Below are 114,376 nucleotides of genomic sequence, written 5' to 3' on the forward strand. Positions count from 1 at the left end.
CCATGCGTCTGGCCGTGAGGAACACCGAAGATGCGCCATCGATAGCGCTTTTCCTGAGCGAGGAAGCGTTCATGTCCGATGACGTCTGGGCCTGCGAGCATGGCGTTTGCTCGGCTCATGCGACTGTCCGAGGTGCCGTTACGACAAATGTCCTCCGGCTCCGGCATCAAGCCAACCTATCTGGTGGCGAGGCCGTATACGGTATGGAGGGCGTCTTCATGGTGGTGAACGCTCGGGAGACGACCATACAGGTTGAGGGAGCTCAGGGCGTCGGTTCCTTCATTTGCGAAAAAGCATTGCCCGAGAGCCTGCTTTCGAGTGAACAGTAGCGAGGAACTCACTGTGAAAATGCGTGAAGCCGATTTGGGAGAACCGATGAACCTCTATAGCCCGAGCAGTGCGGCTCATTACCAAGAGCTAAACGATGTGGCTCAGCTCGCTGATGCGGGGATGTTGGCATGCTGACGCGCAGGTCCGTCCTTGCGTTGGGAGGCGCGGCGGTTGGTGTCGGCGGCCTTGTCCTCGCCGATGAAGCGAGGATCGGAATCGACAACATGCTGCCCGGCGATTTTACCTGGCATCCGGAGCGGTCGCCCCAAGGTGCGGTGGCCGTGATTGCCTCGATCCCCGAGCAGCGCGTCCATGTCTATCGCAACGGTGTGCGGATCGCTGTTTCGACCTGTTCCACGGGAAGGCCGGGCCATGCGACCCCAACGGGTGTTTTCACAGTGCTGCAGAAAGACGCTGATCATCGGTCATCGACCTATGGTGGCGCTCCGATGCCGAACATGAACCGCCTGACCTGGGACGGCATTGCACTGCACGCGGGGAACCTGCCGGGTTATCCGGCCTCGCATGGCTGTATTCGGTTGCCGTTGGAATTCTCGCGTCTGCTGTTCACGATCACACATATCGGCACACCGGTCATCCTATCGGGGGCGCATGACTCGTGGGACCTCATCCATCCCGGTCTCGTGCTACATTCTTTTGCAGAGACCGAGTTGGCTGCGGCGGTGTCAAGCCTCGACATGCGGTCCCATCCTGTCGATTGGGAGAATGATCAACCGTATCCAATCACCACCGTTCTCGCCACAGCGGCCGACCAACGGCTCGTCGTGATGGAGGATGGACGTGAGGTTCTCGAAGAGGAAGTCGGTATTCTCGAGGACGGGCCGATCGGAGAACATGTCCTCGTGCTGCAGGAGCGACGGGGCACAGGGTTCGGGTGGATGGGCGTCACGCACCATCCCGACCCGACGCACCCCCTTTGGCCGGAGGAGCAGGTTCTCAACCGTCTTCGCTTGTCCAGCGCCGTGAAACGGCATCTGTCGGAACGCCTCCACCCAGGTCTTACCTTCGTCGTCTCCGATCTCGCGGCCACGCCCGACAGACGGTCCGGCGAGGATTTCGTGATCATGACGGGGGAAACCCTGCAATCCCCCCGCCCGGAGGCGCGGCCATGATCCGGGCGGTCTCGGCGCTTCTGCTGGCGGGGACGATGCCCGTTTTGGCACAGGAAACCGATGGCTTTCCCGAAACGGATTTCGTTTCGGTGCAGATCGACGGATCGCTAAACCTCCGTGCCGGGCCCACGACTGACTCCGAGCGTCTTGCCAGACTGGACAGCGGAACACTCCTTCGACGCGTGGATTGCCTGCCGGGACCGGAGGAAGATTGGTGCGAGGTTGAAACGCTTGATGGCAGCATTGAGGGCTGGGCCGCCGTGCGTTTCCTGAGACCGCACCTCGGCGCAGATCCTGCTGCTCTTGAGAGCCCCACCGTGGCAGCCTCGGAGCGTTTTGAGTTCGAAGCGCCAGCCCGATTTGCGACCAGCCTCAAGGCTGGAGAAATCTTCGATCTACTGCTTACAGTTCCACCCGAGCGCCAGATCACGATCTCGATTCAGGCGGACGACACCGTCGGAACCGCCGTCTTCGATGAGGTCGGCGACTTGCTCGGATCAGGTCAGGGTACCACTGAGTTCGAAGTCGTTCTGCTGTCCGGAAAACAGGTTCTGGTGCGGTTCGCCGAGATGGCTGGTGAAGGCGGAGACTGGAGCCTGGACGTCATCGTCGATTGATCCCGCGGATAATCAAGCTTGTCGGCGGTTGATCGGAACAGGTTCGGAGACCTTCTACCGTATCTTGACAGGGTCGGGGGTTTGAGAGGCAGATCAATTCGACGCGTTCGGTCACCAGAACTACTGCGCCTTCGTTGGAGGGTCCCACTTCCCGACGCGACAAAGCCGAGAGTCGCGTGTGCGCGTTTCGCCGGGTCTTACGCGGCGAAAGTAGTATCCATTTCGAAGGCGCGACCGATCTTGCGCCGCCGGTGTAGACAAATTCTCAAGTTGGTAGCTTAGTCTTCCGAACCAGCATTTGCGGACTGCCGGCCTCCATATTCAGCGCCTTACTCATCTCGGTTACCTCAATGGCGATGTGCCGGGCATAGGACCGGACTGTTGTCGCAGGTCCGTAAGATTCGCACCTCCCAACGCTGCTCCCAACGCATCGGCGGCACTTGGCGGGGACTTCCCCGAGAGGGCGGCATCGATGCGGAGGGCGAGTTCCTCGTAATGACCGGACACTGCTGGATCTTCGCTTCCTCCTGCCGCGGCACGCAGCCGGGTGGCCAATTGAGGCAGACGCGCTCGCGCCCAAGACGGATAGGCTGTTTCGGCTCCGGTCGAAGCTGAAGTGTTCAACTGGTCAGCGTCGGCTCCGAGGAGCGTCGCCAGAAACGTGAGCGTGCCGCGAGGTGCGGGCGGCGCCACAAGCACGTCCCAGGTCGATTGGACAAAGGCCGATTGCATCGCCCTGCGGCGCGGGTCGGACTCGCCCAGATCGTCGAAGAGCGCGGCGAGCATGTCATCGCCCAGATCCACCGGGCCATAGGCGTCGGGATCGCGGCGTTGCTGTTCGTCCAAGAGTCCGAGCCTTACGCCGGTCAGAAGGAGCGACACGGATTGCGCCGCCGCCCCGTCAAGCGTCAGGCGCGCTCCTGCCGGTTCCAGGCTGTCAATAAGCTCCGGCATCTCGAACATGTCGAGCGCGTCCGGCACCTCTTCGAGCACGAAGCGCACCGACCGGCGCTGCTCCGCCGCGGGAACCGGGCGATACCGCGCTGTATTCACCGGCTCGTCATAGACACCGCCCACGTTGGCCAGAACACTCTGCACGAAGCTGAAGTAGCGCGAGAGTGCTTGGTCGTACGCAGCGCGGATCACGTCATCGTCATTGCCGCTCGCGTCCCGAAGATTTGCGAGCGCCAAGTAGAGACGGGCCGTGACGAGCCGGGTTGCCTCTACCCTGTCGGAAGCCGTGTTTTCACGCTGCACACGCGGGTCATTGCCCTGACGGGATTCCGACGGCATCTCTGCTGCGGCCCATCGTAGGGGTCGGTTGTTCAGGGAACGTTCTATGAGCTTGCTGAGCCCCACTTTGGTCTCTTGCGCATCGCCGAAATCGCGATAGCCATACTCGATGGCAAGGCGGTCATAGGCGGTGATCCTTGGATAGAAGGTCTCGACGCCATCGCCGGGCTGTGCAGCCTGGTTCCAGCGCCCGTAGGCCATGATGGACCCGTTTGGTCCGTTCGCGGCCATGAAGTCCGGGTCGCGCTGCTGCGCGATGCTCCAGACGGTCGAGGCCAAGTGATTGTGGCGCAGGCCAAGAGTGTGGCCGACCTCATGCGCGATCACGTAGCGCATCAATTCGCCCTGCAACTCGGGGGATAGCGGAAGGTTGTTGGCCTCCTCATCGACCGCGTTGTGCAGGAGGTAGTAATAAGTCTCGAAAAACGGCACCACCGACGGCCAGACGAGGATATGTGCCGACAGGATCTCGCCAGACCGTGGGTCGTAGATGACCGGCCCCATGGCATTCGCCACTTCCTGCGGCAGCCAGCGCACGACATTGATGCGCGCGTCCTCGGCCGACCATTCGGGATCTTCCTCAGGCGTCGGTGCGTCGCGCGCCACGATCGCGTTGGAAAATCCTGCGGCCTCGAAGGCCAAGTTCCACATCTCGATCCCTTCTTTGACGTAGGGACGCCACCGATCCGGGATGCCTTGGCCGATGTAGTAGACGAGCGGTTGAACCGGATCGGACAGCCCGCTGGCGTTCGGATCTGCGCGCTCCAACCGGTGGCGCAGGATATAGTTGACGTCGCGCACCGGAGTATCATCGCCGAACTCAACGAAAGATGTGCTGAAGTATCCCATGTATGGCGACGCTATGCGTGGTGTCATCGGCTCTTCCGGCAGGATCGCCAAAGAATGCCCAACGATCATGGATTGCGATGATCCGTCCGGCGAAGCAAAGGTCAGATGAGACCGGATAGAGAGGTTCTCGGGGAAAGATCTTGCCCGTTCGATCCACGATCTGGACGGATCGTGGATAGGCGGGCCGAGCGGACCAGCCAGAACGGAGGCGGCCGCCAGGGGGCCGCCGATGTCGGAGGAAAACACGTCGGTGACATCCATCAGGAGCTTACCGTCCGGTCCCTCCGCCAGGATCGGCATGCCAAATAGGACAGAACCCAGCGTGACGCTTTCGACGGCAAGCTGAATCGGGGCAAGCTTGGCTTTGGATAAGGGGCCTGCATTGGACACGGCCGCGCGGCGCGCGCTCTCGCCGGCCAGGTCGCGTACGAAAATCGTGTCTCCGCGCCGCTCGAGTCTGACGACCGTTTCACCAATCGCGTTCCCGCCGCTGCTGATGACACCAACGGGGAGGCTGACCGCTTCCGCGTACCACATGAATATCCGGTTGAGCAGGTCAGGGGGCAGCGTGAGAAATGTCTGGCCGTCCTTTTCCCAAAGCTGGCCTGGCCCTTCACCCAGTTGTGTCGCGCCAGCAAGTGTCTTGGCGTAAGGGTCTGCATCTCCCGCAACCTCCGTGGCATCTGCTTCGGATGTGCCAGCTTGATCCGTCGCGTCTTGCTGCGCGAAAGCGGTTTGACTGACGAACGCCATGAAAAGGACCGCGACGTGTAGGTTCAATTTTTTCATAGCGTCTTGCTCTCTGATGTTGCGTTGCTGGCAAAGCTTAGCACATTTTCGGATCACGAAACGAACGCGAACGAAGAGCTTCGTCTCGTCGGGCATGTGGCGGCAGTGCAAACGTGATAGTCTCCACGCACATGTTAGATGTGATTAACGTGGACGCAGTTGTTTATGGTTCGGTCGAGTTTACGGCCCCTGCAACTTCATTCTGCGCAAGGCTTCAGGGCCCGGGGAGAGAGAGGACTCCCATCCAACCCAATCGCCCCCCGCACCCATGTAACCGCTATACAGTTTTGCGATGAGGTGCGGATCGGACCTGATCGTATCCCAGCCCATCATCCGCATCTCGGGATGGCGCAAACGAAGATGCTCAAGCACCAGAGAGGCTCCCCAATCCGCCAAAGCGGGTTGCTCCGAAAAATACGAGATTGACGCAAGCGCTTCGTCTGGTTCAGCATCGACAAGCACAAGGTAACCCGCAGAGATCGCCCACGGAAAGATGTCCTCCATCGTGCTGGCCTTGATGCGATAAGGACCCACCGAAAAGTCGAGCTTCTTGACTGCTGCGGGCCACAGCAAGGCCAGTATGTCTTCGCCCTCTTCGGCGAGCCTGCGAGGCATCGAAAGCGAAGCATAGTATTGAGCTTCGGCTGATCTCACAGCCTCGGTCACTTCGACGGGAACCTCGGGATAAGTGACGCGGAAATCAACGGAGGCCAGCGCCATGACGCGCATATGCAGAAAGACCGTCACCAATACGGTCGCGATCACAGCAGTGACAATTGTGGTCAGGACAACCAGCTTCATTTCAATATCCGACCCTCGCGATCTGATGTCGCGCAGCAGCCGTCCTTAGGCGTTTTCACTTCTATTCGACGAAATGGTTCCAAGCTTCAGCATTGGCCGCTAAAGGCCAATAAGCAACCAAAAGTCGATATCTCGAAAGAAGTAAACAAAAGGCCTCCTTGACTCGGTAAACACGACCCGCTGGCGGTCTGCACAGCAAGACGGTCTTCTTTATCGAGCTCGAAACGGCCACCTTCGCTTGCCTCGCTGAAAGCGAACCAGCACTCAACTTCCAAAACCAACCGGGCTTTCAACAGAATGACACCGCAGCGGACCTATGGCGCTCCCTCGACTGGCATTGACGGGAGCGGTTAGCGAATGGAAACGTTTATCGAATACCCGACCGTCTTGCCGGTATCACGGTCGTTACCCATCAGGTAAACGCGTATTGCCCAGTCGCCGTCTTCCGGCAGCACGACCTTACCGTCCATTTCACCCGTCATCGAGGAATTGTAGAGGGCCGGAAAATCCTCGCCCGCGGGCAATACGTTGAAGTTGGCAATGCCGTTGCCGTTGGTACCAGTCACTTTCAGCGAGACGGTCATGGTCTGGCCTCCACGAGCACCGAGCACATAGTCGATGTATTCTTCGCCAATGATGGTGCCATTGATCGTGGCGCCGGACGTACCAGACTCGAAGTGAATGGGTACGCTGTCTTGTGCGACGAGCGGGGTGGCGAGCAATAAGCCGACGACGAGCGACATGCTGCGTAAAAACATGGAGTGTCTCCTCAGTTACAGGTCATCGGGGTACCAATGCAGACATAGCAGGCAGCGGTCTGACCATGCGAGGCCCCTTTCAGATATGTCGCGAGGAGAAGTCTGCGTCACGTTTACTCCGTCCACCGACTTGAGAGCGCGTGGTTTGCCGGGGTTTGCCGAAGTCAAGACGGTGGCCGGTCTGCTCTATCCTGCCGGCTCGATCTTCACCTCTTCGTTGATCCGCTCGACATAGTCCGAAATCGCCTCGGCGCTTACGGGCTGATAGAGGCGGATGACCTGCGTCCAACCCGGCTGCACATCGATGTTGTTGGGCTGACCGGGGCAGTTGTAGCGGAAGGTGACCGAGCCATCGTCGTCGGTCTCTGCCGCACGGTTGTTCAGCGCGAAGTTCTCCTCCACGATCCAGCTGTCGGCGCTGTAGGTTGTGACTGAGAAGAAAGCCCCCTCGTCGAATTTCAGGGGCGGCCGTGGGAGCGTCATTGCCGAGCAGGCTCCTTCGGCGGCCGCGCCCTCCGGTACGATGGTCGAGATATAGACGGCGTCCTCGTAGGGCAGCCCGCCCCAGCCCACCGCCGTGGCGATCAGGAACATCTCCGGATCAACGTCCTCGGGGCGGCCAAAGAACAGCTCTGGCTTGTCGGCCTCACCCGCACGAGCCACAAGCGACGCACGCACCGCGTCGAGACTCTCGCTGTCGAAACCCTTGGGTGTGTAAGGTTCGGCAGAGGCAGCTTCGATCGAAAAGGCGTCCTGGTGAGCATGGGCTTCGGCCACGCCATCCTCGTCGGTCGATTTCAACCCTGTGCGCATGTTGAGGAAGACGTAGCGACCCGTTGTCAGGTCCTCGGGCGTCAAGGTGACGCTCTCGCCGGCATAGAGCACGTGCAAGGTATAGTGGGCCTCGTCGATGATCTGGATCATCGTGAGGTAGTCCCAGTCCGGGTTGGTGATCGTCACCCCGCCTTGCGTATCGACCAGGGCATGGCTGTAGAGAACATCCTTGTTCTCGGTGATGACGAACTGGTTGTCCGGACTCGAGGGTTCCCGTGAATGACGGATCGTGTTGACGGCGTGCTCGGCGGAGTGCTCCGCCATGTATTTGTCGGTCTCGGCAATGGTGAAGTTCTCGAGTGTGACCTCGATGCTCTCAGCGATGGCCTGACCGGCGAACAGCGTAGCGATCAATGAAATGGTCGGAAGTCAGGTCGCCATCACGAGGCCTCCTCGACTTCGGGCAAGGTATAGGTCCGGTCGAGAACGGCTTGTCCCGGACGGTAGATGCGCATCAGGAAGTTCCAGCCCTCGCTGATATCGACCCGGTTCGGCTGCGCGCCGCACAGATCCTCGGAGCCGAAATGCACGGTGAAGGTGCCATCGTCGTTCAGCGTCACGTTGCGGTCGTTGACGATGTTGGTGTCGCTTTCCATGAAGCCGTCGGCGCCGTAGACGGTGATCGACCAGAAGGCATCGTTCGGCGGAACCTCGTAGGTCGCGGTGTAGCAGGCCTCGGCCGAGGCGGGGCCGGTGTAGTTGATGTAGACCGCGTCCTTCTCTGGAAAGAGCCCCCAAGCACCTGCGACTGCAAGGTGGCGTGTCTCCTCGTTCACCTCGCCGCGCGGGCCCATCCAGTCGGGCTCGTACTGGCTGAACTTCTGGAATTGCTTCTCGTACTCGGCGCGCAGGGCGAGCATGCTGTCCACGTCCCATTGCGGTTCGGGGAAGAGGTCGTGGCTCGCGGCTTCGATGACGAACTTGTTCTGCATTTCATTGACGAGCGCCACATCCGCCGGATCGCTCGGGTCCATGATCTGGATACGCATGATCAGGGAGACATATTTGGTGTCGCCCGGAATTTCATGAGTGCCGGGCTCGTAGAACACCACGGGCGCATAGTGGTCGTTGTCGATTACGAGGATCGAGAAATAGCGGTCATCCGGAAACTCAGGGATCGTGATCGTCGCGCCGCCCTCGGTATCGACCACCGAGCCGGCATAGAGCGTATCGCGGTTCATCCGCACTACGGCCTGCGCGTCCAGTGGCGTCGGCTTGCGGATGTAGTAGAAGCGGTTCACATCGCTTCCGGCATTGAGTTGGAACTGAGCGAAGGACATGTCGACCTCTGCCCGAATATAGCTCTCGGGCGTGACCGTTTCCTGCGCCAGCGCGGGTGCTGCGGCGAGTGCGATGAGGCTCGCAGATTTCGCAATTCTCTTCATTCAATCCTCCTGGTCCTCGGCCCAGATAAATGTCCCAGACATGCAATTAGCTGGATTCGTCGTCATGCCAATCGATAGCAGGATTGTCGCCCGAAGTTTGACAGCCAGTTGTCAAAGTTGTCCGCTCTTCGGACAAAACACGTGGAGGTGATCTTGGAGCGAGATACAGGTACGGAGATCCTATCGACCCAGGGTTGGCTTGCCTCGGTCGATCCGGCGTTTCGGACGGAACTGCTTTCAAATGCAGCATGGCGCCATTTCGCGACTGGCGCGCAGATTACTTTGGCGGGAGACGAGGATGGAGACCTCATCGGCCTCGCCAAGGGATTCATTTCTTTCCATGTATCGTTCGGTCAGCCGGCCTCGCCAATTCTCCATGTCGCACCGCCTGTCTTCTGGATGGGCTACCGGCCGATTGTCTCGGAACAGGCGCGGATCGCAACTGCCGTGGCACGATCACCGGTATGGTGCGCTGCAATCCCGCGTCGACGGGTGCTTGCGATGCTGGACGCGCATCCGGAATGGTGGCGCCATTTCGTGGCCCTTGCGCTTTCGTACGGAGATACTGCAGCGCTCGCGGGCGCAGACCTGCTGATTGCAGAGACCGAATCCCGTCTGATTGCCGTGCTTCTGCGCTTTGCCGGTGCCAGAAGCGAGGCTTCTGACGCCGGCGGAATGGTCTCCATTCCTGTGACCCAGCAGGATCTCGCCGGTGCCGCCAATCTGTCACGCAATTGGACCGGGACGATCCTGAGACGCTTGGCAAAGCGCGGTCTTGTGGAAACGAAGTACAACGGCATAACGCTTGTTGATCAGGGAGCCTTGCAAGCGATTCTTGAAAAAGTTGGAGCGTAATCGTCGGCGTTTCGAAATTGGCGAATCTGTGATTAGGAAGCAGATACCAAGCGAAGAACTGGAAGCCAGTCGCCGACGAACCCGACATTCACGCCAAGTGCGGCGAATGGCCGATCTCCGCCCTTTCCCTTCGATGAGCTGCATATCCCGAGCTACTCGGCGAAGCCCCGTGGCATCATCCGACAGGCCGACACGCAAGAGCTGCCGGTAGGTGTCAACGAGAGCTGGCTCAAGATGACGCGTTGCGCCAAAATCAAGCAGGATGATCTTTCCGGTCTAGGAATTGTATTGGAAGTTCGCGAAATTTGGATCGCTTTGGATGACGTTGAACTCGAAGACCTCTCGAAGCGTCAGATCGATCAGGTGCTGAACAATGTCGTCACGCTTGCTTTGCGAGGCCGTTGCCGCCGTCTCGATGGGCTGGCCATCGAGATAGGACATGACGAGGATTTCTCTTGTGCTCCACTCCTGGTGAAACTCCGGTACCGCAAAGGTCGAAGTGCCCTCCAGCAGCGCCACTAGATCAAAAAAATTTTGCTCTCTCAAACCTTTACCATAGGTGATGGCACAGTTGCCCACCTTTTGGCCCACCCGGCGCGAACTTAATTGTTTCGAGTCGGAGCAAGGCAGTTTGCTTGGGACGCAGATGCCGTATTACTTGTTGCTCTGCCTTCGGAGCGACTCACAACACCAAACAGGTCCAGCCTCGCCATTGCTGTCGAGGCGCCAGCTCAGATACGAAAATCTCGTGCTCCCTACTACCTTAAACGGAGCGGGTTAAGCGAGTTGGTCGGCTGATGTTTGCCTCAGGTAACCTCAACGCAACAAATGCATCACGCAAGCTTCATGTCGGCTCGATTCAGTGCGGATCGTCGTCTGTGGACAGGATGACATCTGGTTTAACAGATTTCACAATCACAAAATTTGCGTTTTTCATGTCATTCTTGCCAGCGCGCGCAGCTGCTTGCTCTGGTGACATGCCTTGATCCAGCCAGCGCCTGATGAGACGCTTTTCGAGAACGCTCAGAGGAACCTCAAGGCCGACGGTTAGATCAAACTCTGCGGCAAGCCTATTCCACGGGGGCGTGTCAAGCAGCAGGTAGTTCCCTTCCACAATAACGATGCGCACCGCCTTGGCCAATTGCCCGCCTTTCGGGATGGTTTTGTCGAGCGCCCTGTCGAACGTTGGGTAACCTATTTCTTCTTCGCTTCGAAGGCTGCGCACCAACTCGGCAAACCCGTCCGCATCGAAAGTATCTGGCGCGCCTTTGCGGTGGAGGCGCCCCATCTGTTCAAGTTCGGCATTGTCCCGATGAAACCCGTCCATCGGAAGCACGGCTGCATCAGCCAACTGTGCGGCAAGCTCCTCTGCAAGCGTCGACTTTCCAGAGCCCGGCGCCCCTGCGATTGCGATGAGGATTCGCGCCTTGCCCTTCGCTTTTTCGGCAATCAGCTCCAACAGTTCTAGTTTGGTTAAACGCATCATCTGCGTCCTTCAGCCTGTAATAACGGTCGGTCACGCCGCGAGGTGGTCGAGACGTAATCTTCCACCACGGCAACGGCACCCTTCGCCCAAATCAGCTCAAGCCAATCATGAAACGCTTTGGCGAAAGGCTCGCTTTTAGCCAAAGCACCATAGACCGCCTTTTGCTCAAGCCAGACCTGTGGGTGCGCCTTGGCCTTCTTCGCGGCATCTTGCAACGCTTCCCAGTGCGGGTCATTCGCCTCAATGGTTGATCCGTCCTCGCGCGTGCCTTCACACATTCGCGCCCACAGCGCCTCGACGAGCGCGAGGCCAGACACCGAGCGCCCTTCCACAAGCTGATCGTGCAAGATCGGCAGCACGAACCCAGGATGGCGGGCCGAGCCGTCGAACGCAACACGGCGCACCGTATCGACGATGAGCGGATTGCCAAACCGCGCTTCGATCAGGTCGAGATAGTCCAGAGGCTTGTACTCAGGGACAGGCGCCACTGTCTGAGTGATCTCCTCGGCCTGCACCTTGCGAAACATGGCTGCGATGCCTCGGTGCGCCATGCACTCGGAAATGGTTTCAAGCCCAAGAACTTCGCCGATATTGGCCAGCACCTGATGGCCCGCGTTCAGGATGCGGATTTTCATTGTTTCATAGGCATGAACGTCGTCTGAAAACGTCACGCCGACACGCTCCCATTCGGGGCGGCCTGCGCAAAACTTTTCTTCGATCACCCATTGGCGGTGGGCCTCATGGCTCACTGGCGCAGCGTCGTCGATGCCGAATTGCCGCACCAGCGCGTGCTCCTTGGGGCCTGTCGCAGGCGCGATGCAATCCACCATCGAGTTGGGGAAAGTCATGTTTTCGGCAATCCAGTCAGCAAGCTCCGGATCGCTTAGTCGGGCCAGATTCGTAACGGTCTGTTTCAGAACGTTGCCATTGCCTTGCAAGTTGTCGCAGCTGAGCCCCGTGAATGGGCCACGGCCAGCCGCGCGGCGGCGGCGCAGAGCTTCCACCATCGCCCCGAAAGCCGTGCGCGGTGCGCGCGGGTTGGCTGCATCATACACCATATCGGGATGCGCTGCGTCAAAACCCATCGTGGTAGGCTCAAGGTAGTAGCCGCTTTCAGTCACGGTGAGCGATACAATGCGGATGCTCGGCTCGGCCATGGCCGCGATCAAGGCGCCGTTATCGTCTTCGATTGGTAGGTAGTCGACCATTGAACCGATCACCTCAGCTGAGGTCTCGGCTGGATCGAGCTGGATCAATGTGGTCAGATAATCCTGCGCCAGAAGCTTTTCGCGCATCTTGGCATCAAAGGGGCGCACGCCAGCTCCGATGATCGCCCAATCTTGCGCCGCACCCTCCTGCATGAGGCGGTGCAGATACCACGCTTGATGCGCGCGGTGAAAATTGCCTACCCCAATATGCACGATACCTGGTGTCAGCGCGGTCCGATCATAGCGCGGATGTTCCAACCGAAGCTTATCCAGAGCAGCATTTGAGAGTTTTGTCAGCTCATCCATTGGCCACCATCCACGTTGTATGTCTGCGCGACGACGTAGTCGCTTTCGCTAGAGGCAAGAAAGATCGCCATGCCTGTCAAATCTTCGGCTGTCCCCATCCTCCCTAAAGGGACGGCCGCACCCACTTCGGCCTTTTTCTGACCTGGGGATTTACTCTCATATTTTGCGAAGAAGGCATCTACACCGTCCCAATGTTCGCCATCGACAACACCAGGGGAGATTGCATTGACGTTGATGCCCTGCTCAATCAGGTTCAGTCCCGCTGATTGCGTCAGGCTGATCACGGCCGCCTTGCTGGCGCAATAGACCGCCACGAGCGGCTCGCCGCGCCGCCCTGCCTGACTGGCCATATTGATGATCTTGCCCCCAATGCCGCGCGCGATCATGTGCTGGGCGACAGCCTGCAACATAAAAAGCGTGCCTGCGACGTTTATCTCGAAGGTGCGAGCAAAGTCTTCTCGGCTGATTTCGATGATGGGCGCTGCGGTGAAAACAGCTGCATTGTTAACAAGAATGTCGATCTGTCCCAGACGCTCCGCCGCCTCGGTCACAGCGTTCGCGATGCTCGCTTCATCGGTGACATCGAGTGCAACGGCGAAAGCCGCATCACCGATTTCAGAGGCCGCGGCCTTGGCGCCCTTAAGGTTGATGTCCGCGATCGCAACGCGCGCACCTTCGGCCACATAAGCGGCGGCGAAGGCGCGCCCGATGCCGCGGGCCGCGCCTGTTATCATGGCTGTTTTCCCAGCCAGACGCATCACTCGACCCTCAAGCCCTGCTCGTCGAACTTGTGCAGGTGAGCAAGGTTTGGCGTCAGGTAGACAGTGTCGCCGTGTTTCACTGGCAACTCCCCGTCAACTCGCACGGTCATCGGATCACATCCCGCAACGCTGTGAATGTGCAGGAACGTGTCAGAGCCAAGGTGCTCGGCCACACCAACCGTGCCTTTCCAAGTGCCCTCCGTGGACGACACGTCGATATGCTCGGGGCGAATGCCGATCGTGTGCACACCGTGCTTTTCAGCCGCAGCGCCTTCGATCAGGTTCATCTTCGGGCTGCCGATGAACCCGGCAACGAACTTGTTGCGCGGCGCGCGGTAAAGCTCCAGCGGGCTTCCCACCTGCTCGATGACGCCTGCTTGCAGCACGACAATCTTATCCGCCATGGTCATCGCCTCGACTTGGTCGTGCGTGACGTAGATCATCGTGGTGTTGAGCTTCTTGTGCAGCTCCGAGATCTCCATCCGCATGCCTACGCGCAACGCGGCATCAAGGTTCGAAAGCGGCTCGTCAAAGAGGAAGGCCTGCGGCTCACGCACAATGGCACGTCCGATCGCAACCCGCTGGCGCTGCCCACCCGAAAGCTGGCCAGGGCGGCGGTCGAGATAGTCGGTTAGGTTCAGCGCCTGCGCAGCCGCCTCAATCCTGCGGTCCTGCTCGTCTTGCGGAACGCCCGCCATCCGCATCGGGAAGGCGATGTTCTTGCGCACCGACATATGTGGGTAAAGCGCGTAAGACTGAAACACCATCGCGAGCCCTCGTTTTGCGGGCGGGACGTTGGTCGCGTCCGCCCCGTCGATCTCGATGTGGCCCGAGGTGATGTCTTCCAGGCCCGCTATGAGACGCAGGAGTGTTGACTTCCCGCAGCCCGACGGGCCCACGAACACGCTGAACTCGCCGTCTTCAATGGTCAGGTCCAGCGGTGGGATCACTTCCACTTCGCCGAAGCTCTTGGAGACCTGATTGAGTTTGATTTGTCCCATGGGTCTGATCCTTCTTACTTAACGGCGCCAAACGTAAGGCCGCTGACGAGTTGTTTCTGGCTGAACCAGCCGAGGATGAGGATAGGCGCGATGGCCATTGTCGAGGCTGCGCTGAGCTTGGCGTAGAAAAGGCCTTCGGGGCTGGAATAACTCGCGATGAAAGCGGTGAGTGGCGCGGCCTTGGCTGCTGTGAGATTGAGCGTCCAGAAAGCCTCGTTCCACGCAAGGATCACGTTGAGCAGCACTGTCGATGCAATACCCGGGATGGCCATGGGCGTGAGCACATAGAGCACCTCTTCGTGGAGCGTGGCCCCGTCCATCCGCGCCGCCTCAAGGATCTCGCCGGGGATCTCCTTGAAGTACGTATAGAGCATCCAGACAATGATCGGCAGGTTGATAAGCATCAAGATGAACACCAGCGCGATCTTGCTGTCGAGCACACCGAACTGAATGCACAAGAGGTAGATTGGATAGAGCACGCCCACCGCAGGAAGCATCTTCGTCGAAAGCATCCAAAGGAGAATGTCCTTGGTGCGCTTGGAGGGCACGAAGGCCATCGACCACGCGGCCGGCACGGCGATGAGAATGCCCAAGAGCGTCGAGCCGCCCGCGATGATGATCGAGTTCCATAGGAAGCGGCCGTAGTTCGAGCGCTCCATGACAGCGGAGTAATTCTCCAGCGTCCAGTCAAAGCCGAGGAAGATGGGCGGATCGGCGATCGCCTGTGCCTCGGTCTTGAAGCTGGTTAGAATGGTCCAGAGGATCGGGAAGAAGATCAGAAGGCCCACCGCCCATGCGGCGCCTGTGTTGATGATCTTGCGATTGCGGGTGACTGAACGTGCCATTTGCCGATCCTCACTTGTCCAGGTTTTTGCCGACAAGGCGCATCAGGAAGATGGCAACAATGTTGGCGAGGATGATTGCATAAACGCCGCCCGCAGAGCCGAGTCCCACGTTCTGGCTTTCCAGCACACGCTGAAAAATGAGGTACGTCAGCGTCTTGGTTCCGAAGGCGCCGCCCGTGGTGACGAAAATTTCCGCAAAGATCGATAAAAGGAAGATCGTCTGGATCAGGATCACGACGGTAATCGCGCGGCCAAGGTGCGGCAGGGTGATGAAGGCGAACCGCTTGTGAACTGGCGCGCCGTCCATCTCGGCAGCCTCAAGCTGTTCACTGTCGAGCGACTGGATTGCCGTGAGCAGGATGAGTGTCGCGAAGGGCAGCCATTGCCACGAGACGATCATGATGATTGAAGTGAGCGAGGCTTGGCTCAGCCACTCGACGGGTTGTGCGCCGAAGAACTCCCAAAGATGCGCCAGCAGGCCATAGTTCGGGTCCATGAACATGTTCTTCCAAACCAGCGCCGAAACCGTGGGCATGACGAAGAAGGGAGCGATGACAAGGATGCGGACAAAGCCCTGGCCCCACATCGGCTGGTTGAGCAGGATCGCCAGCATGACGCCGAAGATCACCGTGATCGCGAGCACGCCGCCGACAATGATCAGCGTTGTCATGACCGAAGGCCAAAACGAGCTGGAGGTGACAAAGCGCACGTAGTTGTCAAAGCCGACCCAGCCGAGGTCTCCACCACGCAGAGGCAGATACTTCTTGAAGGAGAAGTAGAGCGTCATCGTCAGCGGAACGAGCATCCACCCCAGGAGTAAGACAACCGCGGGGGCCATCATGATGCGCGCCGCTGATCGGGAATGCTGGGTAGCCATCGGGCAAATCTCCTCTGTGAACGGTGCTTTGCCGTTTCAGAACAAAGATAACGTGAGAGATTCAGGAAGAGGAGCGAGGGCGACCAGGAGGCCGCCCTCGGACCTGCCTTAGATGCTTACCGGTAGCCCGCTGCTTCCATCGCATCATTGGTGATCGCTTGCGCCTTTGCCAGCGCTTCGTCGATCGTCTGTTGGCCCGCATAAGCCGCCGAGAACTCTTGGCTCACTTCTGTAGCGATGCCAGCAAACTCGGGGATCGCAGCGAACTGGATGCCAACGTAGGGCGAAGGTTCTAGTGTCGAGTTGTTCGGATCAGCCGACAGGATCGAGTCGAGCGTCATCTGTGCAAACGGCACTTTCTGATACTCGGGGTTCTCGTAAAGCGATGTTCGCGCACCCGGGGGCACGTTGGCCCACCCTTCTTTCGCGGCAACCATCTCGATGTAGTCTTTCGATGTAGCCCACTCGATGAACTCCTTGGCGGCAGCTTCTTTCTGCGTGCCGGCCGGAATAGCGAGCGCCCATGCCCAGAGCCAGTTGGACCGTTTGCCGAGGCCATTATCGGGCGCAAGCGCAAAACCAACCATGTCGGCAACTGTCGAGTCGTTCGGGTTGGTCACGAAAGAGGCTGCAACCGTCGCGTCGATCCACATGCCGCATTTGCCTTGCTGGAAGAGCGACAAGTTCTCGTTGAACCCGTTTGTCGCGTAGCCCGCAGGGCCGCTTTCGTCCATCATGCCCTTGTAGAACTCGAGCGTGTTCTTCCAGGCTTCGGTGTCGAACTGGGCGTTCCAGTCCATGTCGAACCAACGTGCGCCGAAAGAGTTGGACATTGCCGTGATGAAGGCACCGCCTTCTCCCCAGCCCGCTTTGCCGCGCAAGCAGATACCATTGATGTCATTGTCGCGGTCAGTCATGGCCGCTGCCGCTTCACGGATAAATGTCCATGTCGGCGCCTCGGGCATCTCAAGGCCTGCTTTTTCCATCAGGTCGGTGCGATACATGATCATAGAGCTTTCGCCGTAGAACGGCGCTGCGTATAGCGTGCCGTCGTGGCTCAGACCACCTGCCATCGCGGGCAGGATGTCGGCCGCGTCATATTCGGCGCTCAGGTCATTGAGCGGAACGAGCCAGCCATTCGCACCCCAGATCGGCGTTTCGTACATGCCGATGGTCATGATGTCAAAAGCGCCGCCTTTGGTCGAAATATCCGTGGTAACGCGCTGACGCAGAACGTTCTCCTCCAGCGTCACCCACTCGACTTCATGTCCTGTCTTGGCCGTGAAATCGTCGGTGTAGCCCTGCATGCGGATCATGTCACCATTGTTGACAGTCGCGATCGTGATGGTTTCGGCAAGGGATGTACCGGCCGTGACAAGCGACATCGCGGTCGCTGCCAAGAGTTTTGTCTTGAAAGACATCCGTATTCCTCCAGTTCGGGATGATGTAGCGAACCTAACTGCCAACCTAACGCGCAGTCAACTTATTTTTTACGCGCGTAAATTAGCAGGAAAAATCGATGCATGCCTAGAGGCTTACGCCGAGTCTCTCATTACAAGGCGGCCATGGAAAAGCGTTTCCTCGCGCTTTTTCGGGCGCACACCTGTATCGAGTATCTCAAACAGCGTGCTCGCCGCACGATTCGCGATGGCGGCGTAGTCCTGTGAGATTGTGGTCAACGATGGACAGGTGAAGCGCGAAAACGGGTGATCGTCATGCCCGGCAACGCGCAGCGCACAGACCGGGCCGTGCCCCACGCGAATATCGAGACTATAGGCTGCAGACAGCATGCCAATGGCGAGACGGTCGTTGCTGCACAGGATTGTGTCCGTCTTGAACCCATTCTCGTAGAGCAACCGCCCACCTTCGGCGCGCCCGATTTCCTCAAAGCCCCAACCCTCGCCATCTGCCTGGTAAATCCGGGCCTCGTAGCCATGCCGCCCCATGCTTTCCAGATAAGCTCTCCGGCGTTTGTTCGCGTTAGGATTTGAAGGCGATTTCATTTCGAAAAAACATGGCGGCTGACCGCTACGACACAGGTATTCAACCATCAAATCAATGCTTTGATCGTTATTTGTTCCCACGAATGCCTCGCAAGCGCCTTCCACATTCGCATCGAACAAAACCACGGGAACATCCTTGTTGAAGCTTTCGATTTCCCTGCGGTCAGAAGCCCTACCGAATGGCGCCAGAAGAACGCCTGCAGGCTTTAGCGCGCGCAAGGAGTCGAGGTTTGCGCGTTCTTGCTCGGGGCTGCCGTGCGAGCTGAGCAAGATCGGACTGTATCCGGCAGCGATACAGGCCAGTTCAACCTCCCTGCCGATCTCCGAGAAGAACGGGTCAGCGAGATTTGGCACGACAATCCCGATATTCTTCGTCGTCTGCCTGTTCTGGTTCACTGCAAAGACATTTGGACGATAGTCAAATCGCGTCAAGGCCTCTTCGATCTTGCTTCGTGTGGAGCGCCGCACGCTATCGGGGTCGTTGAAATACTTCGAAAGCGTTGGCCGCGAGATGCCGCTTACAGCGGCAAACTCTTCCATGTTCTTGATCTTTTGCTGTGCCATCACTCAAACTTCCCAAAACGCAACGCGCGTAAATTTTGAGAAACAATATGCAAACTTTCAAAAGAATGGCAAGCCTTGCCGCCTAGGGCGTGAATCCGACTCTGAGGCGCCTCACTCCCGCAGCCTTTCCAACAACGCTGTTGTCGACGGGTCTTTGTCTTTCGCTTCATCGCCTTGAACCATTGGAAGGAGCGCATTGGCTAGTTCCTTGCCAAGCTCTACGCCCCATTGATCGAAGGAGTTGATTTTCCAGACCACGCCTTCCACGAATACGCGGTGCTCATATAGCGCGATGAGCTGGCCGAGCACAAAAGGGGTAAGCTTTGGGTAGGCCAAAGTCACTGAAGGGCGGTTGCCCGGGAAGGTGCGATGGGCTGCCTGACGCTCTCGTTCGGTGCCCTCAAAACCGAGTCGCGAAGCGATCTGCTTCGCCTCTTCGAAGCTGCGCCCGAGCATCAGCGCTTCGGACTGAGCAAGGCAGTTGGCTTTCAGGAGGTCATGGTGATGAGCGAGCTCCGGCTCATGCGCTTCAGCTGCAATGAGGAACTCGACGGGGATCACATCCGTCCCCTGATGGAGAAACTGATAAAACGCGTGCTGTCCGTTCGTGCCAGGCTCGCCCCAGACGACGGGGCCTGTGTCGCGCTCGACCGCGGTGCCATCCATCTGCACGCGCTTGCCGTTGCTCTCCATATCGAGCTGCTGCAAATAGGCAGGCAGCCGCGCCAGCCGCTGGTCATAGGGCAGCACCGCGCGCGTGTCATATCCGCAGATGTTGCGATGCCAGATACCTGTCAAAGCCAAAAGAACGGGCAGGTTTTGCGCGAGAGGCGCGTTTTGGAAGTGTGCGTCCAACGCCGCAGCGCCGTCCAGAAACTCGCGGAAGCGCTCGGCTCCAATCGCCAGCATGATCGGCAGACCGACCGGCCCCCAAAGTGAGTAGCGCCCGCCGACCCAGTCGGCGAAGCCAAAAACACGGGCACGGTCAATGCCCATTTTGCTTGTCAGCTCCTGCGCCGTTGAAACCGCCGCGAGATGTGTGCCGATCTTTTCACCCAACGCTCCACGCAGCCAGCCGAACACCGTCTCGGCGTTGGTCATCGTCTCGATGGTGGTGAAAGTCTTGGAGGCCACAATCACCAGCGTCGTGGCGGGGTCGATCCCGCGCAGCGTATCACGGGCGTGCGCTCCATCGACGTTGGAGATGAAATGCGTGCGCGGCCCGTCCTGATAGGGTGCGAACGCAAGCCTAGCCATCGCTGGACCAAGGTCAGAGCCGCCGATGCCGATGTTCACCACATCGGTAAAGGGTGCTCCGCTCTGTGACGCAATCTTGCCTGAACGCACGCCCTCGGCAAAGATCTCCATGCGCGCCAACGTCTCGGCAATCGCGGGGCGCACGTCCCGACCATCAACGAGAAGTGGTGCGGCCTCAGACGAGCGCAGTGCGGTGTGCAGCACGGCGCGGCCTTCTGTTGTGTTGATCTTCTCGCCCGCAAACATGGCCGCGCGCCGCTCGGCAAGGCCCGCCGCCTCGGCGAGCGCCAACAATGCGTCGAGCGCATCATCGTCAATGTTGGTCTTTGCTACGTCGAGATAGAGTTCATCGGCGGTGGCAGAGAAACGCGCGAGCCGATCCCCCTTGTCAAACAGCGAGGCGATCGAGCGGGCTTTGTTTTCAGCGTAGTTCTGCTCCAAGGTCTGCCAGATTGGTTTCACGTGCCTCTCCCCAGGCCTGCGGCCTCGCGGGCGAGCCGCTCTATCGCGGCCCAGTCCTTCGCCTCGACCAAATCAGCAGGAGCAACCCAGCTACCGCCTGCGCAGAGGACGTTGGGCAGGCTGAGGTAGCTCTCTGCATTGGTCATGCTCACACCGCCTGTCGGACAGAAAGTGATCTGTGGCAAAGGCGCCCCGATGGCTTTCAGCGCCGGCGCCCCCCCCGAGGCTTCAGCCGGGAAGAACTTGAGCATGTCATAACCTTGAGCCAAGAGCCGCATCGCCTCGGTGGCCGTGGCAGCGCCTGGCAGGAGCGGCAGCTCTTCCTCTTCGCAGGCCGCCAGCAGCGCGTCGGTCGCTCCAGGCGAGACGCCAAACGTTGCGCCCGCTGCCTTGGCCGCACGCACGTCATCTGGCGTCACCAGCGTGCCTGCGCCCAAATGACCGCCTAGCACTTCCGCCATGGCGCTGATCACCTCAAGCGCAGCGGGCGTACGGAGTGTCACTTCAAGGGCGGGCAGCCCACCCGCCACGAGTGCCTCGGCAAGAGGGCGGGCGGTGTCGACATCGTGCACCACAAGCACAGGCACAATGGGCGCGAGTGAGCAGATTTCGCGGATGATGATCGAGGCGTCTTTGGCGGTCAGGCTCATGGGTTAGTCTCCGAAGATGGATGCACCGTCCGATGCGGCGCCGACAGTGTTTCGGAATGCGGCAAAGAGCTCGCGTCCCATGCCCCAATGCGCGGCGGAAAGGTCCGCCTCGGCATTGGGGCGGCCCGCGACTTCCTCGGCCAAGATGTCGAGCGTGCCAACCTCGCCATCGACGCGCAAAAGATCACCGTCGCGCACTTGAGCAATCGGGCCGCCGTCCACCGCCTCGGGCGAGACATGGATCGCCGCAGGCACTTTGCCCGATGCGCCCGACATGCGCCCGTCCGTAACCAGAGCGACCTTTTGGCCACGACCCTGACAAATTGAGAGCAGCGGTGTGAGCGAGTGCAACTCCGGCATGCCGTTCGCCTTCGGACCCTGGAAGCGCACCACCACGACGACATCTCCGGTGAGCTCGCCCGCCTTGAACGCCGCCTTAACCTCGTCCTGATCGTGGAAAACACGCGCGGGCGCTTCGACAATGCGGTTTTCTGGTGCCACTGCAGAAACTTTCATCACAGCCGTGCCAAGCGAGCCTGTCATTCGCTTCAGCCCGCCTGTGGGTTGGAACGGGTCAGAGGCGGGGCGCAGGATCTTGTCGTTCAGACTCTCGCTTGTTCCCGCACGCCAGCCAAGCACCCCGTCTTTAAGAACGGGGTCTTCCGTGTAGTGCTCCAGCCCTTCGCCTGCCACGGTCTGCGTATCGGGGTGCAGGAGCCCCGCGCCCAGAAGCTCGCCGATCATATACCCCAAGCCGCCCGCAGCATGGAAGTGGTTCACATCGGCCAGCCCGTTCGGGTAGACCCGCGCCAGAAGCGGCGTTACCTCCGAAAGTTCGGAGAAGTCTTCCCAATCCAGGATGACCCCGCCTGCCCGCGCCATGGCAACGAGGTGGATGAGCAAGTTGGTCGAGCCACCAGTGGCGCCCAGCCCAACAATCCCGTTCACGAAGGACTTTTCGTCGAGAATGTTGCACACTGGCGTGTAGGAGTTGCCCAAAGCGCTGAGTGAGAGCGCCTGCTGCGCCCCGTGCTTTGTGAGCGCATCTCTGAGCGGCGTGTTCGGCGTCACGAAGCTCGCCCCCGGCAGGTGTAGCCCCATGAACTCCATCAGCATTTGGTTGGTGTTGGCCGTACCGTAGAAGGTGCAGGTGCCGGGGCCGTGATAGGCCGCCATTTCCGCTGCCATCAGCTTGTCGCGACCGCATTTTCCGGCGGCAAACTCCTGGCGCACCATGGCTTTTTCTTCGTTTGGCATGCCGCTTGTCATCGGCCCCGCAGGCAGGAAGACAGCGGGCAAGTGGCCAAAGGCCTGTGCGGCGATCAAAAGACCTGGCACGATCTTGTCACACACACCGAGGAAAACAGCGGCATCAAAGGTATTGTGGCTGAGCGCCACCGAGGCGGCGAGCGCGATCACATCGCGTGAGAATAGGCTCAGCTCCATCCCTGCCTCGCCTTGCGTGACGCCATCGCACATCGCTGGCACCCCGCCTGCAACCTGTGCCGTTCCACCAATTTCGCGCACCGCTTGCTTGATCAAAGCAGGATAAGTCTCAAACGGCTGGTGTGCCGAGAGCATGTCGTTGAAGGCCGTAACGATGCCGAGATTGCCCGCGCTGCCTTCCACAAGCTTGTGTTTGTCGTCACCCATCGCCGCATAGGCGTGCGCTTGTCCGCTGCACGAAAGGTGCGCGCGCGCTGGGCCTTTCGATTGTGCTGCTTTCATCCGCGCAAGATAGTCCGCTCTCGCGTCTGTGCTGCGCTCGATGATACGTTCGGTTACGCGTTCTATCGTTGAATTGAGGGGCATCTCTTCCGTGTCCTCTACGCTATCTCGCGCCAGCGTCTGCCCTCTTTGTGCAAGAGCATCAGCGCGTCTTCAGGCCCCGAGCTTCCCGCATCGTAGGGCTCTGGCATTTGGTTTGACGCCTCCCAGGCCTCGATAATCGGGTCAGCCCAGGCCCATGCCGCCTCGACTTCGTCGCCGCGCATGAAGAGCGTCTGATCTCCTCGGATCACATCCATGATGAGCCTCTCATAAGCGTCCTGCGGATCGGCCTTTTCCTTGAGCGCATCCGCGAAAGTCATGTCCAAGTTCACTTCGGCAAGGCGGAAGCCACCAGGCCCTGGCTCCTTGATCGTGTTGCGCAGGGTTATACCCTCATCGGGCTGAAGCCGAATGATCATCGCGTTGCCGCGGCGGTGCTCCATCTTGGGAAAGATCATATGCGGCGGATCGCGGAACACGACAGCAATTTCAGACGCGCGCCCGCGTAGCTTCTTGCCGGTGCGCAGGTAGAAGGGTGTGCCAGCCCATCGCCAATTCCCGATCCCAACTTTCATCGCCACAAAGCTTTCAGTGCGCGAGTTCGGATCCCCCGCTTGCTCGTGGTAGCCGCCTTGTCGATTCTGCCCGCGATACTGCCCGCGCACGATGTCACCCGGTCCAACGGGTTCAAGCGCTTCGATCACCTTCACCTTCTCGTCGCGCACCGCGTTCGGGTCAAACTTCGACGGCGGCTCCATGGCCGTGAGGCACAGAAGCTGCATCAGGTGGTTTTGCACCATATCGCGCATCGCGCCCGATTTGTCGTAATACTCACCGCGCCCTTCAACCCCAAGGCTCTCGGCTACGGTGATCTGCACATGATCAATGTGCGTGGCGTTCCAAAGTGGCTCCCAAAGCGCATTGGCAAAGCGTAGCGCCATCAGGTTTTGCACGGTTTCCTTGCCGAGGTAGTGATCGATCCTGTAAATCTGGCGCTCTTTGAAACCTTGGCGCAGATCGGCGTTGAGCGCACGCGCGCTCTGTAGATCATGCCCGAAGGGCTTTTCGACCACGATGCGGCTCTCGGCGGTCGAGGCCTCAAAGCTGCTGAGTTTTGAGGCGATAACGCCAAAGAGCGACGGCGATACCGAAAGGTAGAACGCGCGCACGACATTGGGCCGCAGGTTACGCGCCAGATCCTTCCAGCCGTCTTCGCCCATGACGTCAACACGCAGGTAGTCAACGCTCGCAAGAAAACGCTCCAGAAGCGCGCGATCCTCGGCGATCTGCGGCGCAAATGCTGCAAGGCTCTTCTCAAGCTGTGCACGAAAGCCCGTTGCATCCATCTTCGAGCGCGCAACGCCAATGATACGCGCCGCGGGTGGCATCTGGCCCACAGCAAAGCGGTGAAACAGCCCCGGCAGGATCTTGCGCTGGGCCAGATCGCCCGTGGCTCCGAACAGGACCAGATCAAAATCTGGCGCAGGGATGACGCGCGATACCATCTTGTCAGCTCGCCATCTTCAGGGGCGCAGTCTGCATCAAGGCACCCATAGCGCGGCCCGTGTCGAGCATGCGGTTTGAAAAACCCCATTCGTTGTCATACCAGCTCACAACCCGCACCATGCCGTCTTTGGTCACACAGGTCTGCGCCGCCGCAAAGCAGGACGAATGCGGATCATGATTGAAGTCGATCGAAACCAGCGGATCTTCCTCAAAGGACAGCACGCCTGCAAGATCACCAAGCGCAGCCTCTGCCACAGCGGCGTTGATCGCCTCGGCGCTAGCAGCGCGCCCTGGAGTAAAGCACAAGTCAACCATTGAGACGTTGGGCGTGGGCACGCGCACGGCCGAACCTTCCAGCTTGCCCGCGAGATGGGGCAGCACCAGAGAGATCGCCTTGGCCGCACCTGTCGAGGTTGGCACCATCGACATCGACGCCGCACGTGCGCGATACATATCTTTGTGATTGGTGTCGTGACTTGGCTGGTCGCCTGTAAAAGCGTGGATCGTCGTCATGTAGCCCGTCTTGATGCCAAAGGCACGGTCCAGCACCATCGCAACAGGCGCGAGGCAGTTGGTGGTGCAGGAGGCGTTGGAAACGATCAGATCATTCGCCGTCAGCTCGTGGTGGTTGACACCGAAGACAACCGTGCGGTCCGCATCTTTGCCCGGAGCCGAGATCAGCACACGCTTCGATCCGTTCTGAAGGTGCCGCGCCGCCGCCGGGCGCTCGGTGAAGAGGCCAGTGCACTCATAAGCGATATCCACATCGCCCCAAGGCAGGTCTTCAGGATTGCGGATCGCGGTCAATCGGATGCAACGCTCACCAACATACAGCCTGTCGCCCTCAGCTGAAACTGGTGCCGAGATGCGGCCATGCACGCTGTCATACTTCAAAAGATGCGCGATGTTTTCTGGCGGTGCCAGATCGTTGATCGCGACGACTTCGATATCGGTATCGCCACGCTCAACCAGCGCGCGCAAAACGCCACGCCCGATGCGTCCGAAGCCGTTGATTGCTATTTTCAGTGTCATGTCGATCTCCTATTCGAGATTGTGATAGCGCTAACATTTTAGGAAAATAAAATATTCGCCATATTCTAGAGTTCTCCCGCCCATGGTGGATTCGCTCCTGCGCGCGAAACCGTCACCGCGGCTACGCGCGCTCCATGTTCCAGCGCGCTGGTTAGTGTCGCCGCGTCAAGGCTGGCCAAGCCCTCGGCGTGCAAAGCCCCAAGCTCGGACAGTTTCGCCAACACCCCCGCGTTGAAAGTGTCTCCTGCTCCGACCGTGTCGACAATCTCAGCCGATAGCGCAGCAACCTGCACAGCTTCGCCGCTTGCAAGGTAGCCAGTGGCGCCATCACCACCGCGTGTCAGAATAACAATCGAAGGCCCCAGCCCCAGCAAGCGTGCGACCTTGTCATCAAGCGAAAGCGGCTCTGGCGTGATCCAATTGAGGTCTTCATCCGATACCTTCACGATATTGGTTAGACCAATCATCCTGTCCAGCCGCGCGCGATAGCGGCCTATGTCGCGAATGAAGCTCGGCCTGATGTTCGGGTCCAGCATGACAGCGCGCCCCTCGGCATTGCGCTTCAGAAGCGTCGCGTAGGCATCAGCCCCTGGCTCACAAGCGAGGCTGATCCCCCCGAAATATAGCGCTGTGATTTCGGGCGACAGCGATGGCATATCACCTGGCTCGATCATTCGCCCTGCCGTATTCTCATCGAAGAACTCATACGTGGCGTGGCCATCAACGAGGCGCACAAAAGCCAGTGTCGTCGGCCGCTCTGCATGAATCAGATGGCTGACATCGACATGGCTAGCCTTCAATCCCTGCGCAAGCTGCTGTCCGAACATGTCCGTGGAGAGGCCCGTCAGCATCCCCGTCTGCGCTCCAAGCCGCCCCAAGGCCACGGCGGTATTGTAGACAGCCCCACCGCAGTGCGGCACAAAGCCCTCAGCGCCTCGGGCCGTCGGCGCGGGGATCATGTCAATCAGGGCTTCACCACAACAAAGGATCATAGATCAGTCTTTCAGATACGCATTGCGTTCGACGAGAAAACGCTCCGACAGCGGCAAGCTCGCAGCCCCGAGCACCTTTGCGTCGTACCCTATAGACCCTTGCGCGATTCTCGGGGCAGACACCCCAGCCGTAACCAAGCTTGCCACCTCATGCTCGATTTGCGAGACAAGCTCCGCGCGCACGGCATCTGGCATGGAGCCGTCGACCAGAACAGTCTCACAGTCGACAACGCAAACTGACGCAATCACGGCCTGCGCGATCCCGCGAGCCGCTTGGCCAAGCCATGCGTCCAATGCCTCTTTCGGAACGGCCCACTCGCCCGAGCGACCCCAGATTGAAAGCGCCGCATCTGAAGCCGATCCGAGGCTGTCTTCAAGGCAAGCGAGCGATGCGATATCGACAAGTGAGCACATCCCACCTGACAGAGCTTGCACGGGCATAGATGCCAAGGCAGCTGCGTTGCCGCTGCGCCCCAAATGAAGCGCGTTGTCCAATACAAGCCCGCCGCCGACGAAATACCCGACATAAACGTAAAGAAAATCGCGCGGCTTCGCCGTGGTTCCAAAAACCAGTTCTGCGCTGCAAGCCGCCGACCCGTCGTTGCACAGGTAAGTCGGAAAGCTGTAGGATTTGGCCAGTTCCGCGACAAGATCGCGCCCTCTCCATGCTTCGAGATCAGAGCTGTTCGCTCCGTCTTCGCCGTGAGCCCAATCCCACATCCGAAACGGCAGAGCGATACCCAGACCTGCCACGCGAGACCTGTCGTCTTCCGGCAAGCTTGCGAGGAAGGTATCAATCGTTTCATTGGCAAACCGCAGGACACCTGACGGAGAGGGCACCCTGTGTTCTACGCGCTGGTAACGGATCACCTGGCCTAGAAAGTCGCTCAGAACCAGCTCGGAACCACCTCTACCAACTTTGAGCCCCAGAAAATATGCGCCGTTCGCAGCGAGACCCATGGGCACTGAAGGCTGCCCTATGCTTCCGCGCACAGGCTCACCCTTAACAAGCAAGCCCTCACCTTCAAGCGCCCGCATGATCACAGAGACCGTTTGCGGCGAAAGGCCTGTCAGTCTAGCAATCTCCGCTTTTGGCTTGGGGCCGAACTGTCGGATGAGGGAGAGAACCAACCTTTCGTTATATGCACGCATCGCGCCCTGATTGGACCCGCGAACAGGCGCTGCCGCAGCCAGCGAAGCGCTTTCGCGCGCCTCAGACCTGTGCTTGTCAGGAATCATACCGGCTCCCAGCCATACAAACGCAAATTCACCCCCCTTCTCGGCCAAATAGGAAACTCTGTCAATAAATAAATCTATGTGATTTATTTATTGACAGAGTCCTCATCGATAAGCGCCTCACAGCTCGGTGTTTTTTCGCATCGTGTCTTGCAAGGGTCTGGGCTCGTTGAGTTTCAAAGCCAGTAAATAACGATGTCCGCGAGAGCGATGGCTGACAAGAAGATCTTTGGGCACCTGTCATAACGCGTCGCCACACGCCTCCAATCCTTGAGCCTGCCAAACATGATCTCGAACCGGTTGCGCCGTTTGTATCGGCGCTTGTCGTACTTGACGGTTTTCTTCCGCTGCTTCCTGCCTGGGCTGTGGGCACGTATCCCTTTGGATTTCAATGCTTCTCTGAACCAGTCGGTGTCGTATCCTCGGTCCCCGAGTAGCCAGTCGACATCAGGCAGGCTGCTCAGCAAGGCCCGTGCCCCGATGTAATCGCTGACGTGTCCGGCAGTGACGAGCAGGTTGAACCGTGAATCACGCCGTCCCTCCGAAATCAATGGGTCTTGACCCGCCAAGTTGCGCGCCGACGTCGAAGAGCGGCGCGAGGACGGCTTGAACGATGCCTGCGAACGGGTTTATGACAACGCCGAATGCCGCCACCGGCGTGATCGGTGCGCAGGTTTGGCCCATCTCATCGGCAGTGATGATTTCCTTCGTGAAAACCGGCTTTCGAACGACCGTTCTCAAGCTTCCTTTGCACCGCCCAAGCGTGGCACGTTTTTGATGGTTTGGAATGCGAGGCCGAGAGGGACCACGGCGGCAAAGAGGATGATCGCGAGCCACAAGGGCCCTTTTGCCGCGCCTGTTGCATCGAGAATGGCGCCTGCCGCGGGAGGTGTGACCAACATGATCGCATAATAAACGGTGAAGAAAATACCCATTCCGAAGGCCCGGACCTGGGGCCGCATCGCCTGGCCCGCCATGGCCATGATGACCCCGGCCGGGGCCATGCCGATCAAGCCAAAGAGCACGCTTGCCCCAAGGCCGGCGCCGGGCACGCCAAGCATCAAGAGCGCGGTCATGGCGCCTCCCATGCAGACCGTCAAAACAACATTCCGCCCATCAAACCGGTCCACGATCTGCCCGCAAATAGTGCCGGATACGATCATAATCCAACTGCCGATGCTGATGATTCCAGCGGCCGCGATGGCGGACTGGCCCAAACCTTCTAGGACTTTTGGCCCGAAGGACAGATAGGTGACGTAGGCCGCGTTGAAGACGCCCCAAGCGGTGGCGGCACAGAGCGTCAGACGCCATTCCTGCCCTGTCATCGTCGCCCGCGGCCCGCCTTTCGCATGCGGGAGATCATGCGGCGCCCGGTAGAAGACAAACACTCCAAGGGCTGCAATCAGGCAATAGACCGAGGCCACCTGAAACGGCACTTGCCAACCAAAACCTTGGGCAAGCCATGCATGGCCAATCTGACCCATCGCGATCCCGAAGGGCCAACTCATGACCAGGATGCTCATGGCTGTCGCTATTTCCCGGCCCTCAAACCAGTCGGCCACCATCTTCGTCAGATAGAGCGTGGTGAACAGAAACCCGGCCCCAGCAAGGATACGACCTATGCCGAGGCCCCAACTTTCGCTCGCCAGGGACGACACGGCGCCACCCAAAGCCAAGGCGCCCAATCCAAAGACCACCATGATGCGGTCAGACACGTAGCGCCCCCAGTAACCGGCGGGCATGGCAAGAACCAAACCGGGGGCCATGAATAGCCCAATCAAGAGACCGATACCCACATAGTCGAGCCCGAAGGCGACGATGAGGTCTTCGCCAACGGAGGCCACTGTCTGAAACTGAAATCCAAGCCCGATGCGGGCCAGAAACAGCAGGCCTAGGATGCGCCAGCGCATTATGCCCAGCCGAGCCCGCGCAGGGCGTGCACGTCATTCCAGATTTTGGTCATATGGCTGATCTTGTCGCCATCGAACTGCATGACATAGGCGTAGTCCGAGACCACGGATTTCCCTGTCGGAGGCACGGGTCCGCCTTCGCCCGTCTGCGTTCCTTGAAATTCGGCAGTCGCGACAACGGTACCGCGCGCCTCGTCTGCCGCAAAGGCGGTCAAATTGTAACGGCCATCAGGCACAGGCGTCAAAAGACCCTTCATCCAGTCGGCATAGTCAGCAAGGGTTGTCGTCTCCGCCAGCGCATCCGCCTGACAGGAAAAGCTCGCCCCTTCGTGGCAAAAGACCTTGCAACTGTCCCAACCTTGACCCGTTTCGCAGGCTTCAAAAAATGCGGTCGCCGTTTCGTAATGGGTCATCGTGCCATACTCCGTGTTGATTTTATGGAATCATCCTAGGTCCATTTCAGGGACACCGGGTATCGTGCAGATGCGGTAAAATTGGGCGTCCGCCTGCAGTATTCAAACTACTGCATTTGCAGGATTGCTTATTGAAAGCGTTCTCCTCACACTTCATCCAAGCCTTCATTTTATGGAGAGTTCACAGGTGTCAGAGCGGACCGATCTTAGCCAAAGGGAAGTGCAGATCGCCCAGGCGTATGCCAGTGGACAGACCTATCAGTCGATCGCCCACACCTTGTGCATCGCCCCCAGCACCGTCCGCACCCATCTGGCAACGATCTATCGCAAACTGGAAGTGTCATCCAAACTGGAGTTGGCGACCCGGCTGAAAGGCGAAGCGCCAGAGCCCCGCAGCCCATCGGAACTGGCAATGGTTGTGTCAGAATTGGCGCTGAGCCTGGAAGAAGCCATCAGCCGTGAAAAAGCACTGAGCGAGGTCTTGCGGATCATCAGCGCCGCGCAGGGCGACCTGGATGCTGTGATGCAGGAGATTTTGGCCTACGCGTTGGATCTTTGCGACGCGGAGTTTGGGGTCATGTTCGAATACGGGCAAAACCGCAGATTTCACGCGACCTTTGCCCTTGGGATCCCGCCAGTCTTCAAAACCTGGTTTGACGAGCAGGGCTGGTTCACCGTCAGCCCTCAAACAGGCCTTGGTCGGATGGATGCGCAGCATGACACGATAAACATTTTCGATGTCAGGTCCGAAGACATCTACAAGAGCGACGACCCATTGCGCATCGCGACAGTCGATCTTGGCGGCGCACGTTCCTTTGTCGCCATCCCGATGCTGGCGGCGGACAAACTCGTCGGTGCCTTCGTGCTTTACAGACAAACCGTGCGCCCGTTTTCCGATGACACCACACGGCTTGCTCAGATGTTCGCCGCTCAAAGCGTGATCGCGTTGGAAAATGCGCGCATGATCAGAGCCATACAACAGGTTGCTCCATGACCGAAGAGTCTCCGGAGGTGACCCGGCTCAGTCATCGCGAAAGCCAAATCGCGCAAAACTATGCCGGTGGCGAAAGCAATCAGCAGATCGCGGACCGTCTGTGTCTTGCGCCGTCCACGGTGCGGACGCATCTGGCGACTATCTATCGGAAACTGGGCGTGTCATCGAAACTGGACCTGCGCGACAGGCTTGGCGCAGCAGACAGCACCATGGGCGATCCGGACGGTGCGTTTCCGACACATCCAGAGAAACCTTCCATTGCTGTTCTGGCCTTTGAGAACATGTCAGGCGATCCGGAACAGGAATACTTCTCAGATGGGATAAGCGACGACATCATCACTGCCCTGTCGCGATCTCTCTGGCTGTTCATTATCGCGCGGAACACGACCTTTACCTACAAAGGGTCGAGCGTTGATGTCCGGCGCGTGGCAAAAGACCTCGGCGTCCGGTTTGTGCTGGAGGGTAGCGTCAGGCGTTCCGGCGACCGGGTGCGGGTCACGGCGCAGTTGATCGATGGCGCGACAGGCGGGCATCTGTGGTCCGAGCGCTATGACGGGCAGCTTGAGGATGTATTCGACTTGCAAGATGAGATCACCAGCAATGTGGTGGCCTCGATTCAGACCACCGTTCATCTAAGCACCATCCCCGAGCCGGTTGAACGTACGTCCCGCCCCGACCTGACGGTCTGGGAGCTGACAATGCGGTCTTGGCATTTGCTTTATGACTTTACGCCGGAAAGCTATGCGCACGCCAAGACCCTTCTGGAACGCGCATTGGCGCTTGATCCGGAGAGTGCAGAGGCGAACATGGTGCTCTCGCTGATCAATCACCACATCGCGATCATGGGCTTTGTGCCCGACGTCAAACCGACCATGGAAACTGCTTATGCGCTGGCACGGCGCGCCACCCAGTTGGACGACCGCAATGAATACGCGCACTGGGCATTGGGGATTAGTTGTTGGGGTCTGTTGAAATACGAGGAGTCGCTGGCGGCCCTCGAACGCGCCGTCGCCCTGAACCCGAATTGTTCATTGGCCTATGGCAGCCTTGGCACTTTGCTCGGTATCTTGGGGCGGTCAGATGAGGCTATTGCCAATCAGGACGTCGCAATCCGCTCCAACCCCCTGGACCCGAGCATTTTCTTCCGCTTCTCTGGACTTGCGCTAGCGCATTACATGGCGGGTCGCTTCGAGAACGCAATCGAATGGGCCGAGCGCGCAATACACCGCAGGCCGAGTTGGTTCTTCGCACATTTTCTTCTAGTGGCCAGTCACATCGCGCTAGGCCACGACGAAGATGCGACTTCTGCTGTCAACGCCGCTCTGTTTGCTTCACCGGAGATCCGTGTCGAAGACCTAAATCGTGTTCCCCTGAAGGACTCGGAGAATATGGCAACTCTGCGCGACCGTTTACTCAAGGCGGGTTTTCCCATGTGACTTGAGGTTTGCGGTGGCTGCCATTGGGGTTGCTGCTGCGTAAGCGGCTTCGTTCCGCGTAGCCCTCTCTACTTTCTGTGGTCTGAGCTTCTCGGAGACGTCCCGAGAAGCGACCTCGCCGCAGCGAAAAAGACAAGGTGGCACATGACATTCGCAGGGGGTCGCCTCGCTGCGAGCTTCATCGACGAGCTTTTGCATCAGCGATTACGGCCAAAATTTCCGAACGCGGCCAGCGAGAGGAGCCCCCGAGCTTGATCGGCTTGGGAACTGATCCGTCTGCCACGCGACGCCAAAAGCTCGGCACGCTGATCGACAGGATAACTGCTGCTTCTTTGACTGTGAGTAAGGGATCCACATCGAAACGGGGCGAAATCGGTTCAGTTGTCATGTGGCTCGGTGCCTCCTTCTGGTGATGTCCGATGCATCAAGAAGTGATTTCTGCGCCGTTGCAAACCGGAGAAAATTTTTCTCCTCCCCAGCTTTTCTTGGTCAGCGGAGCAAGGCCGACCGGTCCCAAAGGCCTATCCAATTTTGGTTGCGCGCATGACATGTCCATCCGCGTTCAATGATGACGGCTTCGCAAATAGCCCGGGCAGGCTCGTCTTCGGCGGTACCCATACCACCGCCAATCGACTCCGGGTCAACTTCGCTTAGATCGACTGCGCCAACGATGACCTCTTGATGAAGGTCTTCGGCATCTATCTCCAGACCGGACATATCCTCTGGACCTCCGTAGATGGCGACGGACAGAGAGCGGTTGGCCTACCCCCTGAAAAGGGTTCTTCCCTTAACTAGGCTTTCGAGCCAGATCGCGGATCAAGGAATGCCCGAGAAGAAGCACAAGCCCGAGGAGATCGTCGCGAACCTGCTTCAGGGCAATGAATTGGTATTGCAAGGCCAATCGGTTGTAGAAGCGGTGTGCGCGATCGTTGTGATACGGTTCACCTGCTATCGGAGGCCCAAGGAGAGTAGTGGCCTGGAGACCAACCGTGTGAGGCCGCTGAGCTGCTCAACGATGAGAACTTTTACAGCCTTGCCGAGGCGAACATTGTGATCGAGAGCTGGCGTCAGCATTACAACACCGAGCACCCGCACTCATCTCCGGGTCATAGGGCCGCCAGCGCCGGAGCGGTCTCGTGGACATCTCCGCCATCCAGAGCCGCTTCGCCTGCCACGCCAGCCGCGGCGCAAGAACCCGTTATGCACAAATCCTGAAATCGGACCACTCGATTGGGCTAGGTCAGCTTCGCGTGTAAGGTGCGGTCAACAAGATCGGTTAAATCAACTAGCACCAATGCATCCGAAGCGATGGATTTTTTTGCCGGTAATAGTGGCGAGCTTTTTACTTAGTTTCGTGAAACAGGGGGCGGGAGACGTTTCGATATTTGATGTCTACACGTCTCCCGCCCCCTGTTTCCGTCGAGAAAGGTTAGTTCAGTTTCGACTTGTCGTCGAACAGGTCCGCCTTTGCAGCAGCCTCGGCGCTCTCCTCCGGCGGGGGGCGCCGTGTGGCGACGATGTCCGGCGACGCCTTCTGGCGGGTCACGTCCTTGAAAAATTCGTCGAAGGCGTTGCGAACTTCGCGCTCCCCGTCTTCGTCGACGCGCATGTCCGGGATCGCGCCGGGGCGGCCATAGGCCCGGTCCAGTATCTGCGTACTGGCCGAGATCCGGGCGCTTTCGGATTCGCCATGCTGGGCGATTTCGACGAGCACGTCCAAAGCGAGCTCGCCATGTTCTCGGAGCTTCAGGATCATGTTCTGCCGATCCAGGCGACTGGCCTTGGCGCCCGACCCCTTCGGGCGACCGGCACCGGGACGCTTTCCACCCCTTCCTTTGGTAGTCTTCATGGTTTGATTTTCCTTTGATTCTTTTTCAATCGAGTGCTTCCTTTAGGGGCTTCCGATCTTCTGTTCCCTGAGAGTTTTCGACCCCGGTGGTGGTAGGTTAAGGTTGTCTCATCCGTGGGACGTTAAAGGCGCGGAAACGGCCTGATCCGTGTCACTTCCGATGTCGCCTGTGCCGGATTTCAGGACATCTCGGGTTTTTTCGTCATGCTCAGCGTGACATCCGAAGACGAATTATCACTACGGCTTCTGGTTTGCCCGTTCCGCCCCGAAGGATTGTGCGCCTTGGCCTTGAGCACCTCAAAATCCTCGCCCTTGCGCCAGGCGCGATACAAGTGGCGACCGTCGCGAGCCTGAGGGAGCGGCAGTTCGGTGATCTCGTAGCGGTGGCCACTGGCGCAACCATGGACGCCCGGGTGCCCGATCTCGGTCACCACGATGAAGCCCTTTTCCTGCAGGTGCTGGAAGGCACGGGCGGCGGTTTGCGGAGAGACGCCCAGCCTGTCCGCAGCCTGCCTGACGCTGAGCGACAAATGCCCGTTGTTGTTGGCCTTGGGGCCCTTCCACTCGAATTTCAGTTCTTGGTAGAGGCATCGCGCGGTGGGCGTCAGAGCGCGCCAGGCGGGACTTTCAGTGAATTTGCGCACGAGCTTGGTGAATTGTTCGCCAGACGCTTTCGATGTGTTCTTTCTGCCCATAGTAGGCTCCTTTCAAGGCGGGACGCATCCCGACAGTTCCGGGGCCTGACGATGTGGAGAGGGAGCTTCCAACACAGACATGTTTCGGTCGTTCCGCTGCTCCGGCCAAAGCCAGACACAATTTTGCCAGCTCAAAGAGCCGACATCGAAACGTCCCGACACATCTTGCATCCTGGACGCTCGAACCGTGCCGTGGCTCGGAAGCGATGTCAATTGCTTAGAAACCGTTGGAGGCGGCCACTAAACTCTGCCAGGCAAGTGCTGACGTCTGACAGCGTCATCTTGGTCGTGGCTCGCCATGCAGAGAACCAAGAGAACGCTCCCAACTTGGAGAACGTTGAAGCAACACACCTTAGGTCGTCCGCACTAGAAAAGCGGATACGAACATGCCGGTCACCACTATACTGCTCCAATGAACCAGAAACCCCTATCAAAACGACCACTGAAGATCCGGGCCGTTGAAGCACTGTTACACGCGTTCTCTCGTCAGCACCCTGACACCGCAATCGACGCGAAAGGATATGTTACGGATTTTCGTGACACTCTTCTGCCAGGGGTGTTTCCGGAGGATTTCGAGGCAGACCTGTCGGCCGGAGACGGTAACGAACTGAACACAAAATTCGGCGCAGCACACTCATCATCGGGACTGGCTGTGAACTGTTTCGCACCGTTCAGACGACAGATGACCGATCTGAAGATCCAGGAGCACGGCACGTTCGATGAGCTCCAGTTCGAACAAAAATGTTCAACCGGACTGAGGGGAGGGCGAGCTCCCAACTTAGACATCCTTCTGTCGGGTCCGAACGGAATTGTCGCGATCGAATCCAAGTTGACTGAATACCTCTCGGCGCACAGGGCCAAGTTCTCACCGGCCTATGGCAAGCAGATCCAAGATACGCGACGCGAGCAAGGCTACTTCCATGAGATGCAACGCCTTCAGGAGTGCCCGGGCCATTATACCAGGCTCGACGCTGCGCAGCTCATAAAGCACGCTTTCGGCCTGGCTCACAACTTTTCCAACAACCGCCCTGTGACGTTACTCTACCTGTTCTGGGAACCAGCGAACCCGGACGTCAGCCCGGAGTTCGCTACCCATCGTGATGAGATCCAGGAGTTCAAGACACGCGTTTCAGGATCATCACCGGCGTTCGAGGCAATGAGCTATCCGGAACTGTGGCGGTTCTGGCGCGAGAACGGATCGACTCCAGCATGGTTGAGGCAGCATCTCGATAACCTGCAGAGGCGTTACCTACCCCACATTTGAGCGCTTCAGTATGTGCCAGAAGAAGTCGCCCCTATCCGATGGTGTCGTATCGCCTCTCACTCAGGAGGGGCGAATAGTTGAAACGAGTGTAGTCTCTTGCGTATGCACTCCTTGCCTGCCAATCGGCGGCAAATAGATCCGTCAAAGCGCGCTGCAATGCTGTTTCAGGCTCACGTCAAGAATCACAAGAACTCTTTCCCTTGTGCGCCTAGTGATACAGGCGCCGTATGCCGCACTTCGAAATCATCTCCCGACCGCAAACAAGTCAGAGCCCGGACGAGCTTGGTTCCGACTCGCGGCGTTTATCCTCGATCAACGCGAACTTCATTTTACCACAACTAACCAAGAAGATACGAAGGAGCAGCCTTCAGGCTGAGGCCACCAACGCTCGCTCTTCAATTGTCAATCGAGTCATAGTTCCTGACAGCTTAGGCTGCACATACTCCGGCACACGCCACGGTGACCAAGTCATCGGACGTTTTGCAAAAACTTTGTCCAGGAAAAGCTCGATGGCTCTAGCAGCGGCGAGAAACTGATGAAACGCTTCGGGATCGTTCTCAAACGTTTTGGATGCCCCGTGGATGCGAAGAGCAGCCTCAAGATGGCAAGTGCTTCGGTACCTTGCAAAGCTCTTCCGTGATTGGTCAACCAGCGAACTCACTTCAGTGGTCTTGCGCTCATGAAGATGAACATGGCGCGCCACTAGCTGAACCGCTCTCCCTAAAATGGGAGGCATGTCGCTTAGGTGAAGTCTCAACAATTCAACAACGACCATTGCACTGTAACGACGTTCGGTCATGTTCGCCCGAACATATTTCCGTTCCAGTAAGGCCTCCAACTCGTTCAATTCGGTTGAATTATTGTCGCAGAGTTCAGTCATATGCCGATAAGCCTGCCAGACCAGCTGGTTGTCGTCATCCCCCTGTACTGCCATTCTAACCAGCACAAAAAGGTCAGGTCGGGCAATCCAAGCGCCGTCGGCGTCGCGCAATGGAAGATAGCGTTTAATCGGCTTCATGCTTCTGCCAATCTGATCACACGTTGCGGGTTACAAGTGACGTGTGTCGCCCAGCGCTCTAGGAGAAGGCGACGTTGTTCCAGAAAGTCTGTTCGGCGATAGGCACGTTCGACTGAACTTCCAACAACGTGACCAAGCATCGTCTCAGCGACCTCATGTCTGGCATTGGTTTCCTCGGCCAGCCAAACCCTAAGGCTGGATCGAAACCCATGCGGACGAGCTTCAAGACCGCGCCGTTCCATTAGCCGGGACATAGTGGCATCCGAAATCACGCCTTTGCGTACGCTAGGAAACAGATAACCGCCCCGGGCATGCCGACGCGCCTGAGCTACGACGCTGAGCGCTTCTGAGGACAGTGGGACACGGAAATCGGACGTCGCCCCTTCACGCCCTTTCACGTTTTCGGCCGGAACGGTCCAAATATCTCCCACGATCTGGCTTTCGGTCATAAAGCGCACCGGCTTTGACCTTACGCCTGTAAGGATAAGCAACCGCAGAGCCAACTGCGCCACGGTCCCCTCATCGAGGCTCTGGTAGAAAGCAGGTACCTCGACCCAAGGCATTGCGGGGATGTTACTGGTCGAATGTCGTTGCTTCCCCAGCAGAGCTCTTGCTTTCTCTGGCGCTTGCAGGTCGACATCAATACCCAGCGCGGCTGCGTGTTTCATACAGATAGACGTTCGGGCCAACGCCTTTTTTGCCGTTTCAGCCTTCGCATGCCAAATCGGGGCGAGACAGTCACGAAGATCGATCTGAGTTATTTCCACGATCGGCACATGACCAAGTTTTGGCAGTACATGCAGTTCGAGCGGCCCGAACCATCGCCCTGCCTTACCATCGCCACGCAATTCCGCTTTACGCGCTTCAAATGCATCCTGTGCGACGTCTCTGAACAGGTGGAGATCGCGCTGGGCTTCTCTTCTTCGCTTCTGGCGCTCTCGGATTGGGTCGCGCCCTTCTCGTACACTGTAGCGAGCTACGTCCGCATGTTCGCGCGCCTCAGCCAACGTAACATCTGGCCACCGACCCAATCCCATTTCACGGCGTTTACCATTAACAGTTACCCGCAAGACCCATTTGCCGCTTTTTCTGTCACCTTTTACAAGCCAGAGCCCTGCTCCGTCGCAATGCTTGCCGGCTTCAAGCCCCGGCAGCCCCCGCGCACTCAACTTATTCCTCAGCACCATTGCTCCATTCTGGTCCACCCTTTGGTCCACCCCTAGATATGGTATTGGGTGAGATAGGTCGAGGTAAAATGAAGTTCGCAGGAAAATACAAGCCAATGAAAACTATGGGCTTACAAGATTTCTGAAACCAGCTGAGATTCTTCCATATGGCTTTTCAATTCCCTCTTGAGGCACCACCAAATTCATGCAGCGCATCGGAATTCGGTGAAATCCCTTGTCACGTTCATAGCATCCTCGCCGTCCATCTCCTGTCGCTTGGTCCCTGCATAGGGTCTATGCTCCGGATCTTCCGTATACTCAGCAGACACGAAGATGTCCTTTCCCAACCAGCGAACCTGATTTGCCGGCCAACGTCTCACGATTTCGAGTTCATACGCAAATCGGCGAGGGACTTTTGCATGGCGATTATCAGAGCATCGCGTTCCGCTGCGAGGTCTTTCGGCGACCTGCCCTTGGCCTCCTCCTGGACGCCTTCAACCAGCGTTTCGATCACCTCGTCGGTCAGGTAAGGTTGACCCAACCCGTCCCACCAACCGTTAAAGGTGTTACGGAAATGGTCGCAAAACGCACGCAAACCGCCTTCTCCAGCGCCTAGATTGAAGAGCATCGTGGGCCCCATTGCAGCCCATCTAAGCCCTGGCCCCGCCCACATCGCCTTGTCGATATCCTCGACGCTGGCCACCCCTTCGACTGCCATGTGAACCGCTTCGCGCCAGACTGCTGCTTGAAGCCGATTGGCTACGTGGCCGGGCATGCCTTTCCTGATCCGGATCGTGACCTTGCCGATGTCATGGTAAAACGCCTCTGTGCGCTCCAGAATTTCACTCCCCGTTCGATCATTGGCCGTCAATTCAACCAAAGGGATAAGATGTGGCGGGTTGAACGGGTGGCCAAGGATGAGCGGTGCAGGATCATTCCAACCACCTTGCAGCGCCTCGAGCGTCATGCCGGACGTGGAGCTTGATACAATGGCATCCGCGTTCAGCATCGGTTCGATTTCAGCATAAAGGGCGTGTTTGATTGCTTCTCGCTCGGGCACGTTTTCCTGAATGAATGAGGCGCCCTCAACAGCCTCGGCAGCCGTCGGCGCAAAGCTCAGCGCCTCGGGATTTCCGCGGCCCGCAAGGCCCAGTTCTACCAGTGTCGGCCACGCGTTTTCGACCGCCGCCCTCGTCTTCGCCTCTGACTCCGACGCCGGATCAAAAACGGTAACAGACCGCCCCGCGGCGAGAAAAAGTGCGGCCCAGCTGGATCCAATGACGCCGGCACCCAGAACGGCCGTATGGCGTATGTCAGACATCAAAACACTCCGGGATTCAGTGGCGATGCGGCCGTCATGCCGCCATCGACGGTAAAGAGTTGGCCGGTCGCAAAGCCCGCCTCGTCTGAGGCCAGCCAAACCGCCATGGACGCGATATCGCCCGGTTGACCAAAGCGGCGCACGGGGTGGCGCGCGATTGCATCACGTTTGGCAGCAATCGGATCACCCGCCAGATCGAACCCGGCCTCCAGCATCCCGGTATTGATCCAACCCGGGCAAATGGCATTGCACCTGATGTCCGGCCCGTGATCGACCGCCACAGAACGCGTAAGCCCATGCACGAAAGCCTTGGACGCGTTGTAAAGCGCCATGGACGGATCCGCCACATGCCCCGAAATAGAGCCTATATTCACGATGGAAGCACCGGGCCGCATGGTCGGAATAAAGGCACGACAGCAGTTGAACACACCCCGGCAATTCGCGCCGATAACCAGTTCCCAATCGGCGTCTGTGCTATCGGTTATCGACTTCTCCACCTGCACTCCGGCGTTGTTCACCAATATGTCCAACGCACCGATCGCCTCCGCCACCGCAGTCACTGCCGCAGGATCGCTCACATCCAGATTGTACCAAGAACACGGCAAGCCCTCGGGCGCATCGCCGCGGCCACAGGTTACAACCTCCGCGCCTTCCCTTAGGAAGGCCTCGACAATCGCACGCCCGATGCCCTGACGCCCTCCGGTGACAAAGGCGCGTTTGCTTGCCAGACGAGTCAATGTGCCACCATGACGTGACGGATCGACGTGTACGCATCGAGTGCGTAGACACTCATGTCGCAGCCCGTGCCCGAGCCCTTCATCGCTGCCCAAGGCATCTCGGGCGTGCCGACACCATGGGTGTTCACCCAAGAAAATCCGTAGCGCAGGCGCGACGTCATCGCCATGGCTTGACCCACGTTCGAAGTCCAGACAGATGAGGCGAGCCCGTATCGGCCGGAATTGGCCACCTGTACCGCCTCGTCTGCATCCGAAAACCGCGACAGCGTAACAACCGGGCCGAACACTTCATCACGAGCGATTTCAGCGTTGTTGTCAACATTCGCAACGACGGTGGGTTCGTAGAAGAACCCCGGACCTTCGGCGGCCTTGCCCCCGGCGACAATCTCGCAATTGGGACGCGCACGTTCGACGAAGGCCGCCACGCGGTCTCGCTGCGCCGATGACACGATCGGACCCATCTCTGTTCCATCCGCCTTGGGGGGTCCGATCCGGATGCCCTTCACCTGTGCTTCGACGGCTGCAAGCAGCTTGTCATAAGATCCATCCTGCACGAGCACCCGACAGGGTTGCGCACAGTCTTGCCCGGAATTGAAGAAACCACCATAGCGGATGGTTTCGGCCACCGCGTCTAGATCAGCGTCATCGAAAACGATGACAGGTGCCTTGCCGCCAAGCTCCAGATGCACGTGACGAATCTGCTGGCTGGCCGCACGCATTGCCGCCATTCCAGTGGCGGGCGACCCCGTTACGGTTATCGCCTCCATTTGAGGGCTGTTGATAAGTTGGTCGCCGACCGAACAGCCGCGACCGTGAATAACATTCAGCACACCCTTGGGCAGCACATCCTGCAGCAGTTCTGCCAGTCGCAAGGTCGACAAAGGGGTGATTTCCGACGGCTTGAGCACGACGGTACACCCGGCAGCAAGCGGCGCGGCCAATTTCCACGACGCCATCATCAGTGGATAATTCCAAGGCGCGATTGCCGCCACCGGTCCGACCGGATCGCGGCGGATCATACTGGTGTGCCCGGCAACGTATTCGCCGGCGGCCGACCCCATCATGGTTCGCGCCGCCCCCGCGAAGAAACGGAAGGTGTCGATGGTCAAGGGAAACTCGTCATCCCGTGCCGACGGCCAGGGCTTGCCGACATCAAGGCTTTCAAGCTCAGCCAACTCGTCTTGGTGGGCCTCGACGATATCGGCGATCTGCAGCAGAAGTGCCGCACGTCCGGCAGGCGGGGTATGCCGGTAAACTTCGAACGCCTCTTCCGAACTGCGTACCGCGGCGTGAACCTGTTCGGCGGTGGCCTCGGCTATCTGAACGATCTCTTGCCCTGTGGCGGGGTTAAGGACGGCAAGAGCGTCGCCCATTCCATCTACCAACTCACCATTGATCAGCATCTTGGTCTGCATGTTTCACCCACCCGTTAGAAATTCACCCGATCCGCGCCTTTTAGTGCCAGCCGTTCCCGTGCTTCTGCGGGCGTGGCCACTTCGAGACCGAGGTTCTCGACAATTTCCCGGATCTTGAGCACCTGTTGGGCGTTCGACGTCGCCAATTCGCCCTTGCCGATAAAAAGGCTGTCTTCCAGTCCAACGCGCAGATTGCCGCCCAAAAGCGCGGACTGCGTCGCGAACGGGATCTGGTTGCGCCCGGCGGCCAGAACCGACCATTCGTAGTTCTCCGGCCCGAAAAGACGGTCGGCGATCGTGTGCATATGCATGAGGTTGTCCAGGTCAGCACCTACACCGCCCAGAATGCCGAAAACCATCTGGATGAAGAACGGCGGCTGGATCAGCCCCTGATCTACAAACCATTTGACGTTGTAGAGGTGACCCAGATCGTAGCATTCGAACTCGAAACGCGTGCCATGGTCTCCGCCAAGTTTTTCTATCGCGTATCGGATGGTTTTAAACGTGTTGGCAAAAATGAAATCCTCGGTCATCTCGAGGAATGGGCGTTCCCAGTCGTGCTGAAATTCTGTGTATTTCTGAAGCATCGGGAAGATGCCGAAATTCAACGAACCAACATTGAGCGACGCCATCTCCGGACTGGTTGTCGTGGCGGCAAGCATGCGTTCGTCCATGCTCATGCCCAGCCCCCCACCCGTCGACACGTTGATGACAGCATCCGTGGCCTGCTTGATGACTGGAAGAAACTGCTGGAACAACTCCGGACGCGGATCGGGTTTGCCGGTCTCCGGTTGGCGGGCGTGCAGGTGAATTATGGACGCTCCTGCTTCGGCCGCCTCGATACTTGCGGCGGCAATTTCTGCAGGGGTTATCGGCAAGTGTGGACTCATCGAAGGGGTATGGATGCCCCCGGTAGGCGCACACGTGATGATGACAGATTTCGGCATGTTATCCTCTGCTCAGCGCATCAAGATGCCTGCTTGCTCGTTTCGCGACCGATTTCCGCGTGTCACAAGCCAACCGCGTCAGATGAGGGCGAAGCCAATCTGCAAGATCCGGGTCTGTTCGTGCGAGACGTGCAAGGTATTCAATCGAATTGTTCAGCACGATCCAATCATCGTGCTGCGCGAGGTTTCGCTTTACCAAGGTCAGTGCCGCGAGGGCCTGCTTGGGCGTCAGATCGGCCTGTGCACCCTCGAATAATTTGGGAAGCGTCCATTGGGCAGAGGGCTGATCAAGATTTCCAATCTCGTCGATCAACTGGTCCATCAATGGCAAGATCAGATCGGGCCGCTCTGCCTGTACCCGGCGCAACGCGTTCGAGACTCTCAGGCGCACGACCTCATCCGAAGAGCGGTAGCAGTTGAAAAGCTCGTCGATCCGGGCGGGTTCGACAAGGACCGTTTCAACAACCTCGACCGTGCGACCAAGAGAGTTCGGATGCCCGCCGGACAGCATGTCGGCAAATCGCTCGCTCATAGTCTCATCTGCTGGACTTGTGCGCTCAATCCGCCGTCCAGAACCCAGAGCTGTCCGCTGGCATAGCGCGCTTCGTCACTGGCAAGCCAGTTCACAAGGTTCGCAATGTCCTCGGGCGTACCATAGGAACGCATCGGATGCACGTCGCGAACGGCTTGTTGCAGTTGGTCGATCGTCTTGCCATCCCCGCCGGAGCCGTCACCGGTGAAAAAGCTCTGGAGCATCGGCGTATCGATGTAACCGGGGCAGATCGCATTGACCCGAATTCCCTCGGGGCCGTGATCGCAGGCCATTGCCCGGGTCAGCGCATGCACGGCACCTTTCGTCGCGCAATAGGCCGCCAGTCCAGGGTCTGCGATAAACCCATCGTAAGACCCGAAGTTGATGAGCGATGCACAAGACCCCCCGCTGGCAGCAGCGCGCATAAGCGGAAGGGCATATTTCGACGTCAGGAAAGTGCCGGTCACATTCACCGCGAAGGAGCGGTTCCACTCCTCAAGGCTTGTGTCCTCGATCGTCTTTTCGATCTCGATTCCTGCCGCGTTTACAAGGATATCAAGTTTGCCCTGATCTTTCTGCACCTGCTGCATGGCCGCGATGACATCGCTTTCCGACGTGACATCTAGACGAACAAAGTTGCTCCCACCTCGCTCCGCATCGTTGAGTGACCCGCCCTCGCTCAGATCGGCGGCATAAACCGCAGCACCTTCGCGTTGCAACCGGTCCACGATGGCGCGACCAATGCCGCCACGGCCGCCTGTTACAAGCGCGACTTTACCCTCCTGAACGCCCATTAAGCAGCCTCTCCTATTTCTGAACGAAGATAACTGGCGGCGGCCACGGGCAAACTGGTGGCAACCGCCACTACGTCTTCTTTCGCCGCAGCGCGGCCCAAGACCTTTCCCGCCATGTTGAAAAAGCGCGATGCAAGATTGTGGGATAGTTTACTCGAATCTGCCCAGAAGACCTGCAGCGTCTTGATGCAGCGCGTACCGGCGGAACAACGCAAAGTCACGGCGCAGCCCTTGCATACGCATCAAGCACAAGCCCATGGAAATGGTGCACGGCATGTTCGGATTTGCCCGATCCTGTCGGATCCGAGACGATGCGCCCCTGCGTGAATGCCGGGGTTTCCATACCCCGCTGCACGCTTTCGACAAGGTTGATGTCTTCGACCTGCAAAACCTCGTCAAGATAACGCATGGCGTCCAGTTCCATCGCGTCGGGTTCGGCTGTCTCAAGAAAGAAATCATAGGTTTCCAAGGTGCGATCAGGCCCAACGGGAATGATGTTAAGGACGATCATGCTGGAGCGGCCCGGGTACCGCATCAGGCAGGTTGTGGGCCATAGCCACCAGACCGCATGGGTGCGCACCGTCGCATTCGACACATCATAGGCCGAGTTGGCGTTCTTTCCCGCGTCGGCCATATGGCTGGAATAGATACCGTAGGTCGTGACCTTGTAGGTATCCATGTCAACAAGATCGCAGAAATCCTTGTGCGCGGTCGGGCAGTGATAGCACTCAAGAAAGTTGTCGACGACGTTCTTCCAGTTCGACCGGATGTCGTAGGTGAGACGGCTGCCGAAGGTTAGTTGCTCGATGTCCGGCGCCCAATGGCGGATTTCGGTCTCCAGATCACCGGATTGAACCGAGAGCGGCTCCGCTTGAGGATCGAGATTGACGAAAACGAAACCCGCGAATTCCGTGACCTGAACCTGATCCAGGCAAATGTCCCGCACGACGAAGTCTTCGAGGTGATCCGTCTCGGGTGCGCGCACCAGTTGACCGTCAAGCTTGTAAACCCAAGCATGATAGGGACACATTATGCGCGTGGTCTCACCTTCGCCGTTGAGAAGTTCATGTGCACGGTGCTTGCAGACATTGTAGAAGGCGCGCAATACCCCTTCCCGGTCACGAACAACTGCAATTGGGTTGCCAGCGATCTGCGCAGTTACATAGGCGCCCGGGGTACGCAGTTTTTCGACGTGGCAAACCCATTGCCAGGACTTGGCCAGAATGCCGGCGCGGTCGACTGCGAACCAGTCCGCTCCGACATAGGCTTCTTTGCGCAAGGACATGGCGCGCGCTGGATCGGGATCAAACCCTTCCCGGATGGCCTTGAAGGCACGCTCATCTGGAAACTGAGGCATATGGAATCCTCCCAACGAGAATCAGGATCTGCTGTCTTGATTCTTTTCCGGATCACCGCGCTAGACTATACACAAATAGCCGCCGAAACGACTTAATCGGCCTTGCCTTTGGGCGCACGGTGCATTGGCCAAGCTCGGAATTCGAAGGGGATGCGTCCTTGGATCCGGTCCTTGCTGGGCGGCAGGCCAAACCGGTCCTTGTAGGCTCGGCTGAAATGGACCTGGCTTGAGAAGCCACTGGCAAAGGCGATTTCTGACATGGGCATAGCTGTTTGCGTGACAAAGCCGCGCGCTCGGTCAAGCCGGATATCGCGATAGTAGAGCGCAGGCGTTTTCCGGACGCATTGTGCAAACAGCCGGTCAAGCTGACGATGCGAAAGACCAACCTCCTCGCACAACGCGGAAATGGAAAGCGGCGTTTCAAGATTTGCCTCCATCACCCGGATGGCCGCACGAACCGCCGTTGGAACGGAATTCCCCAAAGGCTCTGCCTGCTCCGGCAACTGGGTGGCACCATGATTTCGCAATGGCGGAGCAAAGACATAACGTGCTGTTGCGTTGGCCAGCGCACTGCCGTGGGATTGCTGGATCATGTGCAGCGCAAGGTCGAGCGTCGCCGACCCGCCGCAACACGTAACGCGACGCCTGTCGATCACCCAAAGCGCCTCGCTGACGGCAGTGTTGGGAAACAATTCCTGAAACGCATCTATGTGTTCGTAGTGGACCGTCGCCGTGTACCCCTCGAGAAGCCCGGCATGGGCAAGGATGAAGGCCCCCGTGTCGATCCCGCCGATCAGCGTCTGCCGCTTGTCCGCTTGCCTGAGTGTTGCACGCAACATCGGCGACAAATATGCTTCAGGTTCCCAACTCGAGGAAACGAACAGGATATCGGCCTTAGCCATCGCGGCATCGGCGAAGGCGATCGTAGCGATATCCGTCCCATTGCTGGCGCTGACCAATCCCCCCTTTTCGGACACGATCTGCCAGCGGAACAATGCCATGCCTTCAAGGTAATTGGCCGCGCGAAACGGATCCAGAAACGACATCGTTGCGGCCACGTTGAAGTAAGGCGTCACCACGATACGCAACTCAGTGGGTGTTTCGTCCCTGCTCCGGTCTGACATCAACAGGATCTTTGTCTTGTCTCAGACCACGACGTTAGCTTTCACGCTTCTTGATGTAAAACCTGACCGCCTCTTCGCGGAGTTCGCCTCGGTCGGTTGGCCGGTTCAGTGTCTGACCCTCTATCAACCGCCGATGACAAGACCATCTGCGCACGGTGATTACATTGAGTTCCCGAACCACCCCTTCCCTAGACAACGAGAGCTCCAGTGCAAAGAATCCTCCCGGTTCTTGACCTGCACGACAGTCTGGAATCCGCTTTAGTCTGCCTACCGCACAGTGTAAGAGCCTGTGCCACGCGATCCGCGACGGACGTGCAGCAGATTGGAACGTGTCGAGCACGATGAAGATGGACCGAAGCCTGTACAATGGTGCAACGCCATCGGCGCCCGTGCTCGAGATGAAGGATCTGCGGCACGAGATCGAAGGCAAGGAGGTTCTACGCGGACTTGACGTCAGGGCCGACGCTTGGCGTATCGGGATCGTGGGACGAAATGGTTCGGGCAAGTCCACGCTCATTCGGCTTCTAGCCGGTCTGATTGTGCCAACCGCGGGTATTGTTCGGCTGGGGGGGCATGATCTGGCACGCGACCGCCGCGCTGCTTTGCGCGAGGTCGGAATTCTGTTCCAGAATCCGGATCATCAGATCATTTTTCCAACGGTTATCGAAGAGATCGCCTTTGGCCCACGGCAGCAAGGCAATGGGAAGACCGCGGCAGAGGATCTCGCAAGATCGGTACTGGATCAATTCGGCAAGGCACATTGGGCCGAAGCACAAACCAATGCCCTGTCGCAAGGTCAGAAACACCTTGTGTGCTTGATGGCCGTAGCGGCGATGAAACCACGAACCATTCTTCTGGACGAGCCGTTTTCGGGGCTGGATATCCCAACGCGGCAACAGCTTCACCGGTATCTTGCCCAGTACGAGGGCCAGATCGTGCACGTAACACACGATCCGACCGACCTCGAGACTTATGACCAGACGATCTGGCTGGACGCCGGGCAGGTTGCACTGGCCGGAGCCACTGCAGACGTTCTGCCGCGATACATCTCGGAAATGCACAGACAGGGAGAGCGCGATGATATCTCTGACCTCTCCCGTTAAAACCCGCGCGCATACCTGGCCTGCTGGCGTCAAGCTTGGTGCCTTGTGTCTTGCAACGCTGATCCTGTTCATTGTTCAGAACCTCTGGGCACAGCTAGCCATTTTTTGCGGTGTCCTGATCGTGCTGATGCTCCCCGGCCGGAGCTTTCTGATAGCAGCGCTGAAACCATTGCGCCTACTCTGGCCGTTCCTCGTAATCGTGTCACTCTGGCATCTGTGGACCGGCGAAATCATCGCCGGCGCGGTGATCCTCCTTCGCCTCGTGTCGGCAGTTCTGCTGGCCAATCTCGTGACGATGACGACACGGCTAAGCGACATGATCGACGTCGTACATTATCTGACCCACCCGTTGCGCCGGATCGGGCTGCAACCAAGGGTTCTGGAACTATCCATCGCCCTGGTGATCCGGCTGACTCCCGTACTTGTGCTCAAGGGCGAAACTCTGGCAGATGCGTGGCGGGCTCGGTCCCGGCGTCGCCCGGGCTGGCGGATCGTGCTGCCCTTCACTCTACTCGCTCTGGATGACGCAGAGCAGGTCGCCGAGGCGCTGCAGGCGCGGGGCGGCTTCACTTCGATCAAGGACTGATACATGGAAAAGAACGTTGCGCTGATCGCGCTCTTCACGGCCCTGATTGCCGCTTTGGGCCTTATTCCCAAGATCACTTTGGGCTTTGGCGTACCGATCACGGCTCAAAGTCTGGGCGTCATGTTGTGCGGCACGATCCTTGGCGCGCGTCGCGGAGCGCTTTCGGTCCTGTTGTTCCTGTTACTGGTCGCGATCGGGCTGCCCTTGCTTTCGGGCGGTCGTGGAGGGCTTGGTGTCTTCGCGACACCTTCGGCCGGGTTCCTGATCGGTTGGCCGGCTGCCGCCTTCGTCACCGGCTGGATCGTGGAACGGTGGCGTGGCGCGCCGGTTACCCTGGTTGCCGGGCTTGCCGCCGTAATCGGCGGGATCGGTGTTCTTTATGCCTTTGGTATTGTAGGCATGTCGATCATGCTCGACAAAACGCTGGTGGAGGCGGCGGCACTGGTGACGGCATTCATTCCCGGTGACCTGCTCAAGGCGGCGATTGCCGGTATGCTGACCTCGGCGTTGGTTCGCGCGCGCCCCTCCAGCGTTTTGTCCCGCGCAACCTAACGGCCCCGCAGCAAGAGCGCGGTACCCAAGCCACCTGCGGCGGCAATCGCCGCAAGGCCAAAACCGGGTGCCGCGTTCAACGCGTGAAACAGACGCGTGGCAAGGATCGCGCCCGAGGCGCCAACCGGATGGCCACGCGCCAGCGCCCCGCCTTGCGGGTTGACGATATCGACAGGCAGGTCTGCCCCCACTTGGCAGGCGATGGCTTGGACGGCGAACGCCTCCATGATTTCGGCGTGTTGCACATCCTGAGAGGATAGTCCGGCACCGCTCAACACACGCCTGATCGCATCGACAGGAGCGATTCCGGGCATATCCGGGCGCCCGCCGAGACTCTTTCCTGCGACAAGCTCAACACCACCGAAACCATGATCCCTCGCCCAGCGATCCGACGCCATCAGGACAAACGCTGCACCATCCGCCGCGACGGCCATGTTCGCGGCTGTTATTTCGCCTGAGACGACTGGTGCCCGCCGGCAATGCGCATCGGTTAGCGCACGCGTGAAACTGTCCCGCTCAAGCCCGGACATCGGGACAACCTCCGGCAAGAGGCCTGCCTGCAGCGCCTTGGCATGGCTGTCGCGCGCCCAAGCATCTTGTGTCCCTTTGGCGATTCCCAGTTCCCCAGCGAGCAGATTCGCTGCGTCCGCCATATCCGGATCGCGGTCCGGCCACGGAGTAAACCGCGCCTGATCATATGGTTCCGGGTCACGCCCATCCGCAAAGGTTCGGAACCGCAAAGGCCGGCGCGAGTAGCTTTCGACCCCACCGGCGACCACCAGTTCCTGTTGACCGGATCGGATCATCGCATCGGCCAGTAGAAGAGCATCGAGACCACCGACACACTGCCGATCGATACTGAGACCGCCGATCCGTTGAGGCCAACCAGCAGCGAGCGCAATCGATCTTGCGGGATTTCCGCCTGCGCCAAGCGCATTCGATACAACCAGTTCGCCGATGGTATCAGGGCTGACATCCACGTCCGAGAGAAGTGCGTCGAGGACCGGACGGGCCAGGTCGTGGATCTCCAGACGTGAAAGGGCTCCACCCCGGGGCGCGACCGGGCTGCGCCGTGCCGCGATGATGACCGAACACATCATTTCAAATCGGCCAGCATATCCGTGATCGCCTTCAGATCCGGCTTGCCCGCTGGCAAGAGCGGTAAATGGCTTACAACATGAAAGGTTCGCGGTACCGCAGCGGGACCGAGCGTGTTTCGGATCTGCTGGCGCAAAATCGGCTCGGGAGCGGACTCGCTTTCCACCACGCATGCAAGACTGTTGCCACGCAGTGGCTCTGGCATTGCAACAACGGCGCAGGCGTTTCCATCGGACAAAGAGGACACGATCGCTTCGATCTTTTCTGGAAACACGTTTTGGTCGGCCACGGTGACCATGCGGGACTTGCGGCCATGCAAATAGAGATAACCCTGGGCATCCAGATGCCCGATCTCACCGATGCTCAGGAACCCGTCGCGCCAATGCGTGTCAGCACTTTCGCCATTGGCGTATCCATCGAACAGGTAGGGGCTGCGGACCCAGATCTCGCCTTTTCGACCGGGCTCGGCCTCCACTAATACTTCAACTCCGGGATAACCACGCCCGACCGAGCCGGGCGGTGTCGCTTCATCCGACAGAGTGATGAAACTGGTCTCGGACGCACCAAAGAACTCGCGAATTTCGGCATCGGGACAAAGAGTCTGCAAACCGCGCCGCAGGTCCATGTCGAGCTTGCCTCCACCGACAAGGACGAGCCGAAGCGACAGCTTTTCGATCCGTTCGGCCAAGGCACCGCGCAACAGCAACCGCAGTTGCGACGGCGTGGCATAAAGGACGGTGACGCCGAAACGGCGCAGACCTTGAACTTGAACGCGCGGCCCCGACCCACCCAAGGGACACAGGCCGGCTCCAAGCTCGACCGCCTCAAGCGTAGCATAGAGCGTCAAAGAATGCCCCATGGCACCCAAAGTCGCGTAGACGTCGCTTGGGCCAATGGAGAATAGTTGAGCCGAGACATCAAAGCTCGACCGCCAACTCGTCGGCGTTCGGCGGACGGTTTTGGGCGCCCCGCTGCTGCCCGAACTCTGACAGTAAAGCCATTGATGCGCCTCGTGTGACAGCTTTACGGCCGTATCAGAGGACTGATCGAGAATGAGTGAGGCGCCGGTCTCGACGCCTCGCATGACAGCTTCATATGCCTCGGAAACCGGAGTACAGAACCGAAACCGAGGATGGCAAACGAACACCTTCTCACGGTTCATGCGCGATCACCGAATGCCCGCCCGGTATTGATGGATCACGCCGATGGGCGATCCGTTTCCGGTCTCTTCTCTGCATCGATAGTTTCCGGGGGCGTCATCGAACTGGTTTCACCCGGGGCAACGATCTCGCTCTCGTCTGGCGCTTCGGACGCCTCGTTTTCAACCGGCTCTTCCTTGAACTGAGCCAACTCTTCGCTTTCCTGCGGCTCCGGGGTGGTCTGGGGCCGGTCCAACGCACCAACGATCAAGGGCAGCATGGACACGCCTGTTGCCGAGGCAATCTCTGGTGTCTCTGGTGTTCTCCAGCTCAAGGTATCGAAGCTGTTGCAGTTTTCGCAAACGGGGCGCCAGTCGGAATGGATATGGTGGCAATTGTCACAAACCCAACGCGGACCGCGAGGAGCATTCAACGCCTTGGCAAGCCATCCCTGGACAACCGCGTCGGACGATCCCTCGCCACGCTCGATCGCCGCCATCAGCGTGTAGGCCCGCGCATCGCCTCCGGTCTCGACCAAGTCACCCAAGGCCCGGCGCGCTTCAGGGAAGTCTTCGGCCACGATGTTCAATTCGGCCATCATGAGACGGGTTTCGGGATTTTGCGGATGCATCCGCGACAGCACACCGAATCTCTTGATCCGGGCGTGAGGCGTTTCGTCCGGCTCGATCTCGGCAAAGGCATGGGCGAGATCGGGATGCGGCTGAACCTCCCATGCCTTGCGCAAGATACGCGTGGCATACCGCGGTTTACCCTTCGCAAGATGTGCGCGCGCCGACATCACCGCGGCAGGGACCAAGTCAGGCGACAGCCGGTTGGCCTCGATGGCGCGCTCTTGGGCCTCGATGGTATTGGCTTCGTTCAGGACTTCCTTTGCCTCGGAAAGGGCCAGGATCGCATCGCGCCGCTTGTAGACATCCCGTGGCAAGCTACCGGACTTCAGCTTGGCCGAGAGCGTCGAGCGCGCGCCGGCCCAATCTTGCGCCTTGGTCTGCAGCTTGAGCAGGACATCCTGCGTTTCTTCGTGCTTAGGCCGCATGGCCAGGGCCTTTTCGGCCAGCTTCCGCGCGGTTTCGTCATCTCCTTCGGCAAGTCGCTGCTTCATGATGCCGCGCGTTCCGACAAAGCGGGTTTGCGGCTGGCTCAACAGCTTCTTGTAGGCTTCGCTGGCACGCTTGGTGTCGCCCGTCATCTCGGCAGCCTGAGCGACCAGCAGCGTCGTCAATTCCGGCTTGTTGAGCAGCTTTTCTGCCTTGTGCGCTTTGGACATGGCGATCCGGCCCTCGCCCGAGGCCAGGGCCATGAAGCTGTCGGCAAGCGCCTGGTAGCCGCGTTTTTCACGACCCCTGTCGAAATAGCGAGAGATCGCGGTTTCATCGCCGTTGAGAAAACGCAGCGTGGCGATCAGTAGTGTCAGCAGCTTGAAGAACAGCCAGACGGCAAGGACCAGTATGAGAAACGCGATGACCGATTGCAGCGGTCCCAACGTGTATTCCATTCCCGCGACGGTGACCTGAACTCCGCCACTGGTTTCCATCAAGAATGCCGCGCCCAGCGCCAACAGGCCGATGATCGCGACATAGACGAGGATCTTGAGCAATGACCAGAGCATGTGCGGTCCTTCAGTTCGAGTTCAGGCTTTGGACGAGCGCGTCGGCGGCAGCCACGGTCTCGATACGAATGCGGGCCATTGCGGTCCAGTCCGCAAGCGCCTCTTTCGCGGTATCCGGCAGGGCGTCGATCTGTTCGAGCGTCATGCCAATATCCCCTCGGGTAAGGTTTGCCTGCGCCCGCGACAAGACCGCATCAGGGTCGTCCCCATCACGCGGAACGACCGAGCGCGCGCCGGTCTGGCGTTCGAGGAACGCGCGAAAGCCGGTCCCACGGTCTGTGTTTCGGGCCGTTGCGAGTGCCGCGCGCGCAGCAGGATCCCACGCGTCACGCAGCGCCGCCATGGACGCAACGCCCGTGTCTGCATGCGCGGGGAGCGGATCGGGGATGTCGACGCCGGCATTGCTCAACTCTCCCAACGAGTCGGCATATGCGGTTCCCGACGTCACCTTGTCGCGCAGGCGGGCAGCGGCAGCGCGGTTGGCGGCGGATTGGGCGTCAGCGGCCGCTTTGACCTCCATCTGCCTTGCTTCCTCTACCATCGCCTCGACTTCGCTCCGCTGGCTGGCAATGCTGTCGCGCAGCTTGGCGATCTCGGCCTCGTAGGCGGCGATGGCATCCTCGGAAATGCCTTCTGCGATCGGGCGTTTCTCGAGATCGGACAGACGCGTTTCAAATTGGCCGATGCTGTCGGCAATACCGGACATCTGCGCAGCCTGGGCCTCTATCTCGCCCGGCAGTGAGTCGAGAGCTCCGGACAACTCCGATACCCTGCTTTCCAGTGCAGAAGTATCAGGTGTCGCAACTGCGGCTATCGCGTCCCGTAGCTCCGAGATCGTGGTTCCCTGCTCCGCCAGACGGGCCTCAAGCTCGGCTACCGCCTCAGTCCCCTGTCCGCTACGCCAGGCTTCGGGCAGGTAGGGGTCGACAACCTGTGATTTCCCAGCGACGAAGCCAAGACCTGCGGCAAGAATGCCGCCAACAAGCGCCGGTAAAAACCCACTGCGTTTTTCGACGATAACCGTTTCTTGTGGAACCGGGACGGCAGCGGCAGGTTCTTCGGGCGCCTCTTCTTCACGCACGGTGTCGGTGTTCCAGGTTTCAGTTCGCGGGTCGTGCGGTTCGATGGTCAACCGCTCTTCATGATCTGCGTCCTGATCAACTTCGAGCTCCGGTTTTGGATCGGTCTCGCCTTCGGCATCAGGGGCCTCTTCGGGTGCATTGTCCGGTTCGGCCCCGAGCGATGAGTCGACCGGTTCCGCCACACCCTCAATCGTCTCCGGCTCGGGATTGGCGCTTTGGTCCAGATCCTTGTCTTTTTTGTCAGCCACCGGTGCGATCCCCTTTGATTCTGGAATTCTTGATTACAAGCCGCGTCTAAACACTAGTCCGCAGGTCATTTCCCCTCAACCCGTATGGCGCGGCGGATCATCTTCTCGACCGTGCGCGCCATGGCCTCCGCATCTGGCCGCTTGGCGACCTTAAGCCGTTCGAAGGGCAAGGTTTCAAGCGGTTTTGCCACTGCGTCGCTGAGCGCGGCCAGAAAAAGCGGTGCGCGCCCCTTGTGCAGGTCGGCAAATTGTCGCGCTGTGCGCGGCGAGAACAAGGGGGCCAATACCGGCGTTTCACTGTCAAGCGCCGCCAGCGCGTCTTCGGTAAAAGGTAGAAGTTGTTGTTCGTATATGATCGCTTCGCTGACAGACAGGCCAAGCTGGGTAAGCGTTTCGGCAAGGTTTCCGCGGCTGTGTTCCCCACGCAGGTGCAACAGGGGCGAGGCGGGCCGTTCCTCCAGCAGCGTCGCGATCAGTGCTTCGGAACTTTCACCGGAAAAGCGCGCCTGCCAACCGGCACGTTCGGCGGCGGCGGTCGTTGCCTCTCCAACGCAAAAGACAGGCAGATTTCGCTCATCGATGCGATGAGACGCAATGGCGACGCCGTTGATCGAGGTGAACACAAGGCCGCGAATATCGTCGAGTTCGATAGCGGTGTCTGTCGGCCTGATATCCAGAAGCGGCGAATGAACCGCCGTCACCTGTGCCTGAACATCCTGCGGCAGCTGGGCCAGGAAACGCTCGGACGCGAGCTGGGGTCGTGTCATCAACAAATGCAACGGCTGCCGGGCCTCGGTCCGTGGGATTGTTCGCGAGCGCGCAGAATGCTACCCGCTGTCGACCACATCATGCAACGGCTGGAGGCCATGGCGCAAACCCTAACCATACTCGGAATTGAAAGCAGTTGCGACGACACCGCCGCAGCCGTTTTGCGCCAGTCCGGGACGAACCGGCCCGAGATCCTGTCCTCGATAGTGGCAGGCCAGGCGGATCTGCACGCCAGTTTCGGCGGTGTAGTGCCTGAAATCGCTGCACGCGCCCATGCCGAGAAGCTCGATCTGTGCATTGCCGAGGCTCTTGAGAAGGCAAACGTGACCTTAAGCGAAATCGATGCCATCGCCGTCACCGCGGGGCCCGGTTTGATCGGCGGCGTTCTGTCAGGTGTCATGTGTGCCAAGGGGATTGCTGCGGCAACCGGGATTCCGTTGATCGGGGTGAATCACTTGGCCGGGCATGCGCTGACACCCGGATTGACCGACGAGGTCGCGTTTCCCTACCTGATGCTTCTCGTCTCCGGCGGACACTGCCAGTTCCTGTTGGTCAACGGGGCAGAGGATTTCTCTCGCCTCGGCGGAACCATCGACGACGCGCCGGGCGAAGCTTTCGACAAGACGGCACGCCTCTTGGGTCTTCCCCAACCCGGTGGCCCGTCCGTCGAAAACGAAGCCCGCAATGGCGTGGCCGACCGGTATACCTTTCCACGGCCGCTTCTGGACCGCGCCGACTGCAACCTCTCTTTTTCGGGCCTCAAGACTGCACTCATGCGATTGCGGGATCAGATCGTTGCCGAAAAAGGCGGTCTGACACGCCAGGATCGTGCAGATCTATGTGCCGGGTTCCAGCAGGCCGTTACCGATGTCCTTTCCGCAAAGAGTCATCGTGCCATGAACATTTACATGGAGAGCGCTCCCGCAGACCCACTTATTGCCGTAGCGGGCGGGGTTGCCGCGAACGGAACAATTCGCGCGGAACTCGAACACGTCGCCCGGGAATTCGGCGCACGGTTTGTCGCCCCTCCGCTCTCTCTGTGCACGGATAACGCCGCGATGATCGCCTATGCCGGGCTTGAACGTTTTCGGGCAGGCAAACAGGATGGCATGGACATGAGTGCCAGACCGCGTTGGCCTTTGGATCAACAAAGCCCTGCCCTGCTTGGCAGCGGCAAGAAGGGGGCCAAGGCATGAGCATCACGGTGATGGGCGCTGGCGCCTTTGGCACGGCGGTCGCTGTTTCTCTCGCTTCCAAGGGCCCTGTAACCGTGTGGGCGAGGTCGTCACAGCAGATTTCCAAGATCAAGGAAACTCGCCGGAACGAAGACCGGCTGCCCGGCGTCGTCCTGCCGGACGCGCTGACGGCCACGGCAGAGATGGATGACGCTGCGCGATCACGGATCATCCTCTTGGCCGTCCCGATGCAGACTCTGCGTCATGTCTTGCAAACCTACTCCGCCGCGCTTCACGACAAGATCCTTGTCGCCTGCTGCAAAGGTATTGAGCTTGAAACCGGGCTAGGTCCTGTTGCGGTGATGCAGCAAACCGTTCCAGATGCGCAGCACGCACTTTTGACCGGGCCGAGCTTTGCGCATGACATTGCACGCGGATTGCCAACCGCGCTCACGCTTGCCTGTTCCGATGCCGACTGTGGCGAGGAGTTGCAGCGCGAACTGACTACCGCCAATCTCAGGCTATACCGCAGCACCGACACGGTAGGCGCGGAACTTGGCGGTGCATTAAAGAATGTCGTGGCCATTGCCTGCGGCACGGCCATGGGGGCCAAGATGGGTGAAAGCGCCCGCGCCGCCTTGATGACGCGCGGCTATGCCGAAATGCAACGTGTGGCCGTCGCGCGCGGGGCAGAGCCGGAAACCATGGCGGGGCTCAGTGGCTTCGGCGACTTGGCACTGACCTGTACTTCGGAACAATCACGCAACTACCGGCTCGGGCTCAGCCTTGGTCGCGGTGAAGAGTTCGACCCGGCCGTCACCGTCGAAGGAGTGGCCACCGCCCGTGCTGTGCAGGCCCTCGCAACGGAATTGCGGCTGGATATGCCCATTACCACATGCGTAACGGCGCTTGTCGATCGACGCTTGACGCCGCAAGAGGCAATGACGCACCTTCTGGCCCGACCCCTCAAGGAGGAATGACATGTTGATCGCCCTCATCGCTCGCGACAAGCCGGATGCGCTGCAGACCCGTCTGGCCAATCGCGATGCGCATCTCGCTTACATCCGGGAAACCGATAAGGTGGCGCAGGCCGGCCCCCTTCTCGACGGGGACGCGATGATCGGGTCCCTGATCATTCTCGATGTGGCGGATCTTGCCGAAGCCGAAACCTGGGCAGGAGACGATCCTTATGCCAAGGCAGGATTGTTCCAATCGGTCGAACTGATCCCGTGGAAAAAGGTCATCGGCTGATGGCGTATTGGCTGTTCAAGTCGGAACCATCGGTCTGGGGATGGCCCGACCAAGTCGCCAAGGGAGATGCCGGTGAGGAATGGGACGGTGTCCGAAACTACCAGGCCCGCAACTTCATGCGTGACATGAAACTTGGCGATCGAGGGTTCTTTTATCATTCCCAGAAGGAAAAGGCCGTGGTCGGAATCGTCGAGGTGTGTGCCGAGGCCCATCAGGACAGCACGACCAAAGATGACCGCTGGGACTGTGTCGATATCAAAGCCGTGAGACCCCTCACGACGCCTGTCACCCTAGACGACATCAAGGCGGATGAAGCTCTGTCCAACATGGTTCTAGTCAAGAACTCGAGGCTTTCAGTACAGCCCGTCACTGACGCTGAATGGATGAGGATCTGCGCCATGGGCGATACCGATCCGAATTGAACATGTACGAAAAACGGGGAAGGCGCCGAACAGTCGATGCCTTCCCCCACCCCGCGTGCTCCCTACTCACCACACGCGTTATGCAAAAAGTCTCGACCGTCCTGGTCTCTGGATCCTTGATAACCGAAACGGATGCTCGCGGCAAAGGCAAAGCCGGTAAAATAGGTTTCAAATCCGCGACGCCCGCCCATGAACGGGCGCCTTGTGCATTACCCGTATACGGATTCTTTTCCGAAATGCTTGGTCAGCAGGTAATACATCACCGCGCGATATTTGTTGCGCTCGGATTTGCCATAGGTCTCGACCGCTTTTTCGATCGCTTCCATGAGTTCGGGGCCATCCGGTAGGCCAAGCTTCTTGATAAGAAAGTTGTTTTTTACCGTTTCCAACTCTCCGGGCTGGCTTGCAGCCACGGTAGAAGAGTCATCATTGTAAATCGAGGGACCACATCCGATCGTCACCTTCCGCAACAGGTCCATATCCGGCTCCATCCCGCATTTGCTACGGATGTCATCGGCATATCTTCCGATCAGTTCGTCGCGCTTGCTCATGCTTCCGTCCTTCTGCAACCAAAGTGGTTTCTGTTGAGTATCCGTCGGTGAACGGCGTCAGCTTATCGCCACTTCACCATCCATCAACGAAAATCGTTCTTCTGGGCTGTATGGTATGTCTCCAAACGAAAAACGGACGCCCCGCGGGACGCCCGTTTGCGCAAAACTGACCGTGATTTAGTCGGTCGCTTCTTCCGGATCTGCCTTCGGACCCGTGGCAACACCAGCGTCGGTGCTGTTGTTCAGGTACTGCGTCTCACCATCCTTGGTGTCGGCGATGCTTGCCGCGGTGCGAGAGTCGGCGATGCCTTCGTCGGCGGGGGAAACGACAACACCGGCTTCGTCTTCGGAGGTTACGTTGTCCGAACCGTCGATGACGCCGCTGTCGCTGGCGGTGCGCGAAAACTCGGCGCGGCCTTCAGCGTCGACATCTGCGGTATTCTCGTCCTGCATCGCGAACGAAGCGGTCGAGGTAAGTGCAATTGCCGAAGCGGCGGTGATGGCGAAAATCTTCGAAGTCTTGAAGGTCATGATGTCAAACCTTTCCGTTTTCGTTTCAAGTTCGTGATGCCAATACAACGTGATGGCACCCAAACCGTTCCGAATTCGGTACAGAAATAAATGTGATCGAATTGGCGCATTTTTCGCGGAACCCGCCAGCAACTGCGGCGTTTCCAGCGGTTCCACCTATCACCGCGGATAAAGAAAGGTGAGAATCAAGCGCGCGCCCCAACCTTCGGGTCCGTTGGTGGTGCTGTCCGCCCAGTAGCGCGCACCAACTCCGATGCTGACGGGTTGCCCGCCAAGTTGAGTGAGCTTGGCAACGGTAAAGTTAATCGGCAGGGCCGTGTCCTCGTTCACCCAGTCATATGTCGTTTCGGAATTCAGAGTGAAGGTCCAGGCATCCGGCGTGGTGTAGGATACGAAAGGTTGAAAAAAGGTCGAACTGATATCGGTGTTTCCACCACCGACATCCCACAGATGGTTGGCCAGCGCACCGTAAGTCCACGACCCCGATTGCTTGAGGGCAACGGCTGTGACGCCCGCCGCAAACTGATCCGCACCCAGGTTGTTGCCACCTGTAGGCAAAAGGAACACGGGCCCTGCCCCCCAGATCAATCCGCCTGCGCCGGGTTCTTTGGGAGAAAAGAAAAAGCTCTGCACGATATCACCGACGCCATCTTCGCTCGACCCGGGGATGACGTCAGATTGGCTGATGAGTGGCACGATCGTCCGGCTGATGAGATTCCAGTTATCATTCAATTCGATCGGAACGACAGGCTGGACGTTCAAAGTGAAACGACTGCCCTGATCGTTTGCCCCGATGCCGCGATCATAGTTCAGTTGAAACAGGACCGAGATCAGCGAGGCGATCGGGTTCGACAATTGTTGCGCAAGATCTGCCGCGCTGTCCTCGCCCCGGCCCTGTCGGCCGCAAACAATGCGAGCGAGGCCAGAACCCCCAAAGCCCTGATAGACATTTTCCGACTCCTTGCGCCCAGATTGGGGTCAAGCCTAACACAGGTCGAAAAAAGGCCGCGACACAGATGCGTCGCGGCCGATTATCGGACAGATATCGTCGAACTCAATAGCGGTAGTGTTCCGGCTTGAACGGTCCTTCGGTCTTCACCCCGATATAGTCTGCCTGATCGACCGACAGCTCTGTAAGCTTGACGCCGATCCGCTCGAGGTGCAGGCGGGCAACCTTTTCGTCGAGATGCTTGGGCAGGATGTAGACCTTGTTCCCGTACTCATCACCTTTGGTGAACAACTCGATCTGTGCCAGAACTTGGTTGGTGAACGAGGCTGACATCACGAACGACGGGTGGCCCGTTGCATTGCCGAGGTTCAGCAGACGCCCTTCGGACAGCAGGATGATGCGGTTGCCCGAGGGCATTTCGATCATGTCCACCTGATCCTTGATATTGGTCCACTTGTGGTTCTTCAGACTGGCAACCTGGATCTCATTGTCGAAATGGCCGATGTTTCCAACAATCGCCATGTCCTTCATCTCGCGCATGTGCTCGATACGGATCACATCCTTATTGCCGGTGGTGGTCACGAAGATGTCAGCCGAGGACACGACATCTTCCAGTACGACAACCTCGAACCCGTCCATCGCAGCCTGCAGCGCACAGATCGGGTCGACCTCTGTCACCTTGACGCGTGCGCCGGCGCCGGCAAGCGAAGCGGCCGACCCCTTGCCCACATCGCCATAGCCGCAGACAACGGCGACCTTGCCGGCCATCATCGTGTCGGTGGCGCGTCGGATACCGTCCACGAGCGATTCCTTGCAGCCATACTTGTTGTCGAATTTCGACTTGGTCACGCTGTCATTCACGTTGATCGCCGGGAACGGCAGGTGGCCCTTTTCCATCATCTTGTAGAGACGGTTCACACCCGTGGTGGTTTCCTCGGAAACACCCTGGATCATATGACGCTGCTTGACGAACCAGCCCGGAGTTTCCGCGATGCGCTTCTTGATCTGGGCAAAGAGGAATTCCTCTTCCTCACTAGTGGGGACGGCGATCAGGTCTTCCTCACCTTCTTCGACGCGGGCCCCCATCAGGATATAGAGCGTTGCATCGCCACCATCGTCGAGGATCATGTTCGCGCCGCCATCGGCAAACTGGAAAATCTTGTCGGTGCAGGACCAGTACTCTTCCAGCGACATGCCCTTCCAGGCAAAGACCGGCGTTCCGGACTCGGCGATTGCCGCCGCGGCGTGGTCTTGAGTCGAGAAGATGTTGCACGACGCCCAACGGACATCGGCCCCCAGCGCCACCAGCGTTTCGATCAGAACAGCGGTCTGGATCGTCATATGCAGCGAACCGGCAATGCGTGCTCCCTTGAGCGGCTTGGAGTCACCGTACTCGGCCCGCAGCGCCATCAGTCCCGGCATCTCGGTCTCGGCGATGTCGAGTTCCTTGCGGCCAAACGAGGCCAGCGAAATGTCTTTGACGATATAGTCCTTGGCCATTGGCCCTCTCCGCATGAATGTGTCCACGTGCAGGTAGCACCGCTTGCGGCTTCGGGCAACCTGCTGGCCCTTGGGCATATGATCTGCGGCGCAACGATTTACAGCCGAACCATCACGCGCTACCCCCATGCTGACGCAGCACGAAGAGAAATGCGATGGCGAAACAACCAAGGGCGTGGCAGCGAATGCTGTCGGGGCGTCGGCTCGATTTGCTGGACCCGACCCCGGTGGATATCGAGATCGAGGACATCGCGCATGGCCTCGCCTTCGTTGCGCGCTGGAACGGCCAGACACGGGGAGATTTCGCCTACTCGGTTGCCGAGCATTCGCTGCTGGTCGAGGCCCTGTTTCGTCGGCTCGAACCTACCGCACCGGCCAAGTGGTGCCTCGCCGCCCTGCTGCATGACGCTCCGGAATATGTGATCGGCGACATGATCTCTCCCGTGAAATCCGCCGTGGGATCGGGATATGAAAAGCTCGACGACAGGCTTAGCGCGGCAATTCACATCCGGTTCGGTCTGCCCGCGACCGTCCCTGCTGCCGTCAAGAAAAGGATCAAGAAGGCAGACCGTATCAGCGCATGGATGGAGGCGACACGTATCGCCGGATTTTCTGAATCTGAGGCAACGAAATTCTTTGGCAGACCGGACACGACCCTGATCGAAGGCCTCGATATCCGGCTGAGACCGCCCGTCGAGGTGCGCTCGGATTTTTCCAACCGGCATGCAGAGCTTTTGGCCAATCTGGTCTAGGCTCGGGGATACCTGTCAGTCTTCCTGCATCGTTTCGCGCTCGGCCCGGCGGGCGCGACGCTCCTCCCGCATACGGCGTTTTCGCTGGCGCTCATGTTCGGGCGATTCCATGAAGCTGTTTTCAAGGTCCAGCCCCTTGGCCTTGAACAACCTCTCACGCTCTTCATCCGAAATGATGGGCCAGTCGGCTCCCTCGCGGATGAAGCCGGTACCTGACAGTGCCTCGGCAATCGCCGGGTGATGCAACTCGCCAAAGGACAGGCGGTTCGACTTCCCATGATCGCGCCGCCACCATTCGGTGTTAAGCGCGTCGATGATCAGCGGGTCGGACCCGCAGAATGCCGCCACGTTCGTGGCCAGCAGATTATTGGCCCCGGAACTGCGGCGCAGGATCATCGCGACCTGCTGTTCCGCACGACCCACCATCGCGAACAGGTGTAAAGCCGAACCATCCGCTGCAACGACCTGACGCGCGGCCTTGTATCGCGCGATCTGCGTGGCAAGCGTGTATTTCTCGGGGTGGAAGATCTCGTATCCCTCGGCCCTGAGATGATCCTCAAGCCTTTCTTCCCCCAGAAGCCCGCCCTTGCCCAGCCCCAGCGCGGAACGGGAAATATACAGCCTGCTTGCGCCGTCCGGCTCTATTCCTCTGCCAAAGCGGTTGCGAATTGCCGACCGAAAAGCGGGTGTGCCACGTGTGATGGCCCCCAATCCAAAGCCTTGACCCGGAACGATCAACTGCTCGACCCGAACCGGGTTCGTGGCGACCTCGATCGGCAGGCCCGCCTGCATAAGGTCGAGGTAGTCGCGCTGAAACCCGCGCACCGCATCACCGACACGCGGCCGTTTCGGGATGAAGAGAACTCCGTCGATATCCCCTTCGATCCGGTCCAGAGCCCAGAGCCGTGACGTGCTTTCCACCAGGAAGTGACCGAAATGCGCCCATAGCACGCCACCCCACAACCATCGGCCTTTCAGAACATCCGGCTCGGTTTCCGGCATCTCCGGCAGGATGGTCAGCGGGCGAAACTTGCGCCACAGCGCTCCGCGGGCGCAATGTCTACCATCCGGGTAGAGGATCCCAGCGGCCTGGGTAAAAGCACTGACCTTTGGCGGAACGACGATAGCACCAGAAACCTCTTCGCAGCTTTCCGACCAGCCCCCTTCGGGCATGGGCTGCGTCTCAGGGTTGTTCAGGTCGGGCGCTGCGTCCTCATTGGCCATGATGTCGAGCCATCAGCGGGGCGAGCGTTTGGCCAATATACGTTGCAGGGTCCGTCGATGCATGTTCAGCCGCCTCGCCGTCTCACTCACATTGCGGTCGCACAGTTCATAAACCCGTTGAATATGCTCCCACCGAACGCGATCCGCGCTCATCGGGTTTTCGGGCGGCGGGGGCAGTTCGTCTTCGGACACCAGCAGGGCATTCGTTATGTCCGTCGCGTCGGCGGGCTTTGACAGGTAGTCGGTCGCACCGATTTTGACGGCCGCCACGGCGGTTGCGATGGCACCATACCCTGTCAGCACAACAACGCGGCTATCGGGGCGTTTTTCGCGTAGCACCTCGACAACATCGAGCCCGTTGCCATCCTCGAGCCGGAGGTCCACGACGGCATATGCCGGCGGACGCGCGGTTGCGATGGCTCGCCCCGCGGCAACGGAAGAGGCCGTTTCGACCTCGAAACCGCGCTTCTCCATCGCCTTGGCAAGACGGCGCAGAAATGGTTCGTCATCATCGACCAGCAACAGCGATTTGTCGGGACCGATTTCCTGCGCGCTCTCTGCCATCATGCCTCTTTCGCCAAGCGTCCTGAATTGAACAGAGTATTAACTCGGGCTCGACAAAGGTCAAACCTCAGTTGGGTTTACATCGCATCGATGAAACAAGCGGTTTGCGTCGCGATTTTTTCGGCACTGTCGTCGCGTTTGAAGAACTCGACAAAACCATGGCCCGGAAGCACAAGATACGTGAAGGTCGAATGATCCACGAGGTAGTACTCGTCGCTCTTGTCCTGAGCCTTGTAATAGGTCTTGTAGGCGCGGCTTGCCTGCTTCACCTGCTCGGGCGACCCGGTAAGGCCGATCATGCGTTCGTGCAGGTTGGCCGCGAAATCGCCGACAACTTCGGGCGTGTCCCGGTCAGGATCGATGGAAATGAAGACAGGGGTGACCATGTGGCCCTGCTCTTCGAGCATGTCCACCGCCTCGGCATTGCGGGCAGTGTCGAGCGGGCAGACATCGGGACAAAACGTGTAGCCGAAATAGATCAGCGAGGGCTGCGTGATCACGTCTGCATCGGTGACGGTTTCCCCTTGCGCGTTCACAAGCTCGAAGGGGCCGCCGATACTGCCCGGCCCGCCGGCGATCTGACTCGCGCGGCACTGTGCAAACTGGTCGTCGTCGTTACGGCCGAGCGTCATCACGTAAATCGTACCCAACCCGAGGGCGAGCACGAAAACGGCGAGAATGGCGTAGATGCGGGTCATGGCTCGGCCTCATGCTGACAAGCAGACGTTGATCGTTTCGCGGGTGACACCTATCAATTTGGCGAGCCGTTGCAACAGGACATAATGGACCATGGCCCAATCCGACATGAGCCTTCTTCGCGGACAGGAACGAAGCAGCTGGATCCGCCTGCGTACACTCATCGTTCTGCGCTGGGTGGCCATCGGCGGCCAGATCGCGGCCATCACCGTGGCGCAGAAGATGTACCAGATCCAGCTGGACCTCATGCTGTGTTACCTGACGATCGGTATCTCGATCCTGGGCAACCTTACCGCTACCTTCCTTTTTCCCGAGAACAAACGCCTCAGCGAGTTCGAAAACTTCCTGATGATCATGTTCGACCTGCTTCAGCTGGCCATCCTGCTTTATCTGACCGGTGGATTGCATAATCCCTTCGCGCTGCTGCTTCTGGGGCCCGTCACCATTTCGGCAAACGTGATGGGGTTGCGGTCGACCGTACTGATTGGGGGAACGGCGATTATCCTTGTGACGCTGCTGGCGGAATTTCATGTGCCTCTGCGCAGCGAGCAGGGTTTCGTCCTGCGTGTCCCGGACATTTTCGTTTTCGGAAACTGGGTGGCCCTCATTATCGCCATCGGTTTTCTCGGGGCCTACTCGCACCGCATCAGTTCCGAAGTTCAATCCATGTCCGAGGCGCTTTCGGCGACCCACATGGCGCTGGCACGTGAACAGAAACTCACCGATCTGGGTGGCGTCGTCGCCGCTGCCGCGCATGAGCTTGGTACGCCACTTGCCACGATCAAACTAGCGAGTTCGGAACTAATCGAAGAGCTCGATGAGCGCCCCGACCTGCAGGAGGATGCCGCCCTCATCCGCGAACAGGCCGACCGCTGCCGCGACATCCTTCGTGACATGGGCAGGGCCGGCAAGGACGACCTCCACCTGCGACAGGCGCCGCTGTCGACCGTTGTTCATGAAGCTGCCGAACCCCACATGGGACGCGGCAAGTCTATACATTTCGAAGAGGGGCCGGGCGATGGTGGCGATCTTCAACAACCCGCGATCCTGCGCAAACCCGAAGTGATCCATGGTTTGCGAAACCTGATCCAGAACGCAGTCGATTTCGCGCGCGCAAGTGTATGGGTCGAATCCCAATGGAACGATGACAGGATCGTGGTGCGGATCATGGATGACGGACGCGGTTATCCTCCACAAATGTTCGGTCGGATCGGTGATCCGTTCGTGCGTCGGCGCAAGGTTGACAGCGACCGTGCAGCCCGCCCCGAATACGAAGGCATGGGCCTTGGACTTTTCATCGCAAAAACACTTCTGGAACGCAGCGGAGCCGAATTGCGCTTTGCCAACGGAACCGACCCTTATCAGCAATTCACGCGGCGGCCCGAACGGCGGGGTGCCATTGTCGAGGTTACCTGGCCCAGGCGGCTTATCGATGCGCAGCAGGGCGAAAACGCCGTGCCGACCGGACTAAACCAGCCTTTCCGCATCTGATTAATGCCCCGTTAACCTTGCGCCCGCCAATGTATCCGCAATCAGGGCTTGAGGAGCGTGATGTCAGACTGGATCATCCCGGCCATCAGTGGCCTCGTCATGGCTGGGTTCACCTTCGCGGTCTTGTTACAAGGGCGCAGGCGCGCCTCGACTGGCTGGCGTTTCGAACATGATTCCCGCCAATCCGCATTTCTCTTCGATGAAGAGGGAGTGATCGACCGTTCGGGCAGGGCCTGGAAAGAGGTAAGCACCTGGCAGGATTTGCATGATCGCCTCTCGACCAGCTTTCCCGGGTTTCCCGCCCACGCCTCGCTGGTCGAAGACGCCGGGCAACTGTCCTTCAAACCGCGAGGTCAATGTGACTTCGGCGAAGTTCGTTGCGAATGGATCGATGGTATCTGCCGGGTCGAACTACGACACAAGGACCGCGATGAGGATGCAAATTCATCGCCTCAAACGACCGCGGACCTGTCCCTGCAACGCGCAATGGATCAGGCGCCTTACCCGGTCTGGCACATGGATACCGACGGGCGCGTCAGGTGGAGTAATCGCTCATACGAAACCTTGGCCCATCACATACGGGGCGATACGGTTTCTGCCGATACATCGCTCTTTCCGTTTCGTCAGGATCAGACTGTCGACGGCAAACGCTCACGGGTTTCCATAACCGCCCCGACAGGTGACAGAAAGCTTTGGTACGATCTGTCCTGCGTCGCTCAGGACGATGGCCACCTGTGTTATGCCATCGATGTGAACGCCGTGGTCGACGCGGAAGTCGCCCAGCGCAATTTCGTTCAGACACTTGCAAAAACCTTTGCCCAGCTTCCGATTGGCCTCGCGATCTTTGATCGGAACAGGCAGTTGGCATTGTTCAATCCCGCGCTGATCGACCTGACCGCGCTATCGGCCCAGTTTCTCAGCGGTCGACCTAGCCTCTCCAGCTTCTTCGACAGGCTTCGGAACCAGAACATGATGCCGGAACCCAAGAATTACGGAGGCTGGCGACAACAGATGAACGCTCTGGTCGAGGCGGCAGTCGACGGTCGTTACGAAGAGACCTGGACGCTGCCTTCGGGATCGGTCTACTCGGTCAATGGTCGACCTCACCCAGATGGGGCGATCGGGTTCCTGTTCCAGGATATCACCGCCGAGATCACGCTCACGCGCCGTTTTCGGTCGGAACTCGAGCTGGGGCAATTGGTGCTCGACATGCTCGACGACGCGGTGACCGTCTTTTCCAGCGATGGAACACTGACGATGTCCAACAAGGCTTACAGGGATCTTTGGGATGTCGACCCGGAGGGCAGTTTTGCGCAGGTATCCATCCTCGATTCCATGCGTGTCTGGCAGGAATGCTCGGACCCAACGCCAATCTGGGGCGATATCCGTGATTTCGTCACTTCGGGCGACATAAGAACCGAGTGGGCTGGTCGGTTCGAACTGAAAGACGGACGCCGCATGAACTGCATTGTAAGCCCGATCGTGAACAATGCGAGTTTGATCCGGTTCGTGGAAGTTCAACCTGCCCAACACGCGCACGCTTTGGAAGGGAAAGAAGCGAACGAACCCGCCTGATCCAGCTTGCAGCCGGGAAGGGCCGACGGCATTGTGGCGCCATGACGGCAAGCGACATGTCCCTGACCTTTGAAACCCCCGAAGAGACTGCGGCATTCGCCCGCCGTCTCGGTGCCTTGCTTCATGCCGGTCATGTGCTTTTGCTCGAGGGTGAAATCGGGGCGGGAAAGACGCATTTCGCCCGCGCACTGATACAATCACGTCTCGACACGCCCGAGGACGTTCCATCGCCTACTTTTACACTGGTTCAAACATACGAAACCTCGGAAGGTGAGATTTGGCATTGCGATCTCTATCGCCTCACCGCCCCCGAAGAGATCGAGGAACTGGGCCTGATCGACGCTTTCGAGTCCGCTATTTGCGTTATCGAATGGCCCGATCGCCTGGGCCCGCTTGCACCGGCTTCAGCCCTGACGATGCGTTTTCGTACAGATGAAAGCGACGTCGCCACGCGACATGTCGATTTTCATTGGTCCACCCCGGGCTGGACGGGTTTGCTGGAGGATGCCGCATGACCAATCGCAAGGTCCTGTGCGAGGCGATCATTTCGCAAGCCGGATGGGACAAGGCCGAACGCGAACCACTGGCTGGAGACGCCTCGCGCCGACGGTACGAACGCCTGACTGATCCGCAGAGCGGTAAGACGGCAGTATTGATGGACGCGGCACCCGAAGTCGGCGAAAATGTTGAGCGTTTCGTCGACATCGCCGAGATCCTGCAAGGTATTGGCCTGAGCGCGCCGGAGATCTTTGCGCAGGACACGCAACACGGCTTTCTCCTTCTCGAGGATCTCGGAGACGACCTGTTCGCGCGCCTGCTGGAACGACAGCCCGAGTTGGAGCGCGAACTCTACTCTGCCGCAACCGATGTGCTGGTCGCCCTGCGCGAAGCCGAAGCACCGTGGCTTGACAGTTTCGGACCGACGCGCATGGCCGAAGCCTGCGGGCTTGCCTTCACCGCGTATACCGACGTGCTACGCGACCCCGACCCGGACATGGCAGAAAGGTTCGAGGCCCGGTTCGAAGATATCCTGCACCGCACGACGCAAGGTCCCAGAGTGCTTATGCTTCGGGATTATCACGCCGAGAACCTGGTCTGGCTGCCGGAGCGCGAAGGCAACGCGCGCGTGGGCCTGCTGGATTTCCAGGACGCGATGCTTGCACATCCGGCGTATGACCTCGTCTCGCTGCTTCAGGATATCCGGCGCAAGGTACCCGCGGGCATCGAGATGCGAATGATCGACCGTTACATCAGGGCGACAAGCTCCGACGACCATGCCTTTCGAACCGCCTATGCCGTCCTTGGGGTGCAAAGAAACCTGCGCATCCTCGGGGTTTTTTCGCGGCTGGGGTCCGAATACGGCAAACCCAGATATCTCTCGATGCTGCCTGCGGTCTGGGATCACGTGATGCGAGGCCTCGATCACCCGGCACTTGTTCCAGTGGCGGACATCCTGCGCGAGGCTTTGCCGAAACCGACGCCAGAGGTTCTGGATCAGCTGCGAGACGCCAGATGACCGCAACCGTCCCTGTCATGATCTTTGCGGCCGGTTTCGGAACGCGGATGCACCCTTTGACCGCCGATCGGCCCAAACCTCTTGTCGAGGTCGCGGGTCGCCCGCTTATCGATCACGCTCTGGACCTGACGGCAGAGATTTCGCCGCCGCGCATCGTATCGAACCTGCACTACATGGCAGACATGCTGGATCGTCATCTTTCACCGCGCGGCGTTCATTTATCGCGGGAGGATGACTTGATCCTCGACACCGGTGGAGGATTGAAGGCAGCGCTGCCACTTCTCGGCGCGGATACGGTCATCACCCTGAATCCCGATGCAATCTGGCTCGGTCCCAACCCGCTGGCACAGCTTCTGGCCGAATGGAACCCCGACCGGATGGATGCGCTACTGATGTGTGTGCGGCCTGAACATGCGATCAATCACACCGGAAAGGGCGATTTCACGCGCGATGCACAAGGCCGACTCCTGCGCGGGCCGGGGCTGATCTACGGTGGCGCGCAGATCATGAAAACGCAGCACTTGGCAAAGATCACCGATGAGGTTTTTTCCCTGAACGCGGTCTGGGACCTCATGCAGACCGAGGGGAAGCTTCACGCTTCGGAGTATCCTGGTCGCTGGTGTGATGTCGGAACCCCGCAGGGCGTGACCCTCGCCGAAGACATGCTGGCAAATGTTTGATCCACAAGACAGACCGCGCGTGTTCGCCCTGCCACCGGGCGCGGATTTCGGGAGAGACCTGGTCGAGGGTCTTCGATGCCGGTTGAAGGGGTTCGAACCCGACGCAATCGCACGTGTCGAATTGATCGTGAATACAACGCGCATGCGTCGCCGCATCCGTACACTGTTCGATCAGGGACCACCGGGCTTTCTGCCGCGCATTCGCCTTCTGACCGAGGTCGGCGACCCGCGCGACATGGCTGGCCTGCCACCGGCAATTCCACCACTGCGGCGCAGGCTGCAACTGGCGCAGTTGATCGGCAAGCTCCTTGACACACAACCCGACCTGGCCGCGCGCTCTTCAACATATGACCTCGCCGACAGCCTTGCATTGCTGATCGAAGAGATGGCCGGAGAAGGGGTATCCTACGACGCGATTTCCACCCTCGACGTTAGTGACCTGTCCGGCCACTGGGAGCGCGCGCAACGCTTCATCGGTATCGCCGAACAATACCTTGCGACGGATGGCGGGGCGCTCGATGCGCAAGCGCGCCAACGTCTTGTCGTCGAGAGACTGATCGCGCGCTGGTCGGATTCACCGCCTGCGCATCCGGTGATACTGGCGGGATCGACCGGATCACGCGGTACCACGATGATGCTGATGGAGGCCGTGGCCCGCCTCCCGCAGGGGGCGGTCATCCTTCCCGGCTTTGATTTCGACCTTCCGGCCCAGGTCTGGTCAGGAATGGACGACGCGTTACTCTGCGAAGATCACCCGCAATTCCGGTTTCGCAAGCTGATGCGCGCACTGGATCTGTCGCCCGAAGGCGTGGGACGCTGGACTGACAATGCCGCACCAGCCGCTGACCGAAACCGCGTGGTTTCACTATCCCTGCGGCCCGCGCCCGTGACCGATGCCTGGATGGAAGAGGGGCCGCACCTGCATGACATTCAAGCCGCGATGGAGCAGGTCACATTGGTCGAGGCACGCTCTCCACGCGAGGAGGCGCTTTCCATCGCTCTAAGGCTTCGGAAAGCGGCCGAAGAGGGCCAGACGGCCGCGCTCATCACGCCGGACAGGATGCTCACCCGGCAGGTAGCGGCCGCGCTGGACCGGTGGCGCATCTTGCCCGATGACAGTGCCGGTTTGCCGCTTCACCTGTCGCCGCCGGGACGGTTCCTGCGCCACGTGGCCGAGCTCTTTGCCAATCGGCTGGATGGCCAGGCGCTGCTGACCCTTTTGAAACACCCCTTGACCCATTCCGGATCAGACCGCGGCGATCACCTCCGCCATACACGCGACCTTGAACTGGACTTGCGTCGAAACGGCCCGCCCTTCCCGGAACCGGATAGCCTCTCGCTCGCAGCCGAACGCAAATCACTGCCACAGCCGTGGCTGGACTGGCTGACCTCAACCTTTTGCGACCAAACTGCCGATGCTGACCGCCCCCTGGGCGACTGGGTCCTGCAACTCAGGACTTTGGCAGAACTGATCGCACAAGGGTCCGAAGGACAAGGCTCCGGGGCGCTGTGGGACAAGAAAGCGGGGCAATCCGCCTTGAAAGTGGTCGAAGCGCTTGCCCATGAGGCCGATCACGGCGGGGACATGTCCGCCCGCGATTTCTGCTCTCTGCTCGGCGCGCTGCTTTCAGGTGAAGAGGTCCGGGACCGCGACGCGCCGCATCCCGGCATCATGATCTGGGGTACGCTCGAAGCGCGGGTCATGGGGGCCGACCTGCTGATCCTCGGCGGACTGAACGAGGGCAGCTGGCCCGAGGCACCCTCGCCTGATCCGTGGTTGAACCGCCAGATGCGAGACCGCGCCGGCCTGTTGCTACCGGAACGTCGCATCGGATTGTCTGCGCATGACTATCAGCAGGCCATCGGCGCGCGTGAAGTCTGGCTGACCCGGGCCGAGCGCTCCGAGGATGCAGAAACAGTTGCCTCGCGCTGGCTGAACCGGCTGACGAACCTGCTGCAAGGTCTTCCCGAACAGGGTGGAACCGCCGCTCTTGCCGACATGCGGGCGCGCGGTCGGGTCTGGACGGGATGGGCCGCCGCTCTGGAAGAAGCGACGCGGACCGATCCCGCGCATCGTCCCTCACCACGCCCGCCAATCACTGCCCGACCCAAACGCCTCTCAGTGACCGAAATCAAGCGTTTGATCCGGGACCCTTACGCCATCTACGCCAAGCATGTCCTGCGCCTGCGGCCGCTTGACCCGCTCGTTCAGGCACCTGATGCGCTCTTGCGGGGGATCGTTGTGCACGAGATCCTCGAAACCTTCATCCGTGACAGCGTGAATGACCCTGCGTTGCTGGCGCGCGAAGGTTTCCTTGACCGCGCTGCGGCATTGCTGGAGAGGCATGTCGCATGGCCCGGTGCGCGCAAGCTATGGCTGGCGCGGCTTGGACGGATTGCCGATGATTTTCTTGCCGCGGAAAATGGACGGCGGATGGATGGTGTACCCGTCGCGTTCGAGGCCAAGTTGAAACAAACGCTCGCCCCTCTGGACTTCACGCTTGTCGGGCGCGCCGACCGGCTCGACCGGACCACGCGGGGATCGTTGCGGATCTACGATTACAAGACCGGCACTCCGCCGAGCGTCAAGGAACAGCATCACTTCGACAAGCAGTTGCTGATCGAGGCCGCGATGGCCGAAGAGGGCGGCTTTGCCGATCTGGGCCCCGCGCCCGTGGCCGAGGCCGTGTTCATCGGCATGGGCGGAACCTACAAGGAGGTCGCAGCCCCGCTTGCCGATGATCCGCCCGACAAGGTGCTGGCAGACCTGCGCAAGCTCATTTCGGCCTATTTAGACCCGGATCAGGGGTACACCGCGCGCCGGATGCTGCAACGTGACAGCCTGATCGGAGACTACGATCAATTGGCCCGCTATGGCGAGTGGGACCGCACCGCGACGCCAGTACCGGAGGAGTTGGAATGATAACGCGCGACGCCGCTTCCGAGGCGCAGTTCCGCGCGGCCCGGCCTGATGCATCGACATGGCTGGCCGCCAACGCGGGGTCGGGCAAGACCAAGGTGCTGACCGACCGTGTCGCCCGTTTGTTGCTGAAAGGGGTCGAGCCGCAGCACATCCTGTGCCTGACCTACACCAAGGCCGCTGCAAGCGAGATGCAGAACCGTCTGTTCAAGCGCCTTGGCGAATGGGCGATGAAACGGGATAGCGACCTTCGCGAGCAACTTGCGGACCTGGGTGTCGCCGACATGGATGCGAGTCGCCTTTCCCATGCGCGTACGCTCTTTGCCCGTGCCATCGAAACGCCGGGCGGGCTGAAGATCCAGACGATCCACTCCTTCTGCGCGGCGCTTCTCAGACGCTTCCCGCTCGAAGCAGGTGTCAGCCCGCAATTCGCCGAGATGGAAGACCGCGCGGCGACCCTCTTGCGCGAAGAAATCCTCGAGGACATGGCAGACGGCCCAAAAGGCGACTTGGTGGACGGGATCGCGCGCTTTGTGACCGATCAGGGCTTTGACGGGCTCTGCGGGGCCCTGACCGCCAAGCGGGACGCGTTTGCCCAGCCATGTAACTGGGAAGAAATGCTCCGGCTTTTCGATCTTCCGGGTGGATATGATGAAGACCGGCTTCTCGCCGATGTCTACGAGGGGACCGAACCGGACTTGATCTCGGCTATCCTGCCCGCGCTGCGCGAAAGCGGCGGCAACAATGCCAAGGCCGCCGAAAAACTGTCGGTCGTCACCGGCTGCACGCTTGCCGCGTTACCGGTTCTGGAGGGCGCCTTGTTGACAGGGGCAAAGGCCAAGGAGCCGTTTTCCGCCAAGATCGGCAGTTTCCCCACGAAAGCCCTGCGTGAAGGGGCCCTTGCCGGTTTCATGCCAGAGCTTGAGGCACTGATGCAACGGGTCGAGGCTGCCCGCCCTCTCCGGCTCGCTTTGCAGGCAGCACGCAAATCGCTGGCGCTGCACCGCTTCGCCGCTGCGTTCCTGCCGGAATACGAGCGGCGCAAACAGATGCGCGGATGGCTCGACTTCGACGACCTGATCCTGCGCGCGCGCAACCTGTTGAACGACCCGGCCGTCGCCGCCTGGGTGCTCTATCGCCTGGATGGGGGTATCGACCACATTCTCGTTGACGAGGCTCAGGACACCAGTCCCGAACAATGGGATGTGATCGAAAAGCTGGCGCAGGAATTCACCTCGGGCGAGGGCGCACGCACCGAGGTCGAGCGTACGATCTTCGTTGTCGGGGACAAGAAACAGTCGATCTACTCCTTCCAGGGTGCCGATCCCGAAGCATTCGATCGGATGCAGGGCGAGTTTGGCAATCGCCTGCGCGAAAGCGGGTCTGCGCTTGAGGATCTGACACTGGAATACTCCTTCCGGTCGTCGCAGGCGATCTTGCGTCTGGTCGACCTGGTCTTTGACGGCATGACCGAAGCCGGGTTTCGAAAGGAAGCGCAGCACCACGCCTTCAAGGCAGACCTGCCGGGGCGTGTCGACCTGTGGCCGCCCGTTGAAAAGACCGAAGACAACGACGAGGACGACTGGACCGAGCCGTTGGACCGGCCCGGTGCGCATCACCACACCGTGATTCTGGCCGAGCGCATCGCAAAGCGCATCAAGTCGATGATCGACGCGGGCGAGACGATACCCGACGATGGCGAAACCCGCGGAACGTACATCCGCCGAGCCGTGCGGCCCGGCGACTTCCTGATCCTCGTGCAACGCCGCTCGGATCTGTTCGAAGAGATCATTCGCGCTTGCAAGGCTGCTGGCCTTCCCATTGCCGGAGCCGACCGGTTGAAGGTTGGCGCGGAACTTGCCGTTCGCGACCTTGCCGCGCTGTTGAGCTTTCTCGCGACACCCGAAGATGACCTGTCGCTGGCCACCGTACTGAAATCGCCGCTCTTTGGCTGGGGGGAACAAGCCTTGTTCGACCTCGCCCATCGCAGGACACCCGGCGAGTACCTGTGGACAGCGCTGCGGCATCGCGGAAAAGAGTTTCCCGAAACTCTCGCCATGCTGAACGACATGCGCGGCCAGACCGATTTCCTGCGGCCATACGATCTGATCGAGCGTGTGCTGACCCGGCATGACGGTCGACGCAAGCTCCTTGGGAGGCTCGGCCCCGAAGCCGAAGACGGGATCAATGCGCTGCTCAGTCAGGCGCTTGGATACGAACGGACCGATATTCCCAGCCTGACCGGTTTCCTTGCCTGGATGCAGACGGACGATCTGGAGATCAAGCGCCAGATGAGCGGCGTTGGCGACATGATCCGCGTGATGACGGTTCATGGCTCCAAGGGGTTGGAATCGCCTATTGTGATCCTGCCCGACACAGCCAGCCGCAAGCCGCCGCGCGATGCCGAAGTCATGCTGGCCGAGGAAACACCGGTCTGGAAAGTGTCGCAAGACGACTCGCCCGCTGTGATCGCCGAAGCGCGGCAAGCCGCTCGGATGAAACAGGAAAACGAGCGGATGCGGCTTCTCTATGTGGCCCTGACACGCGCCGAGAAATGGCTGATCGTGGCCGCAGCCGGCGACCTCGGGAAAGAGGCCGAGGACAGTTGGTACGGCCTGATCCAGCAGGCGATGGGTCCCGCCGGGGCGGTCGAGATTCCTCAAGAGGATGGTTTGCGCCGCTTGGAGCATGGCGACTGGTACGGGTTGCCGCTGTCCAAGACCATGATACCCGCCGTCGAGCGCCGGGAACTACCGGACTTCACCGGACACAACGCGGCGCCCCCCGAGGACGAGGAAAAGGCACTTTCGCCCTCGGATCTGGGCGGCGCCAAAGCCCTGCCCGGCGACCCCGGACGCGACGAAGAAACCGCCAAAACCCTCGGAACGGCCCTTCACCTGTTGCTCGAAACGTTGCCGGCAATTGCCGAAGAGGACTGGATTGCCTTGGGTCAGAGCCTGTTTCCGGATTGGCCCACCGAAACGCGCGATGCGCTTTTGGCCGAGGCTGCGGCCGTGTTGAAATCGCCCGAGACCGGTTACCTCTTCCGTTCGGACGCGCTGGCCGAGGTTGCGGTGACCGGCGAGGTCATCGGCAAAAGCGTTCATGGCGTGATCGACCTTTTGCTACTTGAACCGGGGCGGGTATTGATCGTGGATTTCAAGTCGAACGCGCTGGTACCATCCACGCCCGACGGGGTGCCGGAGGGTCTATTGAGGCAGCTGGGGGCATATGCCAGCCTCGTCTCGGCGATCTATCCGCAGCGGGAGGTCGAAACCGCGATCCTGTGGACTCGGACGGCGACGCTGATGCGCCTACCGCACGAAGCCGTGACCCGCGCGCTGCAACGCGCCCGGGCGGCTTGACCTTCGCTGCGCGCGTTTCTACGTTCCGTTGCCAAGCATCCGTCATTCAGGAGACAGTTCATGTCCACCGTAGCCGTAACCGACGACACCTTTGACGCCGAAGTCAAGAACTCGGATATCCCCGTTGTGGTGGATTTCTGGGCCGAATGGTGTGGCCCCTGCAAGCAGATCGGCCCCGCGCTGGAAGAGCTTGCCACGGAGTATGAAGGCAAGATCAAGATTGCCAAGGTCGATGTCGACAACAACCCCAATGCCGCTGCTGCCATGGGCGTGCGTGGCATTCCGGCGCTGTTCATCTTCAAGGACGGCCAGGTCGTTTCGAACCGTGCCGGCGCCGCGCCAAAGGCTGCTCTGAAAGGCTGGATCGACGAATCGATTTGACCTTTGAGGCCAAGGAAAGCGGAAAGGGCGTCCCGAAAGGGAACGCATTCCGTAGGCTGGGAGCCTTGTCAACACGGACCTGTCGCGTGAAGCGCGGCAGGTCTTTGCTATTTCTCGATAAATCGCGGCAGCCACGCCAGGGAAATCTGCAGGAAATCCGAAACTTTTTCTCGGGGATTTAGACCCTGACCGCTTGAACGAAAAAATTGCTGGCATCCCAGACGTTTCTTCTTCTGGTTCTAGAAAAATAGCCAATATCCTTTGATCACAAGCTTGTCCTTCGCACGAGGCGGAGATCCAGGACGACTGTCCGTATCGACCTCAAGCCATGTGGATTTTCTGGTTCTTGGTCGTAAAACGACTAAAGCGAACCGCGGATGTCCGAGGTTCTGATGACCAGCTTGGCAACCTTCAACTTCAAGCTCTCGCAGCTCTGTCCGGGCGCTGGACAGCATCGCATCAAAACATGCGGGAACCCCGGCTGTTCGAACCTCGGACAGCCGTTGACCAATCGTGGCACACGCAGGTCCACATGGCAGAAAACGAGACCGGACCTGACGCCAGAGCAGATGAAGCTCGTTGAAATGCGTGGGCCGGGTGCCTGCAAGCTCGCCGGCGCTGACAGGAAGCACCGTCGGGTCTCTCGGGTGTTTGGATACGAAGATGATCCGCATGTCTGGTCCGACCAACGCACAGTCCGATGCCTTGGGCGAACCCACGACGGGCGCACGTGCGACTCCGGTTTCTCCATCCTGTCTCCGGATCACCTGGATGAGGAGATCGACAGGCTCAGGAACTACAACGGCGTTCTCGACGGGCCATCGTGCGGAGCCTGTGGAAAGCGCTTCCTGGATGATCCTGACGAATTCGCCCTCGACGGTGTCCATGAGCGTTCGAAAGACAGCAACCGATAGAATGCTTCCGAGGTGAACTGAGTGCCTTCGATCCCGTTTGCTTCGGCCCAGTTCAGACCGAGGCCCGCAGCGTCCGTGTTTCGCCCATACCAGGCGATGCCGGTCGAAACGGAACGTTCATAAAGAGCAGCCTTGCCTTGAGAGACGCCTGCTCGGAAAAAGGGCAGCCATTCGTTATTGATGAACCACGCTGCCGAAAACGCTGCTCCGGGATCCTCTGGCCGGCTACTGTCATCGGCTTCGTCAGCATGCCAGATCGTCAAGTGTATGTTGTCCAGGTAGATCCGGTCGAGGCCGCTGGTGTATCCGATCTCGACGCTCTTGAAGAGGTCGCCATCGCTGAAGACATCGGCGTTTGGGCTGGCCGGGTCGGCATTCGCGTCGGCGATGCTGCCCACGGCATAGAAGTTCGTGCCAAGTGCCAAACCCGCGGCGATCCCAAGCCCCGGGTTCGGCGTGTTTATCGTCGGATTTGTGTTAAAGGCCAGGTTCTGGAATGCCGTGTAGGGACTGACCGCGCCGTAGAGGTCGACAAAATCGGTCACGTCGATCTGACCGATCTGAAAGGTCCAGCGCCCCTCAGGGTCTCGCTGTGTCCAGAACAAGTTGGTCAGGATGGTGTCGCTGTCGTTGAAAGCCGTGCCTGTGATCGACATTGCGCCGCCATCAAGCCCCAGAAACTGCGGCGCCAGGTCGCCGTAACGGTGCCGGTTCTCGACCTTGAAGGTCAGCGAACCGGTCTCGGTGGCCTGCCAGGAGCCGTAGAGGCGTAGCATTCCCCCGGCAGCCTCGCCGTAGCCGAGCTCCGAGCTGGACCACTGCCCCAGCGACAGATAGTCGAAGTTGAACTCGAAGCCTTTTTCTGCCAGCCCGTCTTTCCAGGCAAACCAACCCGGAGCAAAGTTGCGCGGGAAATCCGAGCGGAACTGCGGATCGGTCAACCCGTCGCGAGGCATGAGTTCAGCGGCGACGGAGGATGGCCCGGAAAGGCCGGAGAGCTCTGCCTGAGCCGTCGTGCCAAGAAACAGTGATAGAATTGCGGTTGAACATCTGATCATGGACGTCGCGAAACCATCGAGCCGGGTTTACAGGCGGAAATTCGTGCAATGCCCGGCCGCCATTCGGAAACCGGGCCTTCAAATCAACGGGCAAAGAAGCCCTTTCTCATTTCCTCCCGAATGCGCAGGCGCTCCGGGTATTCCGCAAGGAACTGCTCGGGCGGTTTGCCTTCCCAGACCTGGGCGTAGACCCGCATTTTGTTGCCGCCATAGATCTTGGCGAGATCTTCGTTGGAGTAGCCGCGCGCCCAGAGATCGTCGGTGATGGCAGCGAGGATCTTGGCCAACTCGCCATTGCCTGTGGCCCCCTTGTTGAAGGCGTCGATCATGTAGCCTCCATCGTCATACATCGCCGCATTGGCCTTGGCGAAGTTCACCACCAGTTCCGTCGAAAACATGTCGTCGGTGGCGATGCCCACATGGTCCACACCCACAAGCTTGACGTAATAGTCGATCATGTCGGCGGCCTGCGCGGGTGAGATATCCTCCGGCCAGATCCCGTCCATCATCCACTCGGTGAATGTCGGAGCGACGTAACCTCCTGATTCCGCGGCCCGGATCGCCTCGTCATCGGGGATGGCGCGATAACAGCCTTGCGGCGTGGCATTTGGCTCGTCCTTGTAGAGCCCGGCCGGCACGGAATGAGTGTAGACATAGGGCACGCCAGGGTAGTTTTCGTCCACGTAATCCATGGCGTCATTGGCAGTCTTCGACCCGGTATGGCTGAGATCGAGCAGAATGCCGAAACGCACCATTTCGTCGATCACCGATTTGCCCCACGGCGTCAGGCCGATATCCAGCCCTTTTTGCGCCGAGAGTTGGCCGGTGCCGGTCCGGAAGACATCGTTATAGGCAAGGATCATCGACTTGATCCCCATATCCTTGAACAACGCCATTTTCTTCAGGTCGCCATCGAGGATCGTCGCCGTCTGGCTGTTCCAGATAACCGCTGTCTTGCCCTGGAGATGCGCCGCCTCGATATCGCGCGTCTCGTTGACGATTATGAACTTGTCCGACTGCTCCGCCATGGCGGCACGGAAGTGGTAATGCTGTTCGAGCAGGGTATCGAAGCTCATGTCCGCAGCGGCCAGCGTCATCTCGTGCCCGGTGATGCCATTTTCGCGGGCGAGGTCGAAGTAATCGTGCAGCTGTTTGTACTCAGTCCAGCCGGTGCCATAGGGGCTGGCCAGCATGCCGATCACGATCGTATCCATAACGAACTGCCTGGCCTCGTCCGAGGCATCCCAAGTCTTGCTTTCCTCGCTGGCGATTGCGGTCGTGCCAAATACTGCGCTGACGAACAGCGATGACAACAGGCGCTTCATGAGGTCTCCCGAGCTGAGAAATTTTTTCTAACATAGCTCGTGCGCTTGGCTCGCGCGCTTCATTTGGCGACTCCCTACCAAGAATTCTCGCGCGAAATGAATGGAGGAACTTGATATGTACATACCTTATGGTGTTAGGCACAGCGCATGAGCGCGCAATCGCCCCCTGTGATGAGCATCGCCTTTCTGCATCCAGTTCTGGACGCGATGAGGGCACAGGGGTGCTCGGAGGAGGTCCTCACTGGGCAGTTGTCGATCGCGTCGGAGCGATTGGATGACCCTGCGACGATGCTGCCGGCCGACAGGATCTATGGTTTTCTGGAATGGGCAACCGGGCAAATGGGAGATCCCTTTCTCTGCGCCCGAATTGGCCAGCGGATGGCGCGTGGGGGATGGGCGCCGATAAACCCGCTCCTGACGAGCTGTAGGACTGTCTGGGACTTCTTTAGACAGTTCAGTGTCATCGCCGAAGAACAGGGAGGCGCGGCAAGTTACAGGCTGGTAATCGAGGGGCGCATCGCCCTTTGGAAACTAAATCGCTCGAAAGGGGTTTCGGAAAGCGCCCGCTTCGCTGATGCCATGGCGACAGCGTTCTTCGTCGAGCTCTTGCGACAGTCTCGCGGAGCCGACATGACTGAACTCGATTGCATCGCGATGACGCCGGACGCAGACCTTGTTCCGAACGACATTCTGCTACGCACGAACGTCATCGCGGGCGCAAGCGGTATGACCCTTCGCTTTCCGTCGGACTGGCTGGATCGAGAGCTTGGAGAAATCACTCCGTTGCCCGATGTTCCTGATGTCGGCCTTCCTGACATTGGTGTTCTGGATCTTGGCGAAAGGGTGCGCCGATTGCTCGATCAGCACCTTTCTGACCCTGAGTTCGGGCTCGAAAAGGTATCGGCCGCCATTGGCGTTCCGGCCTGGAAACTCCAGAAGACCCTTCGGAACGCCGGTACCAGCGTGGCTGGCATTCGAAACGACTTGCGCCATGTCAGAGCGCAGGAGCTACTGACCTCCGGCGAGCTTGAGATTTCCGAGATCGCAGTTCGTTTAGGCTACACAAACCCGTCAAACTTCTCGCGGGCGTTCAAGGCGAGGGCCGGGGTGAGCCCGGTTGCGTTCAGGAAAGACTCACCGCCAGATGGTCGAGGCCTAACGACCCCTGAATAGCAGCATTCTGCCTACGGAGACCTTGAAAGCGGGGGTTGGATCGAAGTGCCGCGATTGGCGGCCTTCCGTCCTTTCTTCCGCGTGACTTCACAGGTGCAGAGCAAAGCGAGATCCAATGGCGAATGGCGGGAAGGCTTCACTCAGCTCGCATAGCAAAAACAGCACCACGCAGAATGCGTCACCCGAAAGAGGCGCCTTTTTCTTTGGTTCGATCAAAGGGGGGGTACGGCGCAGTACCCCCTGTTTTGACCGTTATGTACAGGCTCTGCGGGGTCGATCGACCGTTTTGTACATCGTTGTACCACCCCGGCCCAAGGTGAACAGTGATCAGCCGTCGGGCCGTGATGCGATCCAGATCAGGAAGCCGACATAGGCGAAGACCGTGATGTTCAGGAGGGTGTCGATGCCACCGCCGATCATGGGCGTGTCTCCTTTTTCAGGACCCGGAAAAGGCAGATGACGAGGATCGGGACGATGAAGACGAAAGCGATTGCGGACAGCGCAATGATCGAGCGGACGAGGCTGATGTCGCCGACCAGCACCATGGCAAGCCCGAGAGCGCCGAGCACGCCACCCCAGATGGTGCGGACGCGCGGGATGGGGTTCTCGTCGCCGCCGGTGCCGATCATGGCCAGCGTGAAACCGGCGCTGACCACGCTGGTCACGACGAAGAGAAACGCGGCGATCACCGTGGCGGTGCGTGTCAGCACGTCGAGCGGGAATTTCTCGAGCAGGGCGAAAGTCGTCGCATCGATGTTCTCGCGGTTGATGGCCGACAGCGCCGCGTCCTGCCGCAGCGCGTCAAAGAAGCCCAGACCACCGAATCCGCCGAACCAGAGGATCGAGAAAATCGTGGGCGCGACGATCACACCGGCGAGGAATTCCCTGATCGTGCGGCCCCGCGAGATGCGCGCGATGAAGATCCCGACGAAGGGCGACCATGCCAGCCACCAGATCATGTAGTTGAGTGTCCAGTCCTGGAACCAGCCACCGATCTCTGGCTCGAAGAATTCGACGGTCGTGAACCCGGCCGGTACGACGTGAAAGACGTAGCGCCCGAACCCCGAGACGATGCCGTTCATGATGTAGGAGGTGGGCCCGAGGATCACGAGATATGCCAGCAGCCCGATCGCAATCAGCATGGCCGCATTGGACAGCTTGGCCATGCCGTTGCCCAGATCGCGGCGCAGCGGGATCGTGAAGGCGATGCACATCGCGGCAAAGATCGGCAATGTCAGCGACGATGGCGTTTCGACACCGATCAGCCCGGCCAGCCCTGCCTGGATCTGAAACACCCCCATCGCCAGCGAACCTGCAAGGCCCACGGCGATCGCCACGATGGAAAGCAGGTCAAAAACCCAGCCCATCGCACGCGTCCATGTCGCATCGCCCAGCGCGTCAACGAGCGGCGCACTGAGCAGCAAGGTCTGGCCGCGCCGGAACGCGAAATAGGCGATGATCAACCCGACGACGCCGTAGATTGCCCAGGCGTGAAACCCCCAGTTCAGGTAGGTCACGAACATCGCCTCTCCCGCCGCGCGAGGATCGCCCGAAAAGCCGCGAAGCGTCTCGAAATGGGTCAGCGGCTCGGCCGCGCCATAGAACAGGAGGCCCACCCCCATGCCCGCGGCGAACAGCATCGCGATCCATGCGGGGCGGGAAAACTCCGGCTCTGCGTCGTCGGGGCCGAGGCGGATATCGCCAAACCGCGATGCGGCCAGAAAGATCGCGACAAAGAGCAGCCCACTCGCCTCGAGCATGATGAACCAGCCGCGGCTGTTGAACTGGGCGGAAACGGCGTTCGATGCCATCTGGCCAAGGCCCGCGGGATCGAGAATGCCCCACAGGGCAATGCCCGCGCTGATCGCAAGGGCAATCACCAAAAGGCTGCTTGGACCACCACCTGCGGGCTTTTGCACCGGACCTTCTCCCGTTCCCTGACGCACGATGCGATCAGCATGCGACGCAACAGGGTCGGTCTGCAACTGCGGCGAGGCGTTCGGTGGGACAGAGCCTAGCCCGGGGCGTGTCATCGCCCCGGGACGGGTCGGGTCAGCGCGAGCGCATCGCGTCCCGCAGCGCGGCACCCAGAGCACCGCCGGTGTCGGATTTCTGCTGCGGCTTGGCATTGCGTTTGGGTGCGGGGCCGCGATCCTTGGCGGGGCCGCGCGCCTGACGGTCCTCGCGGGCCGAGGCGCCGCCATCCTTGCGCATGGTCAGGCCAATCCGTTTGCGCGGCACGTCGACCTCGACGACCGTCACCTTGACCACCTGCCCGGTTTTCACAACCTCGTGCGGGTCCTTCACGAAGCGGTCGGCAAGCTGGCTGACATGAACCAGACCGTCCTGATGCACCCCGATATCGACAAAGGCACCGAAGGCCGCGACATTGGTGACCGTCCCTTCGAGCACCATGCCGGGTTTCAGGTCGGTGATCTCTTCGACGCCATCGGCAAAGCTGGCGGTCTGAAAGCTGGGACGCGGGTCGCGGCCGGGTTTTTCCAGTTCGCCCAGGATGTCGCGCACGGTGGGCAGGCCGAAACGGTCATCGACGAACTGTTCGGCGCGGAGGCCTTTCAGCGCGCCCTCGTGGCCCATGATCTGGCGGATATCGCGCCCGCAGGCCGAGACGATCTTGCGCGCCACGTCATAGGCCTCGGGGTGGACGGCTGAGGCGTCGAGCGGCTCGGCCCCGTCGCGGATGCGCAGGAAGCCGGCGCATTGCTCGAACGCGCGCGGCCCAAGGCGAGAGACCTTGAGCAGGTCCTTGCGGGAGCGGAAGGCGCCGTTCAGGTCGCGATGGCTGACCACGGCCTCGGCCAGGCCGGGGCCAAGGCCGGATACGTGGGCCAGCAGCGGCGCGGAGGCGGTGTTGAGATCGACGCCGACGGCGTTCACCACATCCTCGATCACCGCTTCGAGCGATTTCGACAGGCGGTGCTGGTCCACATCGTGCTGGTACTGGCCGACCCCGATGCTGCGCGGTTCGATCTTGACCAGTTCGGCCAGCGGGTCCTGCAGGCGTCGCGCGATGGAAACCGCGCCGCGCAAGGAGACGTCGAGATCGGGAAATTCGCGCGCGGCGAGTTCCGATGCGGAATAGACAGAGGCGCCGGCCTCGCTCACCACCACCTTGGTCGGCGGGGTGACGCCCTTGGGCAGGAATTTCAGTGCCTCGCCGACCATGCGCTCGGTCTCGCGGCTGGCGGTGCCGTTGCCGATGGCGATGAGTTCGACTCCATGCTGTGCGATCAGCCGCAGGATCGTCTGTTGTGCGCCCCGCAGGTCGTTTTTCGGCTGGAACGGATAGAGCGTGTCGGTCGCCACCAGCTTGCCGGTGGCATCGACCACCGCTGCCTTGACGCCTGTGCGGATACCGGGATCGAGGCCCAGCGTGGGACGATTCCCGGCGGGCGCGGCAAAGAGCAGGTCCTTGAGGTTACGGGCGAAGACGGCGATGGCCTCGTCCTGTGCGCGGGCGCGCAGATCGCCCATCAAGTCGACCATCATCGACAGCGAGAGCTTGACCCTCCAGGTCCAGCCCGCGATCTTGCGCAGCCAGGCGTCGCCAGCGCCCTGCCCGCGCGCGCCCAGTCGCGCGGCGACCATCGCCTCGACCTGTTCTGGGTCGGGCGGGGCGATGTCGAGCGTCACGATCCCCTCCTTTTGGGCGCGCAGCATGGCGAGCGCGCGGTGCGACGGCACCTTGGACCAGGCCTCGGCATGGGCGAAATAGTCACTGAACTTGGCGCCTTCGGCCTCTTTGCCGTCGATCACCTTGGCGCTGAGCACCGCCTCTTTCTGCATGTGCTCGCGCAGGGTACCCAGAAGCTCGGCGTCCTCGGTCAGACGCTCGGCGATGATGTCGCGCGCGCCGTTCAGGGCATCCTTGACCGTGGGCACCGCATCGGAGAGATAGCTCGCCGCCAACGCCTCGGGGTCGGCCTGCCGGTCGGCGAGGATGGCCTCGGCCAGCGGCTCCAGCCCGTTTTCGCGGGCGATCATCGCCTTGGTGCGGCGCTTGGGCTTGTAAGGCAGGTAGATGTCTTCGAGCTGGGCCTTGGTCTCGGCGCCGGCGATGGATTTCGCCAGATCGTCCGTCAGCTTGCCCTGTTCCTTGATCGACCCGAGGATCGTCTCACGCCGCGCCTCGAGCTCGCGCAGGTAATCGAGCCGGTCCGACAGCGTGCGCAGCTGGGTGTCGTCCAGCCCGCCGGTGACCTCTTTGCGGTAGCGCGCAACGAAAGGGACGGTCGCGCCCCCGTCGAGAAGCTTGACCGCGGCGTCGACCTGTTCGGGGCGGGCGGCGATCTCGGTGGCGATGGTGCGGGCGATGCGGGCTGTGGGCTCCAATTCGGTCTCCTGCGATGGTTCGGGAGACCTGTTATATCCGGTCGGGCCGGACGCGAAACGCCAAATGTGGCTGGCCGCGTCACTTGAGCAGAAAGGCGCGCCGGATGTCGCGCGCCTACGGCATGCGCGCCCTTGGGACAATTTGCGCGGGGCCATCCGATTGATCGCGCGCCCTGCCTGTACTAAGGGAGGCGCGTCACATTCACCGCCGACAGCCCGCAGGCCGGGCCCCCGGCGGCCTCTCCCCGCCGTGGCGCGTCCGCGTCACCGCTCTCACGCCCCAGAAAGGCCGAAAAAGGTAAGGGACCATGGCAGATCACACGAACCCCGACATTGTGTATACCATTGTAGACGAAGCGCCGGAGCTTGCCTCGGCATCCTTCCTGCCGATCATCCGATCCTTTGCATCGGCGGCGGGTATCACGGTGGGCACGCGCGACATCTCGCTGGCCGGACGAATCATCGCGACATTCCCCGAGAAACTGACCGACGCGCAGCGCCAGAACGACGATCTTGGCACGCTGGGCGTTCGCGTGAAGACGCCCGACGCCAATGTCATCAAGCTGCCGAACATCTCGGCCTCGGTGCCGCAGCTGGTCGCCGCGATCGAGGAATTGCAGGCGCAGGGCTATGACATTCCCGATTACCCCTACGAGCCGTCGACCGACGAGGAAAAGGAGATCCGCGCGCGGTATGACGCGATCAAGGGCTCGGCGGTGAACCCGGTCCTGCGCGAAGGTAACTCGGACCGTCGCGCGGCGGCGGCTGTCAAGAATTATGCCCAGAAGAACCCGCATTCGATGGGCAAGTGGGAAAAGGGCAGCAAGACCAAAGTGTCTTCGATGCCCGGCAACGATTTCTATGCCAATGAGAAATCCGCCACGCTGACTGCCGCGCAGGCGGGCGATGCACGGATCGAGTTCGTGGGCATTTCCGGCAAGCCCGAAGTGCTGAAAAGTGGCTGGACGCTGGACGAGGGTACCGTGGTCGACGCGACCTTCATGTCGGTGAAGGCGCTTTCGGCCTTTCTTGGCGAAGCCATCGAGGATACGAAATCGGACGGCACCATGTTCTCGCTGCACATGAAAGCCACGATGATGAAGGTCTCGGACCCGATCATCTTTGGCTATGCGGTCAAGGCGTGGCTGAAGCCGGTGTTCGACAAGTTCGGCGACGAGTTGAAGGCGCTGGGCGTGAGCCCCAATTCGGGCATGGGTGACCTGCTGAACAAGGTCAAGGACAAGCCCGAGATCATGGCCGCCATCGAAGCCGTGCGCGCCGAGCGCCCCGAGATGTACATGGTCGACAGCGACCGCGGCATCACCAACCTGCATGTTCCCTCGGACGTGATCATCGACGCCTCGATGCCCGCGGTGATCCGCGCGGGCGGCAAGGGCTGGGACAGCCAGGGTAACAAGGGCGACGTGAACTGCGTCATCCCCGACAACTGCTATGCGCCGGTCTATGACGAGACCATCGAGTTCTTCAAAGCCAATGGCGCGCTTGACCCCACCACGGCAGGGGCCGTGGCGAATGTGGGCCTGATGGCGCAGAAGGCCGAGGAGTACGGCAGCCATCCCACCACCTTCGAGGCACCGGGCAACGGCGTGATGCGCATCGTTCTGGCCAATGGCGAGACACTGCACGAGCATCCGCTGGAGGAAGGTGACATCTGGCGTGCCTGCACCGTCAAGAAGGCGCCGATCGAGAACTGGATCGAACTGGCGATGGACCGTCAGCGGCTGACCGGGTCCGAGGCTATTTTCTGGCTGGATGCGAAGCGCGCGCATGACGCGGAGCTGATCAAATACGTGACGCCCGCGCTGGAGAAGGCCGGCGTGGCCGACAAGTTCAAGATCATGGCACCGCGCGAGGCGACCCGGCAGAGCCTTGAGACGATCACGGCGGGCAAGGACTCCATCGCGATCACGGGCAACGTGCTGCGCGACTACCTGACCGACCTGTTCCCGATCCTCGAACTGGGAACCTCGGCCAAGATGCTGTCGATCGTGAAGCTGATGAATGGCGGCGGCCTGTTCGAGACCGGTGCCGGCGGTTCGGCCCCCAAGCACGTGCAGCAGTTGCAGGAAGAAAACCACCTGCGCTGGGATTCGATGGGCGAGTTCTGCGCCCTGGGCGAATCTTTCAAGTTCCTCGCCGACGGTCAGGGCAATGCCAAGGCCGACGTTCTGGGCCGTGCGGCCGAGACGGCGACGCAGGGTATCCTCGACGATGGCCGTTCGCCCAGCCGCAAGGTGGGTGAACCGGACAACCGCGACAGCCATTACTGGTTCGCCCGCTACTGGGCCGAGGCGCTGGCGGCACAGGACGAGGATGCCGAACTGGCCGCGCATTTCGGACCCATCGCGCTGAAACTGCAAGAGAACGAGGCGCAGATCCTCAAGGAACTGTCCGAGGTGCAAGGCAAACCGGTCGACCTGGGCGGGTACTACCATCCCGACCGCGAAAAGGTCGCTGCCGTGATGCGCCCCAGCCAGACGCTGAACGCGATCATCGACGGTTGAGAGATTGCGCCCGACCCACGGGTTGGAGCCATTCAAGTGATTGGAGTCGCCAACGTCTAGTTGGCGGCTCTTTTTTTATCTCCTTCAGGAGCTTGAGGCCTCTTCGAACCGCGTGAGGCCATTCCGGAGATCGTTTTTCCAAAGGCCATCCGGCCAGGAATTGAGCGCCTAAATTTTGAGCAACATCGTCAGCTTGATGAAATCGGTTGCAGAAAAACCGGATGCCACGCTTGACTCGCCCGACTGAACCAATGCTTATTTGGTTCGTAACCAATTCGTAAATGCTCCGACCTGACGGGTGGCAAGAGCCTTGAACTACGTTCCGGACCAGACAGACAATTCGGCGGCGACCATCGCGGCGATCCGGCAGATCATCGAAACCGGAAAGCTTCCGGCCGATGGACGGCTGCCGACGGAACGCGAGCTTGCGGCCGAGCTGGGGTGCGGGCGGCGGTCCATCCGGCGGGCGCTGGATGCGCTGGAGGCCGAGGGGCTGATCTGGCGCAAACAGGGCAAGGGCACGTTTGCCGGGCAGCCGCCCGACCCCAAAGGCGCGCTGGCCGCCGAAATCGCGCCGCAAGCGGACCCTGTTGTCGTCATGGAGGCGCGGATCTGCATCGAACCGGCGCTGGCCGAACTCTGCGCGCTGCGCGCGACGGGCGAGGATGTGCAACGCCTTCGCAAGCTGGCCCAACGTGCCTCGCACCCGATTGACGCGGATACGGCGGAGTTGTGGGACGGCGCGCTGCACCGGGCCATCGCGCGGATTGCGGGAAACCCGGTCATGCTGACGGCGTTTGCGATCCTCGACGAAGTGCGCGTTGGCTCTGAATGGCAGGCCAAGCGCCACAGGGCGAGAACGCCCGAGACCATGACACTGTATGACACGCAGCACCAGCAGATCGTCGACGCGATTGAAAAACGGGACGGAAAGGCGGCCTTTGACGCGATGCGACAACACCTTGAGGCGCTACTGACCAATCTGCGAACCTCGCTTGAGGAGACACCGAAATGACCGGGTCCGGCACGCCGCTTCTTGAGGTTGCGAACCTTGAATTGCGCATCGGGGCGGCCCCGGAACCTATCGTCGACGGCGTTTCCTTTACGCTCGACCCCGGTGAAACGCTGTGCATTGTCGGAGAGTCCGGATGCGGGAAGAGCCTGACGGCATTGGCCCTGATGGGTCTGCTGGCGACCCCGCCGCTGCGCCGCACTGCTGGGACCGCGCTGTTTCAGGGCGAAGACCTGTTCGCCTTGTCGCAGGATCGCTTGCGCCAGGTCCGCGGCGGGCGCATGGCCATGATCTTTCAGGAGCCGATGTCGTCTCTGAACCCGGCGCTGAAAATCGGCGAACAGATTGCCGAGTCGGTGCGCGTGCATCAGGGGCTGGGAACCGAGGCCGCGCGGGCGCGAGCGGTCGAGATGCTGGAACGCGTGGGCATTCCCGCCGCCGAAAAACGGCTGGACGAGTATCCGCACCAGCTGTCGGGCGGGATGCGTCAGCGGGCGATGATTGCCATGGCGCTGGCCAATGATCCGTCGCTGCTGATCGCGGATGAACCGACGACCGCGCTGGACGTGACGATACAGGCGCAGATCCTGGATTTGATGCGCAACCTATCAGAAGAGAGCGATGCGGCGCTCATCATGATCACCCATGATCTTGGCGTGGTGGCCGAGATGGCCGACAAGGTTGCCGTCATGTACGCGGGGCGGATCGTAGAGGCCGGGAGTACGGCCCAGATCTTTGACGATCCGCAGCACCCCTACACGCTTGGCCTGATCAGTTCGATGCCGGCGCTCGGCGGCGCGCGAAGCCGGCTGGTGACCATCCCCGGAAGCGTCCCGAGCCCGACGGACATGCCGTCAGGTTGCCGTTTTGCCGCAAGATGCCCCTTTGTAGGGCCTGATTGCGCGGTGGCGCCACCGGGCCGCGAGATTGCGCAGGGGCATAGCGTCGCCTGCTGGCGGGCGCCTTTGGAAGAGGCCATGGCAGAGCGACAGGAGCGCAGCGCATGACCACCCCGAGCATCCTTGAGGCGCGCGCGCTGAAGCGGCAGTTCGTGACCAGGAAGCCGCTTTTCGGTGAACCGACGGTGGTGCGGGCAGTCGACGGTGTCGACCTGTCCGTAGCAGAGGGCGAGACCTTTGCCATCGTGGGGGAGTCCGGCTGTGGAAAGTCTACACTTGCCCGCCTTTTGGTGCGCCTGATCGAGCCCAGCGCGGGGCAGGTCTCGTATCGTGGCAAGGATATCGGTGGACTGTCCGAGGCTGACCTGCGCGACCTTCGGTCCGAAATCCAGTTCATCTTTCAGGACCCGTTTTCTTCGCTGAACCCCCGGATGACAGTGGGAGCCCTGATCGAGGAACCGCTGAAGACGCACGGCATCGGCACGGCGGAAGAGCGTCGCGCCACGGTTGGCCGTATCCTGACACGAGTGGGTCTGCGGCCGGAACATGCGGACCGCTACCCGCACGAGTTTTCCGGCGGACAGCGGCAGCGGATCGGGATTGCGCGGGCACTGGTGACGCGCCCGAAGGTCCTGATCGGGGATGAACCGGTCAGCGCGCTGGATGTCTCGATCCAGGCGCAGGTGATCAACATCCTCGAAGATCTCAAGGACGAGTTCGGGCTGACCATGATCGTGATCGCGCATGATCTGGCGGTGATCCGGCACATGTCCGACCGCGTGGCCGTGATGTACCTGGGCAAGATCGTGGAGACGGGGCCAACCGACGCGTTGTTCGAGGCACCGGCGCATCCGTATACCGAGGCGCTTTTGGAGGCGATTCCGATCCCGTCGGTCGGGGCGCGCAAGGCGCGCGTCGCGGTCGAGGGCGACCCGCCCAACCCGATCGCACCGCCGCCCGGATGCCGGTTTCACACGCGGTGCCCCTATGCCGAGGCGCGCTGCCGGTCAGAGGAACCGCCGCTTCGCGATCTCGGAGATGGGCGCAAGGCCGCGTGCCATTTCACCGGCAATCTGGCGCTGAAGGGAATCCAGCCCGTTGCAGAAAGGCGCAGCGCAGCGGCGGCGCGACGCTTCGACATATACAGCGCCGCACGCGAGGGGCAGGACCCACTCACCGAACAGGAAACAGTTCAACAAGGAGGAAATTCATAATGCGTATCGGTAGAACACTCACGGCCGCGGCGCTGCTGGCGCTCGGAACGGGCATGGCACATGCCCAGGATTTCAGGATCGGGTTGCAGGAAGATCCCGACGTGCTGGACCCCGACCAGTCCCGCACCTTCGTTGGCCGGATCGTCTATGCGTCGCTCTGCGACAAGCTGGTGGACATCACGCCCGACCTCGAGATCATTCCGATGCTCGCCACGGACTGGGAATGGAACGAGGCCGGCACCGAACTGACCATGAACCTGCGTGATGACGTTATGTTCCATGACGGAACGCCGTTCAACGCCGAGGCGGTCGCCGCGAATATCGACCGGTCCAAGAACCTCGAAACCTCGCGCCGCAAGTCCGAGGTCGCTTCTATCGAGAGCTGGGAGGTCGTGGACGAGTACACGATCAAGATGACCCTGGCGTCGCCGGATGCCACGCTGATCGCGCAGTTCGCCGACCGTTCGGGCATGATGCTGTCGCCGACCGCCTTCCAGGACGCGGGTGAGGATTTCGGTCTGAACCCTGTCTGCGCCGGGCCCTTCAAGTTCGTCGAACGTATCCAGCAGGACCGCATCGTTCTGGAGAAATTCGCCGATTACTACCGTGCGGACGAGATCAACTTCGACTCGGTGACCTTCCTGCCGATCCCCGACACCACGGTCCGCCTTGCGAACCTGCGCGCAGGCGATCTGCACATGCTCGAACGCCTTGCCGCGACCGATGTCGCATCGGTCGAGAGCGATGACGGGCTGCAGCTGGAGCGCGCCACCTCGCTTGGCTACCAGGGCATGACGATCAACGTGGCGAACGGAGCGGGCGCGACAGGGCCGCTCGCGGAATCGAAACTCGTCCGGCAGGCGCTGTCGCTTTCGATCGACCGCGAGGCGTTGAACCAGGTTGTGTTCGAAGGGGCGTTTGCGCCCGGCAACCAGCCATTCTCGCCCGCGTCGCCGTGGTACAATGCCGATTTCCCGGTACCCCAGCGTGACATCGACGCCGCCAAGGCCCTTCTGGCCGAGGCCGGAGTTGCCGACGGGCTGACCATCGAGGTGCAGGTTGCCAACAATCCCGTGCAGACGCAGGTCATGCAGGTGATCCAGGCGATGGCCGCCGAGGCTGGCATCACCATCGAGCTTGCCGCCAAGGAGTTCGCGACACTGCTGGCCGACCAGTCGGCAGGCGATTACACCGCCAGCCAGATCGGGTGGTCGGGCCGCGTCGATCCAGATGGCAACATCCACCAGTTCATGACGACCGGTGGCGGGATCAACGACTCCAAGTATTCCAACCCGGACATGGACACCGCCCTGAACGAGGCGCGCCTGTCGACGGACGTGGCCACCCGCAAGGAAAGCTACAACGCGGCCGTCGCCCTGCAGCAGGAGGATATGCCGATCATCTACCTGTACCATCCGGTGTGGATCTGGGCGCTGGATGACAGCGTGTCGGGCTTTACGCCTTATCCGGACGGGATGATCCGCCTGCACGGTGTCGCCCAGAACTGATGACAATCAGGCCCGGCTGAACGGCCGGGCCACCCTTGGAGACCCGTCGCCATGCTCGGCTTCCTGACCCGCCGTTTCCTGATCGCGATCCCGACGATCTTTCTGATCTCGATCTTCGTGTTCTCTCTGCAGAAGCTTCTGCCGGGCGACCCGGTGCTTGTCATGGCGGGCGAGGAGCGCGACCCCGAAGTGATCGCCGCCCTGCGCGAAAAATACAGGCTGAACGATCCGATCCCCGTGCAGTACGTTGCCTGGGCTGGAAATGCTCTGCAGGGCGATCTGGGAATCTCGTTGCGGACAAACCAGCCGGTGATGGAGCTGATCGGAGAGAAGTTGCCCGTGACGATCCAGCTTGCGGTGATGGCGTTGATCATCGCGATGGCGATCGGCATCCCCGCAGGCGTTATCTCGGCCTACAAGAAGGGGACATGGGTCGACTGGATTGCCAATCTCGTCGCGCTGTCGGGATTGTCGGTTCCGAACTTCTGGCTGGGGATCATGCTGATCCTGCTGGTTTCGGTCAAACTCGGCTGGCTGCCCGCGTCGGGTTACCTGCCGCTGTCCGAAGATCCGTTGCAATCGATCAGAACAATGCTGATGCCGGCCTTTGTGCTGGGCACGGCCATCGCCGCGACGCTGATGCGGCACACGCGGTCGGCCATGCTGGGCGTTTTGCGCTCGGATTACGTTCGCACCGCGCGGGCCAAGGGGCTGAAGGAGCGGACCGTGCTGGTGAAGCACGCGCTGCGCAACGCGCTGGTTCCGGTCGTGACGGTCACGACCCTTCTTTTCGGTGAATTGCTGGCCGGGGCGGTTCTGACCGAACAGATCTTTACCATCCCCGGTTTCGGGAAGCTGGTGGTCGACGCGGTGTTCAACCGCGACTATGCCGTCGTGCAGGGCATCGTTCTGTGCACGGGCATCGCCTTCATCTTCATGAACATTCTCGCCGACGCGGCCTATCGCGTCCTGAACCCACGCATGAGGGACGCATGACCGCCGTCGTCGATCCGCAGGTCGCAGCAGACCCGATCCTGCCAAAGCGCAAGAGCCGCGCCTGGGCCAAGTTCCGCAAGAGCCCCTCGGCCCTGTTGGGCGGTGTGCTTGTCATCTTTTTCGTGGTCGTTGCGGTGCTTGCACCGGTCCTGCCGATTGCCGATCCCATCGCGACCGACTGGGGCGCCGTGCGCAAGGCACCATCGGCCGAACACCCGTTCGGCACCGACGAAATCGGGCGTGACGTGCTGGCGCGCATGATCTGGGGCGCGCAGGCGTCGCTTCTGGCTGGCGTGGTTTCGGTGCTGATCGCCGTGGCGCTCGGCGTACCGCTGGGGGTGATCGCGGGCTATCGCAAGGGGTGGACAGACGCCGCGATCAGCCGCGTGACCGAGGCGCTGCTGGCCGCGCCCTTTCTTATCCTCGCCATTGCGCTGGCCGCGTTCCTTGGGCCATCGCTGACCAATGCCATGATCGCCATCGGCGTGTCGGCCATGCCGATCTTCATCCGCCTGTCCCGCGGCCAGACCATGTCGGTCATGACCGAGGATTACGTGGAGAGCGCCCGCGCCATCGGCGTCGGACACCTTGCGCTCATCTGGCGCTACATCCTGCCCAACATCTTTCCGCCGATCCTTGTGCAGGCGACGCTGACCATCGCGACGGCGATCATTGCCGAGGCATCGCTGAGTTTCCTGGGGCTTGGCCAGCAACCGCCGGCGCCGTCCTGGGGGTCGATGCTGAACACGGCGAAGAATTTCCTCGAACAGGCGCCCTGGATGGCGCTCTATCCGGGCATCGCAATCTTTCTGGTCGTGCTCGGGTTCAACCTGCTTGGGGACGGGTTGCGCGATGCGCTCGATCCTCGCGACAATTAACGGTTAGGACGTTACATGAGCTTCACCACTCGACCGGAGATCAAGGGCACGTTCGGGGTCTGCACGTCGACCCACTGGATCGCCTCTGCCGTGGGGATGAAACTGCTGGAACAGGGCGGCTCGGCTTTCGACGCCGCGGCCGGGATGGGTTTTGTCCTGAATGTCGTGGAGCCGCATCTGAACGGCCCTTTGGGCGACATGCCGGCGCTGATCCGGCTGGCCGGTGACGATGCGCCGCGCGCCGTTTGCGGTCAGGGCGTGGCCCCCGCAGGTGCTACGATCGCGCATTACCGGTCGGAGGGGCTGGACCTGATCCCCGGTTCGGGCCTGCTGGCCACCGTGGTTCCGGGGGCGTTCGACGCGTGGATGCTGATGCTGCGCGATCATGGGCGCCTGACCCTGCGCGAGGTTCTGGAACCGGCGATCCATTATGCCCGTCACGGGCATCCGGTCCTGCCACGGGTTGCCGCCACCATCGCAGGTCTTGGCGATTTCTTTCGCGACGAATGGCCGACCTCTTACGAGACATGGCTTCCGGGCGGCGAGGCACCCGAGGCGAACAGCCTGTTCCGCAACCCCGCGCTTGCCGACACGTGGGAGCGTCTGGTCAAGGAAGCCGAAGCCGAGACGGACCGCGCCGCGCAGATCGATGCCGCCCGCCGCATCTTTCGCGAGGGATTCATCGCCGAGACCATCGACACGTGGATGCGCGATGCCTGTGTGATGGATGCCGCGGGCGGCCGTCGCAAAGGTGTTTTGACCGGGCAGGACATGGCCTCGTGGGAGGCGAGCTATGAAGACCCGCTTTCGGTCGAGTACGAGGGCTGGACGGTCTGGAAATGCGGAACATGGAGCCAGGGCCCAACCCTTCTGCAATCGCTCAGGATGCTGGAAGGAAGCGGTATCGGCGAGATGAATCCGGGCGGGGCGGATTTCGTCCACCAGATCGTCGAGGCGATGAAACTCTCCTTTGCCGACCGCGAGGCGTATTACGGCGATCCGGCGCATACCGATATACCGGTCGAGACGCTTTTGTCGCGCGACTACGCGGCGCGCCGCCGTGACTTGATTGGCGCAACCGCCTCGCTGAACCAGCGCCCCGGGCGCATCGACGGGTTCGAGGCCTGGGCCGATGCCGCCGTGGCGCGGGCCGGCCTCCGTCCGGTCGAGGGACCAGGTGTAGGCGCGGGAGAGCCCACCATGGCCCATCTGACCGAGCGCCGTGGCGACACCGTGCATATCGACGTGATCGACCGGTGGGGCAACGCCGTATCGGCGACACCGTCGGGGGGCTGGCTGCAATCCTCGCCGGTTGTGCCGGGGCTGGGCATGCCGCTGAATTCCCGCGCGCAGATGTTCTGGCTGGACGAAGGGTTGCCGACCTCGCTTGCCCCGGGTCGTCGCCCGCGCACCACGCTTTCCCCGTCCATGGCCCAAGCGCCCGACGGCACGCGCCACGCCTTTGGCACGCCGGGTGGGGATCAGCAGGACCAGTGGCAATTGATCATGTTCCTGCGCATGGTGCATGGCGACGTGAACCTGCAAGAGGCGATCGACGCGCCGCTGTTCCATACCGGTCACTTCCAGGCGTCCTTCTATCCGCGCGCAACCCGGCCCGGTCACCTGATGCTGGAGCCGGCATTTGGCGCGGATGTGATCGAGGCGTTGCGCGCTCGCGGTCATGACATCGAGGTGGCAGAGCCCTGGACGGTCGGACGGCTGACCGCGGCGTCGCGATCGCCAGACGGGATGCTGAGGGCCGGTGCCACGCCACGCCTGATGCAGGCCTATGCCGTGGGCCGCTGAAGGAGAAAACCATGACATATTCGATCGTCGCACGTGATCCGGCCACCGGCGCATATGGCGTCGCCGTCGCATCGCGGTTCTTTGCGGTGGGCGCCTTGGTGCCCCATATCAGGGGCGGCAAATGCGCGGTGGCCACGCAAGCCTTTGTCAGCCCGATATGGGGGATCGAGGCGGCGGACAGGCTGGCGCGGGGAGAGGCGGCACCCGACGTGGTGGCCGATCTTGTCGCGCGGGACGGCGGACAGGCACAGCGCCAATTGCACATGATCGACTCACAGGGGCGAACTGCCGCGCATACCGGCGCGGACTGCATCGGCTGGTGCGGGCATGTGAGCGGCGATCAGGTGTCGGTCGCGGGCAACATGCTGGCAGGCAAGGCGGTGATCGAAGAAACGCTTGCTGCCTACGAGGCCCATGCCGACCTGCCCTTTGCCGAGCGCCTGATGACCGCGATGGAGGCCGGCGAGGATGCAGGCGGCGACAAGCGCGGCAAACAATCGGCGGCGCTGTGCATCCATCGCAGCGAGGATTACCCGTGGCTGGATCTGCGCGCCGACGATCACCCCGATCCGCTGCCGGAACTGCGACGTCTCTATGACGTCGCGCAGGAGCGCTATCTGCATGTGGCCGAGGCAATGCCGACCCGCGCCAATTTCTCGGGCCTTACGGATCGCACGCCCCTTGATGCCGCGATCGCCGAAGAGGAGGAGCGGCGCAAGCGCGAGGGCCGGCAGAGCCGATCATTCGCGACCCCGCTGTGAGTCTTTGCGCAATGGGCGACTGAACCGATTCGCGCGAGCGGCAGACGCCTAGCCCACGATCATCTGCTTCATCTGCAGCGCCTCGTATTCCAGCTCGCGCAGGCGGTAGTTGACCACGTCGCCGACGGTGATCATGCCGCACAGGCGGTCGTTCTGTACCACGGGGATATGGCGGAAACGGCCCTCGGTCATGCGCTTGAGAATATCGATGAGGTAATCGTCGGGCGTGCAGGTGACGACCTCGCGGGTCATCAACGCATCGACCTGCTGCGGCAGGGTCTGGCCCGGTGTATCGGCCATGCGGCGCACGATGTCGCGTTCCGACAGGATCCCCATGAGGGTGCCCGCCTCATCCGTCACGGCCAACGCGCCGATGCGCTTTTCCTTGAGCTGGTTGACCGCCTCGTGGATCGTGTCCGAGGGGCGCACGGAATAGATCGCGTCGCCCTTGCCCTCGAGCAGCTTGGCGACGGTGGTCTGGCCCTGCGCCAGGTTCGAACTGGTGGTCTGGCTTTGGGTGTCGGGCTTGGTCTTGTCCCCGCGCATCGGAGCTTGGTATGAGCTTGGTGCCATCCGTCCGGATCCTCTTCGTTGCGGTCTTGTACAGGTCCACCTTAACGCAGGGTTGCACGCTGAACAGGAAAAATCCGGCCAAGCCGGGCCAGCGTGCCCGGGTAACGACAGATACCACAAGGCCCTGCCCGAATTGCCCGATCTTTACCTTACCCCCCTGACCGGTGCCGCGCTGGTGTTCCTTGTCGTCGTGTGCGGCCATCGCTTTCGCCTGGCGTGGAAGGACAAGGCGCCCGGCTGGCAGCGTCGCGCCTGGCTGTGGGGCCTGCCTGCCGCCGCCGGGTTCCTGTTGCTGGCCTTCCTTCCGCTTCAGACCTGAGCCGCGTTTGACTCGACCCTGCGGCGCTGGCATAGGCGGGGCTGAGTTCCCCGGAGGTTTCGCCATGCGCCCCTGGCCGCTGCTGCCCGCCATCCTTGCCCTGTCCGCCTGTTTCGAGGACGAGCCGGAAACCATCCGCCTGTCCGGCGAGACGATGGGAACGACGTATAACGTGATCGCCATCGGGACCGGGTTGGACGAGGACGCGCTGGCCGACGCCGTTGCGGACCGGTTGCAGCAGGTCAACGCGACGATGTCGAACTGGGACCCGGATTCGGAGGTCTCGCGCTTTTCGACAACCGACAGCACCGCGCCGCAGAACATATCGGCGGAATTCGCCGAGGTAATGCAGGTTGCGGGCGAGGTTCATGAAAAGAGCGGCGGCGCTTTCGACGTGACGCTTGGGCCGTTGATCGAACTATGGGGCTTTGGCCCGCGCGAACCGGGCGATCCGGTTCCGTCGGACGCCGAGATCGCAGCTGCGCTGGCCGAAGTTGGGCAGGCGCGGTTGATCGAACTGGACGCGCAGGGTGGAACGCTGACCAAGTCCGAGCCGGGTGTCGGCATCAACCTGTCGGCCATCGCCAAGGGATACGGAATCGATGCCGTGGCGGGCATTCTGCGCGATGCAGGGGTCGAGGATTACATGGTCGAGATCGGCGGCGATCTTGTGACGCTGGGCGAAAACGACAAGGGCGATCCCTGGCAGATCGGGATCGAGGTTCCCGAACCGGGCGCGCGTGCCATCCAGATGATCATCCCGGTCAGCGGCAAGGGAATGGCGACGTCCGGCGATTACCGAAATTTCTTTGAGCGCGATGGCGTGCGCTACTCGCATATCCTGAACCCGGTGACCGGGCGGCCGGTCACGCATCGCACCACCTCGGTCACCGTGCTGGCCGAAAGCGCGATGCTGGCCGATGCCTGGGCCACGGCGCTGCTGGCACTTGGGGCCGAGGCCGGGCTGGACGTGGCGGAGCGTCACGATATCGCGGCTTATTTCATTTCCAGGGATGTGACGGGCGACGAGAATTCCTATATCACGCGGCAAAGCGGCGCTTTCGACGCCGCGTTGGCCCAAGACTGATCCGCGACCGAGAGGACACCGAGATGAGCACCTTTATCCTGGCATTCGTTCTGCTTGCCCTCGTGATGGTCGGCATGTCGCTGGGCGTGATGCTGATGGGCAAGACCATCAAGGGCAGCTGCGGCGGGCTCAACGCGATTTCGGGCGCCGACAAATGCGTTGTCTGCCAGAAGGACGTGGACCCGAACAGCCCCCTGCGCGACAAGTTGCAGTGCAAGCGCGCGCGCCAGATGCTGGAGCGGATGGAAGCCGAAACCTGACCGCGTCGTCGTCTGCTCATCCGCCGGAATGCGCCCCGAACCGAAGGCATTCGGACCGGGGCGGAAGGGTTCGTCAGCTTTCGCGCCGTCAGATCGACTTGATGCTGCCACCGTCGATCCGGATCTTGCTGCCGGTCACGTATGATGCCCGTGCTGAGCAGAGGAAAGTAACCATGTCGGCAAACTCCTCGGGCCGACCATAGCGGCCTGCGGGGATCGCCGCGGCCGATGCCTTGGCGACCTCTTCGACCGGTTTGTCCTGCCGCTTGGCCGCAGCGGCGTCGAGTTCATCGACGCGGGTGGTGTGGATGCGACCGGGCATCACGATATTGGCGGTGATACCGTCGGCGGCCACCTCGTTCGACAGCGTCTTGGACCATCCGACAAGCGCCGAGCGCAGGCCGTTAGACAGCGCAAGGTTGGGAATCGGTTGCTCGACACCCGAAGAGGTGATGGTGACGATCCGGCCCCATCCGGCGTCCTTCATGCCCGGCAGGCAGCGGTTGGTGACGTGGATCAGGTTGGCGACCATCGTTTCGAAATGACCCAACCAGTCCACGCGGCTGGCATCGGTGCTTTTGCCGGGCGGCGGGCCACCGGCGTTGTTCACGAGGATGTCGATACCGCCCTGCGCCAGCAGGTCATCCAGTACCGCGTCGATCCGGGCAGCATCGGACAGGTCAAGCTCTTGCGCGGTGACAGACCCCTCGGCCTTGGCCGCCCAATCCTCGATCGCGGATGTCGTGCGGGCGGCAGCGATGACCTTTGCCCCTTCGGCGGCCAAACCCTGTGCGATGGCAGCGCCAAGGCCACGGCTTGCCCCCAGTACCAGTGCACGTTTGCCGGAAATTCCCAGATCCATCAGTTCAGCTCCTTCAGTCTATTCTCTTGCCGGGTAAGCATGGCGTCCACCTCGGCCTTGGCCGCAGGCGTCAGCCCCGCGCCCGGTCTGCGGATCGTGTCGCTGGCGATCACACCGCGCTTGGCCAGCACGTATTTGCGGACGGCCAACCCAAGGCCCGGCTGCTGTTCGTATCGCGCAAGCGGCAGATAGGCGTCGAAGAGGTCGCGGGCGCGGTCGGACTGTCCGTCCTGCATCAGCCGGACAACATCGCGCATCATCTCGGGATAGCAGAAGCCGGTCATCGCGCCATCGGCGCCCCGCGCCATCTCTTCGGGCAGGAACAGGCCGCCATTGCCGCACAGGATCGAAATGCGGCGGTCAAGCGTGCCCTCGGCCCGCAGCGCGGTGATCTTTTCGAGACCCGGCCAATCCTCGTGCTTGAGACAGACGCAGGTCGGCACCTCATTCACGATGCGGGCGATGACGGATACCGGCACCTGCACGTTGGTGACCAGCGGGAAATCCTGCAGCACGAAGGGGATGTCACCAAGAAACTCGGCGGCCTGCTTGTAGTAAGTCACGATCTGGTCGTCGGTCTTGAGGCTGCCGGGCGGGGCGATCATCACGCCGCCTGCCCCGGCCTCCATCACCTTGGTCGCAAGCTCGGCCATCTGGGCAAAGCCGGGGGCCGAGACACCGACCACCAGCGGCACGCGGCCGTCGATGCGTGCAAGGATACGCTCGACAACGGCAAGAGATTCCTGCGCGGTGAGCTTGGGCGCTTCACCCATCATGCCCAGCGCGGTCAGGCCGGTCGCACCCTGTTCAAGGTAGAAATCCACCATGCGGTCGGTGCTGTCGAGGTCGAGCGCACCATCCGGTTTGAACGGGGTCACCGCGATTACGTAGACGCCTTGCGCCTGTTCGGTCAGTCGGGTCATGCGCCCTCCTCCTTAGTTCGTGTCACAGGCCGCAAGGGCCACTCGCCCGATCGCGGCGGAAACGGCGGCCTGGCAGGGATCGACCACCGGCAAGCCGGTGGCCTGTTCCAAATGGCGGCGATAGGGTGCCATCCCGGCGCAACCGGTGATGAGGACATCCGCGCCATGATGGTCGCGCAGCGTCTTTCCGACCTCGGTCAGGCGGGCCAGAGTGGTGTCGGCTTCGGCCAGTTCCAGCACGCCGAGGCCGAGTGGCAGGTCGGCCGCCAGCCGGTCCATGATGCCTAGCGCGCCAAGGTAGCGGATATGCCGCTGGATCGAGGCACGGCCAAGCGACAGGATGCCAAAGCGCTGCCCTAGGGCCATTGCCAGCAGATACGCGCTTTCGGCGATGCCCAGCACGGGCACACGCGACGCCTCGCGCAGGGCGGCAAGGCCGGGGTCCGAGAAACAGGCGACGACATAGGCGCTGGCATCGGGTTTCAGGCTGTCCGCAAGCGTCAGCAGGGGACCGACCACGCCATCGACATGGGCCTGCGTCTCTATCCCCGGCGGACCTTCGGCGAGGGTATGGCAGGCGATGGGAACAGGGCTGCGGTCACGCATGGGCGCTATGGCCGCGTCGATCCCGTCGGTCACCTGCTGCGTGCTGTTGGGGTTGATGACATGGATCGTCATGCAAGGGTCTCCAGGCTGCGGGGGGCGATGCTGTCGAAGCTGTGGCCGCGCTGGTTTTCGGCAATGCGCTTGGCGCGTGACTGGGCGGCGTCGATCTCGGCCAGCGCACCCTGCGTGTCGAGGCCGGTCGCGCGACCATCGACCAGCACCTGCCGTCCAGCCACCCAGACATCACGAACCGCGCGTTCGGCCGCGGCAAAAACGAGGCTGCGCAGCGGATCATGCACGGGTCGCATCGACGGTGCGCCCAGATCGACCGAAACGATGTCGGCTGCGGCACCCGGATAGAGCCGGCCCAGATCCTCACGCCCCAGGGCTGTGGCCCCACCAGTCGTGGCAACGGTGAACACGTCCGCCGTGGTCACATCGGCAAAATCGCCCGAGCGGCACCGCGACTGGATGATCGCCTCGCGCATCTCTTCGAGCATGTTGAAAGGGATCGTATCGGTGCCGATGCCCAGATTGACGCCTGCGCGCAGATACCGGCCCAGGCTTTCCATACCCTGCCCCGAACGGGCAAAGGTTGCGGGACAATGCGCAATGTTGGTGCGGCTTTCAGCGAGGACCGTCAGATCGTTCGCAGTGCGGTCACGGGTCAGCGGGTGATGGTCAAGGCAGATGCCGTGACCAAGGATCACGTCCGGACCAAGCACACCGATTTCGTCAAGCAGCGGAATGGGGCCCTTGCCGTGGCGGCGCATAAGCTCTGTCACTTCGGCCATGGTCTGGGCGGCATGCACGGTCAGACGCAGACCTCGCCGGCGCGCCTCGTCCAGTGCGGCGGCAAGAAAGTCGGGTTTGCAGGTGTCGATCTGCGAGGGGGCGACGACCCCTGTCAGGCGCCCGGTCCCGTCCTCTGCGACACGGTCGAGGGTCTGGAACGCCGCTGCACGCGCATCGTTTCCGGCGGCCTCGTCCCAGTCATATTCCAGCGCTTTGGCCTCGGTCAGTCGCCAACGGGCCTGTCGAAAACCGGGGGCGAGCCACACCCGCATCCCGCTTTCGGCGGCAAGGGGCTGCCAGCTTGGGTGATCACCGGCAATATCAAGGCAGGATGTGACCCCGCTTGCCAGCAGTTCCGACAACATCAGGGTCTGACAGGCCGATTTCGCATCGTCGTCTGAATCGATGAGCGTCGAAAACTCGTAGAGTGCATTCCCCCAAAGCTGCGGCGTGCCCGTGTCGTCAAAAAGCCCCTTGGCCAGCGGTTCGTCGCCCGAATGGCAATGAATGTTCACCAGTCCGGGCATGATGAGCCGCCCGCGGCCGCTTACCTCGGTGTCCGCCGTCCCGGTCCAGCCGGGGCCGATATGCAGGATGCCGCTTTCATCAAAGACGATGTCCATGTCGCGACCATAGACATGGCGGCCCCCTTCCCAGCGGATGACCCATTCGGCACGGCGAATGACGGTGATCGTCATGCACGACCCCCGTAACGCTGGGCCGACCAGAAACCGGGCGGCACCTGAAGCGCCGCGCGGCTATCGGTCCGGTCGATCATCAGATCGGCTTCGCGCGCGGCATCGTCGAGGATATCGTCCTCGCTCACCCGGCACGGACGGCCATTTTCCAGTACCACTTCGCCCCCCACGATAACGGTATCAACGTCATTGCCATTGGCGAAGCACACTAACCGATGAACGGCCATGTTGGGCGGAGAAAGATGCGGCCGCCGCATGTCCACCAGTACCACGTCGGCCAGTTTTCCGGGCTCCAGCGACCCGATGCGATCCTCCATCCCCAGTGCACGGGCCCCCTCGATCGTCGCCATTTCCAGCGCGCGGCCTGGCGGCAGGATACCCGGGTCACGAAAATGGCGTCGGTGATAATGCATGGCCTGCTGCATGTGGCGGAACATGTCGCCCGAACGGTCGGGCGCGGTCGCGTCAGAGCCGAGCGCCACCGTCACGCCGCGATCCATCAACTCGATCGCGGGACAGCGGCCCATGATCGAGGCGACCGCAGAGGGATTGTGGGCGATGCTGGTTCCGGTCTGGGCGCAGAGTTCGATCTCATCCTCGTGCAGGTCGATGGCATGAGACAAAAGCGCGTTGGGGCCGAGCAAATCGAGCGCTGATGCACGTCGGATCGACCCCCGCTGGTGGCCGTCCTGGGTAAAGACGACACCGGCCTCTCGCGCGGCCCTGGCCACGCGCTGTGCCTGGGCGCAGGCGTCGGCGTAATCGGCGGCGGCCATGTTCCTTTCGTGCTCGTCGCGCAGAACAGGGTAGAGCAAGGCGATGTTCAGCCTCTCTTCGCTGGTGCCGTGCCAGCGGGTCAAAAGGTCGAGGCTGGTTTCAAGTTGTCGGTCAAAATCCACCTCTCGCGGGTTATTCCCGCCATCAGCGTATTTCAGTGGGTGCGGCGCGCGCGTTGGTCCGACGGCCATGACGTCGCGCCCGCCGACCGAGCGGACGCCCTCCATATGGGCGTCGCCATAGGCAGGGTCATCAGTGCGCATGATCGTGTCGCCACCGCCCAACAACGAGACGCCACAGGTCACGCCGAACCGGATACGTTCGAGCGCGGCAAGGCGCGATTCCGCGTACCAGAATTCGGGGGTCGAGCCGGTGGTGTAGACCGAGCCGCACAGCGCCTCCCAAGCGTCGCCGTCATGCATCGACATGGTCTTTATCAGGCCGTGGCCGGCATGGGCATGGGCATCGATCAGGCCGGGAATGGCGACCTTGCCCTCTGCGTCGATACTGCGCGGCGCATCGTGGTCGCGGGTGATCTCTTCATTTGGCCCAAGCGCCACGATGTGACGCCCTTCGATGGCGATCGCGCCGTTTTCGATGATGCGCCGTGCGGGATCGACGGGAATGATCGTGGCATTGGTGATGAGAAGATCGGCCATCAGTTGCCCTCCATCCGAGGCAGCGCACGCATGTCCGGAACGCCATCGACGGGCATCGTGAAATCGGGATGCCGCCCCGCCAGCAGGATCGCCCGCATCGGGTTGTACAGGGTCAGCCAGGGGGGATCCTCTTGCAGCAGGCGATAAGCCTGTCGATAGAGCGCGGCACGCTGATCGCCGTCGGTCGTGCGGCGGCCCCGGTCGATCAAGTCCTCGACCGCCGGATTCGCGTAGCCCTGCCACCATGCCCCGGCAACCCGGCTGTCGATTTTCTCGTAGAGCACGCGAAAGGTGGACATCGGGCTGGAATCAAAAACGCAAAGATCGCGGATCTCCTTGCGGCGGACCATGTGGGCATAAGCCTCGCGGTCCTCGTGCATGTGAATGTCGAGCGTGATGCCGACCTCGGCCAGTTGGTCGGCGAGCGCCTGCGTCAGTTCGGGTGCTTCATCCGGCAGTCGCGTGGGACAATCGACAGCAAGGGTAAGGCCGCCTGCATGTCCTGCCTCGGCCAGAAGGGCGCGGGCCGTGTCGGGATCGCGGGACGCGCCCGCGGTCGCGTCCGCCCCGAAATGCGCGGGGCTGACGAAGCCGCGCAGCGGTTTTGCCTGACCGTTCATCACATCGTCGATCAAGGCGTTCCGGTCGACGGCAAGGGTCAGCGCGCGGCGGATGCGCGGGTCCTTCAACGGGCCTTTGGCCGCATTCAGCAGGTAGATGATTGCCACGGGTGCGCGGTAGCGGATGAGCGTCCCGGTCGTTATTTCCGAGTCCGGCGCGACCGTGGTGGCGACATGCGCCGAACCGGCCTCAACTGCGCGGCGGCGGGCATCGGCGTCCGGTTCACACCGCCAGATCAGTGAGGGGTTTTCGGGCGCTGGCCAATGCGCAGCATCTACGGCCTCCAGCCGGATCTCATCGTCGCTGCGCGCCGCCAGCCGGTAGGGGCCGGTGCCGCAATGGGCCGTCGGATCGCCCGCATCGAGCGCGGCAAAGGCCGATGGCGCAACGATGAAGCCCTGAACCAGAACATCGGGGAAATCGGCCATCGGTTCGGCCAGGCGCACCGTCAGGTCCAGCCCCTCGGCGGTGTATTCCGCGCCATTCAGATATTGCCGCCATACGGCGGGGGAACCGAGCGTATAGCCCTTGTCCTCGCGGTCCATGCGCTCGAGAGAGGCTTGCACGGCAGCGGCATCGCAGGGCGAGCCGTCGTGAAAGGTGACCCCTTCGCGCAGGTGAAAGCTCCAGGTCCGCGCATCGTCGGAAACCTGCCAGCTCTCGGCGAGGGCCGGGGTAAAGCCGGTCCCGTCGCGCCGCAAGAGCGTGTCGTAGATCGCGCCGAGAATACACAGTTCGTCGGCGGCGTCGGTACAGTCATGCGGATCGCCCAGCGGTACGCGCGGTTGCAGGATGGTGACGGTCACGGTGTATCCCTTTCCGGCTCGTCGATCAGGTGGCAGGCGACTTTCTGACCATCACCCGTATCGCGCAGCGTGGGCCTCTCGGCGGCGCAGCGGTCCCAGGCAAAGGGACAGCGCGTGCGGAAACAGCATCCCGAAGGCAGCGACAGGGCCGAGGGTACCTCGCCGGTCAGTTCGATCTGGCGGGCCTTCTTTGCCGGCTCGAGCGACGGCGCGGCCGACAGCAACGCGCGCGTATAGGGATGGCGCGGCATGGCAAAGAGTGTATCACGCGGGGCGGTTTCCACCATGAAACCCAGATACATCACCGCGACCCGGTCGGCGATGTGATGCACGACGCTCAGGTCATGGCTGATGAAAAGGTAAGCCAGCCCGAACTCGTCTCGCAGATCCATCATAAGGTTGAGGATCTGCGCCTGGATCGACACGTCGAGGGCCGAGACAGGCTCGTCCGCGATGATCAGCTTGGGGTTTACCGACAGGGCGCGGGCGATACCGATACGCTGGCGCTGACCACCCGAGAACTGGTGCGGATAACGGCCTGCATGTTCGGTGTTCAGCCCGACGCGCGCCAGCAGCGCCTCGGTCCTGTCGCGCGCCTCGGCCCGGTTGCCGGTCTGTTCCAGCAGCGGTTCGGCGACGATATCGCGCACCTTCTGCCTTGGGTTCAGCGAGGCATAAGGGTCTTGAAAAATCATCTGCATCTTGGACCGTACCGGCAGCAAGTCACGGTCAGACAGATCCTGAACCTCTTGCCCGTCGATGCGGACAGTGCCGCCCGTGGGCGTATGGATACGGGCGATGGTCTTGGCGACGGTGGACTTGCCGCAGCCGGACTCGCCCACCAGCGCCAGCACTTCGCCCTGTTTCACCTCGAACGACACGCCGTTGACCGCCTGCACGACGCGGCGCGGAGACAGGATCTGACCGTTCGAAAGCTTCAATCGATCGAGCAGTCCGCCGGAAATGTCGAACTGTTGTTCCAGCCTGTCGACTTCGAGCATGGCGGTCATGCGCCTCCTCCTTGCACAGGGAAGTGGCAGGCAGCGGCGCGGCCCGGGTCCTGCGTCTGAAGCTCGGGTTCAAGCTCGGCGCACAGCGCCTGCGCGCGCGGGCAACGGTCACGGAAGTTGCAGCCCTTGGGCAGCTTGCGGATGTCGGGCACAGCGCCGGGGATCTGGTCCAGCCGATGCTTTCTGTCCGACGGATCGGGGATCGAGGCGATCAGCCCCGCCGTGTAGGGGTGGCGCGGGTCGTCGATCACCTGCCGGGTCGGTCCGCGTTCCACGACCTTGCCGCAATAGAGAACGGTGACATGATCAGCCATCTCGGCCACCACGGCGAGGTCATGGGTGACGAGGATCATTGAAGCGCCATGATCGCGCACCTGCCGGCGGATCAGTTTGAGGATCTGCGACTGGATCGTCACGTCGAGCGCGGTGGTTGGCTCATCCGCCACGATCAGGCGCGGTTCGGCAAGCATCGCGATGGCGATCACGACCCGCTGGCGCATACCCCCCGAAAACTGGTGCGGATAAGAGTTCAGCCGATCCTCGGCCTGGCTGATACCCACATCCTCGAGCATCTGGATACAGCGCGCGCGCCGTCCCTTGGCATCCAGATCGGTATGGAGGCGCAACATCTCGTCCATCTGCCGGCCAACGGTATGCAGGGGGTTGAGCGAGGTCATCGGGTCCTGGAAGATCATAGCGATCTCCTTGCCGCGCACCTCCTGCATCCGATCCTCGGTGGCTTGGGTCAGGTCCTCGCCATCGAACAGGATATGACCGCTTTCGATGCGGCCCGGCGGGTCGATCAGGCCAAGAACCGAGAACCCCACGACGGATTTACCGCCACCGGATTCACCGACAAGGCCCATGATCTCGCCCTTGCCGATGGCAAAGCTGACACCGTCCACCGCCTTTACCGTGCCGGCGAAGGTGTGGAAATGCGTACGCAGATCGTCGACCTGCAACAGGGTCTGGGAGACGTCTTTCATCACTTCAGCCTCGGGTTCAGTTCGTCGCGCAGGAAATCCCCGAACAGGTTGATCCCGAAGACCAGCGCCATGATGAACAGGCCCGGAAAGACCGAGACCCACCACAGGCCCGAGAACAGAACGTCGAACCCGTTCTTGATCAGAAGGCCAAGCGAGGGCTGGGTGATCGGCACGCCCACGCCAAGGAAGGACAGGCTCGCCTCGATGAGGATGAAGGTGCCGACCTGCACGGTTGCCACCACGATAAGCGGCGTCATCACGTTGGGCAGGATGTGGCGGCGGATGATCTTGCCGTTGCGCAGCCCCGCCACGCGCGCGGCCTGCACGTATTCGCGGCCCGATTCCGACAGGGTCTGCCCGCGCACGGTGCGGGCATAGACGACCCAACCCACCGCTGTCAGGGCGATCAGCACCTTGTCTATGCCCGTGCCGAAAGCGGACATGAGAAAGAGCGCGATCAGCATCGATGGAAACGAAAGCTGAATGTCGGCGATGCGCATGATGAACCCGTCAAGGCGACCCCGGAAGTAACCCGCGATCAACCCGACGAAGGTGCCGATCACGAGCGAACAGATCATGGCTGACAGCCCGATCAAGACCGAGATCCGTGTCCCATAGATGATCGCCGCCAGCACATCGCGGCCCTGTCCGTCCGTGCCGAGCAGGAAGCGCGGATCGCCACCCGGAAGCCACGCAGGGGGCTTGTAGCTGTCCATCAGGTCGAGGCCGGCCACGTCATATGGATCTTGTGCCACCAGCCACGGGCCGAACACCACGATCACGGCAAAGATGACAAGGATCACGCTGCCGGCGATGGCCGATCCGTTGCGGCGCCAGTTGGCGAAAAACTCCGAAGCGAAGAAAGCCGTCATCATCTCATTTCACCGTGATGCGCGGGTCGATCAGCGTGTAGACGATATCGACGAGGAAATTGATCACCACGAAGATCAGCGCCACCAGCATCAGGTAGACGACAATCACCGGGCGGTCGGCGCGATAGATCGAGTCGATCAGCAGCTTGCCAAGGCCGGGCCAGGCAAAGATCGTCTCGGTAATGGTTGCGAATGCGATCAGGTCGCCCAGTTGCAGACCAAAGATAGTGACCACCGGGATTAGCGCGTTGCGCAGCCCGTGCCGGTAGAGGACGCCGCGACGCGACACACCCTTGGCGCGGGCGAATTTCATGTAATCCTGCCGGGTCACCTCCATCATGCCTGCGCGGGTGATGCGCAGCAGGATCGCCATGGTCGCGAGCGACAGGGTGAGCGATGGCAGGATCACGTGGCTCCACCCGTCGGCCGTGAAGATCGACCAGCGGGTCCCGAGGATCTCGACCGTGTCGCCGCGCCCCGATGACGGGAAGATCCGCCATTTCACCGCAAAGAGAAAGATCAGCATCATGCCAACCCAGAAACTGGGAAGCGAGATTCCGAGAAGCGAGCCCGACATGATCGTCCGGCTGGAAAAACGGCCGGGATTGGCACCGGCATAGACACCGAGCGGGATCGCGACGACCGCCGACATGGCCATCGCAACGATCACGATTTCCAGCGTCGCCGGCAAGCGCTCGAGGATCAGGTCAAGCGCCGGTTCGCGGAATACGTAGGAGCGACCGAAATCGCCTTGGAACATATTTCCGACAAATATGAAATATTGTTCCAGCAACGATCGGTCGAGGCCCAGGATACGCCGGGCCTGCGCGATTTCGGCCTCGGTCGCATCGATCGGCACGACCATGAAGACCGGATCGCCGGTAAAGCTCATCATCAGGAAAACGATGACGGACACGGCCCAGAGAACGATGACCATCTGGATCAATCGCTTGATGGTATAGCCCAGCACGCGGACCTCCCCCTGTCTCGATAGGTGGCGGGGCGAGGAAATCGCCCCGCGCAGCAGGCCTTACTCGGCCACGTCCATGGTGTAGGCCCACAGGAACTTGTCGGTGCGCGGGGTGAACTGCACCCCCTGGCGCGCGCCATAGATGTCCTGTTCGTAGTGCACGGGGATCATCGGGATGTCCTGCATCAGGATCTTGGTCGCCTCCTGTAGATACTGGTCGCGCTCTTCGACCTTGGCGGTGCTGTCGGCCTTGTCGATCAGGGCGTCCACATCGGCGTTGGAGTAACTGCCGCGGTTGACCTGGCCGTAGCCTTCCCGCTTGTCACGGCTGTAGAACAAAGCGCCATACATCGAACCGGCATCGCCCGAGGGCACGTCCCAACCGGACATGATGAAGCTGCTGTTCGGCGTCGGCACGCGGATGTAACCCCAGAAATTCGACTTGGGCATCACGTTGAGTTCCACGTTCACGCCGATCTTGGCCAGCATCCCGGCCAGCGCCTGCGCGATCTGCGCGTCGTTGACATAACGGTTGTTCGTGGCGTCGAGCGTCAGGGTGAACCCGTCGACCCCGGCCTCTTCCATCAGCGCCTTGGCCTTTTCGATGTCGTAGGGATACATCTCGCGGAAATTCATGCCGTCGACATGTCCGACGTGACTCTCGGGCACGTATTGTGCCGAGGGTGTGGAAAGACCACCCATGACTGCGCGCTGAATGGCGCTGACGTCGATGGCGCGGGCCATCGCTTCGCGCACGCGCTGATCCGTCATCGGGTTCTTGCCCTCGATAGTCGGGCTTTCTTCGCGCATGTCGAGCGCCAGAACGAGGTTCAGCAGAGATGGTCGGGTGATGACCTCGAAGCCGTCCTCGCGCTTGACGCGGTCCACGTCGCGCACGGCCAGGTCTTGCACGATGTCCACTTCGCCGGTCAGCAGCGCCGCGGTACGGGTTGCGGGGTTGGTGATCGGGCGGAAGGTGACGGTATCGATCTCGGCTTCGCCCATGTAGTAGTCGGCAAACGCCTCAAGCTCGACCTTGTCCTCACGGACCCACTCGACCAGCTTGTAGGGGCCGGTGCCCATCGGGTTCTGCTCCAACCCGTCATCGCCGACCTTGGCGACGTGATCTTCGGACAGGATCAGGATGGCGGCCAGATCGTTGGGCAGGGCCGCGTAAGGTGCGGGCGTCTTGATCTCGACCGTGAGGTCGTCAACCGCGCTGTAGCTGGCGATGTTGGCCGCAAGGTTCAGCATCAGCGAATCCTTGAGACGGTCCAGCGTAAAGACCACGTCCGAAGCCTTGAGCGTGTCACCATCGTGGAACTTGACGCCCTCGCGCAGCTTGAACCGCCATGTCGTGTCGTCGACCAGTTCCCAGCTTTCGGCCAGTCCCGGCTCGAACGTCAGTTCCGGCGTGCGGCGCACGAGCGGGTCATAGATGTGATAGAACATGATGTTCGAGGACAGTTCCTCGCCCGCTTGCGGGTCCATGTGGGTGGCATCGGCGGTCAGGCCGATGGTCACGGCTTTCTCGGCCCATGCGGACCCGGCAGCCAAAGCCGCAAGGCATGCGGAGGCAGTCAGCGCACGCAGCGCTGTCGTGATCGTCGTCATGTTGGACGTCTCCCGGTTGGGTTGATTGAATACGGGCGTTGGCCGCCCTTCTGGTTATGCAGCCGCCCCCTTCAGGACGGACTGAATCTCGATCTGGTAACCTTCGGTATCGTCGAAAACGAAGGCGCGAATACCCAGCTGCGCGCTGTCACGCGGCTCGGTGAGGTTCGAAACGTTCTGCGCCTTGGCCCAGCCGTGCCAGGCATCCACGTCGGGGACCCGCAGGCAAAGTTGAACCGGCTTGTCGGCGCTGGCCCGCTTGGCGCCGCGGGTCTCGTCCACGAGGCCGACATGCGCCGCACCCGCCAGCCGATAGATCTTGGACCAGCCCTGATCGATTGCCAGCTCGGCACCAAGAACACGTTCGTAGAATTCCTGCGCCTTCGGGACGTCGTGGAAGTAGAGAAACGTGATCTGCAGTTCCGGCCCGGCCGGACGCATCTGTTGATCAACCATAAGTATTCCTTTCGTGAACCAGTGGTATACCAACGGTTCATAACCTGTCAACAGAACGAAACCCGCGTGACCTTCACCATGCGGGCTTCAAGAATTGACGATTAAATTTTAATCAGCTCAGCCGATGAATGTGGCTGAGAATCGCCTCGCGGGCGTTTTCGATATGTCGGCGCATTGCCTGTTCGGCGGCGTCGGGATCACGCGCCAGGATGGCGTCGATGATCGCCAGATGCTCCCTTGCTCCGGGTTCGAACCGGGACGGGATCTCTCCCTGGTCGAAGATCCGGGTCTTCATCTTGAGGCCCTTGATCATCTCGCTCAGCAGTTTGGAGCCAGCCGTTTTCGCGATGTGCATGTGAAAGTCGAAATCGAAATCGGCGTGCTCGACCCTGTCGGGGCGTTCGTTTTCCAGGAATTCGAGCGTTTTCGCCTTGAAACGCAGCCAATCCTCGGCCGGGGAATGCACATTTGCGGCTTGGCGCGCAGCCTCGCATTCCAGCAGGCGCCTGACATGAAGGATCTCGACCACTTCGCTGACGGAGATCCGCGAGACGGTCGGAGCGCCCCGTGTCTGGCGGGTGACAAGCCCCTCGGTTATCAACCTCGAGATCGCCTCGCGGACCGGTGTTCGTGACACGCCCAACCGCTCTGCAAAGGCGCGCTCCTGCAGATGTGTACCGGCGGCAAGTTCACCGCTCAGGATCATGTCGCGCAGTTTCTGCACCGTGTGCTCGGTGAGGTTCTTGTCGGCTTCATCCGTGCCCTGCATATTTTTTTCATCCCTTCCACGGCTGGACCAACATGGTGTTTGCATCTGTGGTATACCACCGGTATCCGTATTTGCAAAACGGGAGTGTGCATCATGACGACGCCAGCTTACGACACGGTTATCCGCAACGGTATCCTCGGATCGGACTCGGGCCTTGCCGAAGGGGACATCGCGATCCGGGACGGCCGCATCGCGGCGCTTGGCCTTGGGCTTGCGTCCGGTTTGAATGAAATCGACGCACAAGGTCGTATCGTCTTACCCGGCGGCGTCGATACGCATTGCCACATCGAACAGATGTCTGGTGCCGGGGTCATGAATGCCGACACGTTCGAGACTGCAACCCGGTCGGCCCTGTGGGGCGGAACAACAACAACGGTCTCGTTTGCCGCACAGCATCCCGGCCAACGGATCGGAACAGTGTTGGAGGCGTATCGCAAGCTGGCCAAAACTGGTGCGATGACCGATCACGCCTTTCACATGATCGTCGCGGACACGTCGGGTGAAAACATGTCGGATCTCGCCCACGCCATCGACGGTGGAAACCGGTCGATCAAGATCTTCACGACCTACGACAAGGTGCGACTTGCCGATGCCGAGATCCTGACAACGATGCGCGTTGCAAAGGAACATGGCGCGCTGGTCTGCGTGCATGCCGAGAACGACGCGATGATCCGCGAGGCCACTGCACGCCTGATCGCCGAGGGTCGGACCGCGCCGCGCGATCACGCCGACTCGCATCCGCGGCTGGCCGAGCTGGAGGCCATCGAACGCATGTGCCGCCTGTCGGAACTCACCGGGCAGCGCCTGATGATCTTTCACGTCTCAACGCGCGAAGGTGTCGAAATCATCCGCGCCGCGCGGGCACGCGGCGTTCCCGTTCATGCCGAGACCTGCACGCATTACCTGTTCCAGACCCGCGACATCCTCGACAGGCCGGACGGAGCAAAGTTCCTGTGCAGCCCGCCGCAGCGCGATCAGGTGGATCAGGATGCGTTGTGGACCGCACTGGGGCATGACGAGTTGGAGCTGGTCACGTCCGACCATGCACCCTATCGCATGGACGAGACTGGCAAGTTCCTGCACGGACGTGACGCGCCCTTCAACAAGATCGCCAATGGTCAGCCGGGGCTGGAACTGCGCCTGCCGCTTCTTTTCGACGCCATGGTGTCGCGGGGCAGGCTGGGCCTTGCCCGGTTTGTCGAGGTGACGGCGACCGCCCCGGCAAGGATCTTTGGTCTTGAGACCAAGGGCGCAATTGCGGTCGGCAAGGATGCCGATCTGGTGCTGTGGAACCCCGAACGAGAACATGTCCTGCCCGAAGCGCTGCATGACAATGTCGGGTACAACCCCTTTGCAGGCCAAAGGCTGAAGGGCCACGCGGACATCGTTCTGCGGCGAGGCGAAACCGTGATCGCGGATGGCGTCCTGCATGCGCAACCGGGCAGCGGGCGCTGGTTGTCGATGCGTCAGGCCGGGTAACAGTCTCTACCGCTGGAACCGTGTCGACAGGATGACCGAAGATTGCGTGCGCGCGACACCGTCAAGTTCGCCGATGCTGTCGATAATCCGATCAAGATCGCTGATCGACGGCGCGGTGACCTCGGCAATCAGGTCGACCGACCCGCTGACCGAATGGACGGCGCTGATCTCGGGAATGTCACGCAGGGCCTGCACCACGCGGCCCAGCGCCTTTTCCGTAAGCACGATCATCACGTGGGCGCGAACCTGGCCTTCGAGATAGCTGTCGGAGAGGCGTAGCGCATAGCCGGCGATCACCCCCTCCTCCTCCAGCCGGTCAAGGCGCGCCTGCACTGTGGTGCGGGCCACCCCCAGCCTGCGGGCCAATACCGCCACGGGCATCCGTGCGTTTTCGGAGAGGATGTTCAGCAATTGGCGGTCCTTTTCGTGGATCGTCATTTTGGTGGATAGCCCCTACGATACGTCAATTCTTTCCGTCATTTCTATGCGTT

The 114,376-nt window shown here is 60.7% G+C and carries 104 protein-coding genes and 2 pseudogenes (1 of these 106 cut by a window edge); 38 read left to right on the plus strand and 68 right to left on the minus strand.

What is annotated here, in order from left to right; translation table 11 throughout:
• The 3 genes from ACFORG_RS06060 to ACFORG_RS06070 form a co-directional block, all read left to right on the plus strand.
• A protein-coding gene (locus ACFORG_RS06060; protein ID WP_386734488.1) for a hypothetical protein crosses the window boundary here: on the plus strand, positions 1 to 329 show its 3' portion. It extends 172 nt beyond the left edge of the window; 329 of the gene's 501 nt are visible here — the last part of the coding sequence; its start codon lies off the left edge, out of view; the stop codon is at positions 327 to 329.
• Between the two features lie 129 nt (positions 330 to 458).
• Positions 459 to 1,463, plus strand: a complete 1,005-nt coding sequence (locus tag ACFORG_RS06065; protein WP_386734489.1) for a L,D-transpeptidase family protein — start codon at positions 459 to 461, stop codon at positions 1,461 to 1,463.
• Positions 1,460 to 2,080 carry an SH3 domain-containing protein gene (locus ACFORG_RS06070; protein WP_386734490.1) on the plus strand — a complete coding sequence of 207 codons (621 nt, stop codon included), beginning with the start codon at positions 1,460 to 1,462 and terminating at the stop codon, positions 2,078 to 2,080. The genes ACFORG_RS06065 and ACFORG_RS06070 overlap by 4 nt, the downstream gene beginning before the upstream one ends.
• Before the next feature lie 342 nt (positions 2,081 to 2,422).
• On the opposite strand, the gene ACFORG_RS06075 is transcribed toward ACFORG_RS06070, so the two are convergent.
• From ACFORG_RS06075 to ACFORG_RS06095, 5 genes are all read right to left on the minus strand, one after another.
• On the minus strand, positions 2,423 to 5,011 hold the full coding sequence (locus ACFORG_RS06075; RefSeq protein WP_386734491.1) for a zinc-dependent metalloprotease: 2,589 nt from the start codon (positions 5,009 to 5,011) through the stop codon (positions 2,423 to 2,425).
• A 180-nt stretch (positions 5,012 to 5,191) separates the two neighbouring features.
• Positions 5,192 to 5,812: a hypothetical protein gene (locus ACFORG_RS06080; RefSeq protein WP_386734492.1), complete on the minus strand. Its 621-nt coding sequence runs from the start codon at positions 5,810 to 5,812 to the stop codon at positions 5,192 to 5,194.
• 350 nt (positions 5,813 to 6,162) lie between these two features.
• On the minus strand, positions 6,163 to 6,570 hold the full coding sequence (locus ACFORG_RS06085) for a hypothetical protein (RefSeq protein WP_386734493.1): 408 nt from the start codon (positions 6,568 to 6,570) through the stop codon (positions 6,163 to 6,165).
• A gap of 186 nt (positions 6,571 to 6,756) precedes the next feature.
• The gene (locus ACFORG_RS06090; RefSeq protein WP_386734494.1) at positions 6,757 to 7,758 is read right to left on the minus strand and encodes a DUF1254 domain-containing protein; all 1,002 of its coding nucleotides are present in this window, start codon (positions 7,756 to 7,758) and stop codon (positions 6,757 to 6,759) included.
• A 26-nt stretch (positions 7,759 to 7,784) separates the two neighbouring features.
• Positions 7,785 to 8,789, minus strand: coding sequence for a DUF1214 domain-containing protein (locus tag ACFORG_RS06095; RefSeq protein WP_386734495.1), 1,005 nt, complete (start codon positions 8,787 to 8,789; stop codon positions 7,785 to 7,787).
• Positions 8,790 to 8,930: 141 nt separating this feature from the next.
• On the opposite strand from ACFORG_RS06095, the gene ACFORG_RS06100 reads away from it, so the two are divergent.
• On the plus strand, positions 8,931 to 9,644 hold the full coding sequence (locus ACFORG_RS06100) for a Crp/Fnr family transcriptional regulator (RefSeq protein ID WP_386734496.1): 714 nt from the start codon (positions 8,931 to 8,933) through the stop codon (positions 9,642 to 9,644).
• Positions 9,645 to 9,920: 276 nt separating this feature from the next.
• Here the strand turns inward: ACFORG_RS06100 and ACFORG_RS06105 are convergent, their stop codons facing one another.
• The 19 genes and pseudogenes from ACFORG_RS06105 to ACFORG_RS06195 all read right to left on the minus strand — a co-directional run bounded on the left by ACFORG_RS06105 (position 9,921) and on the right by ACFORG_RS06195 (position 29,923).
• The gene (locus ACFORG_RS06105; RefSeq protein WP_386734497.1) at positions 9,921 to 10,223 is read right to left on the minus strand and encodes an AarF/UbiB family protein; all 303 of its coding nucleotides are present in this window, start codon (positions 10,221 to 10,223) and stop codon (positions 9,921 to 9,923) included.
• A 280-nt stretch (positions 10,224 to 10,503) separates the two neighbouring features.
• Positions 10,504 to 11,127, minus strand: a complete 624-nt coding sequence (locus ACFORG_RS06110) for a phosphoribulokinase (protein ID WP_386734498.1) — start codon at positions 11,125 to 11,127, stop codon at positions 10,504 to 10,506.
• Positions 11,127 to 12,644, minus strand: coding sequence for a mannitol dehydrogenase family protein (locus ACFORG_RS06115; RefSeq protein WP_386734499.1), 1,518 nt, complete (start codon positions 12,642 to 12,644; stop codon positions 11,127 to 11,129). Before ACFORG_RS06115 ends, ACFORG_RS06110 begins: the two co-directional genes overlap by 1 nt.
• On the minus strand, positions 12,632 to 13,405 hold the full coding sequence (locus ACFORG_RS06120; RefSeq protein ID WP_386734500.1) for an L-iditol 2-dehydrogenase: 774 nt from the start codon (positions 13,403 to 13,405) through the stop codon (positions 12,632 to 12,634). The genes ACFORG_RS06115 and ACFORG_RS06120 overlap by 13 nt, the downstream gene beginning before the upstream one ends.
• Positions 13,402 to 14,406, minus strand: coding sequence for an ABC transporter ATP-binding protein (locus ACFORG_RS06125; RefSeq protein ID WP_386734501.1), 1,005 nt, complete (start codon positions 14,404 to 14,406; stop codon positions 13,402 to 13,404). Before ACFORG_RS06125 ends, ACFORG_RS06120 begins: the two co-directional genes overlap by 4 nt.
• Positions 14,407 to 14,420: 14 nt before the next feature.
• The gene (locus ACFORG_RS06130) at positions 14,421 to 15,251 is read right to left on the minus strand and encodes a carbohydrate ABC transporter permease (RefSeq protein ID WP_386734502.1); all 831 of its coding nucleotides are present in this window, start codon (positions 15,249 to 15,251) and stop codon (positions 14,421 to 14,423) included.
• 10 nt (positions 15,252 to 15,261) lie between these two features.
• Positions 15,262 to 16,128: a carbohydrate ABC transporter permease gene (locus ACFORG_RS06135; protein WP_386734503.1), complete on the minus strand. Its 867-nt coding sequence runs from the start codon at positions 16,126 to 16,128 to the stop codon at positions 15,262 to 15,264.
• 116 nt (positions 16,129 to 16,244) lie between these two features.
• Positions 16,245 to 17,549: an ABC transporter substrate-binding protein gene (locus ACFORG_RS06140; RefSeq protein WP_386734504.1), complete on the minus strand. Its 1,305-nt coding sequence runs from the start codon at positions 17,547 to 17,549 to the stop codon at positions 16,245 to 16,247.
• A gap of 114 nt (positions 17,550 to 17,663) precedes the next feature.
• Positions 17,664 to 18,695 carry a LacI family DNA-binding transcriptional regulator gene (locus tag ACFORG_RS06145; protein ID WP_386734505.1) on the minus strand — a complete coding sequence of 344 codons (1,032 nt, stop codon included), beginning with the start codon at positions 18,693 to 18,695 and terminating at the stop codon, positions 17,664 to 17,666.
• Between the two features lie 111 nt (positions 18,696 to 18,806).
• Positions 18,807 to 20,414 (minus strand): glucose-6-phosphate isomerase, encoded by a 1,608-nt coding sequence (pgi, locus tag ACFORG_RS06150; RefSeq protein WP_386734506.1) that lies wholly within the window; start codon positions 20,412 to 20,414, stop codon positions 18,807 to 18,809.
• Entirely contained in the window at positions 20,411 to 21,064 is a 654-nt protein-coding gene (gene eda, locus ACFORG_RS06155; RefSeq protein ID WP_386734507.1) for a bifunctional 4-hydroxy-2-oxoglutarate aldolase/2-dehydro-3-deoxy-phosphogluconate aldolase, read from the minus strand. Before eda ends, pgi begins: the two co-directional genes overlap by 4 nt.
• A gap of 3 nt (positions 21,065 to 21,067) precedes the next feature.
• Entirely contained in the window at positions 21,068 to 22,876 is a 1,809-nt protein-coding gene (edd, locus tag ACFORG_RS06160; RefSeq protein WP_386734508.1) for a phosphogluconate dehydratase, read from the minus strand.
• Between the two features lie 14 nt (positions 22,877 to 22,890).
• Positions 22,891 to 24,339, minus strand: a complete 1,449-nt coding sequence (zwf, locus tag ACFORG_RS06165; protein ID WP_386734509.1) for a glucose-6-phosphate dehydrogenase — start codon at positions 24,337 to 24,339, stop codon at positions 22,891 to 22,893.
• Between the two features lie 4 nt (positions 24,340 to 24,343).
• Entirely contained in the window at positions 24,344 to 25,372 is a 1,029-nt protein-coding gene (gene gap / locus ACFORG_RS06170; protein WP_386734510.1) for a type I glyceraldehyde-3-phosphate dehydrogenase, read from the minus strand.
• Between the two features lie 65 nt (positions 25,373 to 25,437).
• Positions 25,438 to 26,364 (minus strand): carbohydrate kinase family protein, encoded by a 927-nt coding sequence (locus ACFORG_RS06175; protein WP_386734511.1) that lies wholly within the window; start codon positions 26,362 to 26,364, stop codon positions 25,438 to 25,440.
• A 3-nt stretch (positions 26,365 to 26,367) separates the two neighbouring features.
• Complete coding sequence (locus tag ACFORG_RS06180) at positions 26,368 to 27,603, minus strand: ROK family transcriptional regulator (protein ID WP_386734512.1); 1,236 nt, start codon at positions 27,601 to 27,603, stop codon at positions 26,368 to 26,370.
• A gap of 173 nt (positions 27,604 to 27,776) precedes the next feature.
• A pseudogene (locus ACFORG_RS06185) lies at positions 27,777 to 28,109 on the minus strand (transposase); the annotation flags it as partial.
• 228 nt (positions 28,110 to 28,337) lie between these two features.
• Complete coding sequence (locus ACFORG_RS06190; protein ID WP_386734513.1) at positions 28,338 to 29,510, minus strand: MFS transporter; 1,173 nt, start codon at positions 29,508 to 29,510, stop codon at positions 28,338 to 28,340.
• The gene (locus ACFORG_RS06195; protein WP_386734514.1) at positions 29,510 to 29,923 is read right to left on the minus strand and encodes an ester cyclase; all 414 of its coding nucleotides are present in this window, start codon (positions 29,921 to 29,923) and stop codon (positions 29,510 to 29,512) included. The genes ACFORG_RS06190 and ACFORG_RS06195 overlap by 1 nt, the downstream gene beginning before the upstream one ends.
• Before the next feature lie 124 nt (positions 29,924 to 30,047).
• Between ACFORG_RS06195 and ACFORG_RS06200 the strand changes: the two genes are divergently transcribed.
• Both ACFORG_RS06200 and ACFORG_RS06205 read left to right on the plus strand, forming a co-directional pair.
• Positions 30,048 to 30,917 carry a LuxR C-terminal-related transcriptional regulator gene (locus ACFORG_RS06200; protein WP_386734515.1) on the plus strand — a complete coding sequence of 290 codons (870 nt, stop codon included), beginning with the start codon at positions 30,048 to 30,050 and terminating at the stop codon, positions 30,915 to 30,917.
• The gene (locus ACFORG_RS06205) at positions 30,914 to 32,353 is read left to right on the plus strand and encodes a LuxR C-terminal-related transcriptional regulator (RefSeq protein ID WP_386734516.1); all 1,440 of its coding nucleotides are present in this window, start codon (positions 30,914 to 30,916) and stop codon (positions 32,351 to 32,353) included. Before ACFORG_RS06200 ends, ACFORG_RS06205 begins: the two co-directional genes overlap by 4 nt.
• 178 nt (positions 32,354 to 32,531) lie before the next feature.
• Here ACFORG_RS06205 and ACFORG_RS06210 read toward each other — a convergent pair whose 3' ends face one another.
• The gene (locus tag ACFORG_RS06210) at positions 32,532 to 32,741 is read right to left on the minus strand and encodes a helix-turn-helix transcriptional regulator (protein WP_386734517.1); all 210 of its coding nucleotides are present in this window, start codon (positions 32,739 to 32,741) and stop codon (positions 32,532 to 32,534) included.
• Between the two features lie 614 nt (positions 32,742 to 33,355).
• Between ACFORG_RS06210 and ACFORG_RS06215 the strand changes: the two are divergent.
• Positions 33,356 to 33,568, plus strand: a pseudogene (locus ACFORG_RS06215) (integrase core domain-containing protein); the annotation flags it as partial.
• A 214-nt stretch (positions 33,569 to 33,782) separates the two neighbouring features.
• On the opposite strand, the gene ACFORG_RS06220 reads toward ACFORG_RS06215, so the two are convergent.
• Positions 33,783 to 34,202, minus strand: a complete 420-nt coding sequence (locus ACFORG_RS06220) for a hypothetical protein (protein WP_386734518.1) — start codon at positions 34,200 to 34,202, stop codon at positions 33,783 to 33,785.
• Positions 34,203 to 34,381: 179 nt separating this feature from the next.
• Positions 34,382 to 34,897 (minus strand): MarR family transcriptional regulator, encoded by a 516-nt coding sequence (locus tag ACFORG_RS06225; protein WP_386734519.1) that lies wholly within the window; start codon positions 34,895 to 34,897, stop codon positions 34,382 to 34,384.
• A 412-nt stretch (positions 34,898 to 35,309) separates the two neighbouring features.
• Between ACFORG_RS06225 and ACFORG_RS06230 the strand changes: the two genes are divergently transcribed.
• Positions 35,310 to 36,161 carry a PGN_0703 family putative restriction endonuclease gene (locus ACFORG_RS06230; protein ID WP_386734520.1) on the plus strand — a complete coding sequence of 284 codons (852 nt, stop codon included), beginning with the start codon at positions 35,310 to 35,312 and terminating at the stop codon, positions 36,159 to 36,161.
• 367 nt (positions 36,162 to 36,528) lie between these two features.
• On the opposite strand, the gene ACFORG_RS06235 is transcribed toward ACFORG_RS06230, so the two are convergent.
• The 10 genes from ACFORG_RS06235 to ACFORG_RS06280 all read right to left on the minus strand — a co-directional run bounded on the left by ACFORG_RS06235 (position 36,529) and on the right by ACFORG_RS06280 (position 46,572).
• Positions 36,529 to 37,179, minus strand: coding sequence for a hypothetical protein (locus ACFORG_RS06235; RefSeq protein ID WP_386734521.1), 651 nt, complete (start codon positions 37,177 to 37,179; stop codon positions 36,529 to 36,531).
• Positions 37,176 to 38,366 carry a tyrosine-type recombinase/integrase gene (locus ACFORG_RS06240; protein WP_386734732.1) on the minus strand — a complete coding sequence of 397 codons (1,191 nt, stop codon included), beginning with the start codon at positions 38,364 to 38,366 and terminating at the stop codon, positions 37,176 to 37,178. Before ACFORG_RS06240 ends, ACFORG_RS06235 begins: the two co-directional genes overlap by 4 nt.
• A gap of 355 nt (positions 38,367 to 38,721) precedes the next feature.
• Entirely contained in the window at positions 38,722 to 39,666 is a 945-nt protein-coding gene (locus ACFORG_RS06245; protein ID WP_386734522.1) for a 3-hydroxyacyl-CoA dehydrogenase NAD-binding domain-containing protein, read from the minus strand.
• On the minus strand, positions 39,666 to 40,403 hold the full coding sequence (locus ACFORG_RS06250; RefSeq protein ID WP_386734523.1) for an SDR family NAD(P)-dependent oxidoreductase: 738 nt from the start codon (positions 40,401 to 40,403) through the stop codon (positions 39,666 to 39,668). The genes ACFORG_RS06245 and ACFORG_RS06250 overlap by 1 nt, the downstream gene beginning before the upstream one ends.
• Positions 40,400 to 41,818, minus strand: coding sequence for an aminobutyraldehyde dehydrogenase (locus ACFORG_RS06255; RefSeq protein ID WP_386734524.1), 1,419 nt, complete (start codon positions 41,816 to 41,818; stop codon positions 40,400 to 40,402). Before ACFORG_RS06255 ends, ACFORG_RS06250 begins: the two co-directional genes overlap by 4 nt.
• A 14-nt stretch (positions 41,819 to 41,832) precedes the next feature.
• Positions 41,833 to 42,765, minus strand: a complete 933-nt coding sequence (locus ACFORG_RS06260; protein WP_386734525.1) for a BKACE family enzyme — start codon at positions 42,763 to 42,765, stop codon at positions 41,833 to 41,835.
• Between the two features lies 1 nt (position 42,766).
• On the minus strand, positions 42,767 to 43,297 hold the full coding sequence (locus ACFORG_RS06265; protein WP_386734527.1) for a hypothetical protein: 531 nt from the start codon (positions 43,295 to 43,297) through the stop codon (positions 42,767 to 42,769).
• Complete coding sequence (locus ACFORG_RS06270) at positions 43,294 to 44,091, minus strand: SDR family NAD(P)-dependent oxidoreductase (RefSeq protein WP_386734528.1); 798 nt, start codon at positions 44,089 to 44,091, stop codon at positions 43,294 to 43,296. Before ACFORG_RS06270 ends, ACFORG_RS06265 begins: the two co-directional genes overlap by 4 nt.
• A gap of 217 nt (positions 44,092 to 44,308) precedes the next feature.
• Positions 44,309 to 45,448, minus strand: a complete 1,140-nt coding sequence (locus tag ACFORG_RS06275; RefSeq protein WP_386734529.1) for an aromatic ring-hydroxylating oxygenase subunit alpha — start codon at positions 45,446 to 45,448, stop codon at positions 44,309 to 44,311.
• A gap of 92 nt (positions 45,449 to 45,540) precedes the next feature.
• Positions 45,541 to 46,572, minus strand: a complete 1,032-nt coding sequence (locus ACFORG_RS06280; RefSeq protein ID WP_386734530.1) for a GlxA family transcriptional regulator — start codon at positions 46,570 to 46,572, stop codon at positions 45,541 to 45,543.
• 347 nt (positions 46,573 to 46,919) lie between these two features.
• On the opposite strand from ACFORG_RS06280, the gene ACFORG_RS06285 reads away from it, so the two are divergent.
• From ACFORG_RS06285 to ACFORG_RS06295, 3 genes are read left to right on the plus strand one after another with little or no spacing between them, the layout of a single operon-like run.
• The gene (locus ACFORG_RS06285) at positions 46,920 to 47,675 is read left to right on the plus strand and encodes an energy-coupling factor ABC transporter ATP-binding protein (RefSeq protein WP_386734531.1); all 756 of its coding nucleotides are present in this window, start codon (positions 46,920 to 46,922) and stop codon (positions 47,673 to 47,675) included.
• Positions 47,650 to 48,261, plus strand: coding sequence for an energy-coupling factor transporter transmembrane component T family protein (locus ACFORG_RS06290; RefSeq protein ID WP_386734532.1), 612 nt, complete (start codon positions 47,650 to 47,652; stop codon positions 48,259 to 48,261). The genes ACFORG_RS06285 and ACFORG_RS06290 overlap by 26 nt, the downstream gene beginning before the upstream one ends.
• A gap of 3 nt (positions 48,262 to 48,264) precedes the next feature.
• Positions 48,265 to 48,813: a biotin transporter BioY gene (locus ACFORG_RS06295; RefSeq protein WP_386734533.1), complete on the plus strand. Its 549-nt coding sequence runs from the start codon at positions 48,265 to 48,267 to the stop codon at positions 48,811 to 48,813.
• Here ACFORG_RS06295 and ACFORG_RS06300 read toward each other — a convergent pair.
• From ACFORG_RS06300 to ACFORG_RS06320, 5 genes are all read right to left on the minus strand, one after another.
• Entirely contained in the window at positions 48,810 to 49,910 is a 1,101-nt protein-coding gene (locus tag ACFORG_RS06300) for a thiolase family protein (RefSeq protein WP_386734534.1), read from the minus strand. The genes ACFORG_RS06295 and ACFORG_RS06300 overlap by 4 nt on opposite strands.
• The gene (locus ACFORG_RS06305) at positions 49,910 to 51,073 is read right to left on the minus strand and encodes an AMP-binding protein (RefSeq protein ID WP_386734535.1); all 1,164 of its coding nucleotides are present in this window, start codon (positions 51,071 to 51,073) and stop codon (positions 49,910 to 49,912) included. The genes ACFORG_RS06300 and ACFORG_RS06305 overlap by 1 nt, the downstream gene beginning before the upstream one ends.
• 35 nt (positions 51,074 to 51,108) lie before the next feature.
• Positions 51,109 to 52,680, minus strand: coding sequence for a heme biosynthesis protein HemY (locus tag ACFORG_RS06310; protein WP_386734536.1), 1,572 nt, complete (start codon positions 52,678 to 52,680; stop codon positions 51,109 to 51,111).
• Between the two features lie 10 nt (positions 52,681 to 52,690).
• Positions 52,691 to 54,010, minus strand: a complete 1,320-nt coding sequence (locus tag ACFORG_RS06315; protein WP_386734537.1) for a COG4223 family protein — start codon at positions 54,008 to 54,010, stop codon at positions 52,691 to 52,693.
• Positions 54,011 to 54,075: 65 nt separating this feature from the next.
• A complete protein-coding gene (locus ACFORG_RS06320) occupies positions 54,076 to 54,777 on the minus strand; it encodes a uroporphyrinogen-III synthase (RefSeq protein ID WP_386734538.1) in 702 nt (233 codons plus the stop codon).
• A 99-nt stretch (positions 54,778 to 54,876) separates the two neighbouring features.
• On the opposite strand from ACFORG_RS06320, the gene tsaD reads away from it, so the two are divergent.
• Genes tsaD through ACFORG_RS06340 form a run of 4 tightly spaced genes read left to right on the plus strand, consistent with a single transcriptional unit; the run spans position 54,877 to position 57,626 of the window.
• Entirely contained in the window at positions 54,877 to 55,974 is a 1,098-nt protein-coding gene (gene tsaD / locus ACFORG_RS06325) for a tRNA (adenosine(37)-N6)-threonylcarbamoyltransferase complex transferase subunit TsaD (protein WP_386734733.1), read from the plus strand.
• Positions 55,971 to 56,933 (plus strand): NAD(P)H-dependent glycerol-3-phosphate dehydrogenase, encoded by a 963-nt coding sequence (locus ACFORG_RS06330; RefSeq protein WP_386734539.1) that lies wholly within the window; start codon positions 55,971 to 55,973, stop codon positions 56,931 to 56,933. Before tsaD ends, ACFORG_RS06330 begins: the two co-directional genes overlap by 4 nt.
• A gap of 1 nt (position 56,934) precedes the next feature.
• Positions 56,935 to 57,204, plus strand: a complete 270-nt coding sequence (locus ACFORG_RS06335) for a YciI family protein (RefSeq protein WP_386734540.1) — start codon at positions 56,935 to 56,937, stop codon at positions 57,202 to 57,204.
• A complete protein-coding gene (locus ACFORG_RS06340) occupies positions 57,204 to 57,626 on the plus strand; it encodes an EVE domain-containing protein (protein ID WP_386734541.1) in 423 nt (140 codons plus the stop codon). The genes ACFORG_RS06335 and ACFORG_RS06340 overlap by 1 nt, the downstream gene beginning before the upstream one ends.
• 209 nt (positions 57,627 to 57,835) lie before the next feature.
• Here ACFORG_RS06340 and ACFORG_RS06345 read toward each other — a convergent pair whose 3' ends face one another.
• The 4 genes from ACFORG_RS06345 to ahcY form a co-directional block, all read right to left on the minus strand.
• The gene (locus ACFORG_RS06345; RefSeq protein ID WP_386734542.1) at positions 57,836 to 58,177 is read right to left on the minus strand and encodes a DUF2853 family protein; all 342 of its coding nucleotides are present in this window, start codon (positions 58,175 to 58,177) and stop codon (positions 57,836 to 57,838) included.
• Positions 58,178 to 58,354: 177 nt separating this feature from the next.
• A complete protein-coding gene (locus ACFORG_RS06350; RefSeq protein WP_386734543.1) occupies positions 58,355 to 58,864 on the minus strand; it encodes a hypothetical protein in 510 nt (169 codons plus the stop codon).
• Between the two features lie 3 nt (positions 58,865 to 58,867).
• Positions 58,868 to 59,563 (minus strand): transporter, encoded by a 696-nt coding sequence (locus ACFORG_RS06355; RefSeq protein WP_386734544.1) that lies wholly within the window; start codon positions 59,561 to 59,563, stop codon positions 58,868 to 58,870.
• Between the two features lie 199 nt (positions 59,564 to 59,762).
• On the minus strand, positions 59,763 to 61,157 hold the full coding sequence (gene ahcY, locus ACFORG_RS06360) for an adenosylhomocysteinase (protein WP_386734545.1): 1,395 nt from the start codon (positions 61,155 to 61,157) through the stop codon (positions 59,763 to 59,765).
• 155 nt (positions 61,158 to 61,312) lie between these two features.
• On the opposite strand from ahcY, the gene ACFORG_RS06365 reads away from it, so the two are divergent.
• On the plus strand, positions 61,313 to 61,909 hold the full coding sequence (locus ACFORG_RS06365; protein ID WP_386734546.1) for an HD domain-containing protein: 597 nt from the start codon (positions 61,313 to 61,315) through the stop codon (positions 61,907 to 61,909).
• Between the two features lie 15 nt (positions 61,910 to 61,924).
• Here the strand turns inward: ACFORG_RS06365 and ACFORG_RS06370 are convergent, their stop codons facing one another.
• The 3 genes from ACFORG_RS06370 to ACFORG_RS06380 all read right to left on the minus strand — a co-directional run bounded on the left by ACFORG_RS06370 (position 61,925) and on the right by ACFORG_RS06380 (position 64,395).
• A complete protein-coding gene (locus ACFORG_RS06370) occupies positions 61,925 to 63,133 on the minus strand; it encodes a glycosyltransferase family 61 protein (RefSeq protein WP_386734547.1) in 1,209 nt (402 codons plus the stop codon).
• Between the two features lie 12 nt (positions 63,134 to 63,145).
• Complete coding sequence (locus tag ACFORG_RS06375; RefSeq protein WP_386734548.1) at positions 63,146 to 63,697, minus strand: ActR/PrrA/RegA family redox response regulator transcription factor; 552 nt, start codon at positions 63,695 to 63,697, stop codon at positions 63,146 to 63,148.
• 77 nt (positions 63,698 to 63,774) lie between these two features.
• Positions 63,775 to 64,395 carry an SCO family protein gene (locus ACFORG_RS06380; protein WP_386734549.1) on the minus strand — a complete coding sequence of 207 codons (621 nt, stop codon included), beginning with the start codon at positions 64,393 to 64,395 and terminating at the stop codon, positions 63,775 to 63,777.
• 91 nt (positions 64,396 to 64,486) lie between these two features.
• Between ACFORG_RS06380 and regB the strand changes: the two genes are divergently transcribed.
• The 8 genes from regB to trxA are packed head-to-tail and all read left to right on the plus strand — an operon-like array spanning position 64,487 to position 76,321.
• Positions 64,487 to 65,884: a sensor histidine kinase RegB gene (regB, locus tag ACFORG_RS06385; protein ID WP_386734550.1), complete on the plus strand. Its 1,398-nt coding sequence runs from the start codon at positions 64,487 to 64,489 to the stop codon at positions 65,882 to 65,884.
• A 60-nt stretch (positions 65,885 to 65,944) separates the two neighbouring features.
• The gene (locus tag ACFORG_RS06390; RefSeq protein WP_386734551.1) at positions 65,945 to 67,459 is read left to right on the plus strand and encodes a PAS-domain containing protein; all 1,515 of its coding nucleotides are present in this window, start codon (positions 65,945 to 65,947) and stop codon (positions 67,457 to 67,459) included.
• Between the two features lie 56 nt (positions 67,460 to 67,515).
• Entirely contained in the window at positions 67,516 to 67,974 is a 459-nt protein-coding gene (gene tsaE, locus ACFORG_RS06395) for a tRNA (adenosine(37)-N6)-threonylcarbamoyltransferase complex ATPase subunit type 1 TsaE (RefSeq protein ID WP_386734552.1), read from the plus strand.
• A complete protein-coding gene (locus tag ACFORG_RS06400; RefSeq protein WP_386734553.1) occupies positions 67,971 to 68,975 on the plus strand; it encodes an aminoglycoside phosphotransferase family protein in 1,005 nt (334 codons plus the stop codon). Before tsaE ends, ACFORG_RS06400 begins: the two co-directional genes overlap by 4 nt.
• Positions 68,972 to 69,655 (plus strand): nucleotidyltransferase family protein, encoded by a 684-nt coding sequence (locus tag ACFORG_RS06405; protein ID WP_386734554.1) that lies wholly within the window; start codon positions 68,972 to 68,974, stop codon positions 69,653 to 69,655. The genes ACFORG_RS06400 and ACFORG_RS06405 overlap by 4 nt, the downstream gene beginning before the upstream one ends.
• Entirely contained in the window at positions 69,648 to 72,578 is a 2,931-nt protein-coding gene (addB, locus tag ACFORG_RS06410; protein ID WP_386734555.1) for a double-strand break repair protein AddB, read from the plus strand. Before ACFORG_RS06405 ends, addB begins: the two co-directional genes overlap by 8 nt.
• Positions 72,575 to 75,940: a double-strand break repair helicase AddA gene (addA, locus tag ACFORG_RS06415; RefSeq protein WP_386734556.1), complete on the plus strand. Its 3,366-nt coding sequence runs from the start codon at positions 72,575 to 72,577 to the stop codon at positions 75,938 to 75,940. Before addB ends, addA begins: the two co-directional genes overlap by 4 nt.
• Before the next feature lie 60 nt (positions 75,941 to 76,000).
• Positions 76,001 to 76,321: a thioredoxin gene (trxA, locus tag ACFORG_RS06420; RefSeq protein WP_386734557.1), complete on the plus strand. Its 321-nt coding sequence runs from the start codon at positions 76,001 to 76,003 to the stop codon at positions 76,319 to 76,321.
• Positions 76,322 to 77,117: 796 nt separating this feature from the next.
• Here trxA and ACFORG_RS06425 read toward each other — a convergent pair.
• Positions 77,118 to 78,293 carry a porin gene (locus ACFORG_RS06425; protein WP_386734558.1) on the minus strand — a complete coding sequence of 392 codons (1,176 nt, stop codon included), beginning with the start codon at positions 78,291 to 78,293 and terminating at the stop codon, positions 77,118 to 77,120.
• An 83-nt stretch (positions 78,294 to 78,376) separates the two neighbouring features.
• On the minus strand, positions 78,377 to 79,618 hold the full coding sequence (locus ACFORG_RS06430; RefSeq protein WP_386734559.1) for a dipeptidase: 1,242 nt from the start codon (positions 79,616 to 79,618) through the stop codon (positions 78,377 to 78,379).
• A gap of 147 nt (positions 79,619 to 79,765) precedes the next feature.
• On the opposite strand from ACFORG_RS06430, the gene ACFORG_RS06435 reads away from it, so the two are divergent.
• Positions 79,766 to 80,791, plus strand: coding sequence for an AraC family transcriptional regulator (locus ACFORG_RS06435; RefSeq protein ID WP_386734560.1), 1,026 nt, complete (start codon positions 79,766 to 79,768; stop codon positions 80,789 to 80,791).
• A 416-nt stretch (positions 80,792 to 81,207) separates the two neighbouring features.
• Here the strand turns inward: ACFORG_RS06435 and ACFORG_RS06440 are convergent, their stop codons facing one another.
• Both ACFORG_RS06440 and ACFORG_RS06445 read right to left on the minus strand, forming a co-directional pair.
• Positions 81,208 to 82,710 carry a BCCT family transporter gene (locus tag ACFORG_RS06440; RefSeq protein WP_386734561.1) on the minus strand — a complete coding sequence of 501 codons (1,503 nt, stop codon included), beginning with the start codon at positions 82,708 to 82,710 and terminating at the stop codon, positions 81,208 to 81,210.
• Positions 82,711 to 82,843: 133 nt separating this feature from the next.
• A complete protein-coding gene (locus tag ACFORG_RS06445; protein ID WP_386734562.1) occupies positions 82,844 to 85,144 on the minus strand; it encodes a Tex family protein in 2,301 nt (766 codons plus the stop codon).
• 308 nt (positions 85,145 to 85,452) lie between these two features.
• Between ACFORG_RS06445 and ACFORG_RS06450 the strand changes: the two genes are divergently transcribed.
• The 9 genes from ACFORG_RS06450 (at position 85,453) to ACFORG_RS06490 (ending at position 96,743) form a co-directional block, all read left to right on the plus strand.
• Positions 85,453 to 87,669, plus strand: a complete 2,217-nt coding sequence (locus ACFORG_RS06450) for an NADP-dependent isocitrate dehydrogenase (protein WP_386734563.1) — start codon at positions 85,453 to 85,455, stop codon at positions 87,667 to 87,669.
• A 310-nt stretch (positions 87,670 to 87,979) separates the two neighbouring features.
• Positions 87,980 to 88,684 carry a FadR/GntR family transcriptional regulator gene (locus ACFORG_RS06455; RefSeq protein ID WP_386734564.1) on the plus strand — a complete coding sequence of 235 codons (705 nt, stop codon included), beginning with the start codon at positions 87,980 to 87,982 and terminating at the stop codon, positions 88,682 to 88,684.
• Positions 88,681 to 89,688, plus strand: coding sequence for an ABC transporter ATP-binding protein (locus ACFORG_RS06460; RefSeq protein ID WP_386734565.1), 1,008 nt, complete (start codon positions 88,681 to 88,683; stop codon positions 89,686 to 89,688). Before ACFORG_RS06455 ends, ACFORG_RS06460 begins: the two co-directional genes overlap by 4 nt.
• Positions 89,685 to 90,794 (plus strand): ABC transporter ATP-binding protein, encoded by a 1,110-nt coding sequence (locus ACFORG_RS06465; RefSeq protein ID WP_386734566.1) that lies wholly within the window; start codon positions 89,685 to 89,687, stop codon positions 90,792 to 90,794. The genes ACFORG_RS06460 and ACFORG_RS06465 overlap by 4 nt, the downstream gene beginning before the upstream one ends.
• Entirely contained in the window at positions 90,794 to 92,302 is a 1,509-nt protein-coding gene (locus ACFORG_RS06470; RefSeq protein ID WP_386734567.1) for an ABC transporter substrate-binding protein, read from the plus strand. Before ACFORG_RS06465 ends, ACFORG_RS06470 begins: the two co-directional genes overlap by 1 nt.
• Positions 92,303 to 92,353: 51 nt before the next feature.
• Positions 92,354 to 93,298, plus strand: coding sequence for an ABC transporter permease (locus tag ACFORG_RS06475; protein ID WP_386734568.1), 945 nt, complete (start codon positions 92,354 to 92,356; stop codon positions 93,296 to 93,298).
• A complete protein-coding gene (locus ACFORG_RS06480) occupies positions 93,295 to 94,176 on the plus strand; it encodes an ABC transporter permease (RefSeq protein WP_386734569.1) in 882 nt (293 codons plus the stop codon). Before ACFORG_RS06475 ends, ACFORG_RS06480 begins: the two co-directional genes overlap by 4 nt.
• A 15-nt stretch (positions 94,177 to 94,191) precedes the next feature.
• Complete coding sequence (locus ACFORG_RS06485) at positions 94,192 to 95,982, plus strand: gamma-glutamyltransferase family protein (protein ID WP_386734570.1); 1,791 nt, start codon at positions 94,192 to 94,194, stop codon at positions 95,980 to 95,982.
• Between the two features lie 11 nt (positions 95,983 to 95,993).
• Positions 95,994 to 96,743, plus strand: a complete 750-nt coding sequence (locus tag ACFORG_RS06490; RefSeq protein ID WP_386734571.1) for a DUF1028 domain-containing protein — start codon at positions 95,994 to 95,996, stop codon at positions 96,741 to 96,743.
• A 48-nt stretch (positions 96,744 to 96,791) separates the two neighbouring features.
• Here the strand turns inward: ACFORG_RS06490 and ACFORG_RS06495 are convergent, their stop codons facing one another.
• Positions 96,792 to 97,316: a CBS domain-containing protein gene (locus tag ACFORG_RS06495; RefSeq protein ID WP_386734572.1), complete on the minus strand. Its 525-nt coding sequence runs from the start codon at positions 97,314 to 97,316 to the stop codon at positions 96,792 to 96,794.
• A gap of 133 nt (positions 97,317 to 97,449) precedes the next feature.
• Here ACFORG_RS06495 and ACFORG_RS06500 point away from each other — a divergent pair, with 133 nt between their 5' ends.
• From ACFORG_RS06500 to nqrM, 3 genes are all read left to right on the plus strand, one after another.
• Positions 97,450 to 97,635: a hypothetical protein gene (locus ACFORG_RS06500; protein ID WP_386734573.1), complete on the plus strand. Its 186-nt coding sequence runs from the start codon at positions 97,450 to 97,452 to the stop codon at positions 97,633 to 97,635.
• Between the two features lie 64 nt (positions 97,636 to 97,699).
• Complete coding sequence (locus tag ACFORG_RS06505; RefSeq protein ID WP_386734574.1) at positions 97,700 to 98,722, plus strand: FAD:protein FMN transferase; 1,023 nt, start codon at positions 97,700 to 97,702, stop codon at positions 98,720 to 98,722.
• A 23-nt stretch (positions 98,723 to 98,745) separates the two neighbouring features.
• Complete coding sequence (gene nqrM / locus ACFORG_RS06510) at positions 98,746 to 98,982, plus strand: (Na+)-NQR maturation NqrM (protein ID WP_386734575.1); 237 nt, start codon at positions 98,746 to 98,748, stop codon at positions 98,980 to 98,982.
• An 88-nt stretch (positions 98,983 to 99,070) separates the two neighbouring features.
• Here the strand turns inward: nqrM and ACFORG_RS06515 are convergent, their stop codons facing one another.
• From ACFORG_RS06515 to ACFORG_RS06575, 13 genes are all read right to left on the minus strand, one after another.
• Complete coding sequence (locus tag ACFORG_RS06515; RefSeq protein WP_386734576.1) at positions 99,071 to 99,844, minus strand: SDR family oxidoreductase; 774 nt, start codon at positions 99,842 to 99,844, stop codon at positions 99,071 to 99,073.
• Positions 99,844 to 100,767, minus strand: coding sequence for a dihydrodipicolinate synthase family protein (locus ACFORG_RS06520; RefSeq protein ID WP_386734577.1), 924 nt, complete (start codon positions 100,765 to 100,767; stop codon positions 99,844 to 99,846). Before ACFORG_RS06520 ends, ACFORG_RS06515 begins: the two co-directional genes overlap by 1 nt.
• 12 nt (positions 100,768 to 100,779) lie before the next feature.
• Positions 100,780 to 101,445: an aspartate/glutamate racemase family protein gene (locus ACFORG_RS06525; protein WP_386734578.1), complete on the minus strand. Its 666-nt coding sequence runs from the start codon at positions 101,443 to 101,445 to the stop codon at positions 100,780 to 100,782.
• Complete coding sequence (locus ACFORG_RS06530; RefSeq protein WP_386734579.1) at positions 101,442 to 102,866, minus strand: amidohydrolase family protein; 1,425 nt, start codon at positions 102,864 to 102,866, stop codon at positions 101,442 to 101,444. The genes ACFORG_RS06525 and ACFORG_RS06530 overlap by 4 nt, the downstream gene beginning before the upstream one ends.
• Positions 102,863 to 104,302, minus strand: a complete 1,440-nt coding sequence (locus ACFORG_RS06535; RefSeq protein ID WP_386734580.1) for an amidohydrolase family protein — start codon at positions 104,300 to 104,302, stop codon at positions 102,863 to 102,865. The genes ACFORG_RS06530 and ACFORG_RS06535 overlap by 4 nt, the downstream gene beginning before the upstream one ends.
• Positions 104,302 to 105,729: an ABC transporter substrate-binding protein gene (locus ACFORG_RS06540; protein ID WP_386734581.1), complete on the minus strand. Its 1,428-nt coding sequence runs from the start codon at positions 105,727 to 105,729 to the stop codon at positions 104,302 to 104,304. The genes ACFORG_RS06535 and ACFORG_RS06540 overlap by 1 nt, the downstream gene beginning before the upstream one ends.
• Positions 105,726 to 106,739, minus strand: coding sequence for an ABC transporter ATP-binding protein (locus tag ACFORG_RS06545; RefSeq protein WP_386734582.1), 1,014 nt, complete (start codon positions 106,737 to 106,739; stop codon positions 105,726 to 105,728). The genes ACFORG_RS06540 and ACFORG_RS06545 overlap by 4 nt, the downstream gene beginning before the upstream one ends.
• On the minus strand, positions 106,736 to 107,725 hold the full coding sequence (locus tag ACFORG_RS06550) for an ABC transporter ATP-binding protein (protein ID WP_386734583.1): 990 nt from the start codon (positions 107,723 to 107,725) through the stop codon (positions 106,736 to 106,738). Before ACFORG_RS06550 ends, ACFORG_RS06545 begins: the two co-directional genes overlap by 4 nt.
• Positions 107,725 to 108,600: an ABC transporter permease gene (locus tag ACFORG_RS06555; protein WP_386734584.1), complete on the minus strand. Its 876-nt coding sequence runs from the start codon at positions 108,598 to 108,600 to the stop codon at positions 107,725 to 107,727. Before ACFORG_RS06555 ends, ACFORG_RS06550 begins: the two co-directional genes overlap by 1 nt.
• Position 108,601: 1 nt before the next feature.
• Entirely contained in the window at positions 108,602 to 109,567 is a 966-nt protein-coding gene (locus ACFORG_RS06560; RefSeq protein WP_386734585.1) for an ABC transporter permease, read from the minus strand.
• 60 nt (positions 109,568 to 109,627) lie between these two features.
• Entirely contained in the window at positions 109,628 to 111,181 is a 1,554-nt protein-coding gene (locus ACFORG_RS06565; RefSeq protein WP_386734586.1) for an ABC transporter substrate-binding protein, read from the minus strand.
• Positions 111,182 to 111,235: 54 nt separating this feature from the next.
• The gene (locus ACFORG_RS06570; RefSeq protein WP_386734587.1) at positions 111,236 to 111,637 is read right to left on the minus strand and encodes a VOC family protein; all 402 of its coding nucleotides are present in this window, start codon (positions 111,635 to 111,637) and stop codon (positions 111,236 to 111,238) included.
• 112 nt (positions 111,638 to 111,749) lie between these two features.
• Positions 111,750 to 112,406 (minus strand): GntR family transcriptional regulator, encoded by a 657-nt coding sequence (locus ACFORG_RS06575; RefSeq protein ID WP_386734588.1) that lies wholly within the window; start codon positions 112,404 to 112,406, stop codon positions 111,750 to 111,752.
• A 93-nt stretch (positions 112,407 to 112,499) separates the two neighbouring features.
• Between ACFORG_RS06575 and hydA the strand changes: the two genes are divergently transcribed.
• Positions 112,500 to 113,885, plus strand: a complete 1,386-nt coding sequence (hydA, locus tag ACFORG_RS06580; protein WP_386734589.1) for a dihydropyrimidinase — start codon at positions 112,500 to 112,502, stop codon at positions 113,883 to 113,885.
• 6 nt (positions 113,886 to 113,891) lie between these two features.
• Here hydA and ACFORG_RS06585 read toward each other — a convergent pair whose 3' ends face one another.
• On the minus strand, positions 113,892 to 114,323 hold the full coding sequence (locus tag ACFORG_RS06585) for an Lrp/AsnC family transcriptional regulator (protein WP_386734590.1): 432 nt from the start codon (positions 114,321 to 114,323) through the stop codon (positions 113,892 to 113,894).
• Positions 114,324 to 114,376 lie beyond the last annotated feature (53 nt).

The sequence above is a fragment of the Lutimaribacter marinistellae genome (assembly GCF_042648365.1).
GTDB lineage: Bacteria > Pseudomonadota > Alphaproteobacteria > Rhodobacterales > Rhodobacteraceae > Lutimaribacter_A > Lutimaribacter_A marinistellae.

What these genes read in the sequence shown, in the direction of transcription:
- ACFORG_RS06065 (WP_386734489.1), top strand. Translation starts at nt 459, where the DNA reads ATGCTGACGCGCAGGTCCGTCCTTGCGTTGGGAGGCGCGGCGGTTGGT.
- ACFORG_RS06070 (WP_386734490.1), top strand. Translation starts at nt 1,460, where the DNA reads ATGATCCGGGCGGTCTCGGCGCTTCTGCTGGCGGGGACGATGCCCGTT.
- ACFORG_RS06075 (WP_386734491.1), bottom strand. Translation starts at nt 5,011, where the DNA reads ATGAAAAAATTGAACCTACACGTCGCGGTCCTTTTCATGGCGTTCGTC.
- ACFORG_RS06080 (WP_386734492.1), bottom strand. Translation starts at nt 5,812, where the DNA reads ATGAAGCTGGTTGTCCTGACCACAATTGTCACTGCTGTGATCGCGACC.
- ACFORG_RS06085 (WP_386734493.1), bottom strand. Translation starts at nt 6,570, where the DNA reads ATGTTTTTACGCAGCATGTCGCTCGTCGTCGGCTTATTGCTCGCCACC.
- ACFORG_RS06095 (WP_386734495.1), bottom strand. Translation starts at nt 8,789, where the DNA reads ATGAAGAGAATTGCGAAATCTGCGAGCCTCATCGCACTCGCCGCAGCA.
- ACFORG_RS06110 (WP_386734498.1), bottom strand. Translation starts at nt 11,127, where the DNA reads ATGCGTTTAACCAAACTAGAACTGTTGGAGCTGATTGCCGAAAAAGCG.
- ACFORG_RS06115 (WP_386734499.1), bottom strand. Translation starts at nt 12,644, where the DNA reads ATGGATGAGCTGACAAAACTCTCAAATGCTGCTCTGGATAAGCTTCGG.
- ACFORG_RS06125 (WP_386734501.1), bottom strand. Translation starts at nt 14,406, where the DNA reads ATGGGACAAATCAAACTCAATCAGGTCTCCAAGAGCTTCGGCGAAGTG.
- ACFORG_RS06130 (WP_386734502.1), bottom strand. Translation starts at nt 15,251, where the DNA reads ATGGCACGTTCAGTCACCCGCAATCGCAAGATCATCAACACAGGCGCC.
- ACFORG_RS06135 (WP_386734503.1), bottom strand. Translation starts at nt 16,128, where the DNA reads ATGGCTACCCAGCATTCCCGATCAGCGGCGCGCATCATGATGGCCCCC.
- ACFORG_RS06140 (WP_386734504.1), bottom strand. Translation starts at nt 17,549, where the DNA reads ATGTCTTTCAAGACAAAACTCTTGGCAGCGACCGCGATGTCGCTTGTC.
- ACFORG_RS06145 (WP_386734505.1), bottom strand. Translation starts at nt 18,695, where the DNA reads ATGGCACAGCAAAAGATCAAGAACATGGAAGAGTTTGCCGCTGTAAGC.
- eda (WP_386734507.1), bottom strand. Translation starts at nt 21,064, where the DNA reads ATGAGCCTGACCGCCAAAGACGCCTCGATCATCATCCGCGAAATCTGC.
- edd (WP_386734508.1), bottom strand. Translation starts at nt 22,876, where the DNA reads ATGCCCCTCAATTCAACGATAGAACGCGTAACCGAACGTATCATCGAG.
- zwf (WP_386734509.1), bottom strand. Translation starts at nt 24,339, where the DNA reads ATGGTATCGCGCGTCATCCCTGCGCCAGATTTTGATCTGGTCCTGTTC.
- gap (WP_386734510.1), bottom strand. Translation starts at nt 25,372, where the DNA reads ATGACACTGAAAATAGCAATCAACGGCTTCGGACGCATCGGGCGTGGC.
- ACFORG_RS06175 (WP_386734511.1), bottom strand. Translation starts at nt 26,364, where the DNA reads ATGATCCTTTGTTGTGGTGAAGCCCTGATTGACATGATCCCCGCGCCG.
- ACFORG_RS06180 (WP_386734512.1), bottom strand. Translation starts at nt 27,603, where the DNA reads ATGATTCCTGACAAGCACAGGTCTGAGGCGCGCGAAAGCGCTTCGCTG.
- ACFORG_RS06190 (WP_386734513.1), bottom strand. Translation starts at nt 29,510, where the DNA reads ATGCGCTGGCGCATCCTAGGCCTGCTGTTTCTGGCCCGCATCGGGCTT.
- ACFORG_RS06195 (WP_386734514.1), bottom strand. Translation starts at nt 29,923, where the DNA reads ATGACCCATTACGAAACGGCGACCGCATTTTTTGAAGCCTGCGAAACG.
- ACFORG_RS06205 (WP_386734516.1), top strand. Translation starts at nt 30,914, where the DNA reads ATGACCGAAGAGTCTCCGGAGGTGACCCGGCTCAGTCATCGCGAAAGC.
- ACFORG_RS06210 (WP_386734517.1), bottom strand. Translation starts at nt 32,741, where the DNA reads ATGACAACTGAACCGATTTCGCCCCGTTTCGATGTGGATCCCTTACTC.
- ACFORG_RS06220 (WP_386734518.1), bottom strand. Translation starts at nt 34,202, where the DNA reads ATGAAGACTACCAAAGGAAGGGGTGGAAAGCGTCCCGGTGCCGGTCGC.
- ACFORG_RS06225 (WP_386734519.1), bottom strand. Translation starts at nt 34,897, where the DNA reads ATGGGCAGAAAGAACACATCGAAAGCGTCTGGCGAACAATTCACCAAG.
- ACFORG_RS06230 (WP_386734520.1), top strand. Translation starts at nt 35,310, where the DNA reads ATGAACCAGAAACCCCTATCAAAACGACCACTGAAGATCCGGGCCGTT.
- ACFORG_RS06235 (WP_386734521.1), bottom strand. Translation starts at nt 37,179, where the DNA reads ATGAAGCCGATTAAACGCTATCTTCCATTGCGCGACGCCGACGGCGCT.
- ACFORG_RS06240 (WP_386734732.1), bottom strand. Translation starts at nt 38,366, where the DNA reads ATGGTGCTGAGGAATAAGTTGAGTGCGCGGGGGCTGCCGGGGCTTGAA.
- ACFORG_RS06245 (WP_386734522.1), bottom strand. Translation starts at nt 39,666, where the DNA reads ATGTCTGACATACGCCATACGGCCGTTCTGGGTGCCGGCGTCATTGGA.
- ACFORG_RS06255 (WP_386734524.1), bottom strand. Translation starts at nt 41,818, where the DNA reads ATGCAGACCAAGATGCTGATCAATGGTGAGTTGGTAGATGGAATGGGC.
- ACFORG_RS06260 (WP_386734525.1), bottom strand. Translation starts at nt 42,765, where the DNA reads ATGCCGAAATCTGTCATCATCACGTGTGCGCCTACCGGGGGCATCCAT.
- ACFORG_RS06265 (WP_386734527.1), bottom strand. Translation starts at nt 43,297, where the DNA reads ATGAGCGAGCGATTTGCCGACATGCTGTCCGGCGGGCATCCGAACTCT.
- ACFORG_RS06270 (WP_386734528.1), bottom strand. Translation starts at nt 44,091, where the DNA reads ATGGGCGTTCAGGAGGGTAAAGTCGCGCTTGTAACAGGCGGCCGTGGC.
- ACFORG_RS06275 (WP_386734529.1), bottom strand. Translation starts at nt 45,448, where the DNA reads ATGCCTCAGTTTCCAGATGAGCGTGCCTTCAAGGCCATCCGGGAAGGG.
- ACFORG_RS06280 (WP_386734530.1), bottom strand. Translation starts at nt 46,572, where the DNA reads ATGTCAGACCGGAGCAGGGACGAAACACCCACTGAGTTGCGTATCGTG.
- ACFORG_RS06285 (WP_386734531.1), top strand. Translation starts at nt 46,920, where the DNA reads ATGGACCGAAGCCTGTACAATGGTGCAACGCCATCGGCGCCCGTGCTC.
- ACFORG_RS06290 (WP_386734532.1), top strand. Translation starts at nt 47,650, where the DNA reads ATGATATCTCTGACCTCTCCCGTTAAAACCCGCGCGCATACCTGGCCT.
- ACFORG_RS06295 (WP_386734533.1), top strand. Translation starts at nt 48,265, where the DNA reads ATGGAAAAGAACGTTGCGCTGATCGCGCTCTTCACGGCCCTGATTGCC.
- ACFORG_RS06300 (WP_386734534.1), bottom strand. Translation starts at nt 49,910, where the DNA reads ATGTGTTCGGTCATCATCGCGGCACGGCGCAGCCCGGTCGCGCCCCGG.
- ACFORG_RS06305 (WP_386734535.1), bottom strand. Translation starts at nt 51,073, where the DNA reads ATGAACCGTGAGAAGGTGTTCGTTTGCCATCCTCGGTTTCGGTTCTGT.
- ACFORG_RS06310 (WP_386734536.1), bottom strand. Translation starts at nt 52,680, where the DNA reads ATGCTCTGGTCATTGCTCAAGATCCTCGTCTATGTCGCGATCATCGGC.
- ACFORG_RS06320 (WP_386734538.1), bottom strand. Translation starts at nt 54,777, where the DNA reads ATGACACGACCCCAGCTCGCGTCCGAGCGTTTCCTGGCCCAGCTGCCG.
- tsaD (WP_386734733.1), top strand. Translation starts at nt 54,877, where the DNA reads ATGGCGCAAACCCTAACCATACTCGGAATTGAAAGCAGTTGCGACGAC.
- ACFORG_RS06330 (WP_386734539.1), top strand. Translation starts at nt 55,971, where the DNA reads ATGAGCATCACGGTGATGGGCGCTGGCGCCTTTGGCACGGCGGTCGCT.
- ACFORG_RS06335 (WP_386734540.1), top strand. Translation starts at nt 56,935, where the DNA reads ATGTTGATCGCCCTCATCGCTCGCGACAAGCCGGATGCGCTGCAGACC.
- ACFORG_RS06340 (WP_386734541.1), top strand. Translation starts at nt 57,204, where the DNA reads ATGGCGTATTGGCTGTTCAAGTCGGAACCATCGGTCTGGGGATGGCCC.
- ACFORG_RS06345 (WP_386734542.1), bottom strand. Translation starts at nt 58,177, where the DNA reads ATGAGCAAGCGCGACGAACTGATCGGAAGATATGCCGATGACATCCGT.
- ahcY (WP_386734545.1), bottom strand. Translation starts at nt 61,157, where the DNA reads ATGGCCAAGGACTATATCGTCAAAGACATTTCGCTGGCCTCGTTTGGC.
- ACFORG_RS06365 (WP_386734546.1), top strand. Translation starts at nt 61,313, where the DNA reads ATGGCGAAACAACCAAGGGCGTGGCAGCGAATGCTGTCGGGGCGTCGG.
- ACFORG_RS06370 (WP_386734547.1), bottom strand. Translation starts at nt 63,133, where the DNA reads ATGGCCAATGAGGACGCAGCGCCCGACCTGAACAACCCTGAGACGCAG.
- ACFORG_RS06375 (WP_386734548.1), bottom strand. Translation starts at nt 63,697, where the DNA reads ATGGCAGAGAGCGCGCAGGAAATCGGTCCCGACAAATCGCTGTTGCTG.
- ACFORG_RS06380 (WP_386734549.1), bottom strand. Translation starts at nt 64,395, where the DNA reads ATGACCCGCATCTACGCCATTCTCGCCGTTTTCGTGCTCGCCCTCGGG.
- regB (WP_386734550.1), top strand. Translation starts at nt 64,487, where the DNA reads ATGGCCCAATCCGACATGAGCCTTCTTCGCGGACAGGAACGAAGCAGC.
- ACFORG_RS06390 (WP_386734551.1), top strand. Translation starts at nt 65,945, where the DNA reads ATGTCAGACTGGATCATCCCGGCCATCAGTGGCCTCGTCATGGCTGGG.
- tsaE (WP_386734552.1), top strand. Translation starts at nt 67,516, where the DNA reads ATGTCCCTGACCTTTGAAACCCCCGAAGAGACTGCGGCATTCGCCCGC.
- ACFORG_RS06400 (WP_386734553.1), top strand. Translation starts at nt 67,971, where the DNA reads ATGACCAATCGCAAGGTCCTGTGCGAGGCGATCATTTCGCAAGCCGGA.
- ACFORG_RS06405 (WP_386734554.1), top strand. Translation starts at nt 68,972, where the DNA reads ATGACCGCAACCGTCCCTGTCATGATCTTTGCGGCCGGTTTCGGAACG.
- addB (WP_386734555.1), top strand. Translation starts at nt 69,648, where the DNA reads ATGTTTGATCCACAAGACAGACCGCGCGTGTTCGCCCTGCCACCGGGC.
- addA (WP_386734556.1), top strand. Translation starts at nt 72,575, where the DNA reads ATGATAACGCGCGACGCCGCTTCCGAGGCGCAGTTCCGCGCGGCCCGG.
- trxA (WP_386734557.1), top strand. Translation starts at nt 76,001, where the DNA reads ATGTCCACCGTAGCCGTAACCGACGACACCTTTGACGCCGAAGTCAAG.
- ACFORG_RS06425 (WP_386734558.1), bottom strand. Translation starts at nt 78,293, where the DNA reads ATGATCAGATGTTCAACCGCAATTCTATCACTGTTTCTTGGCACGACG.
- ACFORG_RS06430 (WP_386734559.1), bottom strand. Translation starts at nt 79,618, where the DNA reads ATGAAGCGCCTGTTGTCATCGCTGTTCGTCAGCGCAGTATTTGGCACG.
- ACFORG_RS06435 (WP_386734560.1), top strand. Translation starts at nt 79,766, where the DNA reads ATGAGCGCGCAATCGCCCCCTGTGATGAGCATCGCCTTTCTGCATCCA.
- ACFORG_RS06450 (WP_386734563.1), top strand. Translation starts at nt 85,453, where the DNA reads ATGGCAGATCACACGAACCCCGACATTGTGTATACCATTGTAGACGAA.
- ACFORG_RS06460 (WP_386734565.1), top strand. Translation starts at nt 88,681, where the DNA reads ATGACCGGGTCCGGCACGCCGCTTCTTGAGGTTGCGAACCTTGAATTG.
- ACFORG_RS06465 (WP_386734566.1), top strand. Translation starts at nt 89,685, where the DNA reads ATGACCACCCCGAGCATCCTTGAGGCGCGCGCGCTGAAGCGGCAGTTC.
- ACFORG_RS06470 (WP_386734567.1), top strand. Translation starts at nt 90,794, where the DNA reads ATGCGTATCGGTAGAACACTCACGGCCGCGGCGCTGCTGGCGCTCGGA.
- ACFORG_RS06475 (WP_386734568.1), top strand. Translation starts at nt 92,354, where the DNA reads ATGCTCGGCTTCCTGACCCGCCGTTTCCTGATCGCGATCCCGACGATC.
- ACFORG_RS06480 (WP_386734569.1), top strand. Translation starts at nt 93,295, where the DNA reads ATGACCGCCGTCGTCGATCCGCAGGTCGCAGCAGACCCGATCCTGCCA.
- ACFORG_RS06485 (WP_386734570.1), top strand. Translation starts at nt 94,192, where the DNA reads ATGAGCTTCACCACTCGACCGGAGATCAAGGGCACGTTCGGGGTCTGC.
- ACFORG_RS06490 (WP_386734571.1), top strand. Translation starts at nt 95,994, where the DNA reads ATGACATATTCGATCGTCGCACGTGATCCGGCCACCGGCGCATATGGC.
- ACFORG_RS06495 (WP_386734572.1), bottom strand. Translation starts at nt 97,316, where the DNA reads ATGGCACCAAGCTCATACCAAGCTCCGATGCGCGGGGACAAGACCAAG.
- ACFORG_RS06505 (WP_386734574.1), top strand. Translation starts at nt 97,700, where the DNA reads ATGCGCCCCTGGCCGCTGCTGCCCGCCATCCTTGCCCTGTCCGCCTGT.
- nqrM (WP_386734575.1), top strand. Translation starts at nt 98,746, where the DNA reads ATGAGCACCTTTATCCTGGCATTCGTTCTGCTTGCCCTCGTGATGGTC.
- ACFORG_RS06515 (WP_386734576.1), bottom strand. Translation starts at nt 99,844, where the DNA reads ATGGATCTGGGAATTTCCGGCAAACGTGCACTGGTACTGGGGGCAAGC.
- ACFORG_RS06520 (WP_386734577.1), bottom strand. Translation starts at nt 100,767, where the DNA reads ATGACCCGACTGACCGAACAGGCGCAAGGCGTCTACGTAATCGCGGTG.
- ACFORG_RS06525 (WP_386734578.1), bottom strand. Translation starts at nt 101,445, where the DNA reads ATGACGATCCATGTCATCAACCCCAACAGCACGCAGCAGGTGACCGAC.
- ACFORG_RS06530 (WP_386734579.1), bottom strand. Translation starts at nt 102,866, where the DNA reads ATGACGATCACCGTCATTCGCCGTGCCGAATGGGTCATCCGCTGGGAA.
- ACFORG_RS06535 (WP_386734580.1), bottom strand. Translation starts at nt 104,302, where the DNA reads ATGGCCGATCTTCTCATCACCAATGCCACGATCATTCCCGTCGATCCC.
- ACFORG_RS06545 (WP_386734582.1), bottom strand. Translation starts at nt 106,739, where the DNA reads ATGACCGCCATGCTCGAAGTCGACAGGCTGGAACAACAGTTCGACATT.
- ACFORG_RS06550 (WP_386734583.1), bottom strand. Translation starts at nt 107,725, where the DNA reads ATGAAAGACGTCTCCCAGACCCTGTTGCAGGTCGACGATCTGCGTACG.
- ACFORG_RS06555 (WP_386734584.1), bottom strand. Translation starts at nt 108,600, where the DNA reads ATGATGACGGCTTTCTTCGCTTCGGAGTTTTTCGCCAACTGGCGCCGC.
- ACFORG_RS06565 (WP_386734586.1), bottom strand. Translation starts at nt 111,181, where the DNA reads ATGACGACGATCACGACAGCGCTGCGTGCGCTGACTGCCTCCGCATGC.
- ACFORG_RS06570 (WP_386734587.1), bottom strand. Translation starts at nt 111,637, where the DNA reads ATGGTTGATCAACAGATGCGTCCGGCCGGGCCGGAACTGCAGATCACG.
- ACFORG_RS06575 (WP_386734588.1), bottom strand. Translation starts at nt 112,406, where the DNA reads ATGCAGGGCACGGATGAAGCCGACAAGAACCTCACCGAGCACACGGTG.
- hydA (WP_386734589.1), top strand. Translation starts at nt 112,500, where the DNA reads ATGACGACGCCAGCTTACGACACGGTTATCCGCAACGGTATCCTCGGA.
- ACFORG_RS06585 (WP_386734590.1), bottom strand. Translation starts at nt 114,323, where the DNA reads ATGACGATCCACGAAAAGGACCGCCAATTGCTGAACATCCTCTCCGAA.